Source organism: Amycolatopsis sp. NPDC051061, from assembly GCF_040682935.1.
Classification (GTDB): domain Bacteria; phylum Actinomycetota; class Actinomycetes; order Mycobacteriales; family Pseudonocardiaceae; genus Amycolatopsis.
In genome coordinates, this window is record NZ_JBFBBZ010000008.1 from 168,620 (window position 1) to 281,763 (window position 113,144).

The 113,144-nt window shown below is 68.9% G+C and carries 104 protein-coding genes and 1 tRNA gene (2 of these 105 running past the window's edge); 44 read left to right on the top strand and 61 right to left on the bottom strand.

Going from position 1 to position 113,144, the window contains the following annotated elements; translation table 11 throughout:
* A protein-coding gene (locus AB0N03_RS13465; RefSeq protein WP_364370056.1) for a hypothetical protein crosses the window boundary here: on the bottom strand, nucleotides 1-1,005 show its 5' portion. Its footprint begins 1,014 nt before the window's first position; the window shows 1,005 of its 2,019 coding nt (coding positions 1-1,005); its start codon is at nucleotides 1,003-1,005; the stop codon falls past the left edge of the window.
* A gap of 125 nt (nucleotides 1,006-1,130) precedes the next feature.
* Here AB0N03_RS13465 and AB0N03_RS13470 point away from each other — a divergent pair.
* A tRNA-Arg gene (locus AB0N03_RS13470) sits at nucleotides 1,131-1,203 on the top strand.
* Between the two features lie 368 nt (nucleotides 1,204-1,571).
* Here AB0N03_RS13470 and AB0N03_RS13475 read toward each other — a convergent pair.
* The 8 genes from AB0N03_RS13475 to AB0N03_RS13510 form a co-directional block, all read right to left on the bottom strand.
* A complete protein-coding gene (locus AB0N03_RS13475; protein WP_364370059.1) occupies nucleotides 1,572-3,878 on the bottom strand; it encodes an AIPR family protein in 2,307 nt (768 codons plus the stop codon).
* On the bottom strand, nucleotides 3,793-4,545 hold the full coding sequence (locus AB0N03_RS13480; RefSeq protein ID WP_364370062.1) for a SprT family zinc-dependent metalloprotease: 753 nt from the start codon (nucleotides 4,543-4,545) through the stop codon (nucleotides 3,793-3,795). Before AB0N03_RS13480 ends, AB0N03_RS13475 begins: the two co-directional genes overlap by 86 nt.
* Nucleotides 4,545-7,841 (bottom strand): HsdR family type I site-specific deoxyribonuclease, encoded by a 3,297-nt coding sequence (locus AB0N03_RS13485; RefSeq protein WP_364370065.1) that lies wholly within the window; start codon nucleotides 7,839-7,841, stop codon nucleotides 4,545-4,547. Before AB0N03_RS13485 ends, AB0N03_RS13480 begins: the two co-directional genes overlap by 1 nt.
* Before the next feature lie 593 nt (nucleotides 7,842-8,434).
* Complete coding sequence (locus AB0N03_RS13490; RefSeq protein WP_364370068.1) at nucleotides 8,435-9,601, bottom strand: restriction endonuclease subunit S; 1,167 nt, start codon at nucleotides 9,599-9,601, stop codon at nucleotides 8,435-8,437.
* The gene (locus AB0N03_RS13495; protein ID WP_364370071.1) at nucleotides 9,594-11,993 is read right to left on the bottom strand and encodes a class I SAM-dependent DNA methyltransferase; all 2,400 of its coding nucleotides are present in this window, start codon (nucleotides 11,991-11,993) and stop codon (nucleotides 9,594-9,596) included. Before AB0N03_RS13495 ends, AB0N03_RS13490 begins: the two co-directional genes overlap by 8 nt.
* A gap of 191 nt (nucleotides 11,994-12,184) precedes the next feature.
* Complete coding sequence (locus AB0N03_RS13500) at nucleotides 12,185-12,391, bottom strand: DUF397 domain-containing protein (protein WP_364370074.1); 207 nt, start codon at nucleotides 12,389-12,391, stop codon at nucleotides 12,185-12,187.
* A 7-nt stretch (nucleotides 12,392-12,398) separates the two neighbouring features.
* Entirely contained in the window at nucleotides 12,399-13,124 is a 726-nt protein-coding gene (locus tag AB0N03_RS13505) for a DUF5753 domain-containing protein (protein ID WP_364370077.1), read from the bottom strand.
* On the bottom strand, nucleotides 13,115-13,240 hold the full coding sequence (locus AB0N03_RS13510) for a helix-turn-helix domain-containing protein (protein WP_364370080.1): 126 nt from the start codon (nucleotides 13,238-13,240) through the stop codon (nucleotides 13,115-13,117). Before AB0N03_RS13510 ends, AB0N03_RS13505 begins: the two co-directional genes overlap by 10 nt.
* A gap of 134 nt (nucleotides 13,241-13,374) precedes the next feature.
* On the opposite strand from AB0N03_RS13510, the gene AB0N03_RS13515 reads away from it, so the two are divergent.
* Together AB0N03_RS13515 and AB0N03_RS13520 are read left to right on the top strand one after the other, a co-directional pair.
* Nucleotides 13,375-14,424, top strand: a complete 1,050-nt coding sequence (locus tag AB0N03_RS13515; RefSeq protein WP_364370083.1) for a hypothetical protein — start codon at nucleotides 13,375-13,377, stop codon at nucleotides 14,422-14,424.
* A 13-nt stretch (nucleotides 14,425-14,437) separates the two neighbouring features.
* Nucleotides 14,438-15,178, top strand: a complete 741-nt coding sequence (locus AB0N03_RS13520; RefSeq protein ID WP_364370086.1) for a hypothetical protein — start codon at nucleotides 14,438-14,440, stop codon at nucleotides 15,176-15,178.
* Between the two features lie 68 nt (nucleotides 15,179-15,246).
* On the opposite strand, the gene AB0N03_RS13525 is transcribed toward AB0N03_RS13520, so the two are convergent.
* On the bottom strand, nucleotides 15,247-15,507 hold the full coding sequence (locus AB0N03_RS13525) for a hypothetical protein (RefSeq protein ID WP_364370089.1): 261 nt from the start codon (nucleotides 15,505-15,507) through the stop codon (nucleotides 15,247-15,249).
* Nucleotides 15,508-15,600: 93 nt separating this feature from the next.
* Entirely contained in the window at nucleotides 15,601-15,798 is a 198-nt protein-coding gene (locus AB0N03_RS13530; protein WP_364370092.1) for a hypothetical protein, read from the bottom strand.
* Nucleotides 15,799-15,926: 128 nt separating this feature from the next.
* On the opposite strand from AB0N03_RS13530, the gene AB0N03_RS13535 reads away from it, so the two are divergent.
* A complete protein-coding gene (locus tag AB0N03_RS13535; protein WP_364370095.1) occupies nucleotides 15,927-16,697 on the top strand; it encodes a hypothetical protein in 771 nt (256 codons plus the stop codon).
* A 7-nt stretch (nucleotides 16,698-16,704) separates the two neighbouring features.
* Nucleotides 16,705-17,067, top strand: a complete 363-nt coding sequence (locus AB0N03_RS13540) for a helix-turn-helix domain-containing protein (RefSeq protein ID WP_364370097.1) — start codon at nucleotides 16,705-16,707, stop codon at nucleotides 17,065-17,067.
* A 247-nt stretch (nucleotides 17,068-17,314) separates the two neighbouring features.
* On the opposite strand, the gene AB0N03_RS13545 is transcribed toward AB0N03_RS13540, so the two are convergent.
* On the bottom strand, nucleotides 17,315-17,473 hold the full coding sequence (locus tag AB0N03_RS13545) for a hypothetical protein (protein ID WP_364370100.1): 159 nt from the start codon (nucleotides 17,471-17,473) through the stop codon (nucleotides 17,315-17,317).
* 366 nt (nucleotides 17,474-17,839) lie between these two features.
* Entirely contained in the window at nucleotides 17,840-20,158 is a 2,319-nt protein-coding gene (locus AB0N03_RS13550) for an SEC-C domain-containing protein (protein WP_364370102.1), read from the bottom strand.
* Between the two features lie 227 nt (nucleotides 20,159-20,385).
* Between AB0N03_RS13550 and AB0N03_RS13555 the strand changes: the two genes are divergently transcribed.
* Nucleotides 20,386-20,856 carry a UPF0158 family protein gene (locus AB0N03_RS13555; RefSeq protein WP_364370105.1) on the top strand — a complete coding sequence of 157 codons (471 nt, stop codon included), beginning with the start codon at nucleotides 20,386-20,388 and terminating at the stop codon, nucleotides 20,854-20,856.
* A 65-nt stretch (nucleotides 20,857-20,921) separates the two neighbouring features.
* The gene (locus tag AB0N03_RS13560) at nucleotides 20,922-22,181 is read left to right on the top strand and encodes a helicase-associated domain-containing protein (RefSeq protein WP_364370107.1); all 1,260 of its coding nucleotides are present in this window, start codon (nucleotides 20,922-20,924) and stop codon (nucleotides 22,179-22,181) included.
* On the opposite strand, the gene AB0N03_RS13565 is transcribed toward AB0N03_RS13560, so the two are convergent.
* From AB0N03_RS13565 to AB0N03_RS13575, 3 genes are read right to left on the bottom strand one after another with little or no spacing between them, the layout of a single operon-like run.
* Entirely contained in the window at nucleotides 22,178-23,293 is a 1,116-nt protein-coding gene (locus AB0N03_RS13565) for a hypothetical protein (RefSeq protein WP_364370110.1), read from the bottom strand. The genes AB0N03_RS13560 and AB0N03_RS13565 overlap by 4 nt on opposite strands.
* On the bottom strand, nucleotides 23,290-24,231 hold the full coding sequence (locus AB0N03_RS13570; RefSeq protein ID WP_364370113.1) for a hypothetical protein: 942 nt from the start codon (nucleotides 24,229-24,231) through the stop codon (nucleotides 23,290-23,292). The genes AB0N03_RS13565 and AB0N03_RS13570 overlap by 4 nt, the downstream gene beginning before the upstream one ends.
* A gap of 39 nt (nucleotides 24,232-24,270) precedes the next feature.
* On the bottom strand, nucleotides 24,271-24,870 hold the full coding sequence (locus tag AB0N03_RS13575) for a hypothetical protein (RefSeq protein ID WP_364370116.1): 600 nt from the start codon (nucleotides 24,868-24,870) through the stop codon (nucleotides 24,271-24,273).
* A gap of 148 nt (nucleotides 24,871-25,018) precedes the next feature.
* Here AB0N03_RS13575 and AB0N03_RS13580 point away from each other — a divergent pair, with 148 nt between their 5' ends.
* Nucleotides 25,019-27,934 carry a tetratricopeptide repeat protein gene (locus AB0N03_RS13580; RefSeq protein ID WP_364370119.1) on the top strand — a complete coding sequence of 972 codons (2,916 nt, stop codon included), beginning with the start codon at nucleotides 25,019-25,021 and terminating at the stop codon, nucleotides 27,932-27,934.
* Nucleotides 27,935-27,975: 41 nt separating this feature from the next.
* Here the strand turns inward: AB0N03_RS13580 and AB0N03_RS13585 are convergent, their stop codons facing one another.
* The 6 genes from AB0N03_RS13585 to AB0N03_RS13610 form a co-directional block, all read right to left on the bottom strand.
* Nucleotides 27,976-28,152 carry a hypothetical protein gene (locus AB0N03_RS13585; RefSeq protein WP_364370122.1) on the bottom strand — a complete coding sequence of 59 codons (177 nt, stop codon included), beginning with the start codon at nucleotides 28,150-28,152 and terminating at the stop codon, nucleotides 27,976-27,978.
* A 177-nt stretch (nucleotides 28,153-28,329) separates the two neighbouring features.
* Complete coding sequence (locus AB0N03_RS13590; RefSeq protein WP_364370125.1) at nucleotides 28,330-31,428, bottom strand: DUF87 domain-containing protein; 3,099 nt, start codon at nucleotides 31,426-31,428, stop codon at nucleotides 28,330-28,332.
* Nucleotides 31,425-32,072: a hypothetical protein gene (locus AB0N03_RS13595; RefSeq protein WP_364370128.1), complete on the bottom strand. Its 648-nt coding sequence runs from the start codon at nucleotides 32,070-32,072 to the stop codon at nucleotides 31,425-31,427. Before AB0N03_RS13595 ends, AB0N03_RS13590 begins: the two co-directional genes overlap by 4 nt.
* A gap of 10 nt (nucleotides 32,073-32,082) precedes the next feature.
* Nucleotides 32,083-33,705: a CATRA system-associated protein gene (locus AB0N03_RS13600; RefSeq protein WP_364370131.1), complete on the bottom strand. Its 1,623-nt coding sequence runs from the start codon at nucleotides 33,703-33,705 to the stop codon at nucleotides 32,083-32,085.
* Entirely contained in the window at nucleotides 33,702-34,301 is a 600-nt protein-coding gene (locus AB0N03_RS13605; protein WP_364370134.1) for a toll/interleukin-1 receptor domain-containing protein, read from the bottom strand. The genes AB0N03_RS13600 and AB0N03_RS13605 overlap by 4 nt, the downstream gene beginning before the upstream one ends.
* Nucleotides 34,302-34,400: 99 nt before the next feature.
* Nucleotides 34,401-35,651, bottom strand: coding sequence for an MFS transporter (locus tag AB0N03_RS13610; protein ID WP_364370345.1), 1,251 nt, complete (start codon nucleotides 35,649-35,651; stop codon nucleotides 34,401-34,403).
* 55 nt (nucleotides 35,652-35,706) lie between these two features.
* On the opposite strand from AB0N03_RS13610, the gene AB0N03_RS13615 reads away from it, so the two are divergent.
* The 4 genes from AB0N03_RS13615 (at nucleotide 35,707) to AB0N03_RS13630 (ending at nucleotide 41,835) form a co-directional block, all read left to right on the top strand.
* Complete coding sequence (locus tag AB0N03_RS13615) at nucleotides 35,707-36,594, top strand: LysR family transcriptional regulator (RefSeq protein WP_364370137.1); 888 nt, start codon at nucleotides 35,707-35,709, stop codon at nucleotides 36,592-36,594.
* A gap of 102 nt (nucleotides 36,595-36,696) precedes the next feature.
* Entirely contained in the window at nucleotides 36,697-39,939 is a 3,243-nt protein-coding gene (locus AB0N03_RS13620; protein WP_364370140.1) for a GH92 family glycosyl hydrolase, read from the top strand.
* A 146-nt stretch (nucleotides 39,940-40,085) separates the two neighbouring features.
* Nucleotides 40,086-40,493 (top strand): ATP-binding protein, encoded by a 408-nt coding sequence (locus AB0N03_RS13625; RefSeq protein WP_364370142.1) that lies wholly within the window; start codon nucleotides 40,086-40,088, stop codon nucleotides 40,491-40,493.
* Nucleotides 40,456-41,835: an ATP-binding protein gene (locus AB0N03_RS13630; RefSeq protein ID WP_364370145.1), complete on the top strand. Its 1,380-nt coding sequence runs from the start codon at nucleotides 40,456-40,458 to the stop codon at nucleotides 41,833-41,835. The genes AB0N03_RS13625 and AB0N03_RS13630 overlap by 38 nt, the downstream gene beginning before the upstream one ends.
* A gap of 5 nt (nucleotides 41,836-41,840) precedes the next feature.
* Here AB0N03_RS13630 and AB0N03_RS13635 read toward each other — a convergent pair whose 3' ends face one another.
* The 4 genes from AB0N03_RS13635 to AB0N03_RS13650 all read right to left on the bottom strand — a co-directional run bounded on the left by AB0N03_RS13635 (nucleotide 41,841) and on the right by AB0N03_RS13650 (nucleotide 46,420).
* Entirely contained in the window at nucleotides 41,841-42,752 is a 912-nt protein-coding gene (locus tag AB0N03_RS13635; protein WP_364370147.1) for an RNA polymerase subunit sigma-70, read from the bottom strand.
* Between the two features lie 51 nt (nucleotides 42,753-42,803).
* On the bottom strand, nucleotides 42,804-43,862 hold the full coding sequence (locus AB0N03_RS13640) for a glycosyltransferase (RefSeq protein ID WP_364370348.1): 1,059 nt from the start codon (nucleotides 43,860-43,862) through the stop codon (nucleotides 42,804-42,806).
* A 120-nt stretch (nucleotides 43,863-43,982) separates the two neighbouring features.
* A complete protein-coding gene (locus tag AB0N03_RS13645) occupies nucleotides 43,983-45,479 on the bottom strand; it encodes a serine/threonine-protein kinase (RefSeq protein WP_364370150.1) in 1,497 nt (498 codons plus the stop codon).
* A 140-nt stretch (nucleotides 45,480-45,619) separates the two neighbouring features.
* Entirely contained in the window at nucleotides 45,620-46,420 is an 801-nt protein-coding gene (locus AB0N03_RS13650) for an inositol monophosphatase family protein (RefSeq protein ID WP_364370153.1), read from the bottom strand.
* A 40-nt stretch (nucleotides 46,421-46,460) separates the two neighbouring features.
* Here AB0N03_RS13650 and AB0N03_RS13655 point away from each other — a divergent pair, with 40 nt between their 5' ends.
* Complete coding sequence (locus tag AB0N03_RS13655; protein ID WP_364370156.1) at nucleotides 46,461-47,162, top strand: creatininase family protein; 702 nt, start codon at nucleotides 46,461-46,463, stop codon at nucleotides 47,160-47,162.
* Nucleotides 47,163-47,195: 33 nt separating this feature from the next.
* On the opposite strand, the gene ribA is transcribed toward AB0N03_RS13655, so the two are convergent.
* Genes ribA through AB0N03_RS13685 form a run of 6 tightly spaced genes read right to left on the bottom strand, consistent with a single transcriptional unit; the run spans nucleotide 47,196 to nucleotide 52,200 of the window.
* Nucleotides 47,196-47,855 (bottom strand): GTP cyclohydrolase II, encoded by a 660-nt coding sequence (gene ribA, locus AB0N03_RS13660; RefSeq protein ID WP_364370159.1) that lies wholly within the window; start codon nucleotides 47,853-47,855, stop codon nucleotides 47,196-47,198.
* The gene (locus AB0N03_RS13665) at nucleotides 47,852-48,871 is read right to left on the bottom strand and encodes a lysylphosphatidylglycerol synthase transmembrane domain-containing protein (RefSeq protein WP_364370162.1); all 1,020 of its coding nucleotides are present in this window, start codon (nucleotides 48,869-48,871) and stop codon (nucleotides 47,852-47,854) included. The genes ribA and AB0N03_RS13665 overlap by 4 nt, the downstream gene beginning before the upstream one ends.
* Nucleotides 48,868-49,713: a methyltransferase domain-containing protein gene (locus AB0N03_RS13670; RefSeq protein ID WP_364370164.1), complete on the bottom strand. Its 846-nt coding sequence runs from the start codon at nucleotides 49,711-49,713 to the stop codon at nucleotides 48,868-48,870. Before AB0N03_RS13670 ends, AB0N03_RS13665 begins: the two co-directional genes overlap by 4 nt.
* 29 nt (nucleotides 49,714-49,742) lie before the next feature.
* On the bottom strand, nucleotides 49,743-50,810 hold the full coding sequence (locus AB0N03_RS13675; RefSeq protein WP_364370167.1) for a glycosyltransferase family 4 protein: 1,068 nt from the start codon (nucleotides 50,808-50,810) through the stop codon (nucleotides 49,743-49,745).
* Nucleotides 50,807-51,205, bottom strand: coding sequence for a 6-carboxytetrahydropterin synthase (locus AB0N03_RS13680; protein ID WP_284742883.1), 399 nt, complete (start codon nucleotides 51,203-51,205; stop codon nucleotides 50,807-50,809). Before AB0N03_RS13680 ends, AB0N03_RS13675 begins: the two co-directional genes overlap by 4 nt.
* A gap of 32 nt (nucleotides 51,206-51,237) precedes the next feature.
* Nucleotides 51,238-52,200: a zinc-binding alcohol dehydrogenase gene (locus AB0N03_RS13685; protein WP_364370170.1), complete on the bottom strand. Its 963-nt coding sequence runs from the start codon at nucleotides 52,198-52,200 to the stop codon at nucleotides 51,238-51,240.
* A 78-nt stretch (nucleotides 52,201-52,278) separates the two neighbouring features.
* On the opposite strand from AB0N03_RS13685, the gene AB0N03_RS13690 reads away from it, so the two are divergent.
* Nucleotides 52,279-53,040 carry a CDP-alcohol phosphatidyltransferase family protein gene (locus tag AB0N03_RS13690; protein ID WP_364370173.1) on the top strand — a complete coding sequence of 254 codons (762 nt, stop codon included), beginning with the start codon at nucleotides 52,279-52,281 and terminating at the stop codon, nucleotides 53,038-53,040.
* Here the strand turns inward: AB0N03_RS13690 and AB0N03_RS13695 are convergent.
* Genes AB0N03_RS13695 through AB0N03_RS13710 form a run of 4 tightly spaced genes read right to left on the bottom strand, consistent with a single transcriptional unit; the run spans nucleotide 53,037 to nucleotide 57,366 of the window.
* Nucleotides 53,037-53,996 carry an ATP-dependent DNA ligase gene (locus AB0N03_RS13695; protein WP_364370176.1) on the bottom strand — a complete coding sequence of 320 codons (960 nt, stop codon included), beginning with the start codon at nucleotides 53,994-53,996 and terminating at the stop codon, nucleotides 53,037-53,039. The two genes, AB0N03_RS13690 and AB0N03_RS13695, sit on opposite strands and share 4 nt — an antisense overlap.
* A gap of 38 nt (nucleotides 53,997-54,034) precedes the next feature.
* Nucleotides 54,035-55,609, bottom strand: coding sequence for a hypothetical protein (locus AB0N03_RS13700; protein WP_364370179.1), 1,575 nt, complete (start codon nucleotides 55,607-55,609; stop codon nucleotides 54,035-54,037).
* A 48-nt stretch (nucleotides 55,610-55,657) separates the two neighbouring features.
* On the bottom strand, nucleotides 55,658-56,455 hold the full coding sequence (locus AB0N03_RS13705) for an oxygenase MpaB family protein (RefSeq protein ID WP_364370182.1): 798 nt from the start codon (nucleotides 56,453-56,455) through the stop codon (nucleotides 55,658-55,660).
* Nucleotides 56,456-56,487: 32 nt separating this feature from the next.
* Nucleotides 56,488-57,366, bottom strand: a complete 879-nt coding sequence (locus tag AB0N03_RS13710) for a LysR family transcriptional regulator (protein ID WP_364370185.1) — start codon at nucleotides 57,364-57,366, stop codon at nucleotides 56,488-56,490.
* An 87-nt stretch (nucleotides 57,367-57,453) separates the two neighbouring features.
* Between AB0N03_RS13710 and AB0N03_RS13715 the strand changes: the two genes are divergently transcribed.
* Nucleotides 57,454-58,731, top strand: a complete 1,278-nt coding sequence (locus AB0N03_RS13715) for an FAD-binding oxidoreductase (RefSeq protein ID WP_364370187.1) — start codon at nucleotides 57,454-57,456, stop codon at nucleotides 58,729-58,731.
* A gap of 45 nt (nucleotides 58,732-58,776) precedes the next feature.
* On the opposite strand, the gene AB0N03_RS13720 is transcribed toward AB0N03_RS13715, so the two are convergent.
* The gene (locus AB0N03_RS13720) at nucleotides 58,777-59,199 is read right to left on the bottom strand and encodes a nitroreductase family deazaflavin-dependent oxidoreductase (RefSeq protein ID WP_364370190.1); all 423 of its coding nucleotides are present in this window, start codon (nucleotides 59,197-59,199) and stop codon (nucleotides 58,777-58,779) included.
* Between the two features lie 104 nt (nucleotides 59,200-59,303).
* On the opposite strand from AB0N03_RS13720, the gene AB0N03_RS13725 reads away from it, so the two are divergent.
* Entirely contained in the window at nucleotides 59,304-59,768 is a 465-nt protein-coding gene (locus tag AB0N03_RS13725; protein ID WP_364370191.1) for a MarR family winged helix-turn-helix transcriptional regulator, read from the top strand.
* Between the two features lie 73 nt (nucleotides 59,769-59,841).
* Here AB0N03_RS13725 and AB0N03_RS13730 read toward each other — a convergent pair whose 3' ends face one another.
* Genes AB0N03_RS13730 through AB0N03_RS13740 form a run of 3 tightly spaced genes read right to left on the bottom strand, consistent with a single transcriptional unit; the run spans nucleotide 59,842 to nucleotide 61,631 of the window.
* A complete protein-coding gene (locus AB0N03_RS13730; protein ID WP_364370194.1) occupies nucleotides 59,842-60,201 on the bottom strand; it encodes a PLDc N-terminal domain-containing protein in 360 nt (119 codons plus the stop codon).
* 60 nt (nucleotides 60,202-60,261) lie between these two features.
* A complete protein-coding gene (locus AB0N03_RS13735) occupies nucleotides 60,262-60,912 on the bottom strand; it encodes a hypothetical protein (protein WP_364370197.1) in 651 nt (216 codons plus the stop codon).
* 44 nt (nucleotides 60,913-60,956) lie between these two features.
* Nucleotides 60,957-61,631: a GNAT family N-acetyltransferase gene (locus tag AB0N03_RS13740; protein WP_364370200.1), complete on the bottom strand. Its 675-nt coding sequence runs from the start codon at nucleotides 61,629-61,631 to the stop codon at nucleotides 60,957-60,959.
* A 184-nt stretch (nucleotides 61,632-61,815) separates the two neighbouring features.
* Between AB0N03_RS13740 and AB0N03_RS13745 the strand changes: the two genes are divergently transcribed.
* Nucleotides 61,816-62,670 carry a PaaX family transcriptional regulator C-terminal domain-containing protein gene (locus AB0N03_RS13745; RefSeq protein ID WP_364370203.1) on the top strand — a complete coding sequence of 285 codons (855 nt, stop codon included), beginning with the start codon at nucleotides 61,816-61,818 and terminating at the stop codon, nucleotides 62,668-62,670.
* On the opposite strand, the gene AB0N03_RS13750 is transcribed toward AB0N03_RS13745, so the two are convergent.
* A complete protein-coding gene (locus tag AB0N03_RS13750; protein WP_364370205.1) occupies nucleotides 62,657-63,052 on the bottom strand; it encodes a RidA family protein in 396 nt (131 codons plus the stop codon). The genes AB0N03_RS13745 and AB0N03_RS13750 overlap by 14 nt on opposite strands.
* A gap of 67 nt (nucleotides 63,053-63,119) precedes the next feature.
* Between AB0N03_RS13750 and AB0N03_RS13755 the strand changes: the two genes are divergently transcribed.
* Both AB0N03_RS13755 and AB0N03_RS13760 read left to right on the top strand, forming a co-directional pair.
* Nucleotides 63,120-65,462 carry a bifunctional salicylyl-CoA 5-hydroxylase/oxidoreductase gene (locus AB0N03_RS13755; protein WP_364370208.1) on the top strand — a complete coding sequence of 781 codons (2,343 nt, stop codon included), beginning with the start codon at nucleotides 63,120-63,122 and terminating at the stop codon, nucleotides 65,460-65,462.
* Complete coding sequence (locus AB0N03_RS13760) at nucleotides 65,459-66,625, top strand: acyl-CoA dehydrogenase family protein (protein WP_364370211.1); 1,167 nt, start codon at nucleotides 65,459-65,461, stop codon at nucleotides 66,623-66,625. The genes AB0N03_RS13755 and AB0N03_RS13760 overlap by 4 nt, the downstream gene beginning before the upstream one ends.
* On the opposite strand, the gene AB0N03_RS13765 is transcribed toward AB0N03_RS13760, so the two are convergent.
* The 9 genes from AB0N03_RS13765 to AB0N03_RS13805 form a co-directional block, all read right to left on the bottom strand.
* The gene (locus tag AB0N03_RS13765) at nucleotides 66,570-67,196 is read right to left on the bottom strand and encodes a DUF2306 domain-containing protein (protein WP_364370350.1); all 627 of its coding nucleotides are present in this window, start codon (nucleotides 67,194-67,196) and stop codon (nucleotides 66,570-66,572) included. The two genes, AB0N03_RS13760 and AB0N03_RS13765, sit on opposite strands and share 56 nt — an antisense overlap.
* Before the next feature lie 65 nt (nucleotides 67,197-67,261).
* On the bottom strand, nucleotides 67,262-67,975 hold the full coding sequence (locus tag AB0N03_RS13770; protein WP_364370214.1) for a DUF2306 domain-containing protein: 714 nt from the start codon (nucleotides 67,973-67,975) through the stop codon (nucleotides 67,262-67,264).
* A gap of 125 nt (nucleotides 67,976-68,100) precedes the next feature.
* Complete coding sequence (locus AB0N03_RS13775) at nucleotides 68,101-69,504, bottom strand: GH1 family beta-glucosidase (RefSeq protein ID WP_364370217.1); 1,404 nt, start codon at nucleotides 69,502-69,504, stop codon at nucleotides 68,101-68,103.
* A 43-nt stretch (nucleotides 69,505-69,547) separates the two neighbouring features.
* A complete protein-coding gene (locus tag AB0N03_RS13780) occupies nucleotides 69,548-70,543 on the bottom strand; it encodes an ABC transporter ATP-binding protein (RefSeq protein WP_364370220.1) in 996 nt (331 codons plus the stop codon).
* Nucleotides 70,540-71,532, bottom strand: coding sequence for an ABC transporter permease (locus tag AB0N03_RS13785; protein WP_364370222.1), 993 nt, complete (start codon nucleotides 71,530-71,532; stop codon nucleotides 70,540-70,542). Before AB0N03_RS13785 ends, AB0N03_RS13780 begins: the two co-directional genes overlap by 4 nt.
* Before the next feature lies 1 nt (nucleotide 71,533).
* The gene (locus tag AB0N03_RS13790) at nucleotides 71,534-72,514 is read right to left on the bottom strand and encodes an ABC transporter permease (protein WP_364370225.1); all 981 of its coding nucleotides are present in this window, start codon (nucleotides 72,512-72,514) and stop codon (nucleotides 71,534-71,536) included.
* Entirely contained in the window at nucleotides 72,511-73,527 is a 1,017-nt protein-coding gene (locus AB0N03_RS13795; RefSeq protein ID WP_364370353.1) for an ABC transporter ATP-binding protein, read from the bottom strand. Before AB0N03_RS13795 ends, AB0N03_RS13790 begins: the two co-directional genes overlap by 4 nt.
* A gap of 117 nt (nucleotides 73,528-73,644) precedes the next feature.
* Entirely contained in the window at nucleotides 73,645-75,273 is a 1,629-nt protein-coding gene (locus AB0N03_RS13800; protein WP_364370228.1) for an ABC transporter substrate-binding protein, read from the bottom strand.
* Between the two features lie 250 nt (nucleotides 75,274-75,523).
* Nucleotides 75,524-76,780 carry an ROK family transcriptional regulator gene (locus AB0N03_RS13805; RefSeq protein ID WP_364370231.1) on the bottom strand — a complete coding sequence of 419 codons (1,257 nt, stop codon included), beginning with the start codon at nucleotides 76,778-76,780 and terminating at the stop codon, nucleotides 75,524-75,526.
* Nucleotides 76,781-76,911: 131 nt separating this feature from the next.
* Here AB0N03_RS13805 and AB0N03_RS13810 point away from each other — a divergent pair, with 131 nt between their 5' ends.
* The 6 genes from AB0N03_RS13810 to AB0N03_RS13835 all read left to right on the top strand — a co-directional run bounded on the left by AB0N03_RS13810 (nucleotide 76,912) and on the right by AB0N03_RS13835 (nucleotide 85,505).
* Nucleotides 76,912-78,147: an ROK family transcriptional regulator gene (locus AB0N03_RS13810; RefSeq protein ID WP_364370234.1), complete on the top strand. Its 1,236-nt coding sequence runs from the start codon at nucleotides 76,912-76,914 to the stop codon at nucleotides 78,145-78,147.
* Between the two features lie 861 nt (nucleotides 78,148-79,008).
* Nucleotides 79,009-80,235 carry a family 16 glycosylhydrolase gene (locus AB0N03_RS13815; RefSeq protein WP_364370237.1) on the top strand — a complete coding sequence of 409 codons (1,227 nt, stop codon included), beginning with the start codon at nucleotides 79,009-79,011 and terminating at the stop codon, nucleotides 80,233-80,235.
* Nucleotides 80,236-80,313: 78 nt separating this feature from the next.
* Nucleotides 80,314-81,381: an RICIN domain-containing protein gene (locus AB0N03_RS13820; RefSeq protein ID WP_364370240.1), complete on the top strand. Its 1,068-nt coding sequence runs from the start codon at nucleotides 80,314-80,316 to the stop codon at nucleotides 81,379-81,381.
* Nucleotides 81,378-83,237 (top strand): ricin-type beta-trefoil lectin domain protein, encoded by a 1,860-nt coding sequence (locus AB0N03_RS13825; protein WP_364370242.1) that lies wholly within the window; start codon nucleotides 81,378-81,380, stop codon nucleotides 83,235-83,237. The genes AB0N03_RS13820 and AB0N03_RS13825 overlap by 4 nt, the downstream gene beginning before the upstream one ends.
* Nucleotides 83,234-84,595 carry a ricin-type beta-trefoil lectin domain protein gene (locus AB0N03_RS13830; RefSeq protein ID WP_364370244.1) on the top strand — a complete coding sequence of 454 codons (1,362 nt, stop codon included), beginning with the start codon at nucleotides 83,234-83,236 and terminating at the stop codon, nucleotides 84,593-84,595. The genes AB0N03_RS13825 and AB0N03_RS13830 overlap by 4 nt, the downstream gene beginning before the upstream one ends.
* Before the next feature lie 250 nt (nucleotides 84,596-84,845).
* Nucleotides 84,846-85,505 carry a DNA alkylation repair protein gene (locus AB0N03_RS13835; protein ID WP_364370247.1) on the top strand — a complete coding sequence of 220 codons (660 nt, stop codon included), beginning with the start codon at nucleotides 84,846-84,848 and terminating at the stop codon, nucleotides 85,503-85,505.
* Here AB0N03_RS13835 and AB0N03_RS13840 read toward each other — a convergent pair whose 3' ends face one another.
* A complete protein-coding gene (locus AB0N03_RS13840) occupies nucleotides 85,506-86,237 on the bottom strand; it encodes a GntR family transcriptional regulator (protein WP_364370250.1) in 732 nt (243 codons plus the stop codon).
* A 115-nt stretch (nucleotides 86,238-86,352) separates the two neighbouring features.
* Between AB0N03_RS13840 and AB0N03_RS13845 the strand changes: the two genes are divergently transcribed.
* The 5 genes from AB0N03_RS13845 to AB0N03_RS13865 are packed head-to-tail and all read left to right on the top strand — an operon-like array spanning nucleotide 86,353 to nucleotide 90,588.
* A complete protein-coding gene (locus tag AB0N03_RS13845) occupies nucleotides 86,353-87,597 on the top strand; it encodes an MFS transporter (RefSeq protein WP_364370253.1) in 1,245 nt (414 codons plus the stop codon).
* A gap of 10 nt (nucleotides 87,598-87,607) precedes the next feature.
* Complete coding sequence (locus tag AB0N03_RS13850; protein WP_364370255.1) at nucleotides 87,608-88,402, top strand: putative hydro-lyase; 795 nt, start codon at nucleotides 87,608-87,610, stop codon at nucleotides 88,400-88,402.
* A gap of 1 nt (nucleotide 88,403) precedes the next feature.
* Nucleotides 88,404-89,153, top strand: coding sequence for a 5-oxoprolinase subunit PxpA (locus tag AB0N03_RS13855; protein WP_364370258.1), 750 nt, complete (start codon nucleotides 88,404-88,406; stop codon nucleotides 89,151-89,153).
* Nucleotides 89,150-89,758 carry an allophanate hydrolase subunit 1 gene (locus AB0N03_RS13860; protein ID WP_364370261.1) on the top strand — a complete coding sequence of 203 codons (609 nt, stop codon included), beginning with the start codon at nucleotides 89,150-89,152 and terminating at the stop codon, nucleotides 89,756-89,758. Before AB0N03_RS13855 ends, AB0N03_RS13860 begins: the two co-directional genes overlap by 4 nt.
* A complete protein-coding gene (locus tag AB0N03_RS13865) occupies nucleotides 89,755-90,588 on the top strand; it encodes a biotin-dependent carboxyltransferase family protein (protein ID WP_364370264.1) in 834 nt (277 codons plus the stop codon). The genes AB0N03_RS13860 and AB0N03_RS13865 overlap by 4 nt, the downstream gene beginning before the upstream one ends.
* A 30-nt stretch (nucleotides 90,589-90,618) precedes the next feature.
* On the opposite strand, the gene AB0N03_RS13870 is transcribed toward AB0N03_RS13865, so the two are convergent.
* The 6 genes from AB0N03_RS13870 to AB0N03_RS13895 form a co-directional block, all read right to left on the bottom strand.
* Entirely contained in the window at nucleotides 90,619-91,245 is a 627-nt protein-coding gene (locus tag AB0N03_RS13870; RefSeq protein ID WP_364370267.1) for an alpha-ketoglutarate-dependent dioxygenase AlkB, read from the bottom strand.
* A 248-nt stretch (nucleotides 91,246-91,493) separates the two neighbouring features.
* The gene (locus AB0N03_RS13875) at nucleotides 91,494-92,552 is read right to left on the bottom strand and encodes an alcohol dehydrogenase catalytic domain-containing protein (RefSeq protein WP_364370269.1); all 1,059 of its coding nucleotides are present in this window, start codon (nucleotides 92,550-92,552) and stop codon (nucleotides 91,494-91,496) included.
* Nucleotides 92,553-92,598: 46 nt separating this feature from the next.
* The gene (locus tag AB0N03_RS13880) at nucleotides 92,599-92,943 is read right to left on the bottom strand and encodes a transcriptional regulator (protein WP_364370272.1); all 345 of its coding nucleotides are present in this window, start codon (nucleotides 92,941-92,943) and stop codon (nucleotides 92,599-92,601) included.
* Between the two features lie 88 nt (nucleotides 92,944-93,031).
* Entirely contained in the window at nucleotides 93,032-93,844 is an 813-nt protein-coding gene (locus tag AB0N03_RS13885; protein WP_364370275.1) for an LLM class flavin-dependent oxidoreductase, read from the bottom strand.
* Nucleotides 93,845-94,013: 169 nt separating this feature from the next.
* Nucleotides 94,014-94,697 (bottom strand): metal-dependent transcriptional regulator, encoded by a 684-nt coding sequence (locus tag AB0N03_RS13890; protein WP_155540766.1) that lies wholly within the window; start codon nucleotides 94,695-94,697, stop codon nucleotides 94,014-94,016.
* 40 nt (nucleotides 94,698-94,737) lie between these two features.
* Nucleotides 94,738-95,178 carry a GNAT family N-acetyltransferase gene (locus AB0N03_RS13895; RefSeq protein WP_364370277.1) on the bottom strand — a complete coding sequence of 147 codons (441 nt, stop codon included), beginning with the start codon at nucleotides 95,176-95,178 and terminating at the stop codon, nucleotides 94,738-94,740.
* A 55-nt stretch (nucleotides 95,179-95,233) separates the two neighbouring features.
* On the opposite strand from AB0N03_RS13895, the gene AB0N03_RS13900 reads away from it, so the two are divergent.
* The gene (locus tag AB0N03_RS13900; protein WP_364370280.1) at nucleotides 95,234-95,551 is read left to right on the top strand and encodes a hypothetical protein; all 318 of its coding nucleotides are present in this window, start codon (nucleotides 95,234-95,236) and stop codon (nucleotides 95,549-95,551) included.
* Between the two features lie 4 nt (nucleotides 95,552-95,555).
* Here AB0N03_RS13900 and AB0N03_RS13905 read toward each other — a convergent pair whose 3' ends face one another.
* Nucleotides 95,556-97,142, bottom strand: coding sequence for an amidohydrolase (locus AB0N03_RS13905; protein WP_364370283.1), 1,587 nt, complete (start codon nucleotides 97,140-97,142; stop codon nucleotides 95,556-95,558).
* A 103-nt stretch (nucleotides 97,143-97,245) separates the two neighbouring features.
* Here AB0N03_RS13905 and AB0N03_RS13910 point away from each other — a divergent pair, with 103 nt between their 5' ends.
* Genes AB0N03_RS13910 through AB0N03_RS13925 form a run of 4 tightly spaced genes read left to right on the top strand, consistent with a single transcriptional unit; the run spans nucleotide 97,246 to nucleotide 100,514 of the window.
* Nucleotides 97,246-97,983: an enoyl-CoA hydratase/isomerase family protein gene (locus AB0N03_RS13910; protein ID WP_364370286.1), complete on the top strand. Its 738-nt coding sequence runs from the start codon at nucleotides 97,246-97,248 to the stop codon at nucleotides 97,981-97,983.
* Nucleotides 97,980-99,503 (top strand): ATP-dependent acyl-CoA ligase, encoded by a 1,524-nt coding sequence (locus AB0N03_RS13915; protein WP_364370289.1) that lies wholly within the window; start codon nucleotides 97,980-97,982, stop codon nucleotides 99,501-99,503. The genes AB0N03_RS13910 and AB0N03_RS13915 overlap by 4 nt, the downstream gene beginning before the upstream one ends.
* Nucleotides 99,494-100,135, top strand: a complete 642-nt coding sequence (locus tag AB0N03_RS13920; protein ID WP_364370291.1) for a TetR/AcrR family transcriptional regulator — start codon at nucleotides 99,494-99,496, stop codon at nucleotides 100,133-100,135. Before AB0N03_RS13915 ends, AB0N03_RS13920 begins: the two co-directional genes overlap by 10 nt.
* Nucleotides 100,136-100,193: 58 nt before the next feature.
* Complete coding sequence (locus AB0N03_RS13925) at nucleotides 100,194-100,514, top strand: hypothetical protein (protein ID WP_155540761.1); 321 nt, start codon at nucleotides 100,194-100,196, stop codon at nucleotides 100,512-100,514.
* A gap of 66 nt (nucleotides 100,515-100,580) precedes the next feature.
* On the opposite strand, the gene AB0N03_RS13930 is transcribed toward AB0N03_RS13925, so the two are convergent.
* Nucleotides 100,581-101,750, bottom strand: a complete 1,170-nt coding sequence (locus tag AB0N03_RS13930) for an acyl-CoA dehydrogenase family protein (protein ID WP_086680388.1) — start codon at nucleotides 101,748-101,750, stop codon at nucleotides 100,581-100,583.
* A gap of 196 nt (nucleotides 101,751-101,946) precedes the next feature.
* On the opposite strand from AB0N03_RS13930, the gene AB0N03_RS13935 reads away from it, so the two are divergent.
* The gene (locus AB0N03_RS13935; protein WP_364370295.1) at nucleotides 101,947-102,633 is read left to right on the top strand and encodes a 4'-phosphopantetheinyl transferase superfamily protein; all 687 of its coding nucleotides are present in this window, start codon (nucleotides 101,947-101,949) and stop codon (nucleotides 102,631-102,633) included.
* Between the two features lie 20 nt (nucleotides 102,634-102,653).
* Here the strand turns inward: AB0N03_RS13935 and AB0N03_RS13940 are convergent, their stop codons facing one another.
* Both AB0N03_RS13940 and mihF read right to left on the bottom strand, forming a co-directional pair.
* Nucleotides 102,654-103,874, bottom strand: coding sequence for an isochorismate synthase (locus tag AB0N03_RS13940; RefSeq protein ID WP_364370298.1), 1,221 nt, complete (start codon nucleotides 103,872-103,874; stop codon nucleotides 102,654-102,656).
* An 83-nt stretch (nucleotides 103,875-103,957) separates the two neighbouring features.
* Nucleotides 103,958-104,269 (bottom strand): integration host factor, actinobacterial type, encoded by a 312-nt coding sequence (gene mihF / locus AB0N03_RS13945; protein WP_026468624.1) that lies wholly within the window; start codon nucleotides 104,267-104,269, stop codon nucleotides 103,958-103,960.
* A 445-nt stretch (nucleotides 104,270-104,714) separates the two neighbouring features.
* Between mihF and AB0N03_RS13950 the strand changes: the two genes are divergently transcribed.
* From AB0N03_RS13950 to AB0N03_RS13985, 8 genes are all read left to right on the top strand, one after another.
* Nucleotides 104,715-106,355 (top strand): long-chain fatty acid--CoA ligase, encoded by a 1,641-nt coding sequence (locus AB0N03_RS13950; RefSeq protein WP_364370301.1) that lies wholly within the window; start codon nucleotides 104,715-104,717, stop codon nucleotides 106,353-106,355.
* 101 nt (nucleotides 106,356-106,456) lie between these two features.
* Entirely contained in the window at nucleotides 106,457-107,746 is a 1,290-nt protein-coding gene (locus AB0N03_RS13955; RefSeq protein WP_364370304.1) for a sugar ABC transporter substrate-binding protein, read from the top strand.
* An 8-nt stretch (nucleotides 107,747-107,754) separates the two neighbouring features.
* On the top strand, nucleotides 107,755-108,651 hold the full coding sequence (locus tag AB0N03_RS13960; RefSeq protein ID WP_364370307.1) for a sugar ABC transporter permease: 897 nt from the start codon (nucleotides 107,755-107,757) through the stop codon (nucleotides 108,649-108,651).
* Nucleotides 108,648-109,463 carry a carbohydrate ABC transporter permease gene (locus AB0N03_RS13965; RefSeq protein WP_364370310.1) on the top strand — a complete coding sequence of 272 codons (816 nt, stop codon included), beginning with the start codon at nucleotides 108,648-108,650 and terminating at the stop codon, nucleotides 109,461-109,463. Before AB0N03_RS13960 ends, AB0N03_RS13965 begins: the two co-directional genes overlap by 4 nt.
* Before the next feature lie 58 nt (nucleotides 109,464-109,521).
* Entirely contained in the window at nucleotides 109,522-109,962 is a 441-nt protein-coding gene (locus AB0N03_RS13970; RefSeq protein ID WP_364370313.1) for a DUF4190 domain-containing protein, read from the top strand.
* Between the two features lie 154 nt (nucleotides 109,963-110,116).
* Nucleotides 110,117-111,844, top strand: coding sequence for a TIGR03767 family metallophosphoesterase (locus AB0N03_RS13975; RefSeq protein WP_364370316.1), 1,728 nt, complete (start codon nucleotides 110,117-110,119; stop codon nucleotides 111,842-111,844).
* A gap of 56 nt (nucleotides 111,845-111,900) precedes the next feature.
* Nucleotides 111,901-112,302, top strand: a complete 402-nt coding sequence (locus tag AB0N03_RS13980; protein WP_364370319.1) for a PaaI family thioesterase — start codon at nucleotides 111,901-111,903, stop codon at nucleotides 112,300-112,302.
* A gap of 71 nt (nucleotides 112,303-112,373) precedes the next feature.
* Nucleotides 112,374-113,144, top strand: partial view of a peptidase C39 family protein gene (locus AB0N03_RS13985; protein ID WP_364370322.1) — the 5' portion only. 492 nt of this gene lie beyond the right edge of the window; 771 of the gene's 1,263 nt are visible here — the first part of the coding sequence; the start codon lies at nucleotides 112,374-112,376; the stop codon falls past the right edge of the window.

Below are 113,144 nucleotides of genomic sequence, written 5' to 3' on the forward strand. Positions count from 1 at the left end.
GGCGTAGCCGGGTGCCCAGCCGCTGTCCTTGACCAGCAAGCGCGGCTCCGCGAGCGCGTCGAACGCCGCCGTCCACAAGGCGAGGGCGTTCTTCACCAGCGGCGCCGCCTTCGCCACCCGCACCAGCTTTCCCTTGACCACCCGCACGATCCGGGTGCGCTTGGCGAGCTCGAACAGGATGGCGAGGCCCGGCAGATCGGCGCTGCTGCGTACGGTCTGGACCTCACCGCCGAGGTCCCGTTCGAAGTCGTCGCCGGTGTCCAGCAGCGACACCAGCTCGCGGGCGTCGGCGAGCTTGAGGGCGCCGGTGCCGGTCAGCGCCCGGCCGTCACCCACCCATTCGACGAGTTTCCGCAGCCTGACCACGAGCAAGGAGCGTTCGGCGGCCTCCGCGAGCGCCGAGTCCGGCGGCAGCGAGACGGGCAGCTGCGGCAGGGCGCGTTCGGGCTGCTCGAGGTACTGCCGGGCCACGAGTTCGTCGAGGAGTTCGGCGTCGTAGCTGTGCCGGCCCTCGCGCACCTCGGAGAGGAAGGCGTTGACCGCATCCAGGTCCGAACGGTCGACCCCGTTCCGGGCCGCCTTCATCACCCAGTACTTGCTCACGCCGAAATTGCGTTCGTCGGCCATCGCGGCCGGAAATTCGGCCATCGCGTTCGTGACGGCACCGTCGAGATCCGCCAGTGGCTCCCCCGCAGGGTCGGCCAGCCCGGTCTCGTGCAGGTACCGGAGGAACAGCCGCAGCGTTTCGGGCACGAGATCAGCCTCATCGGCGGTGGCCGACAGCGTGCGCGGAACGTAGGAGAGCAGGAAGTCGCGGACCGACGCGGCGGTCCAGTGGGCGAGCCGCCCGTCGACAGAGGTGTGCCGGAACTGGAGCGCCGAGACGACGGCGTAGGGGTCGATCTCACGGCCTTGCCCGGCGGCCCAGGCGGCGAAGCGCCGGGCCAGAAGGTCCTGCCCGGCTTCGTAGCCTTCGTGGTCGTCCTCGTCGTAGTAAGTACGCACTCCGCTTCCCGTCATATCGGCTGCCGAAGACGGTAGCGACGAGCCTCGGCCGGGCCGAGGCTGGGGCAGCACGTACCCGGAGCCGCCGCTCAGGCCACCTGTCGGGTAGCCTGTCCGGGTACGAAGCCCTCGTAGCTCAGGGGATAGAGCACCGCTCTCCTAAAGCGGGTGTCGCAGGTTCGAATCCTGCCGGGGGCACTACATGCAGAGATATTGGGCTGGTCAGAACGGAGACACTGCATTGGACTGCCTTTGCAGTGTCATCGATGCAACGGGACAGCCTCTCCAGCGGGTCCAGTCGGGTAGCACCATCCACCGGACTCATTAGGTCAACTCGCTCGCCCACTGAGTAGGTGCCCTTGGGTCCAGACGAGACCGCCACGCTGCTACCGGCAAGCTGCCGTCGTCCCAGCGTGACGGCTCAATGTGCCATATAGCAAGCAGGCCCAAGAACAGCGAATATCCCGATCGCCCCAACGTCAGCGTGGGCTCACACAAGCGACCGCCAGGTCGACCCGCCGACAGCGCCTACGCGAGCAGAGCAAGACCGCGCTCCCAGCAACCGGTCAAAGCGCCGTTCCCGCGTTTTCGTCCGATGCTTCGAGTTCACCGAGCACCCGCCACGCCAGGTCGGCAAGCGTCTCGCCCGAGCTGGTTACCCACCGCGCAGTTCCTTGGTTCGCAACGGGCCGTTGCTCCCACTGCGCCAGCTCCCACATGTGAGAGATTAGTCCGGAGGGGGAATACTGCTTGCCGTCGGCAGCCCAGAGGATCGGCTTACTCCGGTGTGGGACCCAGGTCGCTCGCGACCGCGTCTGCTCTTCGGCAAGCCAGTCTCGAAGAGCGTCAGTCTCCAGCGGGTAGGCCGCCGAAAGTTTGAGCGTGGCTCCCTCGGCTAGTACCGCCTTGTCGATCAGAACGGAAACCGCGTTGGGACGCCGCTTGCGCTGTACTGGAGCGCGACGGTACCTGCCCTGTGCCGCAGCGCTCTCAGCCCGCACACCAGCACCCAGCACACGGCTGGCAACCTCGCGGCAACGGGCGACGTCTGAGCACACTGCACGAATCTGGGAACGCTCGGTGTACAGGTCGTCGACTGCAGCTGACACTGCCGGCAAAAGCTCCTCGACTAACTGCGATGTCCCCTCCACCGCTTGTATCGCCCATTCCAGTTTCGTATCTGGTTCGTCGATGGCCTCGGTGTCTAGCCTACGGAAGACGAGATGGGTGAGCAGATATGTACCGTGCTCAGCGAGGGCAACACCCCGCCCCTGGTAGCGCGGACGCAACCGGTGGAGGCTGCGCCGCACCTCCCTCAGCACCTGCACGGCGTTCCATAAGAGGTAGGCACTCGGCTGGGGACGGAACAATGAATCGTAGATACCCTGAGATCCTCGCTCCCACAACACGTCAAGTGTGGTTGCGATACGAGCCGCGTATTGACTGTCGGGATGGGCGCAGGCCAATCCACAGGCGGCCTCGACGACCGAGCAACCCGCCTCCGGGTGCGGCTCCAACTCGCTACGGCGAACACTGTACTCGAGACCTAGTTCGGCCCGCATCTCCTCCAGGATTGCACCCTGAATCGGATCAAGAGCAATGAAGTCACGGGCCTCGACACGATTCTGACGATTCGTAGCCTGAGTGGTCTGCTTAGCGAAATCTGCGGCCTTTCCTGTCACGATGATGCGCACGCCGACCTGGGCCGAGGCAGCTGCCTCATCGGCAGCAACCGCCTCAGCGACGGACCGGACGGTTTGGGCTCCGTTAACGACACTGGCATTCTGCAAAGTCAGACTAAGCGGACGCGTGTGCGGCGTACGCATGGACTGCTGGGTCTTCTCGACCGACTCACACAGCATTGTGACACCGTTGTTGAAATACCAGAAGTGAGCCGGCTTTTCAGTGAGCGTGTCAATCAATTCATTGTTTATTGGCGTCCTACCGAGCGGATTACGAATATTCAGATTGAATAGATTCGAGCCATGCTCGACCCACTCGGCCACCTGCTCAGCCTCGACCACGCCTTGGTACGATTCATAGGGCGCACTGATCGCGAACCACGGGAATAAGTCAGCAGTCAGTTCGACAGGTTCGGGCGCAAGGTCCTTGCGGACCGAACCCCACACCTCGGGCGCAAGGATGATCCGGTGATCAAGTACGTCGCCGTAGCGATTGAACTCCCTCTCTCCACTTATAAGAGCTTGACGGAAGCCGTCGGTTACGTCGTCGGCCCGCATCAGGACGATGACTTGAGTAACCGGTACAGGCCCTTGAGCCATGACGGTCTTGGCGAGCTCGGCAAGTTGACGACCACGCGGGTTGAATGGTGCAAAGTCTTCGTCGTCAATGAGGCGCAATCCGGCAAACAGTTCCATAACGGCCCGCCGATCACTGTTGGCCCTACCGTCCCTGCTCCATTTCGCCTGGACTAAGAATACGTGTGGATCGGGTCCATCCACGACCGCAATCGCATCAATTCCTTGGTCGGCAAAGCCGTCGATGACCGTGAGCGCAGCCTCGCTCGGACTGAAACCCGTGACGATCCGGACCGCCTGCGCGGTTAGCGCCCTCGAAAGGAGACGCGGCTCGCGATATTCAGCTGGTTTCCCCTCCACGTCACTGACATCCAGAAGACCCGCATCCAAATAAACAGCACGCAGAGCCTTCTCAACCTGACGGATTTGGACGGCCACGTCTCCATGACCGTCCTGCACACCGCTCGTACTCAAATTTGTCCTCCCTGCAGTCAGATCGGCCGGACCTGCGACGTCTAAATCAAATTGACTAAATTCGGCTACTTGTACCACCGGTACTGACAGGAAGCCATAACTGCGTGCCAGCTTCGGACAATCGAGTCTTCCTTTGTTCATAGTCTGGCAGCACTCGTCGGACCGCCCCCCAGAATCCCTTCGTGTGATTTGGTTCATCCACATGTGCTAGTTCGTGCACGATCACGTAGTCGATCAGACTCGGCGGAAGCTGCATGATCGCCCAGTGAAGGTTCAATCGATCACCTTTTCCCAACGAACCCCATCGATAGCCAAGGTCACGAACATCGAGCTGTCGAGGTCGCGCCGCCATTCTGGCCGCCCAAGGCTCGATTCGTGTCGGCAACCAACGCAACGCCTCCTGCCGGTACCACGCGATCACCTTCTCAGCAGCCCTACCGTCCTCTGCACATCCTCTCGGCAGCCGCAACCACCCGTCCTGTAGCTGTATTCCTGGCTCCTCCACGAGCCGCAACCGGTAGTGACGGCCAAGCAGGTCGAACCCTTCACCGGAGAGGAACCGCTTTGTGACTTGCGTGGCGACCAGGCGGTCCTTGTCTGCGAGCTTCCGGAAGACCCAACCGACCCTCGCCCGCGCCCAGTCCTCCACCGTGGAAAGCTCCGCGTCTGCAGGCGCACGAAGGACCACGTCACCGTCTCGTTCGATGGTGATACCGAAGGTCGAACGCGTCGCAGAGACACGGACCTCGAAGTCGAGCCCGCTGACGCGGACCCTCCCCGGCAAACTTGAAGAGGCAACTGGGGTCATCAACGGCCAGTGAACCTTGAACGGTTAGCCCTGGCAAACTCCAACACGCTGGTCGATAGATCTTCAAGCCGATTGAAGTTGAACAAGTCCTCTCCACTGACAGCGACGTCAAGCCGCTCAAAGATCAACGAACGCAGTTGGCTCTGCTTGTGCGGATTGTCCCAGAAGCCGACAAGCTCGACATCCACCTTGATCTGGGCTATCACATCGACAGTGGCAGCACGTAGTGCGCTCTCGCGGTCCTCGTAAAGAGAGCCGTCCTTGGCATGGCCAGGTACAGCCCCACGCAGGAGGTCATACAACGCAGCCTCTACCGACGAAAGCTCCCCATCGCCAACTTGGCGCCCCGCACGTGCCTCTTCGACAAGGGGCCACAACGCCTGCGCCAGGTCTTCCGCCTGATCCTTCAGGTCTTGCAGGATTCGTTCCAGCCGTTCGGAGAGACGGTCGTAGAATGCCGGGTCCTCGTCGCGGTGCTGGTCGATGTGATGCCGGATAGCGTGTTCCATCTCGGATGCCCTGGCCCGCGCATTGGTCATGGCAGACACCTTGCGGTCGAAGTCCGCGGCCGTGATCGAGACCGGCGGAATCATCTGATCGACACCATGTGCGATCACGTAGTCGTCGATGAGCTGGCGTACCTTCGCGCCGTATAGTGAAACGTCGAACCCGTTAAGATCACGGTAGCGGTTGCGGGCTTGGCGCTGGATGTTGCCGAACGTCTTTAAGGGCACGATGTGCGACCTGGCATCCAGCCGCGGAAGGATAATCTCCATAGTCGCAGCGAACTGTTTGAGCGCGTCATCGAACTCAGTGCGCAGCTTCTCGTCCTCAAGGAGCTGAACACACTTCTCGATGTCGTCCAGCGTATCGAACTTCGGCACACCCCGCTCCACGAACAGGTTCTTGACGATCTGCTCCCGCTCGCGCAACCTAGGGATCTGCTCACGTATATCGGTCAGCACACCCTCAAGATCATCACGTGCGTAGGCAGCCAATGCAGCCCTCAGGTTGGCGGCCACGCCGAAGAAGTCGATGACGTAACCAGCCTGCTTGCCCTCACGTGACCGATTCACCCTAGCGATCGCCTGGAGTAGTTCGGCTTCCTTGATGTGCCGATCCAGGTAGAGCACCTGTTCAACGGGCGCGTCGAAACCGGTCAGCAGCATAGACTTGACGAGCAGGAATGCCACGGGCGACGTCTTCCCCGGATCGCTGCTGGCGCCGATGGGGAGTGACTTCTTGAAGTCCTGGATTGCCCGCTTCTGTCGGGCCTTGTTCGTCCATTGCGCGAGTTCCGCGTCATCGTTGTGCTCACCCGAGATGATCGGTACGAAGTCGAGCCGCGCAATGATGTCACGATGACGCAATGCGCGGACCAGACGAGCGGTTGGGCCGCCGCGGAGGGCGTACTCCTCGGCTGCCTCAGCTGTGCGTTGACCAGGCGGAAGGCTGTCGAGTTTCGCTAGTAGTTCCCGCTGTGCATTCTGGAACGCCTCTCGGTAGCGCACCGCAGCCGCCCTACTGGTCGCAACGACCTGCGCCTTGAATCGGTTCGGCAAGATCGTGTCCACGTAGTGTGCGAGCATGTTCCGGGCTTTCGCCTCGATGAGCTTGGGCGCTTCTAGGACATGTCCCTTGGTCGCCCAGCGCTGCTTGATCCGCGCGAGTTCCTCGGGAGTTCGCTCCACAAACATGTCATCGAACAGCTCGTCCAAGTCGTCATGATCACGTACTGAGCCACGGGTTGTCCTGCCCTCGTACAGGATGGGCACCGTCGCGCCGTCCTCCTCGGACTCCTTGATGGTGTACCTGTCGATGTAGGTACCAAAGATGTCCAGAGTCTTCTTGCGCTTGCCCATGATGATCGGTGTGCCGGTGAAGCCGATACGTGCACAGTTGGGTAGCGCTGTCAGCAGACTCATGTGTAGATCACTGCCGTGGGACCGGTGCGCCTCGTCGATGAGCACCAGGATGTTGTGATCAGCGTTGAGCTCACCGAGATCCGAAAATTGCTTGGTGAGCTCGGCCGCCGCGACGGTCTTCTCCTCCGCAGTCGAGCCATCAGGATCCCGATGCTTCTGAATCATCGCGAAGACGAGGTCCTTGCCCTCGCGCGCCAAGTGTTTCTTGAGGTCCTTGACGTCCTTTGCGATCTCAACCGTCTCGTCTGTAAGCTCTGCGGTCGCGCTTAGCTGCTGCTGAAGCTGTGTTCGGTCAGTGATCACTACGACTTTGAAAGACGTCAGCACGGGATCGCTGCGCATCGCCTTGATCAGGAAGACCATGGTCAGGCTCTTGCCTGAGCCCTGGGTATGCCAGACAATGCCACCACGCCCGTCATCAACGCCAGGCGCCTTGAGCTGGCCAGTCTTGAGCCTCTTGATGGCCCGGCGAACCGCCCGGTACTGCTGATAGCGGGCCACCACCTTAATGGTTTGCCCCTCATCAGTCTGAGTGAACAGCATGCAGTGCCGGATGAGGTCGAGCAACCGCTCCGGCCGTAGCATCCCCGCGGCAAGCTGCTCCTGGAGAGAGAAGGGCGCAGGGTGGCCGACCTCGGTACCAACCTCGTCATCCGTAGAAGGATCGATCGTCTTCCATTGGGTGTAGTGATTCGATGTGGCGGTGATAGTACCGACTCGGGCATCATCAAAGCAGGTGCCGATCACGAGCTGGTTTGTGTGGAACAGTCGCTCGTTGCCCTCCGCGACATTGCCGCGCCGGTTGGCGTACCGCCGCAGCTGATCGATGGCATGCATGAGTGGGTCAGCGACCTGCCCCGCCTTGGCCTCGATCACGACCAGCGGAATGCCGTTCACGAACAACACCAGGTCTGGGATGATGGCCTTTCGACTGTTCCCCGGCAGCTGCACCCGAAACTGATCCATTACGAGGAAATCGTTGCGTTCCGGGTGGTTCCAGTCGATGTAGTCAGCCCGCACTTGTCGCTGCCTGGCACCACCCGGCGGAGCGACCTCAATGCCGCCTATCAGTAGTTCCGTTAACTCCTGATTGATCTCCAGCAGGTTCCGACCCGCCGGCCGCTGAAGGGCACCCACCATCTGCGATAGACGGGTATCGTCCAGCCACGGCTCGTCGTCCACGCCGAGGTTGATCTTGCGCAGAGTTGTCCGTAGCCGCCCTTCGAGCAATACATCCCGCGTAGAATCGCGCTCGGGGTAGCTTCCGGCAACCTTGCGGCTCTCGACATGCTCCCAACCCATCGCCAGCAGCTGCTTGATGAGCGGCAGCTCCGCCACCATGCGTTCGGACAGCGGCTTGTTAGACGCCATACAACCTCCCCGTCACCAGGACATGATGCACGAGGATCATCGATTGGGTGAAAAGTTTCACTAGATCTTCGGGAAAATTGAGCGATGCCTCACTGCATAAAGTATTGAACATTCAACCATGTTCTCGAGCCTGGATCCGCTTCAGCAGATCGCCCGAGACGACTCGAATACGAAGCGATGTGCGCCTGGCAGGTCACAGGCGGTTCCGCGACCCGTGCATGCAGCACGTAACCCGGGGCCGGCCTTCTGCGCAGCGACTGCGCCATGAAGATACTGCACAAGAGGGCTGCCAGCTTGGCCAGCTCTGGCCCCGAGAACAGCAATCCTCGGTACACGTCCAGCCCAAAGAAGGGGACAATACCGGCCAGAATGTCACCCTCTGGGTCGCCAATGACACACCGTTCACTAATTGCGACATTGCCGGCTTCCCCACCAGAGACGACCTTCGCGCTGGATCGCACCCAACCTGCAGCCTCGCAGCAGTTCCTCATTGGCCAATGGCAATGTGACGGCCATCAGCGCGGACATATCTTCTAACGTGCAGCCATCTCAGCAGCGCGACACATTCAACTGAGCATCCCAGTGCAATTAAATCAAACCTTGACTCGCACCCGCCCAGAAAGCAATACGTCTGCCAACCCTTGCTTGATATTTTTCAATTTTACCAACTCGGATTTGAGGGCGTCCACTTGCCGGGCGTAAGAGCCATAGAGCTCAGCGATTGCATGCTGATCACCAATGGGGACAAGAGGGATTGGAAGAGGCCTCAAGTCCGTAAGGTTAATGTTTCTTTGAGCACTTTGCGGCGCCCTAGCTTCGAGTCTAGCTTTTGAACGCCGAATGCTAAGTTCAACGAAACGTACGCTATTCGGCGGAGCAACCTGAACTCCGACGACAGAATCAGGGAAGTACATTCTTCTACCAAGAATCGCGGTATCTGCAATATTTGCAGCTATAGTCACGGCGATCGAATCGGGCGGAAAAGATGAGCTAACGCTAGCGCCTCGCCCATTGAGCGTTTGCGATGCCGTAAAGATATAGCCGCCCTTGGCGGCCGCCACATCGCCTGTTTGGATGAACGGGAATTCTCCGCCATACATGCGCGGATCATTACGTGGCCGGTGCGTAAATTTTCCGCGATCAACGCTGGCAACATCCTGAAGACGGGTCGTCTGATCCTCCGGAAACTGTGAGAACACCTCCTCCACCAAGCCGGAGATGAATACTTCTTCCTTCAGCAACATCCGGTCGGTGCTGCGGATCGCCTCATCTGCCGCATCCAGAATCTCGGCAATTTTCCGCTGCTCTCTCACGACAGGAAGACCAATCTTCATGGCCAACAGTTCCTGGGATCCAATGCCTTTTACAGTGGACCCTGTCGCCACAGCCTGAACTCTTGGCCGTAGACCTTGGAGGCAGTGAAGAAGATAGCTGGAATCGACATCCTTTCCAGGAGTCAGCGCCTTAAGATCTTGGTTGATCGCAATCTCACGCCCAGCGATAGCCACTCGACCGACTGCCATCCTAGTGGCAATCACGAGCGTACCGGGAGCAATTAGGTTTGCAGCGCTTCCACCCAAGCCGGCGGAGGTGATGTATTCCTGGGTTTCGCTAACAATAGAAGAACTTTCCGAAAGATCCTTAACTGAAGCCCACGGTATATCCCCATGCCAAAAGTTCGACACACCCCGCGACGGAGTCCCGCCGCCGCTAGCTTTTGTGACAGCTTCACGGAGTTCAACTATCCGCCATTCATTCATACCCTAACTCCACGAGAAATAGATCCAGCTTCGCTGCCGCCGCGTCCCGGTCTGACCTGATCGAGCACAGTGATATCGCATACTTCTCCCACCATTTCTCCATCACGGCTGTGATCTTGCTGCGCCGAGATGCGGCCTGTGCCTCCAGGTGGGCGGATACTTCACTGCGGAAGATGGCCAGAACAAGGTCCCTCTCAGCTTCCTTGCCTAGAATTTCGCGAGCAATGTTAATACCTCCGGGAAAGCTCTCACGGATCTTCTTCCATCTTGCCCTTGCCGCAGCAAGCTCTTTCTTCCATTTCGCCAATTCGACGTCAGAGATGACAGTGTCGATAGATTCGTCTTCTTCATCCTCTCCACCGCTTGTTGCTTCTTTGACTTTGGCGTCAAATTCGGCTCGTCTCGCCTCAGCATCAGCCAGGTCGCGCAAGAAGTCTGGGACTAGGAACGGAACCAGCTTGTGGTTGAACGGGTCAAGTTTCGAGTCGGTATTCTCGAACCCGTACAGCACCGTATCGATCCACGCATCGAGGAGGCCTCCGAAGCCACTACTAGCCAAGGTTTGCAAGTCATACTGGACGCCATCCCACCAACGGACTATCACCCCGGAGGTCTGGTAGTGGTCAAGCAGGCCGACTGGTTCGACTGTCTCCACGAAGGCGTTGAGCAGTTCGCGGCGGCAAGCCATCAGCTGTTTGGTCTCAGGCAGTCGCTCAAGCACTATGACGTGGTTGCTCCACCACTTGTCCAGAGCTGCGCGCAGCTCGGCCTCACGAGTTTGCACACCGGCGCTGGCGTCGACGATGCCTTTCAGGTCCGCCTTGGACAGTCCATTACTGAAGTCGAGGTAGTCGGCGTCGCGGTCAACGAAAACCCGATCATTTGGGTCGAAGCCGTATGCGGTGAAAAGGTCAGCCTCGGCAGCTACCTCGAACCTGGGGACACCGCCATGAAGGTGAGCTCGGACGTCCTGAGGCTCCAGGGGCGGAGCGTTGTCCGCATAGCGACGGATGTTGAGGTTGTCGTCGTTATCCCGCAGCTGCTCGCGAGTGACTACCTTGGCGTAGTGGGGAATATCCTTAAATGCCTCGTACGCAGTTACGATCTTTTCGGCGTGCTCAGGGAGCAGGTAGTTCTGCGCACGGCCCGTACCGAACTCGGCGTCGGCGTTGATGAAAAGGATCTTGCCCGCCTTCTCTGCAGGCTTCGAATGCGGCGAACGGAAGATGACGACGCACGCCGGGATGCTCGTACCGTAGAACAGATTCGATGGGAGGCCGATCACGGCCTCGATCGCATCGTCGTTCAAGAGTTTGGTACGAATCTCACGTTCCGGGCCGCTGCGGAAGAGCACACCGTGCGGCATGACAGTAGCACCGATGCCATCGCTCTTCAGGACCGTGACCATGTGCTGGACGAACATCAGGTCAGCCTTCTTGCTGCCGGCCGGCACGCTACCCCAACGGTATCGCTGGGGGAATCGCATGCCCTCGGTGAAGAAGTTGATCGAGAACGGCGGGTTCGAGAGCACCCGGTCGAAGTGGTCCAGTTCACCGCCCTTGGTGTGCATTGGCTCGGTCAGCGTGTCACCGTTGTGAATTTCAGCATCGGCAACGCCGTGCAACAACATGTTCATCTTGGAGATGGACCAAACGCCGCCGTTGTACTCTTGACCGCACAGCCGGAGGTCGCGGGAGTTTCCCCCATGTTCTTCGACGTACTCCTTGGAGAAGATCAACATGCCAGCAGAGCCGGAACAGGGGTCATAGACAGACATCCCGGCTTCGGGCTTGACCAGCCGCACCATGGTCCGCACTACTGAGCGCGGCGTGTAGAACTCGCCGCCTTTCTTTCCCGCCGAATCAGCGAACTCGGCGATCAGGTACTCGTAGGCCGCGCCGAGCAGGTCGGGGAACTCGAAGTCCTCGTTTCGTAGCCGGTAGTTGCCGAAGTGCTTGATCAGCTCCCGCAGTTTCTTGTCCGGCAGGGTACTCTGACCAACCTTGCGAGTGAAGTCGATGTGCTGAACGACGCCCTCCAGCGCGGCGTTCTCCTCCTCCAGCCGCTGCAACGCGACGTTCAGGCCGTCACCGACCCTGTTGTGCAGCTGATCACGGAGATAGGGCCATCTGGCTTCGTCCGGTACGAAGAACGCGTCGCGGTAGAAGCTCTTGACGTACGCCCTGCGTTCGGCCTCTTCCTGACTCCTGCCCTCGGCAAGCTGCCGCTTGATCACCTGCTCACGGGCGGCGTCGAACTGATCAGATGCCCGCTTCAGGAACAGCATTCCGAAGATGTACTCCTTGAACTCCGAGGCATCCATCTTACCTCGGAGGATGTCGGCAGCCGCGAACAAATGCCGCTCTAGCTGCGGCAACGTCAGCTTGCGCACTCCAGCCCCTGTCCTCGTTGTCAACCTTGCGTCCGTGAGCTTAGAGATGACCCACCGACAGTCCTGTGACCGCCGTGCAGTGGAGACATGCGACCCTATAGGGCCAAGGTGTGACGCGACAGCAGGCAGCCAAGTTCACGCGGTCGACGGCCTTGTAATTGAGAGACACGAAGTGTCACGGACGATGCTGCCTAGCCTTCGTCAGCAAGGGGCTGGGCATGCCACTCCGCCGCGGTGAAGTGGTGTGGCGGCAAGGAGCGGTCCTTTGTGTCTCCCACGTAGCGGCCACCGTCGGGGGTTTCCACGACCTCGACGCATGCTCCGCCGTTGCCACTGCTGTAGCTGCTCTTGCGCCAGTTCAGCGCAGGCGGTCCGTCACGACCGCCCTTCCTCTTCACCCAGGCCCTACGTCTCCCGGACGATTTTACTCAGCGGTCCAGCACTTGCCACAGGTGAGAGCGAGACTTGCAGAGCTCGAGCGAAGACGCCGGCGTAGCGGACGAGGTCGGCGGGACGCTCGAAGTACGTGTCACCGCGCTCGTTCTCGACGTGCACCAGGTCGATCTCGTCGACATCCGGGAACTTCAGCATGTTGAACGGGCTGTTCATCGCTGGATGCGCGCCCGCGCTGAACAGCACGATCTGGATCTTGGCGTGCTGTTGCTCGATCACGTTGATCAGATATTCCACCTGAGCCCGCATCACGTCCGGGCCGCCGACCAGCCGACGTACAGCGCCCTCGTTCCCCAGCGCGGTGATGTCGCCGTCCTGAAGGCGCAACTGACGCGCCTGTCGCAGGTCGACCATCCGATGGCCTGAGGCCTCCGATGCCTCGGGGTGAGCAGCATGAAACAGCGCACGAACGTAGCCCGGCGTCTGGAACAAGCCTGGCACATACTCGGACTCGTAGATGAGGATCTGGTCCGCGTCGCTCTCCAGGCTGGCGTAGATCTCGAACCAGTCGCCGATGACGTCGGAGTAGGACTCCCACGAGCCGCGTTCCCGGGACTCCTCGGCGAGGCGGATCAGGCGGTCGGTTTCGGGCTTGCCGGCCTCGTAGATCTCGCAGAGCCGGTAGACGTGCCGGGCCATGATCGCGTTGCGGCCGTTCTCGATCTTGGTCAGCGACACTCGATCTTGGTCAGCGACAGCTGCGCGATGCCGAGCTTCTTCGCCACCGCCGACACTGTCAGGCCGCGCGCCTCGCGCTGGCGACGCAACGTCTTGCCGACATAGCGACGTCGCACTCCCGGGCCGGAGGTACGACAACCCGGAGGACGGCGCGCAGCCTTCTGTCACTGAAAGTAACCCTCGACTACCTTTTGCAACGTGTTCAATGTTCTTGCTTGACCGAACACCAAACACCTGCAATCCTTGTGACATGCCTGTCGACCATCGCGGCGCGATCGATGCAGTCATCGCCGCGTTCGCAGCCGTCGACATCACAACAAGAGCTGCAGAGAAGCGCTCCGCCGACCCCACTACTGGTGATCTGACCGTCGAGGTAAACGGGGTACCGCTGGACGTCGATGTCAAGGTTGCTGCGACCGTGACACCGGATTCGCTGCCGAGGCAAATCCGACAGTGGGCCGACATGCATCCGCAAGCAATCCCTGCTCGCCTACTCGTCGCAGATCGCATCGTGGCAGCCGCCCGCGAAGTGCTCCGAGAACATGGTTGGAGTTGGCTCGATCTCCGCGGCCACCTGCATCTTTCCGGCCCAGGCGTACTCGTCGATACTCCAGTCCCTGCGACATCCGACGTCTCACGGCCAGTCGACCTGTTCGCCGGCAAGGTTGCTCTGGAGGTCTCGTGCGCCTTGCTCCTCACCCCTCAACGCCCGAGTTCCGTCCGGCAACTCGCGCGGGATCTCAACCGGTCGCCCAGCTCGGTGTCTGCCGTGATGAGCTCTCTACGGGAAGCGCAGCTCATCGATTCACAGGGACTTCCGGTAACTCCGGAGCTGTTCTGGGAAACGGCGAGCGCCTGGCGACCAGCACGAACGACAATCGCGCGCGTAGCGCTCCTTGACGACCACACGATCGCGGGCGCGCTGCACACTGGCAGGGATGAGCCGCCGACCGGCGTCGGCTGGGCCCTGACAGACACGATGGCTGCTGCCGCCTACGGCGCTCCCACCGGCGTCCGGGCCGGATATCCACCGGACCTCTACGTCCCCGACACGACGACGGCACACCGGGCCGAGACTCTCCTGGGCGTGCCGACCTCCGGCGCCGCCCGTGGGGCGACCATCCGGATCGCGCCAGTGCCTCAGGTGTGTTCCCTGAGATTCCCGGCATCGCCGGACGGTCCGCCGTGGCCGCTGGCGCATCCTCTGTTCGTGGCTCTCGATCTGGCCGCCGATCCCGGCCGCGGCCGGGAGATCCTCGAAGGGTGGAACCCACCGCAAGAGGTAACGCGTGTCTGGTGATCAACCCCGGGTAGTGGAGCTGTTCGGTCCGGTTACGGCGTCCCTGGTTCAGGCGCTGCCGGAGATCGAGCGGCGGCTCGAGCGGAGGATCACCGTGGTCGGCGGCCTCGCTGTCCTGTCGCGTCTCGGTTCGGCCGCGCATCGGGTGACTAGTGACGTCGACACGGTCAACCGGCGGCTGGGCGGTGAGCCGGGCCAGCTCGATGTCCTCCTCGCCTCGGGGGCTACCGCGATTGATGGAGCGGGCGCGATGGTCGCCACGCCGACCGGCGATGTCCGGGTGGATGTGCTCGAAGTCAGCGAGGAGCAGCTCGACGATCTCCCCGAGGATCCGACCGACCGGCTCTACGTGCTCAGTCACGACTGGGCTCTGCGTTCGGCGACACCGCTGCATATCCGTGCCGTCGGTGGCGGCACCACGAGCGAACACACGGTCCGGGTCGCCGAGCCGGGACCGCTCATCGCGACAAAGTTGCAGGCGCTGCCGAACCGGGCCCGTGTCAAGGAAGCGACGGACCTGCTCGACATCGTCCGGCTCGCCCTTGACGAGGAGACCGGGCCGGTTGTCCGCGCGCAGCTGGCAGCCGCCGACGTCGTGCTGAAACAGGACGCAGCTCTGCACGTCGAACGGTGGTTCGGGACAGCCGTCGAGCGGAGCTTGCGCCTCATCAGGACGACACCCATTGGCTCCGACACTACGCCGGACACGGTCGCGTTGGTCGGCGAACTTCTCCTCGCTTCGCTTGAGCACTGATGACGTTCGGTCACAGCCGGCATTGAGCAGCTCGGCATGCCGGGCGACGTGCCGAGCTGCTCGTCGTCCTACGCCGCGACGATGCCGAACGGCAGTTGCAGCTGATCGGCCGGCTCACCCGCAGCCAAGCCCGCAGCGGCCGTCAGTGTCACAGCGAGGCGACGGGCCTCGTCCTCGGTCAGATGCCAGCCCTGATTGGTCACTCCCTTGCCACACCAGATCCGCGGCGCGTCCTCGCGGACGCCCTGGTCAAGGCTCACGACCACGTGCTCGGGCTGCCACCCCAGCCCCGGCCCCATCTCCTGGGCGTCCTCCAAGGTCAAGAGCACCTGTTCCTCCCAGCTCGAGAAATGACGACGATCCGGGCCGCTGTCGCGATTGTCGCGGAGACCGTTGCACCACCGCGGGCAGGGCTTCGCCAGTCAGAACACGGGCCGCGAGCAGATTGCCGCATCCTCGCCGGAGCAGGCGATCAGATCTGGCGCGCCGACCTGCGTCAGGTCAGCTCGATGAAGCGGAACGCGTCCGCAACGGACGCAGGTATGCCCTCCACGCTGCGCCGTATCGAGTGCGCTCAGATCAACCCCGGGGACGTTGCCCGACAGAGCCTTGTTCTCCATACCGTTCTCCTTCAACGCAGAGCACGCAGACAGATGATCAGCCGATACAGGCGGAGCGACACGCCGCATAGGTGTCGCACAATCGAGTGATTCCTTTCATGATCACGCCGCAAATTCCGTATTAGGGGGTGTCGACCTCCCCCGACAAGGAAGGCAACGCAATGCCTGACCATCAGCGGTCGCTCACCTCGTTGGAGATCATCGAACGACGCTTCAACGAGCTGACCGCGCAGCCGACAGCACTGTCACTCGACGGACGCGTCATCGGATTCGACCTCCCCGACCGGCCGATCCCGTTGGACGAACTCCGGATCACGCTCCTGAAGCGCCAGACCAGCAACCAGGTGAAGAACGCCGTGTGGAGCGAGGTCGCGCGACGCGCCCAGGAACAGGGCGATCCCTGGATCACCGCGGCACTCGGGTTGATGATGCCGGGCCTGAAGAAGGTAGCCGGCAGCATCGCCCGCAACTTCCGCGGCGACATCGCCGACTTCGACGCCGAGATCGTCGAAGGCTTTCTCCAGGCACTGAACTCCCTGGACCCGGACAAGCCGATGCTCTACTCGTCCCTGCGCTTCATGGCTCACCGCTACGGGCTGGAGGCTCGCGGCAAGGAAGACCGAATCAACGGCACACGCTCCACCTACGACGAGAGCACCTTCGTCAGGTACCGAGCCCGGACAACCGGACATCCAGACCTCGTCCTGGCACAAGCCGTGAAAGACGACACCCTGACCGAGGACGAAGCCAGCCTCATCGGACGAGTACGGCTCGACGGCGAGGGAGCCGCATCCGTCGCCCACGAACGCGGTGTCTCCTCCTACCAATTCCGGCAACAACTGTCACGGGCCGAGCGACTACTGACGGAGTCGCTCACTCGCCATTCCGCCGTAGCATGACCCGCTGGTGGTGTCGGCGGCCAAGTCTGTCCGCCGACACCACCAGTCATGTGGGCTTCTCAGTATCTCATCCCAGAAAGCCAATGCCATGAATCATCGAAAAGTTCGCGAACTCGACCGGCCACGGTTCTACCGCGTCGGCGAGGCGGCAGCGATGCTGAACCTGTCACCCATGACGCTTTACCGGGCAATTCAGGCCGGCGAGTTCCCCGCTATCAGGGTCCGGAGCCGCATCATCGTCCCGGCGCGCGCAATCGACGACATCGAGCAGACCGCCGTGACCAGCAACAGCGTCGTCGACACGGCCAATTTCGCCACGACAACTCCGCCCGCGAGCCCTCAGGCTGGTCCGCGCGACCGCCAGATGTGATCGACTTGCGCGCTCGACACCCACCGGCGTGAAGCCCGGGAAGGCCGCGACACGCCCGAGCGCCAGGCCGGGATCTCATGACCCATTTCATGACCCGAAACGCTGCTGCCTGGTGATGTTCAGGAGGGCACCACCGAGAACGGTGAGGACAATGTTGCAGGTAGAGGCCATAGTCGACGCTGTGGCCTACTCTCCTAAAGCGGGTGTCGCAGGTTCGAATCCTGCCGGGGGCACCCTCAAGTCGGTGTCAAGCACGGGCCAGGCGTAAGGCGACGTCGAGCATTGCCCCCGAGGCCACGATGGACACCAGGGTCACCACAGCGATCAGCATGGTTTCGCCACGGCGATTCGCGTTGCGCAGGCAGTGGTTCGCGGCCAGCGCGACTACAGCCGCGGCGATGGGCATGATCCGTGACCAATGGGGATGGCGAACGCCACCCAAATGGCGAAACCAGCGAACACAAGGCTGAGAAGTCCAATGCCGAAATATGCGTCGACGGAGTCTTGCCGCTTTCGGCGAGATTCGAGCCCGCTTGTCGCCGGATGCCGGCTGCGACAGGACAGTCCGCCCTGCTTCCGCTTGCGCGTACTTCTCGGATTCGGACCGGCTGCTCTACCACCCGGCGAAGCCGGACGTGCTTCTGTCGAGCAAGTCGGCGTTAAAGGTCGAACTCGGACCAGCTCGGCCGCCGCCGGGCTGGTCGTGTTGGCCGCCAGCTTGGTCAAAAGTCCATGGCGGGCGCCATTCTTCACCGGGTCCGGGAAGAATTGCTTACTCGAGGCCGAGAGCAGCGCGTAGGCGGTCGCAATTCATGGCACCGGGCTCGCCGTGAGTCTCGGGGAAGGAGGCGAGGAGGCGGATCAGGTCGCCGCGACGGGTGGGATCTGCCGCTGCCTGGCGCGGGGTGTAGCCGGACAGAGCGGGGATCGGCTCGTCGAGCCACTGCTGCTCGTAGTCGCGGATGAACCGGTCGAGGATCGCCGTGGCCTCGGGGACGGCGGCTGGCGGCGAATCCGCAAATGACGAGCTGCCGGCGGCCTCTTGCGCGGGTTGGCGGGACTCGTTCACGACGGTCAGCTTCGGGTCGAGCGTGCGGAGTACTGCGAGCACGCGGTCGACGCGGGCTTCGCTGTTGGCCTGCACCGCCAGTTCGTGGCCGTCGATGCGGAGGGTGGCCCGGATGTGACTTGTGGCGGTGTGCTCGTGCCAGGTGTCGCCGTCGCGCGCGTATGTCTCGTCCAGCCCGGCGGCGAGCGCCGCCGGGTCGTCGGTTCGCAGGGTGACTTCGCAGAGCACCAACGGTTCGCCTTCGGTGTTTTGCACTGCCGGCGGCGCGAATCGCCTGGTCAAGAAGGAAATCAGGGTAGTCGGTTCGGGTGTCGAATCCAGGAGCGCGATGAGTTCGTCGCGCTCGTGCAGCGCCACCGGTTCGATGCCGCCGAAGATCTGCTCGGTTTCGCCCGTCGGCACGACCCGGGCGCAGATCAGCATGCCGCTCTTGAGCTGCCGGCTGGCCATCCGCTCGCGGATCTGGTGGACGTCGCCCGTGCGCACGTCGCGGACCGTGCAGCCCTCACCGGGGCGGACCTGCTCGATCTCGTACAACGATCGCTCGAGGAGCAGCCATTGCTCGGCCAGCGACCGCTCGTCCTCGGGCAGCAAGGCGCCCCGGGTAGCCACGAACTCGGCGAACACGCCGCCCTCGAACAGGACCGCGTCCGCGGTCAGCGGGTCACCCAGGGCATCGAACAGGGCATCGGGACTGTCGGCGGAGAACTCGGCCCGGACCTCCGCTGCCGCCAGCATCGCGCCGAGCCACGGACCGTCACCCAGGAACAGACCCGCCTTCCGGTACAGCCACGACGCACGATCGTCCAGCGTCAGCGTTTCACGCTGGAGGTGACATTTCTTGTACTTGCGACCGGACCCGCACCAGCAGGGATCGTTGCGGCCGATGTCGGTGCGGGGCTCGACCTGGAATCGCTCGAGGAGTTCGACCAGAACGTCGTCCGGTGGGGCGTCGGCGCGGCGCAGCAATGCGAGTCCCCGGGCGGCATCGCCGCGATCACTCGCGATGCGGGCAAGTGCGTAGAGTGCCGGCGGCCACTGCGGATCCAGAGACTCGGCAGCCTGGTATTCGGCCTCGGCAGCAGCCACGTCACCCAGCCGTTCACAGGCCTTGCCGCGTAGCCACCGCAACGCCGGCCGGACCTCGCGCGGTACGTTCGGCTCGAGTGCCTCGGCGAACATCCGCAGCGCCACCGCGCTCTCCGGGTCATTCGCGGAGACTTCCGCCAGGACCGCTTCGGCTACTGGCACCTCGGCCAAGAACGACACTGCCGCGCTGAACGTGGCGTCGTCGAGGCCGGCCTGCGAGCCCACCCCATCATCGGCGGCTTCTTCGTACCGCGTGAGGATCACCAGGACCGCGAACGCCGCTTCGTCGTCGAGGCCGTGCTGCAGCGCGATGTCCGTTCGACGCGCGTCCGCCCGCCACCGCCGGAAATCGAATCCCGCTGGGGCCAGCCATTCGTCGTCGTACGCCAGCCCGCAGGCAGTCATTGCCTCGCGCAGCGGCGGAAGCGGCTCCGTGAACAACACCGGGTCGCACGCACATGCCACCAAAAGCGCCTCGTGCAGCTCCACCGGCCCATCAGGACTCTCGGCGAGCGCGTCTTGCAGCTCACGTCCCAAGGCGGCCAGCCGACCCTCCGGCATCGCCTCGCCGGCGCCGGCCTCCAGCAGCAGCCCGTCTTCGGTAATCCGCAACGCGACGACATCACCCTCGGACAGTCCCCGCCCGCGAAGATGACCGGGCGGGAGCAACAGAGCCCCGGAGACGCCGATGACGTCCGGCGGGACACCTCGCCCGGCCAGCGTCTCGACGTCGAATTCCGGATACACCGGGACCACCGGTGAGCCGTCGACCAGTCGCTGGTACTCGGCACGCTGGACCAGCGTGTCGGCCAAGGTCAGATCGGGCTCTGACTCGAGGAAGTCGTGCTCGACCTCGGGCGCGGTCAGCCGGTGCGTGAACACCCTGCCCGCCAGCAGTGCGGGCACGGAGGCCCACCTGCCGTCGGCCAGCACCGTCAGCAGCCCGGCACCGTCGTCCAACGCCTCCATCAGTGCGTCCTCCGGATCGTCGTCCAGAGCCACACCGCCGTCGCGCAGGGCGGAAACGAGCCGCTCTTCGATCATCGGTCCGCGCTCGGCCAGTACGGCGGCGATCACATCGACGAACGGCGAGTCCGCGGTGAGGGAGGTATCAGCCACGGTCGGCTACGGTACTCACCCGCCGGGGATAGGCTTTCCGCATGCTCGGCTTGGACAAGTTCGACCTCGAAGAAATCGGGACAGCCCTGCAGGACCAGACCGACTTCGAGTACTTCCACCTGGTCGACCCCCGGACCGGCGAGCTGGGGTTCTGGACCGCGGACGGCGGGATCGACGGTGAGCACCCGGTCGACCTGGATGAGCTGGATCTGATCGCGATCCAGCCGCTGCCGTCCTACGTTTGGTACCAGGACATGGCGGACTTCGCGGAAGGTGTCAGCGACGAGCGGGCCGGCCGGCGGCTGCCGAGAGCTATCCGGGGTATGGGCGCCTTTCGCCGCTTCAAGGACGAGTTGTACGAAGAGCACCCGGAGCTTCTCCCGGCCTGGCACGCGTTCAGCGACGTCCGGGCGCGACGTCGCGCGGTCGAATGGCTTGCCGACAACGCGCTCGTCGACCGCGACACCGCCGCCCGGTTCGCCGCCGAACATCCCGATCCTGACCTCCCATGAGTGAACGCGGGCGCGAAATGAACGACGACGAAGAACGCTGGTTGCTCCCGACCGAGCAGGAAGGGGTGGCGAACCTGCGCACGATGCTCGAACTGTGCGCGGAAGGGCAGCTGAAGGCCAGCGACCGGACTTCACTGCCCGCGGCAGCGACCGTGGAAGCGATCGCGGAACACCTCGTCGACGGTGATTTCTACGTCGATGACGCGATCGCGGCCTTCGCCTGGCCTCTGCTGCTCCAGGCAGGCGGCCTCGCGAAGGTGGAGCGCAGCAGGCTGCGGCTGACCTCCGCGGGCCGAGACGCATTGGCCGCGCCGGGACCCGACACCATCCGCCTGCTCTGGCAACGCTGGTTGACTCACGCGGTGATCGACGAGTTCAGCCGCGTCGAGAGGATCAAGGGCCAGCGCTCGGCCAACGTGCTGACCGCGGCCACGACCCGGCGTCAGATGGTCGCGAAAGCACTGGCGAAGTGCCCGGTGGGCGAATGGCTGGACGTGGACGCGTTCTTCATGAAGATGCGCCGCGGCCACACGAGCCCGACCATCGCGCGTTCCGAGCGCGCGTTGTGGAAGTTGTACCTCGAGGATCCCGAGTACGGCAGCTTCGGTTACGCCGGCTTCGCCAAGTGGGAGCTGCTCCAAGGCCGCTACACCCTCGCTGTCCTCTTCGAGTACGCGGGGACGCTCGGGTTGATCGACCTCGACTTCGTCCACCCGGCCGGGGCCCGTGACGACTTCCGCGACAACTGGGGTGGCGAGGACATCGAAGCCCTGAGCCGCTATGACGGGCTTCTGGCCATTCGCCTGAACGCGCTGGGCGCCTACGTTCTCGGTTTGACCGACACCTACGAACCGCCGGTTGCCTCGGAACCGGATGTCCGGCCCCTCAAGGTACTGCCGAATCTCGACGTCGTCGCCACCACGCGGCTCTCGGCTGCCGATCGGCTCACCCTGTCCGCTTTCTCCGAACAGACCGCCGACCACGTCTGGACCGTCTCCGCGACCACCCTCTTGTCCGGTGTCGACGCGGGGCGGGACCTCGACGAATTCACGCGGTTCCTCGGCGAACGGACCGAGCACGAATTGCCCGGCGCGTTGACGACCTTGATCTCCGACGTCCGGCACCGGATCGGGCAGCTCACCGATCTCGGGGCCATTCGCCTGATCGAGTGCGCCGAACCCGCGACGGCCGCGCTCATCGCGCACGATCGTCGACTCCGTCCGCTTTGCCGTTTGATCGGCGACCGACACCTTGCCGTCCCCCAGAACCAGGAGCCGAAGTTCCGCAAAGCCTTGCTGCGTTTCGGTTATGTCGTGGGTGTTTAGAGGCCGGAACGCTCGAACCGCTCCAGCAGGCTCGGCTTGCGACGGTGTTCGGTACGCAGGCCTTCGAAGCGCTCGGCGAATGTCGCGGTTTCGCCGGTTCGAGCGCTGACAGCCTTGAGATCGGCGAGCAGCACGACCGCGTTGTCGTAGTCGGCGGGCCGCTTGTTCTCGATCAAAGCGGCGACCTTGCGCCACGCGTTCTCTTCGTCCGCGGCGAGTGCCTCGAGTCGCAGCTCCCGTGCCTCGGCGCGCGTCTGGCCCCTGAGCAAGGCTTCCGCCGCGGCGCGAGCGGTGGCCACTCCCTCCCGCTCGGTGCGCCGGGCCGACGCTGCCTCCAGCAGCTCGCCCGCCGTGCGGGTGCCGGCGGCGGGTGCGGCGGCATTCCGGCGCCGGAAGCGGCGGCGCACCTCTGCTGTCACGTGCGGGTCGCCGGTCACCGATCGCACCAGCAGCGCGTCTTTCTCCTGCTGGGGCAGGCCCTTGACGAATTCGGCGAGTCCGTCGTCGCGCGGCCGGCCACTGGCCTGGGCGGCGACGGTCAGGAGGTCGTCGTCGATTCGGAGGAACTCGGCCAGCGCGCGCAGCGAGCGGGTCAGCCGGTTCAGTCCCGGCGGTACCGGCGGTTCGAGTTCGTCTTCGTCGAGTTCGGTCTGGGCGGCGACCAGCCAGCCCAGGTAGAGCGCCCGGTGGTCGCCGGCCGCGAGGTCCGCGCGAATCGGGATCAGCTCACTCAGCCGGGTCTCGTCGGTTTCGTCCCAGCCGCCACCCTCCTCGTCGTCGGAACACAGGCTGAGGATGACGTGCGAATCGTGCCGCCAGGCACTGACCGAGTCGGTCGGACAGTAGGCCTGAGCGGTGTCGAGATCGAGGAACTGCTCAGGAAGCTTGATCATCAGGCTGTGGGTGCCCCAGTTGGCGAAGTACAGGTGAGCGTCGAAGTAGCGCTCCATCATGGTCATGGGATTGCCGCCGAAGTCGCCCCAGTGGTACTCGTTCGTGAACCTCGTCGCGGTGATGTCCGCGCGGGTCGACAAGGCCCGCAGCTCCGCCTGCTGGTCGTCGTCGAGTTCGTGGTCGACGGCCAGGAATTCGTAGTACTGGTATTCGCTCACGCGCGCGACTCTGCCAGATGGTCTGGCGACTCCCACCTCGCTCCATAGGCCAAGCCCGGCGTGAGGCCGCGGAATCGCAGATGGATCTCACCCGAGGAATCCACCTGTTCCCGACGGCCCAGGTAACCCGGATCCGACACGTCCCGCTGGAACGCTCCGTCCAGCGCCCAGACGTCCGGCGGCGGAACCCGGCCGAACCGGACCCGCAGGTCGAACTCATCGCACGGCTGCCGCGGCACGGACACCATGTACGGCCGCAGCGACGGCGGCCGGAACATGACCGCGTAGTCGAACGACTCGCCCCGGGACAACGCACGCGGCAGCTCCAGCCCATATCCCCAACGGGAGGACGTCTCCATCCCGCGGTCCACCAAAGTCCCGCCGTAGAGAACAGTGGCCGAGGGGCGTCCGGCGGGAAGCGACACCGCCAGGTCCAGAGACCGGAGCCCCTCCTGATCGGCGACGATCCGGCGTTGCTCGAGAACCACAGGCGAAGGCTGGTCCAGCACGAGCGCGACAGCCAGCGAAGCCGTGTGCCAGTTATCGCCCGCGACAGGCGCGGCAGCCGCGGCAGGAGTGGAAGACCAAGCCAGCTCCGCCAGCAGGTCGATCGCCTCGTCGACGCGGCGCCGGACCGTTCGGGGGTCGCGGTCCAGGCGGAGCGCCGCCCAGCGGACCCTTTCCTGGTACAGCGGCTGGCGGGCCTCCGCGCAGATCGCGAAGGCCGCCAGTGCCGCCACCCGCAGGTCCTCCGGGAGGTCCGCCGCCAGCTGGGACAGGCGGCCGCCCACCTTGTCGCGGATCGCCACCATTCCGTCGTCGGCCGCGACCGCGCACGCCGAACGAAGACGAGGTCCGACCCGGTCCTCGACGCGGCCCGCCAACCCGCGCCCCTTACGCAGCGTCTTCAGCTCTTGGACCAGCTCAGAACGCTCCACAGTCGTTCTCCTTCAGTGCGTTTCCATGGCTGACCCCCTTCAGGACAGAGTGCGGCCGGGCGGTGGACCGGAAGTGGACAGAACGTGCATCACCGAGGCGATCAGCGCCGTCCCCAGGCGGATGCCGTCGCGGCTCAGGTACGTGCGGAACGTGCCGATGCGGCCCAGCGCCTCCTCGTCCGCGTCGCCCACCCCGAACGCCACCACGCGGGGACAGCGCGACCACGCCGGGTCGCACAGCGCCGTGAACGCCGCCGGCCACGTCACCGGGTCCGTCGGCTGGCCGTCGGACAGGAAGAACACCAGCGGGCGGTGCACCCGCAGGCGGTGCTGCTCCAGCCCGGCGACGTCGCCGTCGATCGTGTCGCGGAGGTAGGTGAACACCGGTCCGAAGTTCGTTCCCGCGCACGCCCCGGGCGTGGGAAGGTCCACCAGGTCGTCCATGGGCAGCATCCGCTGCACCACCTTGGGCTTCTCCCCGAAGCCGAGCACGCTGCACAGCACCCGGTCGCCGACCGACGCGTCGGCGTGGACCGCCCCGCGGAACTCGCGCAGTCCCCTGTTCAGCTCGTCGATGTGGTCGGCCATCGAAAGCGATACGTCGCACGCCACGTAACACGGCAACACGTCGGACCCCATACCGGTTTCTCCTTCACCCCTGATTCGACCGGCGGAGTCTCGCAACCCGGTGTGTATCGAACGTGCAAGAAATGCGGATTACCGAAACTCCAACGGCCGATTGCGCGACACCAATCGGGGAAAGCAAGCTGACGGCCGGGGAGGCTGCGTGGAGTTCCGGATGCTCGGCCCGCTGGAGGCGTGGCACGACGGCGTGCCGGTGCAGCTGGGTGACCAGCAGCAGCGGTTCGTCCTCGTGGTGCTGCTCCTGAACGCGAACAAGCCGGTGTCGACCGCGCGGCTCACCGAGATCGTCTGGACCGGCCGGGAGACGAAACCCACCCTGGTCCGCGGCTACATCAAGCGGTTGCGCGACGTCGTCCAAGCCGGCGGTGTCGGCATCGAGACGACGCCGACCGGCTATCTCCTGCGGGTCGGCGACGACCAGCTCGACACCGTCCGGTTCGGCCGGTTGCGCGCCGAAGCGGGGCGAACCGACGACCCGCGCCGGAAGATCGAGCTGCTGCGGGAGGCCGTCGGCCTGTGGCGCGGGCGGTTCCTCGAGGACATCGACATCGACCGCGTCGGCGGGCCCGAGGTCGTGTTCCCGGAGGAGAGCCTGCCCGACGCCGTCGGCGACCTCGCCGAGCTGGAGCTGGCCACCGGCGGCCACCGCTCGGCGCGCGACCGGCTGCGGCCGCTCGTCCGGTCCGATCCGGCCGGCCAGAAGCACGCCGAACTCCTCATGCGCGCCCTGCTCGCGGGCGGCGACCGGGTCGGCGCGCTGCGCGTCTTCAACAGCACCCGCGACGCCCTCGCCGGGCTGCGCATGGAACCGGGGCCCGTGCTGCGCAACCTCGCCGCGCGCGCCGAACACGGCGAACTGCCCAGCTCACTGCCCTCGAGGCCCGGCGGGTTCACCGGCCGCGCCGCCGAAATCGCCACGATCGAGACGGCCGCCGCGGCCGGGCGCCACGCGGTCTGGGTGAGCGGCGCACCCGGCGTCGGGAAGACCGGCCTCGCCGTCGAAGCGGCGCACCGCCTGCGTGACCGCTTCCCCGACGGCCAGCTCCTCGCCCGTCTCAACGGGTTCACCCCCGGCGTCCCCGAGACCAGCGTCGGCGACGCGCTCACCGAGCTGCTGATCGAGCTCGGCGTGCCGGCCGAGCAGATCCCGGCCACCGTGGGCCGGAAGGCCACGCTCTACCAGACGACGTTGTGGGGCACCCGCACGCTGGTCGTGCTGGACAACGCCGCGTCGCCGGAGCAGATCCGGCCGCTGCTGCCCGAGACCGGGGGCTGCCTCGCCGTCGTCACCAGCCGGCGGATGGGCGACGCCGACACCGGGGAGAACATCCGGCTTTCGCCGTTGCCGCCGGAGGAAGCGGCCGAGCTGTTCCACGCGCTGACCGACCCGCCGCGGGTGCGCGGCCGGGCGGCCGAGGTCGCGCTGATCGTCAAGCGCTGCGGCTTCCTGCCGATGCCGATCCGGGTGGCGGCCGCGCTGTTCCGGCGGCACGACCGGTGGCCGCTGGATCACCTGCTCCGGCTGCTCGAAGAGAACGGCCCCTGGGGCACGGACGACGCCGACGGCATCGCCGCCGTCCGGGTCTCCTACCAGCAGCTCGGCGAGCCGCAGCGCGCCATGTTCCGGCTGCTCGGCAGCCTGCCCGGGCCGGACGTCGGCGTCGCCGGCGGCGCCGCTCTCGCCGGCTGCGACGTCGCCGAGGCCCGGCTGCTGCTCGACGACCTGCACGAGGTCAGCCTCCTGGAGGAGGCCGCGCCGGAGCGGTACCAGATGCTGGACCCGCTCAAGGAGTTCGCGGCCGGCGAGCCGGCACCCGGGCGGCCGCTGGTGCGGCTGCTCGACTTCTACCTGGTCACGCTGGCGGCCGCGGTCGGCGCCGCGTACCCCTTCGACCGCGCGCAGCTGCCCGCATCCGACCGGTCCTGCGCGGTGACCCCGGACTTCGCCGACGCCGACGCCGGACTGCGGTGGATCGCCGCCGAGCGCGACAACCTCGTGGCCGCGATCCGCTACGCCGCCCGGCACGACCTGCCCGAGCACACGTGGCGGCTGGCCGTGCTGTTGTGGCGCTACTTCAACACGACCAACCAGTTCGAGGACTGGATCGACACCCTCGACCTCGCGTGGGAGACCGTCTCGGCCGATCCGGGCAACGACTACGGCCAGGCGCACGTGCTGCTCCGGCTGGCCACCGCGCACGACCGGCGCGGGCAGCTCGCGGAGGCACTGGAGCTGGCCGCCCGAGCGCTGCCGAAGTGGCGCCGCCTCGGTGACACGCGGGGCGAAGCGGCGACGTTGTGCGCGCTCGCGATTCCGACGATGGAGCTGGGCAAGCACGAGCAGGCGATCGCCCACCTCGAGGCCGCACTGGCGAAGTACGAGCAGAGCGAGGACCGGCGGGGCGAGGCCCACGCGCTGAGCATGCTCGGCTACCTGAACGAGCTGCACGGCAACCTCGACGTCGCCCTGCGCCAGCACTCGGCGGCCGCGCGGATGCTGCGCGACATCGGCCACGTCCAGGGTGTGGCGCACGCCCTGAACAACCTCGGTTCCGTGCAGGAGAACCTGGGTCTGCTCCCGGAGGCGCTGGCCAGTTACACGGAGGCGCACGCGCACGCCGCCGAGGTCGGGGACCACTGCGTCGAGGCGTACGCGCTGAACAACATCGGGAACGTGCACCGGCAGCAGGGCCGGTTCCCCCAGGCGGTGCGCTACCACGACAAGGCTCGCGAGGTGGCGGCGAACGTGCCGGACGCCGACCTGCGCACCCAGCTCTACCTCGACCGCGGCGCGACCGCGCTCGCCCGGGGCGCCCAGCGGGACGCGCTCACGGCGTGCGAAGCGGCTTTGGACCTGGCCGACGGCAGTGGGAACCGCGCTTACCGGGCGCGCGCTCATCGCGGTGTCGCCGAAACGCTCCACGCGATGGGCGAGCATTCCCGGGCATTGGCGCATTGGTCCGCGGCCGAAGCCGAATTCGACGAGCTCGATTTGCCGGAAGCCGGCGAAGTGCGTGACGAACGCGCCGCGCTGGAATGCGCTTGCGGCCCCCGGTGACGCATTCCGGGCCGGCCGGTTCACGGCCGGCCCGGCGCACGTCAACCGTGCCAGGGGTTGCCGTCGGTGCCCGCCGGGGGCGGCGTGCTGGTGGTGGGCGGCGGCGGGGTGCCGCCGTCGCCGTCCGCGTACGCCGAGGTGGAGCCGATCACCGGAGCGGCGGCAAGGATGCAGAGCGCGAGCACCGGGCCGCCGATTCTGGCCAGCTTTTTGGACATGACGAATCCTCCTTGGAGGTGGTGATTGTTCAGGGCTTTTTGCGGAATTTCCGCGCCCTGCAATCAGGATTCGTCATCAGCGTTTCGACAACAAGGCGTTGACTGTTTCCTGCTACAACAGGAAACAGTCAACGCACAAAAGAGGCCGCGCTCCCCCTCGGAGCGCGGCCTCTTTCGTCAGCGGCCGTCGCGAGCCCGGTCGAGGACCTCTTCCAGGCGCAACGGGCTGGGTGGGTGGTGACTCAGGCAGAGCGGGGCCCGCATGATGCGGAACCCGAACGTCTCGCCGGTGACGTAGAACTGCCCGCGTTCCAGCCGCGAGATGTCCCCGACGGTGCTGCCCTTGGCCCTGGCCATTTCGTTCGCGGCGGCGACCTGCGCCGGGCTGTTCAGCCGGCCGAAGAACTGCGTCGTCGCGTTGCCGGTGATCTGGTTGTGCAGGCCCTTCGGCGCCTGCGTCGCGAGGAGCAGGCCGAGCCCGTACTTGCGGGCCTGGGAGGCGAGCATGATGGTGCTTTGCGTGCTCGCGGTCCCGGCCCCGGACGGCGCGATCGTCTGGGCTTCGTCCATGACGAACAGCCCGCCGAGGGGCCGGTCGGCCGCCGGGTGGCGCTTGATCCAGGCGAACACCTCCAGCTGGAGCTGGCTGACGAAGCCCTGCCGCTGTTCCTCCGACGGCAGCCCGATGAAGCTGACAACGGAGATCCGCGCCCGCTTGCCCGGCGACGGCGTGAACAGCACCGCGGGATCGGCCGGTTCGCCGGCCCCGCCGAGCAGCGGATCGTTGACCATCGCGGCCCGCAGCGTCTCGGCCAGGTCGGCGGCGGTCTTCGTGCCGGTGGCAAGTTTGCTGACGCCGATGGGCAGGTCGGCGAGGACGTCGACGAACTCGGAGAGGCTGCGAGAATCCTTTCTCGCGTAGTGCATCAGCGCTTCTCTGAGGACGGCTTTTCCGCGGGCGGCTCCCTTTGCCGCGCCGGTCAGTCGGGCGTGCGGGATCAGCCGCGCCACGGCTGCTTCGATGGCTGCGGCGAACTCGTCTTCGTCGTCCCTCACCCCGGCGAAGTCGGGAAGGGGGTGGAAGCTGAGCGGCCGCCCGGCGGCCCGCCCGGGAGTCCAGACGACGACCTCGGTGTTGGCGAGGTAGTCGGCGGCGCAGTCCGCGTCGCCGGGCCGCCAGTCCTTCGGTGGTTCCGGCCAGGGGTCGCCGAGCCTCGCGAGGTCGTTGTTCGGGTCGAGGACGATGGCCGAGACGCCTTGGATGGCGCATTCTTCGATGATGCGGCGGAGGAGGACGGTTTTCCCGGTACCGGAGCCGGCGAAGATGACGGCGTGCTTGCGGAGGGACTCGAGTTCGATGGTGATTTCGCCGTCGACGCCGAGGGTGATGGCGCCGGGCTTGCGGTCCGGCGTCCCGGTTTTCGACACCTCGGCCGTCGGCGGCGGACGGGTTTCCCGCTGGTTGCTGCGGGACTGTCCCGGGCCGGGCAGGATCTGCCGCAGCAGGCTCGTCCGGCTCGCCGGTTTGCGGGCGACCAGCCAGTTCAGCAGCTCGTAGCTCTGTTTGGTGAGCATCCGGCTGAGCGCCCAGAGGGTCCGGATGTCGTCCTTGCTCATCTCGACGCGCGGGCTGCCCGCGCGGGCCAGGTCGCCGACCACGACCTTGGTCTTGCCGCCCGTCCAGCCCTTCGCGCCGTGGTGGATCAGCACCAGGTGCCGGTCGCGGACGCCGTCGCGGATGCCGGCCGCGTCGATCGCGTTGTGCACCCGGCGCAGCACCCGGTTGCCGTGCTGTGGCGCGAAGGCCCGGAACATCCAGCGTTCCTTGACGTCGTCCTTCTCGTTCAGCACCCGCAGCAAGCCGGCGTGCAGATCCCCCACTCCGTCCGCGGGCGGTGCGGTCTCCCACGACTTGTCGTCGTTGCCGAACTCGGTGATCCACGACCGCAAGCCGGCCTGCAGGAGACCGGGCATCACGCTGTCCTCGTTGTGGTAGCTCAGGATCGCGGTCAGGTCGGCCTTCTTGCGCAGCTCCGCGAACTCCCGGTCGAATTCCGCGTAGTAGCGCGGCTCCGGCCCGGCCTTCTCCGGGACTTCGACCGGTTCGATCGGTTCTTCGTCGAACGAGGACAGCTCGCGGATCTTGCCGTACAGGCACGCTTCGGCGTGTTCCTGAACTCGCCGCAGCAGCTGACGCGGTGTGTAGCCGCTCCACGAGTCGCCGAAAGCCCGCGCCGCGACAGGCCACGCGGGGTGCGGGGGCGTGAACCCGATGCTCGCGTAGACCACGCCCAGCCACTTCTCCACCAGCGCCCGGCCGAGTTCCGGATCGACGATGGCACCCAGGATCGGGGTTTCGGTGAACCGGTCCTCGAACGAGTCGGGCGCCACCTTCTGCAGCCGCATCCACGTGCTGGGCAGGCACGCCACGATGGACACCGTCCGCCGGGTCGTCTCCCGCAGCTGCATCAAGCCGTCGGCGATGACCGCGAGCTCGCCGGCGGTGGGCCCGTCGACGGTCCTGGCGATCAACGAGTCCAGCTGGTCGATCGCGGCCACGCTCGGCCCGGTCAGCGCGAGCACCCGGGCGATCGCCACGACGAGCTCGCGCCGCGGTTTCGGATCCGCGGGCAGCCCCCACGCCCTACGTGCCTTCCTCCGGTCGTCGTCCACCGATCCCGACAGGTAGTCCTTGCCGGTCGTGATCTGTTCGGCGTCGGCGGCCGCGTAGAGCACGAGCGCGCGGAGGGTGTCCGCGCATTCGACGGCCACCTGGGCGTCGACTCGCCGGACCGCGCCGAGGAAACCGTTCAGGTCCTCGACGGTGAGCGGCGCGTTGCCGAGCACCACCTTCGCCACCGGCTCGGGCACCTCGGCTTTGTCGCACAGCCGCTGCAGCAGCTTGATCAGCTGGAGCTCACCCTCGTCGTCCGGGCGCCACAACTCGCTGCGCATGGCGCGCAGGACGTCGTCCCAGAACGCGTCCCCGGTGGTGAGGTCGATGAGGAAGAAGTAGCCGCCCTCCTGCTGGACGGCCTGCCGGACCCGGCCGAGCAGGTGGGTCTTGCCCACGCCCTTCTGCCCCTGCAGGGTGAGACCGATGGGGCTCGGGCCCCGGCTGTTCTTCGCGTCCAGGATGCTCGCGCGGATCCGGTTCCCGGCCCGCGTGTGCAGTCCGTCCACATGGGACGGCGAGATGCCCCAGACGTCGTCCGGGGTCTCGGCGGAGTTGAACCTGACCGCGGCCAGCGCTTGCCGCTGTTGTTCCTCCGTCATGATTCCTCGATCAACACGAAGTGCTTGTCCTCCTTGCCGATCCGGATCGCCGCGGCGTGGTCCGCATCAGTGAGGCCCTTGCGATCGGAGTCCGGGGACAAGTGCACGAGCTCGGTCTTCATCATCCGCAGCAGGGTCTGGTCGACTTCGGCCTTTTCGGCGCCGTTGAGCTTCGGGCGAAGCCGGGCCAGGCGGATCCATTCCTTCGGCCGGGTCGCCAGCTCCAGGTAGACCCGGCGGATCATGTCCTCGAGATCCTCGGGTTCCTGGGGTTTTCCGGCTTCCCCGGGATCCGGCGGCGTGCCGATCAGGTCGGCGAGCCGGACCTTCTTCTCCCGCGCGTAACGCACGTAAAACTTCAGCACGTCGAACAGGATCCGGACCAGGCCACTGGACCGCGGCGGCGCCTCGATGCCCGCCATCTCCTGCTCACACCAGTTCTCGCCCGCAGGCGTGATCTTGTGGAAGAGCCGGCTGCCCACCTTCGTGGTTTCGAGAAGCTTCGCCGTGTTCAGCTTGTCGCGCCCCGCCGGGCTGAGGTCGACCCCGTGCTCCTTCCGCAGAATCGCATTGGGCATCTCCCCGCCGTTCACCAGCAGAACGAGCAGCGTCGCCCGCTCCGGGCTTCCGTACTTCTCCGCCATTCCCCACTCCTCACTTGGTCGAGCTCTTGGTGCGACGATCGATCCGGCCGAGCAGCTCGCCGATCCGGGGACGGAGCCCGTCCGGGGGCAGGCAGTGGCTGCCGTTCGCGCGGACGTGGTTCAGCTGCTCCAGGTCCACTGTCAAGTCCTTGAGCAGCGCCAGGTCGCCGGTGTCCAGCGCCGTGGTCATGTCGGCGACGGTCTGCTCGATGAGCGCCCACCGGCCGGTGTGGGTCACCTTCTCCGGCACCGCGCGCAGGACCGCACCCGCGTCCTGGAGGGCGGCGCGGTCCGAGTCGGCACGCCCGGACGGGGCATCGGTGATGATTTCGTGCAGCTGACGCGCCACCTGGCGGGGCCGGGTGTGCGCGTCCAGCTTGAAGAGCCGCAGGTTGCGCAGGAACGTCGGCAGCTGCTCGGGGTACGTCCGGCGGGTGAGCACGCAGAACAGCCGCCGGTCGCTGTCGGCGTCCAGCGCGTGGCGCAGGAACCGCTCCGCCTCGGTCGCCTGCCAGCGGCTCACCTCGCCGTCCACCACCAGGCACAGGTGCTTGGCCGGGTCGCCGGTCAGCTCGAGGAACTCCGGGTCACCCGACAGCGACCGGTCCACCTGGAGTCCGAGGGTGCGCAACTCGTTGATGAGCGCGGCAGCGGCTTGCGGCTCCGGCCGCGGGACCGACACCAGCAGGTCCAGGTTGTACGACCGCCGCTGCGTGCGGGCCGCGGCCACGTAGGCGTCCCGGTTGTCCGCGAGCAGGTCCGTGCGGTCGAACTGCTGCGCGATGACCGCGGCGACCGTCTCCAAGGCGAACGAGATCTGGTCCGACGACGGTGTCCGCTCCTCCCGCACCGGGAGCTGCTCGCCGAAACTCCAGTACGAGACGTACGGCACGGTCAGGTGCCGCAGCATCAGGTCCTGCGTCACGCTCTTGGCGAGCCAGTTGCGAAACAGCGGCGCGGTGGCCTCCGCGCACGACTGCTGCCACGCCTCGGCCCGCTCGTACTCCACCCGGTTGTCCAGGCGGGACAGGATGGGGAGCACGAGGTGCGGCGGGCGGTCGTACGGCATCCGGTCGCGGGCGTCGTCGGCGCGCCGCGCGATGTCGACGACGCCGTCGACGCTCTGCCGGTTGGCCGTGAACAGGACGACCAGCTGGTCGGGCAGGTGCGCGGTGCAGATCCCGCCGATGTCGGAGATCCCGGTCCGGCTGTCGATCAGCACGAAGTCGTAGTGCTCGGTCCACTCCGCCCGGCACCGCTCGAGGAATTCGGCGAACCCGCGCCGGTAGAGGTCTTCCCAGTCGATGCCCTGGACCCGGCCGGTGTAGTCGCTGTCGTCGCGGCCGGCGGCCAGCAGCGCGACCACGCCGTCTTCGAGCTCGAGCCGAAGTGCGTGGTCGGACGGCCGATCCGCGCCGGCGAGGAAGTCGTAGGCGAGGTCGACCACGCCGCCCCGGGGCGACTTGGGCAAGAGCTTGCCGAAGTAGTGGTGCAGGCCGGGCGCTTCCAGGTCCCAGTCGATCGTGAGGACCCGGAAGCCCCAGCGGGCGAGCAGCACGGCGACGTTGGCCAGCGTGAAGCTCCGCCCGACGCCACCCTTGTACGAATAGAAGGTGACGACGGTCCCGGTCATCGGCTGAACCTCGGAATCGACGGCTGCGGCAGCAGCAACGGCTTGGGCACGTCGATGACCGGCCAGTCCGGCCGCCAGTCGGGCACCTGCTGCACCAGCTCGACGACGTCCCGCGCGACATCGCACACCCGCTGGTGGAAGAGGAGCCAGTCCCGGCTCTCCTGGAAAACCTTGTCCGGGAGAGCCAGCTCCTTGAAGTTCCACCAGGCCCGCTGCAATCCCTCTTCGTCGGGAAAGTTTTCCGAGTCCGAGTAGAGCAGGGGGTAGATCAATCCCTGCGGGCATTGCGGACTGGCCAGGCCGAGCAGGTTCTCCCGCGCGCGCATGCTCCGCCATTCAGCGAGGCACCACGGCGACTCGAAGTACGGCGGCGAGAGCACCGCGATCATGATCTTGCTGTGCCGCAACGCTTTCTGCAGTTCCGCGGGCCAGTGCACGCCACGAGCCATTCCCTTGTCGAGGAACACCCGCGGCGCGGGCGCGACCTGGTCGTGCAGGCAGTCCATGAACTTCTGGTAGAAGTTGTTGCGCAGCCATTTCGGCGCGCTCCCGACACTGCTGTAGCTGATGAACACGTCGTACTCGTATCCCGGCACGCGGTCGATGATGGCATTCCCGGCACCGGTACAACAGGACAAAAAAGTGGCCAGAATAGTCGGACTGTCCAAAAAAATGATAAAAAGAGGACAGTCGATCTAGTTCGTGATCATCACCGAGATGACCGCTCCCACCGCGAGGAGGATCGCTGCCGCGAGCAGTGCGACCGTGACGGCCGGCAACGCTCCGAGGATGGCCACGCCCAGGGCGGCGCCCGTCTGGCGGGACGCGTTGAGCGCTCCACCCGCGATGCCCGCCAGCTCGGGTGGGGCCGAGCCGACCACCGATGTCAGCAGCGATGGGATGGCCAGCGATACTCCGAAACCCAGCAGTGCCAACGCCATCACCGAAAGCCCGGGTGCGAACGCCTGGAGGAGCGTGCCTGATGACATCAACGCGAAACCCGATACCGCCGGGATGCGCGGGCCGATCCGGGCCACCAGGCGGCCCGTGAAGATCGGGTTGAACGCCGTCGGGATCGTCAAGGGCAGGAATGCCAGCCCCGTCGATGACGGTGAATAGCCGCGGAACTCCTGAAAATACAGCGAAAGCACGAACAACACACCCGACAAGCCGAAGTTCGCGATCGCTCCCGCCAGCAGGCCGCGGGAAAGGAGGCGTCGCGGGAGCATCGCGTCGGGACGTCGTTGCGAGACCACGAACACCGTTGCCGCCGCGGCCGACAGAAGCAGAACCCAAAGGGCGTGCTCCACCAGCGCGTAGGTCAATGTCGACAAAGCGATAACCGCCGATGCCTGGCCGATCGGGTCGACTCGGCCCGGCTTGGGCGGCGTCGCGGGGGCCGAGCGGGACAGTGCCAGCGCCACCAGCGCCACCGGGACGTTCACCAGGAAGATCGCGCGCCAGCCGAAGGTCTGGGTCAAGAGACCGCCCAGGAGAGGGCCCGCCACCAGGCCCGTTCCGCTCACCGCCGCCCACACGCCCATCGCCTTCGCGCGGGCGCCGGCGGCAGGGTAAGCCACCGCGATCAGGGACAGCGATGACGGCACCAGCAGCGCGCCCGCCGTTCCGAGCAGTGCGCGGAGAGCGATCAAGACAGCCGGTGAAAAAGCGAAAGCCGACAACAAGGACAGCACAGCGAATGACGTCAAGCCCATGAAGAACACCCGGCGGGCGCCGAAGCGGTCCGAGCAGGCGCCGGCCGTCAAGAGGAACGCCGCGAACGTCAGTGTGTAACCGTTCGAAATCCATTGCTGGGCCGACAAAGACGGCGACAACGCCGGGAGCGCCACCGTCACGATCGTCGTGTCCAGCATGACCAGGAAGTAGCCCAGTGAAAGGCCGATGAGGAGTCTTGCCACGAGAGAAGCCTGGACGCTCCGTGACACCGGCGGAAGCGGGGAGTTACGATGGCGGGTATCGGGAACGCCGATGGGGGCCTTCATGGAACTGCGTCACCTGCGCACCTTCCGCGTCGTCGCGCGGACGCTCAACTTCACTCACGCCGCCGCCGAGCTGCACTACGCGCAGTCCAGTGTCACCGAACAGATCCAGGCCCTCGAAGCCGAACTCGGGTCACCGCTCTTCGACCGCGCCACCAGGAAGCTCACCGCCGCCGGGGAACGGCTGGTCGGCTACGCGGATCAGGTGCTCACACTCGTCGAGGAAGCCAAGGCCGCCGTGGACGAAGAACGCGGAGAGCCTGACGGCGAGCTGACCGTCGGGGCGCTCGAAACCCTTTGCGCACACCGGATACCCGGTCTCTTCAGCGCCTACCGGGCCCGGTGGCCGCGCGTACGGCTCTCGCTCAAGGAAGGCGGCCGCGGCGAGCTCTACCGGGCGGTGCGAGCGTCCGAAGTGGACGTCTGCTTCACCTTCGGGGACGCGCCGGACGATCCCGCGTTCGCCAGTGCCCCGCTCGGCGAGGAGCCGCTCGTGGTGATCGTTCCGCCGACGCATCCGTTGGCGCGCAACGAAGGGATCCGGCCGGACGACCTTCGCGGCGTCGGATTCCTCGCGACCCCGCCCGGCTGCGGCTTCCGGGAGATGCTGGACCGGATCGACGGACCGGTCGTCGACACCGAGGTCGGCAGCCTCGCGGCGCTCGCCCGGTGCGTCGCCGCCGGGATGGGGTGCGGGATCGTGCCCGCGGTCGTCGATCACCCGGGGGCGGTCGCCGTTCCGCTCGCCGGAGAGACGACCACGGTCACCATGACCTGGCGGCGGCGCGACGAGCACAAGCCCGGCATCGCCGCACTGCTCGCCTACGCACTGTCCGGCACGGACACGGTGACAACGCCGTCGAAGCCACTGCGCGAAGCGGCCGGTTGAGGGCTTCTCAAACGCCCATCGAGGTGGAAAGCTGCTGACCGAACCGAGGGCCTGACCAAAGGTCCACTTCTGACAACGTTGTCACTCCTGAGAGGTGCGCCCATGTGGTCGCAGAGCAGACGGCTGGCCGCCGCGGTGGCCGTGGGGGTGGTGGTCACCGGGCTGGCGCCTGCCGTGGCGGAAGCCGCCCCGCAAAGTGCGGATCCGGTGAGCCTGGTCAACCCCTTCGTCGGCACGCAGAACTTCGGCAACACCTTCCCCGGCGCGAGCGCGCCGTTCGGAATGGTGCAGGTCAGCCCGGACACCGGCGGTCAGGGCGGCTACGACTACCTGCAGAACGCGATCTACGGCTTCAGCCAGACGCACCTGTCCGGCGTCGGCTGCGGCGTGATGGGCGAGCTGCCGATCATGCCGACCACGGGCGCCGTCGACAACGTTGACAAGAACGCCTACAGGTCCGAGTACAGCCACGACGACGAGCACGCCGAGCCCGGCTACTACCGCGTCGGCCTCAAAAAGTACGGCGTGAACGCCGAGCTGACGGCGACCGCGCGCACCGGCTGGCAGCGCTACACCTTCCCGTCGACCGGCCAGGCGAACGTCCTGTTCAACACCGGCCAGGCCAACCAGTCGGTCAAGGACTCCGAGATCCACGTCGTCGGCGACCGCACCCTCGAAGGCCGCGTCCGCGCCGGCGGGTTCTGTGCCGGCCACGACGAGCACACCGTCTACTTCACGGCGACCTTCGACCGGCCGTTCAGCTCCTTCGGCACCTGGCGCGACTCGACGCGCACGGCGGGCAGCCGCGACGCCGCGGGTACCGGCGGCAACGGCGCCTGGGCCAGCTTCGACGCGAGCACCGACCACGACGTCGTCCTCAAGGTCGGCCTGTCCTACACCGGTCTCGACGGCGCGCGGAAGAACCTCGCCGCGGAAACCAAGGACAGCTTCGACTTCGACGCCACGAAGACCGCGCTGCACCAGCAGTGGGTCGACAAGCTCGGCGCGATCAAGATCGGCGGCGGCACCACCGAGCGGCAGACGGCGTTCTACACCGCGCTCTACCACTCGCAGCTGCACCCCAACCTCGCCGGCGACACCGACGGCGCGTACACCGGTTTCGACGCCAAGGTGCACACCGCGAGCGGCTACACGCCGTACCAGAACTTCTCGCTCTGGGACACCTACCGGCCGCAGAACCAGCTGCTCGAAATGCTCGAACCGCAGGTCGCGCGGGACGTCGCGCTGTCGGTCGTCGCCATCGGACGGGACGGCGGGTGGCTGCCGCGGTGGGCACTGGCCGAGAGCGAAACCAACATCATGACCGGTGACCCGGTGACGCCGTTCCTCGTCGAGGCGTGGTCGAAGGGCCTGCTCGCGGGACACGAAGAAGAGGCGTACGCGCTGCTCAAGAAGAACGCGACGAGCACGCCGCCCGCCGATTCGCCGTACAACGGCCGCTCCGGCGTCAACTACTACAACGACCGCGGGTACATCCCGAGCGGCCTCGAGCTCGGCAAGGACTGCGCGGCCAAGGGCGGCGACAACGACTGCGAGCACCCGGCGTCCGCGACCATGGAGTACTCGGCGGCCGACGCGGCGCTGGCGTTGATGGCACGCGGACTCGGCCACAGCGCCGACGCGCGGATGTTCGCCGACCGCGGCCAGTGGTACAAGAACCTCTGGGACTCCTCGACGCAGCAGTTCCGCCCCCGCACGACCGAGGGCACGTTCCTCACGCCGTACAACCCGGTCGACGCCGACCACCAGTTCCACGAAGGCGGCGCCTACCAGTACCAGTGGCTCGTGCCGCAGGACCCGGCCGGGCTCGTGTCGCTGATGGGCGGCAAGAAGACGACCGAGAAGCGGCTCGACTCCTTCTTCGCCTACGACAAGCTGCTCACGGATCCGGCCGGCACCGCCCGCAACGACTGGATCTCCAGCCCGTACGACTACTACGGCAAGGCGACGTACAACCCGAACAACGAGCCCGACCTGCTCGCGCCCTACATGTACAACTGGGTGGGGACGCCGTCGAAGACCGCGACCGTCGTCCGCGCGGCGATGACGCTGTTCACCACCGGCCCCGACGGCATGACCGGCAACGACGACCTCGGCACGATGTCCGCCTGGTACGTCTTCTCCTCGCTCGGGCTGTACCCGACGATGAGCGGCGCGAACTTCCTCGCGCTGTCGAGCCCGCAGTTCGAGTCGGCGACCGTCCGGGTCGGACAGTACGGCCGGTCGCAGGGCGGCACGCTCACGGTGAACGCGCCGGGGGCGAGCGACACCGACCGGTACGTCCAGAGCGTGTCGCTCAACGGCCGGGACGTCCGGCAGACGTCCCTCGATTGGTCGGCGATCGCGCACGGCGGGACGCTGAACCACAAGCTCGGGTCGAAGCCCTCTTCGTGGGGGACGAAAACCGAGCCGCCGTCGGTGAACAACGCTGCCGGTGACCTGCGGCGGCACGTCGACGCGTCGCTGCGGCAGACGTCCGTCGTGATCCCCGCCGGCGCGGCGCAGCAGGTGCACCTCGACCTGGACGTCCTCGCGCAGAACCCGGTGCTGCAGCCGGTGACGATCTCCGTCACCGCGCCGGCCGGGTGGAAGGCGAAGGTCCAGCCGGTCGATCTCATCTGGTCGGGACGCTTGCCGGTGCAGAAGACAGTGCCGATCACGGTGACCGTGCCGGCCGGGGCCGCGCTCGGGACCTACCCGGTGCAGGTCAAGGTGGCCGGGCTGGGCGCGAACAGCGTTTCCCGATCGGCGACGGTCGAGGTCCGGACGCCGTCGGCGTGCGCCACGTCCGGTACGCAGTGCGCGGTCGACCTGGGCCGCGACTACAACCACGACGGCACGGCGACGGTCGAGGCGTCTTCGGACGGCAACTTCGACGGCGGCGGCTGGAGCTACGACGCGTCGCTGCTGCCCGCGGCCGGGCCGGTGACCTGGGACGGCGTCACGTACGCGGCTCCGGACGCTTCGGGCACGGCGGCGAACTTCGTCGAGGCCCGTGGCCAGTCGCTGCTGCTGCCGGCGGGTCAGCACAGCGCGCTGCGGCTCGTCGGGTCGTCGCACAACGGGCCCGTGTCGACGACGCTGACCGCGCACTACACCGACGGCACGAGCGCCGACCTGGCCGCGACGCTCGGCGACTGGGCCGGGTCCGGCAGCCCGGTGGTGCTCGAGATGCCGCACCGCATCAAGGCGGGTAGCGGGGTCGACGGGCCGCCGGTGCGGCTGTTCGGCGTCCAGGCCGCGCTGGACGGTGGAAAGACGCTGCAGTCGGTGAGCCTGCCGAACGACCCGCGGGTCGAGATCTACGCGCTCACCCTGGCGTGATGGTCCGGTTCGCCGGATCCGTCCCGGCGAACCGCTCCACCAGGTCAGGGAAGCTTTGAGTAGTCATTCGTCACCCTGCGCAGCTTGTTAATTAGCATGCGAACTAGCATGTCAACTAACATGGTGCCGGAGTGACGGAGCGGACGATGCAGGACGAAGAGCTCGCCGAGATCGTCGACAACCTTCGCGCCCTCGGCAGTGACGTCTCCGACGTCGAAGTCAAGCGAGCCGAGGGCGGCCTACCCCGGTCGGCCCGTGAATCGCTGGTGGCGTTCTCCAACACGCACGGCGGGACGCTGATTCTCGGCCTGGACGAACAGACCGGCTTCGCGGCCACCGGCTTGTCCGACCCGACGAAGATGTCGTCGGACCTGGCGGCCATGTGCACCACCGATATCGAACCTCCTTTGCGGCCGCACCTCGGCATCCACGAGTTCGAGGGCGTTCGGATCCTCGTTGCCGAGATCCAGGAACTGCCATCGAACCGCAAGCCCTGCTTCAGCCGCGGGGGCGGGCATGAGCCAGGGCAGTTTCGTCCGAGTCGGAGACGGTGACCGCAAGCTCACCAGCTACGAAGTCCAGTTGCTGCTCGCGAACCGCGGTCAACCGCACGAGGACGAAGCCGCTGTTCCCGGTACCGGACTCGCCGACTTGGATCCGGTACTCGTCGAAGCCCTCCTGACACGCCTCCGCACTCGCCGCCCCTACGCATTCAGCGAACTCGACGACATTTCGGCCCTACGTCGTGCGAAGGTCTTGGTAACAGACGAAAACGACGCCGATGTGGCAAGCCTCGGCGGCTTGCTCGCGCTCGGCCGCTATCCGCAGGATCACTTCCCCCAGCTGGTGCTCACCTTCGTCCACTACCCGACCCCGGACGGCTCCGACCTCGCGACCGGCGAGCGGTTTCTCGACAATGTGGTGGCAGAAGGACCGATACCGGTAATCGTTCGAGACGCCCTCATCGCGGTGCGGAAGAACATGACGCGACGGTCGGTGGTGCACGGGGCAGGCCGTGCGGACATCTGGCAATACCCCGAAGCAGCACTGCGCGAAGCCATCGTGAACGCGCTCGTCCACCGTGACCTCTCGCCGGATGCTCGCGGCACCCAGGTTCAGATCGAGATGTATCCCGATCGCCTGACCGTCCGAAATCCGGGTGGTCTCTTCGGACCGGTGACCGAGGAGCAGCTCGGCGAAGAGGGTGTCTCGTCGGCGAGGAACGCGTGCTTGCTCCGGATCCTCGAAGACGTGCCACTGCCCGGCGGCACGCACGCGATCTGCGAGAATCGCGGCTCGGGCATCCGGACCATGATCAACGCTCTCCGGGCCGCACGGATGAGCCTGCCCGCCTTCAAGAGCCGGGTGAGCACCTTCACCGTCACCTTCCCCAACCACACCCTGTTGGGGGACGAGACGATCGAGTGGATCAACTCGCTGGGGGAACACGGACTCTCCGAGAATCAGTGTGTCGGGCTGGCGATTCTGCGAGAAGGCCGGCAACTCGACAACCAGGCATACCGGACGGAAACCCGCGTCGACTCTCGCGTGGCGACTCAGGAACTGCGTGATCTCCTGGCCCGCGAGCTCGTGGTGCAGAGCGGCAATCGGCGGTGGACGAGATACCAGCTCGCGCCAGCACTCATGCCTGACTCCGGCGTACCCACCGGCTCTGCCCGAAAGCGCGCGAACCGACGTGGCGAAATCCTGGCCGCGCTCGGCGACGGCGAGAGGTCGAGACTCGAGTTGGCGATGGCCACCGGTCTGACGGACCAGACAGTGGCCAGGTGGTTGCGCATTCTGCGGGCTGAAGGTGTCGTGCAGACAACCGAGGACAACGTCCGAAATCCGGCGACCCGGTATCGCCGTACGGGACAGATCGCCCTCGACGACTGAACCTGTCACCGCAAGGCCGTCCCGGCGAACCGCTCCACCAGGTCAGGGAAGCCGAAGACGGTGATGCGCGCGATGCCGCCCTTGCCGGGGGTCAACACCGCGACGCCGAACGGCTCGCCGCGGTACCAGGCCATCGCCGCGGGCTGGCCGTTCGCTCGGGTCGGTGTCATGTGCCACTCGCCCGGCTCGCCCATTACGTGTCGCAAGAATGCGACACAAGTCCGCTTTCCGGCGAACCACGTCCGCGACGGCACCGGCTCGATCACCGCGTCGTCACGCAGGACGCTCTCCAGCGCCGCCAGGTCGGAGTTCATGAACGCGCTCATGTAGCGGTCGAGGAGTTCGCGCTGCTCGGGCTCGGTGAGCTCGCCGACGTCGTCCCCGGAGCCGAGGCGCGCACGGGCCCGTTGGAGGGTGCTCTTCACCGCCGCGACGGTGGTGCCGAGCATCTCCGCGACCTCGGCCGCCGGGAACGCGAGCACCTCCCGCAGGATCAGCACCGCGCGTTGCCGCGGCGGAAGCAGCTGCAGCCCGGCGATCAACGCGAGCCGGACGCCGTCGCGGGCCACGGCGATCTCCGCCGGGTCGTCCGCCTCGTCGGTGATCAAGGCGTCCGGGATCGGGCGCGGCCAGAGGTCGGTGGGTTCGGCCGGGACCGGCGGGGCGTCCGGGTCGGCCGCGGGCGCGCCCAGCCCGGACGGCAACGGGCGGCGTCCCCGCTGCTCCAGCGCGGTGAGACAGGCGTTCGTCGCGATCCGGTAGAGCCACGACCGCACCGACGCCCGGCCCTCGAAGCGGTCGTACGCCTGCCAGGCGCGCAGGTACGTCTCCTGGACGACGTCCTCGGCCTCGTCGGGCGTGCCGAGCATGCGGTAGCAGTGGGCCAGCAGCTCACGCCGGTACGGCTCGAAATCCACAGTCACACTCTTGCCGACCGGCGCGGACGGCGAAAGGAATCGGTCAGGAGGTCAGGCGACGATGCGGGGCTCCGACGCCAACCTCGACAACGCCTGCGTGAGCCGCCGGGCGGCGGCCTCCCACTCCTCCAGCGCGCTGCCGCGGCCCAGCGCCGCCGTGCGCAGCGACCTGCGCAGCTCCGGGTCCGCGTACCAGCGGTGCAACGCGTCCGCCAGCGAAAACGGGTCGTTCGGCTCCACCAGCAGCCCCGGCATCTCGCCGTCGGCATCCACCCCGAGTGCGTCGTACACCCCGCCGACCTCGGTGGCCAGCACCGGGATGCCGCGGGCCAGCGCCTGTGCGACGAACATGCCGGACGTCGCCGCGCGGGCCGGGATGACCAGCAGGTCCGCCGCGTTGTAGGCCGCGCCCAGATCGACCGCGTCGCCCGCCAGCGTGATCCGGCCGCCGAGGCCGAGGCGCTCGATCGACCAGCCGAGCTCGTCGACGTACCCCCGGTCCACCTCCAGCGAGCCGGCCATTACACAGGACAGCGCCAGGTGGTCGACCTCGCCGAGGGCCTGGACCAGCAGGTCCTGGCCGTTGCGGCGGGTGACGTCGCCGACGCACAGCAGCCGGGAGACGCCGTCGGCTCCAGCGGCGAGCGGCGCCGCGTCGGTGCCGGGCTTGGCCACATAGACCCGGCTCGGGTCCAGGTCGTGGCGGTCGATCAGCAGCCGGGCGAGCCACGGGCTGGTCGCGACGACCATCCCGGCCATCCGCAGCGTCTCGCGCTCGCACGCGTCCAGCTCCGCCGCGTGCGCCGGGTCGAGGCCCGGCTCGTCGGCCAGGGCCTGGTGCACCAGCACCGCCAGCCGCAGCCGGCGTGCGTGCGGGACGACGATCTCGGGCACGCCCGAGGCGATCACGCCGTCGAGCAGCACCACCGTCCGGTCGGGCAGGGCCGCCAGGGATCTGGCCAGGCGACGCCGGGACGTCGCGTCGGGCTCCGGCCAGTCGCCGGCCATCGGCAGCTCCAGCACCGGCTGCCCGACGGCGGGCAGGTTCTGGCACATCCGCTTGTCGTACGTGTCGCTGCCCGGCGGCGCGGCCGGGAGCATGAACACCATCGGGTCGGCGGGCCTCATCGCGAGCGCCGGAGCAGAGCGGCGGATAGGGACACGGCTACCTCCAGCGCGGTCGACGACGGTGACGCCTCATCTGTCACACGCGGCCGGCGGCGAGTCGGTTCAGCCCTGCGAGTCAATCATCCAAACGCCGTTCACCTGGACCATCGTGAAGGTGTCGTTTTCGCCTTGCCCGCCGTCGTAGAGGACGCGCGCCGTGACCTTGTTGGCCCCGATCTCCTTCACGTTGCTCGCCTCCACCGACTTGTACCTCCCCCAGAAGCGGGTATAGGTGTCGTACGTCTGGCCGCGCGACGACTTGAAGTGGTCGGTCAGCAGCTTCCACGCCTCCGCCGGGTTGCCCGGGAGCAGCGCGTAGTAAGCCGAGAGCGCCTGGGCGGCGTTCTTGGTCGCCGACACCGGCGAGACGGGCGTCGAGGTGGGCGGCGGCGTGGTCGTCGACGCTGAACTGGGCGCCGGTGTAGGTGACGCCGACGGCGAAGGTGTCACGGAAGCCGAGGCCGGCGGTTGCGACGCGGCCGGCGGGGCCGCGTTGTCCTGCGGAGCTTTCTGGCGCACGACCAGCAGGATCGCGACGACGACCGCGACGCACAGCAGCGCCGCACCCGCTCCGACGGCGATCATGCCCTTGCGCGCGCCCGGCGACACGGCGGCGACCTCGCCAGGCGGAGGCGGAGGCGGCGGCACGGCGACGGTGGCCGGGACGGTCGGCACCGCGGCCGGCACGTCGGCGACCTCGGCCTCCGGGACCGTCGCCGCGAGGACCGATTCGCCCGGCTCCGCGTCCGACAGCAGGGCCCGCAGCTCCTGCTCCACCTCGTCCATCGACGGCCGCTCGGCCGGGTCGGTCGCGAGCATCCGCAGCAGCAGCGGGGTCAGCCGCTCCGCCTTGGTCGGCGGCTCGATCTCCCCGCTGGACGCCTTGTAGAGCAAGGCGATCGGGTTGTCCGCCGTGCCGTACGGCGACTGGCCCTCGACGGCGGCGTACAGCGTGGCGCCGAGCGAGAAGACGTCGGCGGCGAAGTCGGCGTCCTCGCCGCGGGCCACCTCGGGGGCGAGGTACGCGGGCGTGCCCGCGATCTCCCCGGTGGCCGTCAGCTTGACGTCACCGATCGCGCGGGAGATGCCGAAGTCGGTGATCTTGGCCGTGCCGTCCTCGGACACCAGGATGTTGGCCGGCTTCACGTCGCGGTGCACGATCCCGGCGCGGTGCGCGCCCGCCAGCGCCGAGCTGATCTGCGCGCCGATGCGGATGGCGTCGTCGACCGAAACCGGTTCCTCGCCGACCAGGACGGCGAAGCTCTTCGACGGCAGGTACTCCATCACCAGCCACGGCCGGTCCTCTTCTTCGAGGACGGCGAACACCGTGATCGCGTGGGAATGCTGCAGCCGGGCGGCGATCCGTGCCTCGCGCATCGCGCGGTTCTTCGCCTCTTCGGTGCGGTGCTCGTCGTGGTCGTGCGGCAGCAGGAGTTCCTTGATCGCCACGGTGCGGCCGAGCATTTCGTCCTGGGCCCGCCACACCGTGCCCATCGCGCCGCCGCCGATCGGCTCGAGCAGCCGGTACCGATCGCGGATCCGGCGACTTTCCACGAGCATCCACCATTCTCAACAAGTGTGCCGACGAGATCCGGCCAGCATGCCAGGATCATCCGCCGGCCGGTACCAACGTAACCGAAAACCTCGGACGGACAGCGCAATCGCGCGCTGTGGCGCTGCCCACGGGGGTACCCGGAATCTTAACGAACAACCCCGTACGCCCGATCAAGTGCGTCCACGATCTCCTTGCGCAGTCCGGCACCGACGGCGATCGTCGACGACGAATCCACCGTGTGCTCGCTCCCGTCGCGGTCGACGACGGCCCCGCCGGCCTCGCGCACGAGCAGCACGCCGGCCATGGTGTCCCACGGGTTGTTGGACAAGATCAGTGCGGCGTCGAGCTTTCCGTCCGCCACCCAGGCGAGGTCGATCGCCGCGGTACCGAGCATCCGGATCTTCTGCGCCCGCGCGCCGAGGTCCGACAGCAGCCGCAGGCGCGTCGCGTTCTTCTCTTCCGCCAGACGGCCGATCGCGAAGTCGCCGACGGCGATCATGGCGTCCGACATCTCCGTCGCGGCGGACGCGCCGACGCGCTCTCCGTTCGCGAAGGTGCCTTCGCCGCGCGAAGCGGTGTATGTAACGCCGAGGTACGGCAGAGCGATCGCGGCGACCGTGCTGTGCTCGCCGTCCACCAGCGCGAGGGAGATACCGCAGAGCGGAATTCCGCGGGCGAAGTTCGCGGTGCCGTCGATCGGGTCGAGCGCCCACCAGCGGCCGCCGCCGTCGCCGCTGCGGCCGCGCTCCTCGCCGAGGACGCCGATCTCCGGCGTCTCGGCCGTGAGGAACTCCCGCAGCGCGTCCTCGACCGCCGTGTCGACGTCGGTCACCAGGTCACGATCACCTTTCGCGGAAACGGAAAAGGTCGGGCGCGACCGGACGATCTCCGTCGCCTTCGCCACGGCTTCGCGCGCGACGTCGAGTAGTGCGGCATGCTCGCTCATGACTTCCAACCTAGTTCCAACCCAGCGAAGGGACGCGCTCATGACCGACCTCTTCCCGCTCGCGACCACGGCCGACGAGCAGCAGCGGGGCGCGGGGGTCGCGGTGCTGCCGATCGGCAGCTTCGAGCAGCACGGCGCGCACCTGCCCCTGGCGACCGACACGGTCATCGCGGCGACGCTCGCCCGCGCGGTCGCCGAGGCGTACCCCGTCCTCCACCTGCCGCCGATCACGATCTCCTGCTCCCACGAGCACGCGGCGTGGGCCGGCACGGTGAGCATCTCCGCGCGCACGCTGCACGCCGTGGTCACCGACGTCGCCGCGTCGCTCAGCGCGTCCGGGGTCGGGCGGCTGGTGCTGGTCAACGGGCACGGCGGCAACTACGTACTGTCCAATGTGGTCCAGGAGGCGGCCGGTGCGATGGCGCTGTTCCCCGGCGTCGCGGACTGGCAGGCGGCGCACACCGCGGCCGGTCTCCGGACGTCGCTGGACGACGACATGCACGCGGGCGAACTGGAGACGTCGATCCTGCTGCACGCCCACCCGCACCTGGTCCGGCCCGGCCGCGAGACGGCCGACCACGGCACCGACCGGGAGCACCTGCTGACGCTGGGCCTGCGGGCGTACACGGAGTCGGGGGTGGTCGGCCGTCCTTCGCTGGCGACCGCGGCGAAGGGGCACGTCGTGCTGGACACGCTGGTCCAGCGCTTCGCCGGCGTCCTCGAGGTGCTCGGCTCGTCGTGAGTGTTTAGGGCGGGTTCCAACCGCCCTGAACACTCACGAGCCGGTGAACGCCTGGCCCAGGTGCGGGAGCAGGTGGTCCATCCGCTCGGCCTTGGTCCGCAGGTAGCGCAGGCTCTCCGGGTTCGGCGGAACCAGCAGCGGAACCCGCTCGCTGATCCGGATTCCGTAGCGCGTGAGCTGTTCGACCTTCTGCGGGTTGTTCGACAGCAGCCGCACCGACCGGACCCCCAGGTCCTGCAGGATGGCCGCCGCCGCGTGGTAGTCGCGGGCGTCGACCGGCAGGCCGAGCGCCACGTTCGCGTCGACCGTGTCGAGGCCCTCGTCCTGCAGCCGCATCGCCTTGAGCTTCGCGAGCAGCCCGATCCCCCGGCCTTCGTGACCCTGGACGTAGACCAGCACGCCCGAGCCCTCCTCGATGATCCGGTCCAGCGCCGCCGCCAGCTGGTCGCCGCATTCGCAGTGCGTCGAGGCGAAGACGTCGCCGGTGAGGCACTCGCTGTGCACGCGGGTCAGGGTGCCGAGCGCGCTGATCTCGCCGTGGACCAGCGCGACCTGCTCGGTGCCCGTGTCGTCCAGGTAGCCGACCGCGCGGAAGGTCCCGTGCCGGGTCGGGAGCCGGGTCTCGACCACCCGCTCGACCACGGCCCGGTGCGGCAGATCTCCGACAAGATCACTGACTTCGCTTGCGGTCATGACTTGATCCCCATCTCCGATTCGATCCCGGTGCCGGCCGCCGTACGCGGAGCGGGCACGGCACCGGTGTGCGGAGCGCGGGTCACGCGGAACCCGGCGACGCTCCGGACGAGCAGGACACCGGCGCCGGGCAGGCTCGCGACCAGCGTGAGCACGCCGTAGACGACAGCGACGGTGACACCTTGGGCGGCGCCGAGCCCGGCCGCGCCGAAGAGCAGGGCGCAGACGCCCTCGCGCGGGCCGAAGCCGCCGACGTTGAGCGGGAGACCCATCGCGAGCAGCGCGAGGATCATCAGCGGCACGAGCTGCCCGACCGGCGCGTCCACGCCGGCGACGCGGGCGGCGACGACGAACAGCGCCAGGTGCCCGGCCAGCGTCGCGACCGAGAGGAAGCCCACGCCGGGCCAGGTCTCGCGGGTGAACAGGCCCAGCCGCAGGTCGGCGAGGGTGACGGCGAAGCCGCGCCGGAACTTCGACTCGCTGTGGATCCAGCGTCCGCCGAGCAGCCGGCCGACGACGATCGCGGCGACGGCGGCCAGCACGACGACGATCCCGGTGACCGTCACGACCTCGCGGAACGCGCCGGGCACGACCCCCGGCGTCGCGAGCACGACGGTGACGGCGGACGCGATCAGCACGAGCTGGCCGGCGGTGCGCTCCAGGACGACGGCGCGGACGCCGCGGGGGACGTCGCCCGAGTCGCGGCCGTGCTGCACCGCGCGGTGGACGTCGCCGAGCACGCCCGCGGGCAGCACGCCGTTGAGGAACAGCGCGCGGTAGTAGTCGGCGACCGCGGTGCGCAGGGAAAGCCGCAGGCCGAGCCGGGTGGCGACGATCTGCCAGCGGCCCGCGCTGAACAGCGTCGTCGCGAAGCCGATGAGCAAGGCGGCGAGCACGCCGGGCGCGCTGATCCGGCCGAGGCCGTCGAGGAAGGCGTCGCTGCCGAGCTGCCAGACGAGGACGCCGAGGATGGCGAAGGCGCCGAAGATCCGCAGCCAGGCCAGTGCGCGCTTCACGCCGCCACCTCCGGGGCCGGCGGCAGGACCAGCAGGTCGCCGTGGTGGATCACCGCGTGCAGCTCGCCGGCCTGAGCCATTTCCAGCCGCCGCTGCAGGTAGACGTCGGCGGCGGGACGCAGGTCCGGGACGTGGTCGACCGCGGCCCCGACCCAGCCTTCGAGCCACTGCCGCTGCAGGGCGGCCTGGTCCGGGCCGAGCCGCCAGGCGCTGGCCGCGCGGACAACCGTGGCGCCGAGCCGGCCGAACGCGGTCGCGGCGACGTCCACCGCGGCCGGGCCGAGCAGCCGGCGGCCGCCGGTGATCCGGCGCTGGTGGGCGTTGAACGCGGCGGCGACGGCGTCGTCGAGCGGGTCGGCGGGCGAGAGTTCCACCCGGCCGGTCACCGAGAGCACCAGCAGCGCCGCGCAGCCGGCTTCGACGATCGCCGAGGCCAGGGCCGTGACCTCGGCCTCGGTCAGCAGGTCGAGCAGCGCGGACGCGGCGACCAGCGACGTCCCGGCGAGGTCGGCGGCGCGCAGTGCGGTGACGTCGCGCTGCTCGGCGACGACGTCGACCGGGCTGCCGTCCAGCGCGGTGGCCGGCAGCGAGGTGCGGGCGCGGGTGAGCAGCTCGGTGTCGTGGTCGTGCAGGATCCAGCGCTGCGTGCCAGGCAGGCGCCCGGCCAGCCAGCGGCCGAGCGAGCCGGTGCCGCAGCCGAGGTCGCGGATGACTACTTCGCCGTCCGGCAGGTGCTCGCGCAGCGTGTCGACGAGTTCCGTGGCGCGGGCCGCGGCGTCGGCGGGTTCCCGCAGGTACAGCCAGTCCGGCGCGAACGCGGCCGCTTCGCTACCGCTATGCACAGTGCTGACTGATTCGCTCGCAGGCTCACTCATGCCGCCGCCTCCTGCCGCTGCAGGACCTCGGCGATCCGGCGGGCGGTGTCGTCCCAGCCGGTCAGGGTCTCGCGGCGCAGCTTCGCCGACGCACGCAGCCGCGTCCGCAGGTCGGGCTCGGTGAGCCAGCGGCGCAGGGCGGCGCCGAGCGCCGCGACGTCGTCGCCGGGCACGAGCATGCCCGGGACCGAGCCGTCCGGCGCGACGCCGAGGGTGTCCGGCAGCGCGTCGACGTCGGTGGTCAGCACGGGCACGCCGCGGGCGAGGGCCTCGGTGACGACCATGCCGTACGTCTCGGCGCGCGAGGGCAGCACGAGCAGGTCGGCGGAGTGGTAGGTCGCGGCCAGCGCGGCCCCGGTGCGGGGACCGGTGAGCGTGAAGCGGGCGCCGAGCCGGTGCTCGCGCAGCCGCTCGACGTACTTCGTCTCGCGCCGGATCCCGCCGACGCACTCGCAGGTCCAGCGCAGGTCGGCGACGGTTTCCAGGGCTTGGGCGAGCACGCCCTGGCCCTTGCGCGGGGTCACGTTGGCCACGCAGACCAGCCGGGACATGCCATCGGTGCCGATGGCCGGCGGGGCCGGATCGACGCCGGGCGGCACGGCGTGCACGCGGTGCGGGGCGAGGCCGTGGTGGCTCACCAGCCGGCGCGCGGCCCACTCGCTGGTCGCGACGACCGAGCTCACGGCCCGCAGCGTGTCGCGCTCGAGCGCGTCGAGCTCGGCGGCCAGCGCGGGCGGCAGGCCGGTCTCGTCGGCCAGCGGCAGGTGCACCAGCACCGAGAGCGACAGCCGGCGCGCCTGCGGGACGACGACCTCGGGCACGCCACAGGCGACCAGGCCGTCGAGCAGCACCGCGGACCCGGTGGGCAGCGCGGAGAGCAGGTGGCCGAGGACCGCGCGGGCCTCGGTGTCGGGACGCGGCCAGCTGCCGGAAACGCCGATCTCGTGGACGTCGAGGCCGGCCTCGGTGAGCCGGTCGCACATCCGGCGGTCGTAGGTGTTGCCTCCACTCGGGACCGACGCGTCGTCGACGTCCCCGGGGAGGACCACGTACAGGCTGTTCACAGCGCACGCTCGTAACTCGCCCACGCGACGTGCGATTCCTTCAGCGAGACGGCGATGCCTTCGAGGCCGCGCGCGCCTTCGCCGAGGCGTCCGGCGTGGACGGCGTCGGCGAGGCGGTCGGCGATGACCTTCGCGAGGTACTCGGTGGAGGTGTTGATGCCCTTGAACACCGGCTCGTCGTCGAGGTTGCGGTAGTTCAGGTCGCTCAGCACCGCCCCGAGCTCTTCCGTGGCCTTGCCGATGTCGACGACGATGTTGTCCTCGTCGAGGTCGGTACGGCGGAAAGTCGCATCCACCACGAAGGTCGCTCCGTGCAGGCGTTGCGCGGGTCCGAAGACTTCTCCGCGGAAGCTGTGGGCGACCATCACGTGGTCACGGACGGTGATGCTGAACACCAAGACCTCCGATGCGTTCGGGGTGGACGTGGTCACTGCGGCTGATACATGACACGGAGGCAGAGGGCGGAAAGTTCATCGGCGGCCAACCGGGGTAGCACGGTTGGAAGATCTTCAAACATGCATTCGCCGGTGACCAGCGCTTCGAAGGCCGGATCGACCAGCAGTTCGAGGGCGAGGGCGAGCCGCTGGGCGTAGTCGCGGTCGGGCCGCGCGACCGTCCCGACCTGACTGCTGCGGATCGTCAACCGTCGCGAATGGAAGTTCTCGCCGAGCGGCACGCTCACCCGGCGGTCGCCGTACCAGGACAGCTCGACGACCTCGCCTTCCGGCGCGAGGAGCTCCAGCGCCCGAGCGAGACCCGCCTCGCTGGCGCTCGCGTGAACCACCAGGTCGCAGTCGGATTTCGCGGCTTCGGGCGTCGCGAAGTCGACACCGAGGGCGTCGGCGATCTTCGCGCGCGACGGGTCGACGTCGATCAGCTGCACGCGGGTCGCCGGGAAGCCCTGGAGCAATTTCGCGACACTGCAGCCGACCATGCCGGCGCCGATCACCGCGATCCGGTCGCCGAGCTTCGGCTTCGCGTCCCAGACGGCGTTGACCGCGGTCTCGACGGTGCCGGCGAGGATCGCGCGGCCGGGCGGGACGTCGTCCGGCACCGGCGTCACGGCGCTCGCGGGGACGACGTACGCGGTCTGGTGCGGGTAGAGGCAGAAGACCGTCTTGCCCTCGAGATCGGCCGGGCCCTGCTCGACGACGCCGACGTTGAGGTAGCCGTACTTGACCGGGCCGGGGAAGTCGCCCTCCTGGAACGGCGCGCGCATGACGTCGTGCTGGCTCGCCGGGACGCCGCCGCGGAAGACGAGGGTTTCGGTACCGCGGGAGACGCCGGAGAAGAGCGTGCGGACGAGCACTTCGCCGTGTTCCGGCTCACGCAGCGTCACAGTCCGGAGCGCACCTTCGTCGGGACTTTGAACCCAGAAAGCCTGTTCCACGTGTTCTCCTCTGCAGGCGACCGGAGGCTGGTGTCGCCGCCACCTTATGAGCACCCGTGCCGATTCGCGGAGTAAAAGATGATCAAGAACGGACTTTTCCTACGCTCGGCGGTCCCGGTGTGGGCGCTCGCCGCCGGGGCCGGTTTCCTTTCCCCGATCGCCTGGGCGACCGGGGCCGCGTACGGCCTCGCGCTGCTGTTGCTGACGGGCTGGGGCCTGCGGCAGAGCGGCCGCGGGAAGTTCGGCCCGGCGGACTGGATCACGTTCGCCCGCGCGGTACTGGTGGGTGGCGCGGCCGAGCTGATCGCCGACGGCGGTCACCCGCTCCCGCTGCTGGTCGGGCTGGTCGCGGTGGCCCTGGCGATGGACGGGTTCGACGGCCAGGTCGCCCGCCGCACGGGCACGGCGTCCGAGTTCGGCGCGCGGTTCGACATGGAGGTCGACGCGTTCCTGATCCTGCTGCTGTGCATCCAGGTGTCCCGGACGCTGGGGCTGTGGGTGCTGGCGATCGGCCTGATGCGGTACGCGTTCGTGGCGGCTTCGTGGGCGCTGCCGTGGTTGACCGCGCCGCTGTACCCGAGCATGGCCCGGAAGACGGTGGCCGCGGTGCAGGGTGTGGTGCTGGTGGTGGCGGTCTCCGGGCTGCTGCCGTGGGCGGTCTCGTTCGGTTTCGTGGTGGCGGCCTTGGCGTCGCTGGTGTGGTCGTTCGGCCGCGACACGGCGTGGCTGGCCCGTCATCGGGTGGCGGCGTCGGAGCCGGGCCGGATCGTGGAGATCACCCGCGCGACCCTGCGGCGCCCGCACGGGCCGGCGTGGCGCGGGCACAACCAAGCGGCTTAACCCGGCTCGCGAGCCGCCCGGGCCCGGCGCTTGCCCTCGTGCATCGCGACCACCCGGGCGATCGGGATCGTGTGGCCCTCCTCGACCAGGTCCGCCGGCAGCACGAACGGCTCCGGCATCTCCGCCGTCCACGCGTCGGCGCCGTCGCCGAGCAGCCCAGGCGCGGTTTTCACCGTGAAGTCCCCCGGTTTGACATTGGCCAAGTCCGCCCAGCGGACGGGGAACGACACCGGTGCGCCCGGCCGGTGACGCGGGCTGTACACCGACACCACCGTCGCGCCGCCCGCTCGGGTCGAATCCAGGAACACCTTGCCCTCACGGCGGTCCTTGACGAACTCGGTCGTCCCCAGCGACGGGTCGATGCGCTCGGCGCGGGCCGCGACCGCCCGCGTCGCCGCCGCGATGTCCTCCGTCGACTGGCCCGGCGCCAGCGGCACGAACACGTGCACGCCTTTCGAGCCGCTCGTCTTCACCGCGCCGTCGAGGCCGTCTTTGCGCAGCGCTTCGCGCACCAGCGCCGCGGCCCCGATGGCCAAGGAAAACGGCCCGTCGGCGGGCGGGTCCAGATCGAGGATCAGGTGCGTCGGGCCGGTGCCGGGGTCGCCGCGGTAGAGCGACGTGTGGAACTCGATCGCCCGCTGGTTGCCGAACCAGATCAGCGTGCGGAGGTCGTTGCAGAGCGCGTACGAGACGTCCCGCTTGGACGTCTCGGCCCACACCGACACCCGCTCGACCCAGTCCGGTGTGTACTTCGGCAGGTTCTTCTGCATGAACGGGCCCTGCCCGCGCAGCACCCGCAGCACCGTCAGCAGCCGGTCGCGCAGCTCCGGGAGCATCCGGTCGGCGACGGCTTCGAGGTAGTCGAGCCACTCCCGCTTGGACACCCCCGCATCGGGGAAGACCTCCTGGTCGAGACTGCTCAGCTTGACGCCGTGCCTGACCTCGTCGCCGCTCATCGGCCCACCTTCGCGCCCGCGCGCGCCGCGGTCAACTTTCAGAAGGGCAGCTCGCCGCGGAGCCGGTCGAGCCAGCGGTCGACGGTGTCGTCGGTCCGCACCGGGTCGTTGAGCTGCCGGGCGGCGTCGGCGCGCTGCCGGACGTGCTCGCCGACCGTCGACGCGTACTGCGGCAGCGCGTAAACGTCCTGCCAGTACCCGGCCCGCATCTCGACCGCCGCCACCTTCTCGTAGCCCGCCGTCGCCCTGGCGAAGTCGAAGCCGTACCGCGAGCCCACCGGTTCGGGGCCGTTCGCGGTCACGACGATCACCGTCGGCCGCGCCTGCATGACGACCTGGGTCGGGTCGGCGCCGCGGGCGATCGCCGCGTCGTTGAGGCCGATGTAGTCGATCGACGTCCAGCCGCTGTAGTACGGCATCGCGCCGGCATCGGTGACGGCGAGGCTGCGGGCCGGCTCCGGGACGTCGGCCTCGGCCAGGCCCTGCCCGATCGCGACGTGCGCGCGCTGCAGGTCGGGCCCGTAGTTCGCGATCACGCCGAGGTCGGGCGCGGTCGCGCCGGCGACGGCCGACCAGCCGACGGCCACCAGCCCGAGCGCCGCGCCCACCACGCGCTGGGTCAGCGTCCCGACGGCGATCCCGGCGCCGAGGCAGAGGACGGGGATCGCGTGGTCGGCGAAGCGGTCGAGGTAATCCATGGTCGGGCCGGACACCGCGTACGTCACGTACGTGACCGCGACGGTGGCCACCAGGAGCCCGCCCATCGCCCGCGTCGCCTTGCGGAACACCAGCGAGAGCGTCAGCAGCAGGAGCGGCAGGAGCAGCAGCGTCGTGTGCTTCGTCCACGCCCAGCCGGAGTCGAGGTTGCCGAACTTGACGTAGAAGGTGTTCGGCAGCAGCTGTCCGTAGAACCGCCACCGCCATACGAAGTACGCGGCGCCGACGACCACCGCGGCACCGGTCCACACCCAGCGCTTCGAACTCCGTTCGCGGAAGAACCACAGAGCGAAGACAGGCAGCGCGGCCAGCACGCCTTCCGGCCGGAGCATGCCGAGCAGGAGCAGCAGCACCGGCGGTTCCCATGTCCGCACCCGCTCGTTCGCGAGCACACGCAGCCCGAGCACGACGACGCGCAGCAGCACCACGGCGAACGCGGCCGTCTCGAGGCCGGCGGTGATGTGGAAGTACGTCGGCAGGAACACGACGTACGCGCCGGCGCCGACCAGGACTCCGGTGAGCTCGGCGCGGCGGTGGCCTTCGCGGATCAGCAGGTACAGCGTCCCCAGGCCGAGCAGCAGCGACGTCACCTTGGCGAACAGCGGCAGTGCGAGCCCGAGCCACGCGCCGAGTCCCGACCAGACGACCCAGGCGAAGTTCGTGAAGCCCTCGACGCGCGGGCCGTCGACGTTCCACACCGGGCCGTGGCCGGCCGCGAGGTTCGCCGAGTAGCGGAAGCTGATGAACGCGTCGTCGATGGTGAGGAACCAGGCGGCCCAGGCGCCGACGAGGAAGACGGCCAGGAGGACCAGCGACACCACGATCAGCGGTGCGCGGCGGGTGGTCCGGACCGGCGCGGTCGCTGCGGGCTCGACGTCGGTCTCGATCGCCGTCATGGAATCTCCCCGGGTCGCGGTGCCGACCCGACACTGTATCCGGGCGCGTCAGACCAGCGGGCGCCCGGTGCGCAGCCGTCGGCGCAGGTCCCAGAGGCAGAGGTTGTACGGGAACCGCCGCACCGCGGCCGGGAGCACGCGGGTGACCCGGCCGAGTGCGGCGAGGAGCGCGTCGAACCGGCGCTGGTCGGCCGCCGTCCAGGGCAGGCGCATCTCGTCGCGGAAGCGCTGCGGGAGAAAGCCCGTCGTGACGAAGCGGTGGAACCGGCGTCCCGGCGCGGCGACGACCGGGGGCAGGAACCGCAGGTCGACGATGTCCGTGAGGTAGCGGCGGACGGTGTCGTCGACGCCGACCTCGGCGAGCCCGGCCGCCCAGTACTCCTCGAAGGCCGCGCGGTCGGCCGGCCACATTTCGGGACGCACCTGCAGCGTGGTGCCGAGGGCCGCGGCGGCGCGGTAGAAGTGCGTCGGCTCGCCGCCGACGAACGCGACGTACACGTCCTCGAAGCCCTTGTAGAGGCAGGCCGCGACCCACAACTGGAGGTCGGTGTCGAAGGCGTTGTAGGCGACGGGACTTCCGGCGGTCGAGTGGACTTGGGAGTGGGCCTGGTTGACGCCGCGCCGGTAGGCCGCGCGCTCGGCGTCGGTCCCCATCGCGGCGACGGCGAGGTAGGTGAGCGTGGTCCGCGTCCGCTTGATCGGGTGGCGGAAGAGGTTGCCGCTGTCGACCTTGCTCTCGAGCACGCCGTAGCCGACAGGCGCGCGGGAGAGCTGCATGATCACGTTCGCGCTGCCGGCGAGCAGCCCGGCCCCGACGACGGCGTCCTGGAGCGCGGTTTCGGTCACGCTCTCCAGGGAACGACACTGTTGACGACGTGTCAAGAGCGGTAGTTGCTTCCGGCGAACGCGATCAGCGCCCGCGCCGCCGGGCTCAGCGGCCCGTCGGTACGCCAAGCCAGCGCCAGCACGCCCCGCAGCCCGGGCCCGGCGATCGTCACCACCCGCAGCTCCGCCTCGTGGTAGCGGCCCAGCGACTCCGGCACCACCGCCACCCCGAGCCCCCGCGTCGCGAGCTGCACCAGGACGTTCGGGTCGGCCGCCTCGAACGCGATCCGCGGCGTCAGCCCCTCGCGCGCGAACGCGGCGTCCAACGCCGTGCGCAGGCCCGTTCCCTTCGGCAGTGCCATCAGCGGCAGCCCGGCCAGGTCCGCGATCACCACCTCCGCGCGGCCGGTCAGGAAACCCGAAGTCACCGCCACGAACGGCTCGTCGATCAGCACCTGCGTCGCGATGCCGGGCGGCGGGTCCGTCGACAGGCCGACCACCGCCAGGTCGAGCCGGCCTTCGCGCAGGGCCGCCAGCATCGTGTCCGAGTTGGCCTCGGACAGCGTGATCTCGACCGCCGGGTAGCGCTCGTGGAAGCGGGCGAGCAGGTCCGGCAGCTTCACCGGGCCCGCCGACGTCACCGCGCCGATCGCGACCTGGCCGCGGACCAGCCCGGCCAGCTCGTCGACGGCTTCGCGCACCCCCTTCACCGCCGCGAGCGCGGCCCGCGCGTGCGGCAACGCGGCGGCGCCGACATCGGTGAGCCGGACCGTGCGGCCCGACCGGTCCAGCAGCTCCTGCCCCAGCTCGCGCTCGAGTCGTTTCACCTGCGCGCTCACCCCGGGCTGGGCGACGTGCAGCCGTTCCGCCGCGCGCGTGAAGTTGCCCTCCTCGGCGACCGCGACGAAGTACGCGAGCTGGTGCAGTTCCATAAGCACTGATTCTAGTTGGTAGAAAAACCAGATCTTGGACTTCTGATCCTCGCGGCCCGAAGCTGGAAACAACGAAAGGAGCCAAAAATGTTCACCCTTCGCCCTGGTCAGAACGGTTACGCCGAGGAGATCGCCGGCTTCCAGACGTCCGTCGCCACGAAGCCCGCGGTGGTCGTCGCCGCCGAGACCGCCGACGACGTCGTCGCTGCCGTGAAGTACGCCGCCGAGCACGACCTGGCCGTCTCCGTGCAGGCCACCGGGCACGGCCTGACCGCCGGCACCGACGGCCTGCTGATCAGCACGCGCCGCATGACCGGCGTCGAAATCGACGCCGGCGCGAAGACCGCGCGGGTCGGCGCCGGCGTCCGCTGGGGCGCGGTGATCGAGGCAGCGGCGAAGCACGGGCTGGCGCCGCTGAGCGGCTCGTCGCCTGACGTCGGCGTCGTCGGCTACACACTGAGCGGCGGCTTCGGGCTGATGGCGCGGCGGTTCGGCCGCGCGGCCGACCGGGTGCGCGCGATCGACGTCGTCACCGCCGACGGCGAACCGCGGAAGGTGACACCGGGGGACGACCTGTTCTGGGCTCTCCTCGGCGGGCGCGCCGGCTTCGGCGTCGTGACGGCGCTGGAGTTCGGCCTGGTCCCGGTGACCGAGCTGTACGGCGGCGGGCTGTACTTCGACGCCGCGGACCTGCCGGCGGTGCTGCGCGCGTGGCGGACGTGGGCGATGACCGCGCCCGACGAGCTGACGACGTCGATCGCCGTGGTCGCACTGCCCGGCCTGCCGTTCCTGCCCGAGCCGATCCGCGGGAAGCACGTCGCGAACGTCCGGATCGCGTACCTGGGCGACGGCGGCGACGAGCTCGTCGCGCCGCTGCGGGCCGCCGCGCCGGTGCTGCTGGACACGCTGAAGCGGTTGCCGTACACGGATTCCGGGTCGATCGCGAGCGATCCGCCGCACCCGCACCCGTACCACGGGACGAACGCGACGGTGGAGGTGCTCAACGACGGGATGCTGACGTCGATCCTCGAGCACGCCGGTCCGGGCGCGCCGGTGGAGACGGTGCTGATCATCGACCGTCTCGGCGGCGAGCTGGCGCGCCGGGCAGGCGACGGCGTCGGCTGGGACTCGGCGGCGGAATTCGTGGTGCGGGCGCTGTCGGTGGTCGAGGACGGCGTCGAGCCGATCCGCCGCGCGCACGCGAAGCTGTTCGACGCGCTGGCGCCGTGGTCGACGGGCCGGCTGCTGCCGTTCCTCTACGGCGAGCACTCGGCCGCGGAGCTGGCGGCGGCCTTCCCGGCCGGGGACGTCGCCCGGCTGAAGCAACTCAAGGCGAAGTACGACCCGGCGGGGCGGCTGGGGTGAGCCGGATCCGCCGGCCGGGCGAAAATCGGCCGGCGGATCGGGACGTCAGCGTTCGAAGACGACGATCGGGATGAGCCGCGTGGTCTTCGTCTCGTACTCGGCGAAGCCCTCGGCGTGCGCGACCATGCCCGCGTAGAGGCGGTCGCGCTCGGCGCGGTCCTCGATCACGGTGGCCGTGGCCTCGAACTTCTCGGTGCCGACCTCGATGGTGACCTTCGGGTTGGCGACGAGGTTGTGGAACCAGGCCGGGTTCTTCGGCGCGCCGCCCATGGACGCGGCGACGACGAGCTTGTCGCCGTCCGAGGTGTAGACCAGCGGCGACAGGCGCTCCTGCCCGCTCTTCGCGCCGATCGTGGTGAGGAGGAGCACGTTCTTGCCTTCGAAGTAGCCGCTGACCTTGCCTTCGTTGGTCCGGAACTCTTCGACGACCTGGTTGTTGAAGTCGTTCATGTCGGCTGGCGCTGTCATGGATTCCCCTGTTCTGGCCGGTACGCTCGTTCGTGGCCCGAGGTACGCTCGGAGACCAGAGAAGCGTTTGCTTTGCAAACAAAGCTACCGACGGGAGGCAGGCGGTGTCAACGGAGGCCGGGTTGAGTCTCGAGGACGGCGTCCGCCGGCTTCTGCTGTTGATGCCGCGGCTGGTCGGCCGCGCGAAGCGGACACCGGTCCCCGACGAGCTGAACGGCTGCGCGCTCGCGCCGCGGCATCTGTCATTGCTGTCGATCCTCTTGTTCGACGGCCCGATGACGGTCACCGAGCTGGCCGGCCGCCTGGAGGTCGCCCCGACGACGGCGAGCCTGATGGTCGGCGACCTGAGTCGCCAGGGCGTGCTGAACCGCGAGGAGGACCCGGCGGATCGCCGCCGCACGATCGTGAGCATCACGCCGGAACGCCGCCCGGCGGTGGACGCGTGGCTGGCGCGCGGCGCGCAGGCGTGGAGCAACGCGCTGGCGCCGCTGACGCCGGCCGAGCGCCGGCTGGTGATCTCGACGCTGGAGGCCTACGAGCACGGCACCTGCGAGGGCCCCGGCTGCTAGCTCCCCCGCAACGACATGAACGACCCTTTCATGTCGTCGGACGACATGAACGAGTCGTTCATGACATCGAGGATCAGTCCTCGGAGTTCTTCTCCCGGGCCAGCTTCCGCTGCGCCTCCGCACGCTCCCGGCACTTGCGCAGGAACTCGTCGTCGTCGTCCGCGCTGCCGGCCGCGAACCGGCCCGGGCGGTCGTACTCCGGGTACGCCGGGGCGTTCCGCTCGTACGGGCCGCGCGCCCGCGCCGCCTGCTGCGGCCGCCCCGCGACCAGCCAGATGATCGACCCCACCAGCGGCACCACCAGCACGAGGAGCAGCCACAGCAACTTCGGCAGGTTGCGACAGGACGACTCGTCCGTCGTGATCACGTCGACCAGGCAGAAGATCCACAACCCGAACGTGACGATGCCGAGCAGACCATCGAAATACAGCACTATCCGCGCCTTCCCCCAAGAAGATGAACGCGGTAAGTAGTAGCAGAACCCGGCGGCGGTTCAGCCGCGGGTCACCCGCAGCACGCCGGTCGCGAGCGCGATCGCGTGCGCCGGCCCCGGGCACTCGCGCTGGCCCGCCCCGAACGGTGTCCCGGCCAGCGGTACCAAGACGTCCTCGCCGTACACGCGGCGCCGGGTGTGCGGCACCGGCGGATCCGCGCGCAGCACTTCCGCCACCGCCTCCTCGGGCGGCTTTCCCGCCCGCACCAACGGAACCGCGTTGCCGATCAGTCCGGCGGTGGCTTCGCAGGCCTGGATCAGCAGGCCGATCCGCGCGGCGACGAGTTCGTCAGTGGTCCCACCGCACGCCGTGACCAGCCGTCCCAGCGCCGCTTCGGCTTCCGCGGACGGCGTCACGTGCGGGTGGTAGGCGGCCGCGACCGCCACGACGTCCGACGCCACCACCGGCAGGCCCAGCTCTCCCGCCAGCACTCCGACGACGACCAGGCGGAAGTCGCCGCCGGCCTTCTCGAATGCCTTGCGCTGCAACACCTCCGGATCGACATCAGCCAGGAGGTCGACGGCCAGCGACCGACGCCGGGCGTGGTCGGGACCATTGCTGAAGCGGGCGACCGAAGCCCGCAACCAGGCGACACTTCCCGGAACGACGTCAGTGGGCACCGGGGGAACCGGGGCGGAAAGCGAAGTCATGCGGCGACGTTAACCACGGGAAACGTCGGCGACGGCCGAAGCTTTTACAGGAGCGACGCCGGGAACCACGTCGCCTGTGGACCGCCGCAGCGCGTGGTCCGCGGGACGGCGTGCTGGAACCACCACGCCTCGGTGACGCGGCCGTCCGGCAGCCGGTACGTCGGCGGCCCGGCGACGCGGGTGAGCCCCGCGGCCTGCAGCGAGCGCGCGCTCGCGACGTTGCCGACCTCGGCGCCGGCCCGCACCCGGGGCAGGCCGAGGTGCTCGTGCGCCAGGGTCAGCCCGGCCGCGAAGAGGATCCGGCCGTTGCCGCGGCCGCGGTAGTCCGGCGCGAGGTAGCCGCCGGTCTCCGGGCCGCCGTCCTCACCGGTGTGCACGCTCACCAGCCCGACGCACCGGTTGGCCTCGACGTCGATCATCACCAGGTCGATCGACTGCGGATCGGGCGACACCCAGTCCGGGCCGGTGCCGGGCACGACGCGCAGCGCGTCCGCGCGGGCGCCCCGGGCGACGATCGAGTCGCGCTGCCAGCCGAGCCAGCGCTGGGCGGCCGGATCGGAGCCGCAGGCGACCGCGGCGGCGTACTCCCACGCGGTCGGCGTCCGGAACAGGAACCGCCCGCCGCGCAGCACGTGGCCCTGCCGGTCGCAGGTCCGCTTGGTCATCAGACGGCCGCGGCGGGTGAGCCGGTCGAAGATCCCCTTGGTGGCTGGCAGCATCGCGGCGAAATCGTAGCGGAGCGATCCGGCGCGGGAGGCGTTCTCGGGCACCCCGCCGGTCACCGGCCCCGGCGGCCTCGCCCGGCAGTGAGAAGCCGCTCCGCTGACCAGCGGATGCACGCCCGGGCACTCCCCGGCCCAAAACGTGTCTCCCAGGTCGCCCCGTGTTCGTTATTGTGGCCCGATGACGGCCGTACCCGAGGCAACCGAACTGGACGGCTCCGGCCGGGTGGCGCAGCCTCGCCAGCTCATCGTGACGGTGTACGGCCTCTATTCGCGCACCGAGGGCGGCTGGCTCTCGGTCGCTTCCCTCATCGACCTGCTGGCCGCCGTCGGCGTCGACGAGCCCGCTGTGCGCTCGTCGATCTCGCGGCTGAAGCGGCGCGGGATCCTCGAAGCGGTGCGTCGCGGCACCACGGCCGGCTACGAACTTTCGAACGACGCGCGCGAGATCCTGCGCGAGGGGGACGAGCGGATCTTCCGCCGCGGGCGCGCGACCGCCGCCGACGGCTGGCTGCTCGCGGTGTTCTCGGTGCCGGAGACCGAGCGGCACAAGCGCCACCTCCTGCGCACCCAGCTCGCCCGGATGGGCTTCGGCACCGCCGCTTCCGGCGTCTGGATCGCCCCGGCGCACCTGCACGCCGCGACCGCCGAGGCGCTGACCCGGCTCGGCCTGGCCGGGTACGCCGACCTGTTCCGCGCCGATCACCTGGCCTTCGGGGACGTCCGGGCGAAGGTCCGCGACTGGTGGGACCTCGACCGGCTCGACGAGCTGTACACGACGTTCCTCGACGAGCACGGCCCCGCGCTGCGCCGCTGGCAGCGTCGCAAGTCCGTGGCCGGCGAAGAGGCCTTCGCCGACTACGTCCGCGTGCTGACCGGCTGGCGGCGGATGCCCTACCTCGACCCCGGCCTGCCCGCGGAGTTCCTGCCCCGCGACTGGTCGGGGATCCGCGCGGCCGACCTGTTCTTCGAGCTGCACGCGCAGCTGGAGAACCCGGCCCGCGCGTACGTCGCGAAGTCGATCAGCTTCGGCTGACGACCGCGAAGCCCTGCACCTCGACGAGGGCCTCTTCGTCCCAGAGCCGGTCGACGCCGATGCCGGCCATCGCCGGGTACTCCGCGCCCGCGAGCCGCCGCCAGACCGCGCCGATCTCGCGCGCGTGGGTCCGGTAGTCGGCCATGTCGACGATGTAGATCGTCACGCTGCACAAATCCGATGGGGAACCGCCCGCCGCGCGCAGCGACGTCAGCAGGTTGCCGAGCGCGCGTTCGAACTGCTCGACGACGCCGTCGCCGACGATCTTGTTCGACGCGTCGAGCGCCGTCTGCCCGGCGAGGAAGACGACGCGGCCTTCGGCCACCACCGCGTGCGAGAACCCGGACGGCTTGCCGAGCTCCGGCGGGTTGATGCGTTCCATGCCGGAAACCGTACGCCATCTCTCGCCTTATTGACGGTCGTAGAGGTGACGACATACCCTGGACCGCGTGCGTATCGCGGTCATCGGTGGCGGCCCGGCGGGTCTGTACTTCGCCGCGCTGGCCAAACAGCTCGGTCCCGGACACGAAATCACCGTCTGGGAGCGCAACGCGCCGGACGACACGTTCGGCTTCGGCGTCGTGTTCTCCGACGAGACGCTCGGCGGCATCGAGCACGCCGACGCCGCGGTGCACGACGCGATGCGCGCGGAGTTCGCCCGCTGGGACGACATCGACGTCCACTACCGCGACACGGTCACCACCTCGGGCGGCCACGGTTTCGCCGCGATGAGCCGCAAGCGGCTGCTCGGCATCCTCCAGCACCGCTGCGCCGAACTCGGCGTCGAGCTGCGCTTCCGCGAAGAGGCGCCGGCCGAGCTGTCGGGCTACGACCTGGTCATCGCCGCCGACGGCGTCAACTCCGCGGTGCGGGCCCGGTACGCCGAGACCTTCCGGCCGAGCGTCGAGACCCGCCGGTGCCACTACATCTGGCTCGGCACGGACCTGGTGTTCGACGCCTTCAAGTTCTACGTCCTCGATACGCCGGCCGGGATCATGCAAGTCCACGGCTACCCCTACGGCCGCGACGGCAGCACGTTCATCCTCGAGGTGCACGACGAGGTGTGGCAGCGCGCGTTCGGCCCGATCGCGGCGACGTCGCTGCCGCCGGGCGAGAGCGACGAGAAGTCCATCGCGCTGATCCGCGAGCTGTGCGCCGACGTCCTGGGCGACCACCGCGTCATGGCGAACAACTCGAAGTGGGTCACCTTCGGCACCGTGCGCTGCGAGACGTGGGTGCACGACAACGTCGTCCTCCTCGGCGACGCCGCGCACACCGCCCACTTCTCGATCGGCTCCGGCACGAAGCTGGCGATGGAGGACGCGCTCGCCCTGGCCGCCTGCCTGCACGAAAACGAAGGTGTCACCGAGGCGCTCAAGGCGTACGAGCTCGAACGGCGCCCGGTTGTCCAGTCGACGCAGCGCGCGGCGCAGGCGAGCCTGGAGTGGTTCGAGAACATCGCGCAGTACGCCCACCAGGACCCGCCGCAGTTCGCGTTCAACATCCTCACGCGCAGCCGCCGGGTCACCTACGACAACCTCCGCCTGCGCGATCCGGAGTTCGCGACCGAGCTGGACCACTGGTTCGCGACGTCGCTCGGCACGACGTCGCGGCCGCCGATGTTCCAGCCGTTCCGGCTCGGCGAGCTGGAGCTGCCCAACCGGGTCGTGGTGTCCCCGATGGACATGTACTCCGCGGCCGACGGCGTGCCCGGCGACTTCCATCTGGTGCACCTGGGCAGCAAGGCCCTCGGCGGCGCGGGGCTGGTGATGACCGAGATGGTCTGCGTTTCCCCCGAAGGCCGGATCACGCCCGGCTGCGGCGGGTTGTACACCGCGGAGCAGGAAGCGGCGTGGAAGCGGGTCGTCGACTTCGTGCACGCGCAGTCCCCGGCGCGGATCGGTGTCCAGTTGGGACACTCCGGGCGCAAGGGCTCCACGAAGCTCATGTGGGAAGGCATCGACGAACCACTGCCCGAGGACAACTGGGAAGTCTGCGGTCCGTCCGCGCTGGCGTACTCCGACCGTAACCAGGTCCCACGTGAACTGTCCACTTCGGACATGGCGGCGATCCGCGACGAGTTCGTCGCCTGCGCTCACGCGGCCGCTCGCGCCGGGTTCGACGTCCTCGAACTGCACTGCGCGCACGGCTACCTGCTGTCGTCCTTCCTCTCACCGCTCACCAACCAGCGGTGTGACGACTACGGCGGCTCACTGGAAAACCGGCTGCGGTACCCGCTCGAAGTCTTCGACGCGGTGCGGGCCGCCTGGCCCGCCGAGCGGCCGATGACCGTCCGCATCTCGGCGACCGACTGGGCGGACGGCGGCATCGGCGCCGACGACGCGGTCGAGATCGCCCGCGCCTTCGCCGAACACGGCGCGGCGGGCATCGACGTCTCGACCGGCCAGGTCGTCTGCGACGAGCAGCCGCAGTACGGCCGCAGCTACCAGACGCCGTACGCCGACCGGATCCGCAACGAGATCGGCGAGGAGTACGGCATCGCGGTGATCGCGGTCGGTGCGATTTCCTCCTACGATGACGTCAATTCGCTGATCCTGGCGGGCCGCGCGGACCTCTGCGCCCTCGGCCGCACGCACCTCTACGATCCACAGTGGACGCTGCACGCGGCGGCCGAGCAGGGCTACCCGATGCCGTGGCCCCAGCCGTTCGCGGCGGGCAACCGGAAGCCTCAGTCGGGCCGCACCGACGGCCCGGAGCCGCGGCTGGACCTCGTCCGCTCCGGGCCGACCGGCACCGCCCACGCCCGCTGGCGACCGGGAGCTTCCTCATGACTTTCACCCTCGATCCCGACCAGCGGGCCTTCGCCGCCGAAGTCCGGCGGCTGGCCGAGGACCGGCTGCGCCCGCTCGCCGAGTCCGGTGTGGAGGGTGCGGTGAACCGCCCGCTGCTCAAGGAAATGGGCGCGCTCGGTCTGCTCGCGCGGCTCTTCCCCGGGGTCGCCGAAGGGAAGCCGTCGCGCCAGGCGGCCGCGACGGACCTGTGCATCCTGCGGGAGAACCTCGCCACGGTGAACACCGAGGCCGAGACGGCGCTGGCGTTGCAGGGCCTGGGAAGCTACCCCCTCCTCCAGTCCGGACAGGACGAACAGGTCGCGAAGTGGCTGCCCGCGGTGGCGGCCGGGGACGCGGTGGCGGCGTTCGCCCTGACCGAGCCGGACGCCGGCTCCGACGCGGCGGCGTTGTCCCTGTCCGCGGAGCCCGACGGCGACGGCTGGCGCCTGACCGGCGAGAAGATGTGGATCTCGAACGCACCGGAAGCCGACTTCTACACGGTGTTCGCGCGCACGACTCAAGGCGCGGGCTCGCGCGGGGTCAGCGCGTTCGTCGTCCCCGCCGACCGGCCGGGGCTGGGCGGCGAGCACCTCGACCTGGTGAGCCCGCACCCGATCGGCACGGTCACGTTCGACGGTGTCGAGGTCCGGCGCGAGGAGCTGCTCGGCGAGGAGAACCGCGGCTTCGCGGTGGCGATGCGGACGCTGGACCTGTTCCGCCCGAGCGTCGGCGCGTTCGCGGTCGGGATGGCGCAGGCGGCGCTCGACGCCACTGTGGACTACACCGGTCAGCGGGAAGCCTTTGGTGGGCCCCTGATCAAGCAACAGGCGGTGGCGCACGCGCTCGCCGAGATGGCCACGAAGACGGAAGCCGCCCGGCTACTGGTCTACGCGGCCGCGGGCGCGTACGACGCGGGCGAGCAGAACCTCGGCGGCCGCGCGGCGATGGCGAAGCTGTTCGCCACGGAAGCCGCGCAGTTCGTCGTCGACTCCGCGGTCCAGCTGCACGGTGCCCGCGCCTTGCGCCGCGGGCACCTGCTCGAACACCTCTACCGCGAGGTCCGGGCCCCGCGCATCTACGAAGGCGCGTCGGAGATCCAACGGACGATCATCGCGCGGTGGCTGGCTTCTTCGCGGGCCGACGGTCCAGCCACCACTGGCTGAGCAGCAGCAGGGTGAGCACGCTCATCGTGCCGGCCAACGTCGAGGCGGCCTGGAAGAGCATGGCCTGGTCGGGGTAGTGCGGGCCGAGGGCGATGAACGCGATCGGCGCGTAAACCCGGCTGAGCAAGGTGTTCATGGTCATCGCGAAGCTGCGGATCATCCACCGCCGGTGGTCGGCGTACCGGCGCTGCCGGGTCGCGCGGAAGCCGGCGATGGTGAACCCGAGCCACAGCAGCGCCGCGACGACGTTCAGCACCCCGGCCGCCGGGCCGAACGGGCTGAACAGGGCGATGCTCAACGCCATCAGCGCGGACGGGATCGCGCCGCCGAAGACGTAGACGCGGCCGATGCGGCGGTGGGCGACCGGGTGCGTGCGCCGCAGCCACGGCCAGACCTGCAGGATGACGCCGACGATGGCGATCGTGCCGAAGAGGATGTGCCCGACGAGGAACCAGTAGTGCGCGGCGAACCCCGGCGGCGCGGGGACGCGGGACTGGGCGGGGTCCAGCGTGAGGTAGGGCGGCACCGAGTAGGCGAGGAAAGCGGCGACCAGCAGCGCCAGCGGCGCGATCCACGGCCGCCGCCACCACGTCTTACCCGATCTCGCGGCAGGCGGGGCCGCCGTCCCGGTGGCCGTCACCGCGCACCAGCCGGCTTCTTCGCGGGCCGCCGCTCCAGGATCAGCTGGCTGACGATCAGCGCGAACGCCAGCCCACCCCAGGAGGACAGCGCGCCGATGCTCTGGCCATAGGCGAGTTCACTGCCGCCGAAGGTGGTCGGGATCTGCGGTTCGAGCACGATCATCGCGATCGGCGAGATCACCCGGTTGACGATGATCGAGAAGGTCAGCATCACGCTGCGGATCATCCACTTGCGGTGGTCGCCGAAGCGCCGCTCGCGCACCGCCCGCCAGCCGGCGATGGTGCACCCGATCCACAGGATCGCGCCGAGCACGTCGCTGACGCGGGTCACCGGGCCGAACGGGCTCTGCGACCCGATCGTCAAGGCCATCAGCCCCGACGGCAGCACGCCGGCGAAGACGTACGCGCGGCCGGTGTAGCGGTGGATCACCGGGTGGGTCCGGCGCAGCCACGGCCAGATCTGCAGGACCGCGCCGATCATCGCGATCGAGCCGAAGATGACGTGGCCGACGAGGAACCAATAGTGCGCCGGGAACCCGTCGGGCTGCGGCACCCGCGACCGCGCCGGGTCGAGGGCCAGGTACGGCGGCAGCGAGAAGGAGAGGAAGGCGAGCACGAGCAGCGCGAGCGGACCGATCCACGGCCGTCGCCACCAGGCCTTCGGCACCGTCGTACGCGGGTTCGGCCTGACCTCGGTCCGGACCGCCATGGTTCCCCCTGTCCGTCGTTCGGGATCTTGCCCGTCCGACGCTAGGGGTGTTCAGGGGTGGCGAACCATGGTGCGCACCACCGACGCGGGGGTGGGGCTCGCCCCACCCCCGATCGTGTGACGGGTCAGCTGCCGCGGACCCGCCGCACGGTGTCGCGGTAGAAGTAGCCGCTCTGCTTGATCGTGCGCGCTTGCGTCTCGTAGTCCACGCGGATCAGGCCGAACCGCTTCGCGTACCCGTAGGCCCACTCGAAGTTGTCCAAAAGGGACCAGGCGAAGTACCCCCGGACGTCGGCGCCCGCGTTGCGCGCCGCCGCCACGGCCGCGATGTGCGAGGCCAGGTAGGCCGTGCGCTGCTCGTCGCGGACGAAGCCCGACGAGTCCGGGTCGTCGTCGAACGCCGAGCCGTTCTCCGTGATGTACATCGGCAGGCCCGGGTAGTCGCGGCCCAGCCGGGTCAGCAGCTCGGTGAACTTGTCCGGCAGGATCTCCCAGCCCATCGCCGTCGTCGGTTCGCCGAACGGGACCGTCCGGGAGGCCGGGACGCCGTCGTCGTCGACCGCGCGGCCGGTCTCGTCCACGCCCGAGAACTGCTGGCCGAAGTAGTAGTTGACGCCCAGGAAGTCCAGCGGCGTCGAGATCACGTCGAGGTCGCCGTCCTGGATCGGCAGCTTCACCTCGCGGGAAGCCAGGTCGTCCACCACGTCCGTCGGGTACCGCCCGTGCACCAGCGGGTCCAGGTAGATCCGGACGCCGAGGCCGTCGGCCTGCCGCGCCGCGCGGACGTCCTCCGGGGAGTCCGTCGCCGGGTCGGCCGTGCACATGTTCAGCGTGATGCCGAACTCCGTGTCGGCCGGCGCGGCTTCGCGCATCCGCTGGGTCGCGAGACCGTGGCCGAGCAGCAGGTGGTGCACGGCGTGCAGCCCCGCCGCGTAGTCACGCCGCCCCGGCGCCATCACGCCGTGGACGTACCCGTGCATCGCCGAGCACCACGGCTCGTTCAGCGTCGTCCAGTGGCGCACCCGGTCCTTGAGCCGGTCGAACACCAGCATCGCGTAGTCCGCGAACCGGTACGCCGTGTCGCGCGCCGGCCAGCCGCCCGCGTCCTCCAGCTCCTGCGGCAGGTCCCAGTGGTACAGCGTCAGCCACGGCGCGATGCCCTTGCCGAGCGTCTCGTCGACCAGCCGGTCGTAGAAGCCGATGCCCGCTTCGTTGACGCTGCCGCGCCCGCGCGGCTGGACCCGGGGCCACGCCACGGAAAACCGGTAGGTGTCCGCGCCGAGCTCGTCGACCAGCCCGATGTCCGCCGGCATCCGGTGGTAGTGGTCGCACGCCACTTCGCCGGTGTCGTTGTTGTCGATCGCCCACGGAACCTGGCAGAAAGTGTCCCAAATGGACGGAGTGCGCCCGTCTTCCGCGACCGCGCCTTCGATCTGGTACGCGGCGGTGGCCACACCCCAGCGGAAGTCCGGCGGCAGCGTGTCGATCAGCGCCTGCTGTTCGGCGGTCGCGGCTGTGGTCTCGGTCAAGGCGGGTCTCCTCCAGGATGGGACCGGATAGGACGGACGGCGTTCAGGGGGTGGCGACCGGGTGCAGGAAGCAGGCCACTTCGCGAGACGGGTCGCCGCCGGGCAAGCCCAGCTCGGGCACCTTCGAGTCGCACGGCTCGAACGCCTTGGGGCACCGCGGGTGGAACGCGCAGCCGGCCGGCATCCCGCGCGTGTCGGGCGGCGACCCGGGGATCCCGGCCAGTTCGCGGCGCGGACCGCGCAAGGCCGGGAACGAATTCAGCAGGCCGTGGCTGTACGGGTGCAGCGCGTCCCGGTAGAGCGCCGAGGCCGGCGCCTGCTCGACGATCCGGCCGCCGTACATGATCGCGATCCGGTCCGAGAACTCCACCAGCAGCGAAAGGTCGTGCGTGATGAACAGGACCGAGAAGCCCAGCCGTTCGCGCAGTTCCACGAGCTGGCCGAGGATCTGGCGCTGCATCACGACGTCGAGCGCGGTGGTCGGCTCGTCCATGATGACGACCCGCGGTTCGAGCGCGAGCGCCATCGCGATCATCACGCGCTGGCGCATGCCGCCGGAGAGCTGGTGCGGGTACGCCTCCAGCCGGTCGGCCGAAATCCCGACCAGCTTGAGCAGGTCCTTCGCCCGCGCGTGACGGCCGGCCTTCGTCGACCGCGGCTCGTGCGCCTTGATGACGTCGACGAGCTGCGTGACGACCTTGTGCACCGGGTTCAGCGAGTTCATCGCGCCCTGGAACACGATGGACGTCTCCGCCCAGCGGAAGTCGCGCAGCTGCTTGTCGGTCAGCTGCAGCACGTCGTACGGCTCACCGTCGGCGGGGTGGTAGAGCACCTGGCCGCCGCGGATCACGCCCGGTGGCGCGAGCAGCCGGGTCAGCCCGTAGGCCAAAGTGGACTTCCCGCTGCCGCTTTCCCCGGCCAGGCCGAGGACTTCGCCGCGGTGCAGCGTCAGGTGCACGTCCCGGACCGCGCGCACGGCCTCGTCGCCGACGCCGTAGTCGACGTCCAGGCCCTTGATCTCCAGGACCGGGTCCATCATGGCTGTTCCTCCCGCCCGAGCACGGGCGTGAAGCCCACGCGCATGCGATGCGTCCGTCCGTCGGCGCCCTTGATGCGCGCCTTGCCGCTGCCGCGCAGCCGCGGGCTGACGAACTCGTCGATGCCGAAGTTGAGCAGGGACAGTGCGGTGCCGAGGATCGCGATCGCCAGCCCGGCCGGCACGAACCACCACCACGCGCCCTGCGCGAGGGCCTGCTGGCTCTGCGCCCAGAACAGGATCGTGCCCCAGTTCCAGTTGGACAGTCCCGAGACACCGACGAACGCGAGCGTGATCTCCGACATCACGGCGAAGATCACCGTGCCGACGAAGCTGGACGCGATCACCGCGGTCAGGTTCGGCATGATCTCGAAGAAGATGATCCGCCACGTCGACTCACCGGTCGCCCGGGCCGCTTCGACGTATTCCCGGCCACGCAACGAAAGCGTTTGTGCTCTGAGGACCCGCGCACCCCACGCCCACGACGTGAACCCGATGATCACCGCCACCAGGTAGTCGCCGCCGGTGGGCACCGCGCTGCCGATGATGATGATCAGCGGCAGCGCCGGGATCACCAGGAACACATTGGACAGCGCGGACAGTCCTTCACCGGGCGTGCCACCGAGGTAGCCGGACGTCACGCCGACGATCACGGCGAGGATCGTCGCCACGATCCCGGCGGTCAGCCCGACGAGCATGACGCTGCGCGTGCCGACCACGACCTGGCTGAAGATGTCCTGGCCGAGGTGGGTGGTGCCGAACCAGTGCCGGCCCGACGGCGCTTCCATCAGGTCGTTGCTGCGCGCCGACGGGTCGTACGGCGCGATCCACTCCCCGATGACCGCGATCACCACGAAGAAGACGATGACGACGAGGCCGGTGACAGTCTTGCCGCCGGTCAGGAACCGGAACCGGCGGCGCTTCGCACGGCCGGCGATCGCATCGACGGGGAGGGCCTGGGCGGCTTTGACGTCCGCCGCGGGGATGGCCATGTCAGCCCTCCTTCCGGGTGCGGGGGTCGAGCGCGAGGTAGGCGACGTCGGCGAACAGGTTCGCCACCAGCACCGACAGCGTGATGATGAGGAAGATGCCCTGCATCAGCGGGTAATCCTGCGAGCCGACCGCCTGGAAGAGCTGGTAGCCGACGCCGGGGTAGGAGAAGACGATCTCCACCAGCAGCGTGCCGCCGACGATGAACCCGAGCGCCAGCGCGAAGCCGGACACGCTCGGCAGCAGCGCGTTGCGGGCGGCGTACCCGACCATCACCCGGCGCTCGGGCAGGCCCTTGGCGTGCGCGACGGTGACGTAGTCCTCCGACGCGACGGTGACCATCATGTTGCGCATGCCCAGGATCCAGCTGCCCATCGAGCTGATCAGGATGGTGAGCGCGGGCAGCAGGCTGTGCTGGATCGCGCTGCCGATGAACCCGCCGTCCCAGCCGGGCACCACGCCGGGGTCGTAACCGCCGGACGACGGGAAGAAGCTGCCCGGGCCGGCCAGCAGCGTCAGCGCGATCAGGCCGAGCCAGAAGTACGGGATCGACGAGAGGAACGTCGTCACCGGCAGCAGGCCGTCGACCCACGAGCCGCGCTTCCAGCCGGCGACCACGCCGAGCCCGGTGCCGAGCGCGAAGCCGATGATCGTGGTGATGCCGACCAGGATGATCGTCCACGGCAGACTGTCGCCGATCAGCTCCGACACCGGCGACGGGAAGAACGTGAACGAGATCCCGAGGTCACCGCGGAAGAGCTGGCCCCAGTAGTCGAAGTACTGGGAGATCAGGCTTTCGTTCTTGTCGAGTCCGAAGAGGACGTACAGCGACTGGATGGCGTCCGCGCTGATCATGCCCTGGTTCTTCGCGATCAGCGACTGCACCGGGTCGCCCGGGATCATCCGCGGGATGAAGAAGTTGATGGTGACGGCGGCCCAGGCCGTGAAGACGTAGAAGACCAGCCGTTGCAGCAGGAACCTCATCGGGCCGCCCCGTCGTACAGCCAGCACGCGGCCCAGTGGCCGGGTGCGTCGTCGACCTCGAACCGCGGCGGCAGGTCGGTCTTGCACCGCTCCATCGCGACCGGGCAGCGCGGGTGGAACCGGCAGCCCGGCGGCGGGTCGATCAGGCTCGGCGGCTCGCCGGCACCGCGCTCGGCCGGCACCTCGCCGGGGTCGAGCTCGTCGCTCCCGCCGGCCAGCCGGTCGGGATCGGGCGCGGAGTCGATGAGCAGCCGCGTGTACGGGTGCGCCGGGTTCTGCGTGATGGTCTCGCTGTCGCCGCCTTCGACCATCCGGCCCGCGTACATCACCATCGTCTCGTCGGCGAAGTAGCGTGCCGACGCGATGTCGTGCGTGATGTAGAGGATCGCCAGGTGCAGGCGTTCCTTGAGGTCCCGCAACAGGTTCAGCACGCCGAGCCGGATGGAGACGTCCAACATGGACACCGGCTCGTCGGCCAGCAGCGCCTCCGGGTCGGCCCCCAGCGCCCGCGCGATGGCGACGCGCTGGCGCTGCCCGCCGGACAGCTCGTGCGGGAACTTGTCGACGTACCGCTCGGTCGGCGTCATCTGGACGCGGGCGAGCAGGTCGTGCAGCGACTGCTCGAGGTCATCGCCCGCCCGGCCGTGGATTTTCAGCGCCCGCGTCAGGTGGTAGCGCACGGTGTGCACCGGGTTCAGCGACGCGAACGGGTCCTGGAAGATCATCTGGACCTGCCGCGCGTAGGCGCGGAACGCCTTGCCGCGGCGGACGTTCACGGTCTCGCCGTGCAGCCGGATGTCGCCGCCGGTGCGCGGGTAGAGCCCCGCGAGCAGGCGGGCGACCGTCGACTTGCCCGAGCCGGACTCACCGACCAGCGCCGTGACCCGGCCCCGCCGCAGCGTCAAGGTGACGTCGTCGACGGCCTGGACGGCGCGGCGCGGCCCGGTCAGCGCGGCCCGGCCCTTGCGCCGGACCGGGAAGTGCTTCGTGAGCCCGGCCGCCTCGAGCACCACCTCGCTCGAGGTGGGGAGGGCCCCCTCCGACCCGACGGCGATGGGGTCGGAGGGGGCGGGGGCGGCCGCGTCGCCGCGGCCGTCCCCGTGTTCCGTCACAACTGAGTCCGCCATCGATCAGGCCGCGGGCTTCAGGTGCAGAACGATGTCGAGCGCGTTGCGCAGGGTGGGCTGCGCCGGGCCGTACGGGTTGGCGTCGTCGGGCCAGCCGACCCAGTTCTTCGTGCTGTACTCGCCGCCGGAGTTGGCCGCCGAGGTCGGGATCATCGGCTGCTGGTCGATCATGATCTTCTGCAGCGTCGCCATGGCGGCGGTGCGGGCGGTGTCGTCTTCGGCGTTGGCGTAGGTCGCGAGCGCGTTCGTCGCCTCGTCGTTCTTGAAGCGGCCGTAGTTGCCGTTGATGCCACCCTGGCCGGTCGGCTTGTAGCGCGTGCCGTCCATGACGTCGCGGTACATGTCGTACGGCGTCGCACCGTCGTTGGTCCAGTGCATCAGGCCTTCGAAGTCACCGGTGTCGACCGACTTGATCCACGCGTCCTGGTTCATCTTCTCGACCGTGGCGGTGATGCCGATCTGGGACAGGTTGTCCTTGATGATCTCCAGGTCGGTGATGTAGTCCGACCAGCCCGACGGGACCGTGAGCTTGAGGGTGACCGGCTTGCCGCTCGGGTCCGCCAGCTTGTCGCCGTTGAACTTGTAGCCGGCGCCGGTCAGCAGCGCCTTGGCGCCCGGGACGTCGACCTTGACCGTCTGGCCCTTGTACTGCGGCGCGATGAACGGGTCGCCCGCCGGCGTCGGGATGCCGGTGACCTGGTCGTTCTTCGGGTAGAAGTAGCCGGCCTCGCCCTGGTTGAAGACGTCGTCGCGGTTGATCACCTTGCTGATCGCCTGACGCAGCTTCGCGTCGTTCCAGGGGGCCTTCTCGGTGTTGAACCACAGGCCGTGGACGGCCAGCTGCGCGGGGAACCACAGCTTGTAGTGCTGCGGGTCCTTGTTGGTGTAGACGGCCTTGTAGTTCGGGATGAAGACGAAGCTCCACTCCGACGCCCCGCTGACCAGCGCCGCGACCTGCGCGTTGTTGTCGGTGTAGGAGGTGTAGCGGATCTCCTTGACCTTCGGCGCTTCCTGCCAGTAGCCGGTGTCGCGCCGGGTGACGATCATCGTCTGCGGCGTCGCCGACTTGAGCGTGTACGGCCCGGTGCCGATCGGGTTCTTCACGGTGTCGAGCGCCGGGTCCTTGATGGCCGCCCAGGCGTGCTTCGGCACGACGAGCGTCTGCAGGATCTTGACCTGGTTGACGAACTGGGAGCTGTCGAAGCCCAGCGTCACCTGGTTGCCGGCGGCGGTGATGTCCTTGAACGGCACGGCGTCGACGTTCAGCGCCTTGTTGTCACGCAGCAGCTGGAACGTGTAAGCGACGTCTTCGCCGGTCATCGGCTGGTTGTCGGAGAACTTGACGCCGTCACGGACAGTCAGGACCAGCTTCTTGTAGTTGTCCGACCAGTCCCACTTCGTCGCCAGCCACGGCTTGCCGGGCTCCTGCGGCTTGACGCGGTTGAGCATGACCAGGGGCTCGTAGATCATCCACCGGTACCCCATGTTCGACAGGGCGGACGTCTCGAGGAACGGGTTGTTGTTCTCCGACTGCGGGCCGTCGGGCTTGCCCACGTTGAGCACCGCGTTCGGGTTGCTCTGACCTGCGTCGGAGCTGCTGCTCCCGCACGCGGTCAGGCCGCCCACGGCCATTACTGCCACTAGCGCTGCGACTACTGCGCGCTTGGCTCGCATCGGTTCCTCCTACTGTCATCGACGACGTGCCTGGTGTCGACTGGTAGCGAGCCCCGACCGCCGGCGACCGAACGACGCACAGAAGTCAACCCGGGTGACTCGGGTCACGTCAATAACACGGCGGTAACGTTTTGTACCTAAGTTTAAGTACTGAAAGAACTGGCGGTCTGGACCTGTTTCGGGCACTACCCCTTGCGACGCAAGGGTTTCAGCCGCTCCGGCCACCCGTGGCGAGCAGCTGCGCGATGGGCAGGGTGGCCGCGCCGAGCGCGACCGCCTCCGGCCCGAGCCGGCCGAGGACGACCTCGGTGCGCCCGGCCAGGTAGTCCAGGGCGTGCCGGCTCACCGCGTCGCGCACAGCGGGCAGGATCGCCGGTCCCATGATCGCCCCCGCGGAGCCGGAAAGCACCACCCGATCCGGGCTGAGCAGGTTGATCAGGTTCGCGATGCCGATCCCGAGGTACTCGGCGGTCTCGGCGAGCACGTCGGCCGCGGGGCCGTCACCCTGGGCTTCTTCGACGATGCGAGCCAGCTCGATGTCGCTTTCATCCCCGATGACCGGTTGCTTGCCTACCCGATCGGCGTAGTGGCGGACGACCGCCTCGGTGCCGACGTAGGCCTCCAGGCAGCCGTGCGAGCCGCAGCGGCACGCCGCCCCGGCCGCCTTGACGACCGTGTGGCCCCACTCGCTGGTCGTGATGTCCGGGTGCGAGCGCCCGGCCGTCGCGACGGCGGCCCCCACCCCGACGCCGAGGAGGGCGACGATGGCGCGTTCGGCACCCCGGCCGGCCCCGCGCCAGGTCTCCACCTGCCCGAGCGTGCGGGCGCGGTTGTCGAGGTGGACCGGCATCTTCCGGGGGGTCCAGGGTGGCTCGCCCCCCGGCCGGGGTTCGGGGCTCGGCCCCGAAGGAAACAGCGCCTCGATGTGCGGGTGGATGAGGTCGGCGAAGGCCACGCCGCGCCAGCCGAGGGTGGGCGCGTGGACGATCCCGCCGTCGCGGACCGCGCCGGGGACGCCGATGCCGACGCCGAACACCGCGTCCGGTTCGCCGCCTTCGAGCACTTCCGCGATGCCGGTTCGCACCAGTCCGGCCACTTCGTCCGGATCGAGGCGGGTGCCGACGAGCGGGTGGCGCACGGTGCCGAGCGTCCCGAGCGCGCAGTCGAACAGGCCGACCTCGACGTGCGTCTCGCCGACGTCGACTCCCACGACGTGCCCGAAGTCCGGCCGCACGGCCAGCAGCGTCCGCGGCCGTCCGCCGTCGGATTCGACCGAGCCGGCCTCCGCGACGACGCCGTCGGCGATGAGCTCGGAGACGACGTTGGTAACGGTGGCGGCCGAAAGTCCCGATTCAGCTACTAGTTCCAACCTGCTGACGGGACCGCGGAGGTACAGGGAGGAAAGGAGCGCCGCGCGGTTGTGCCGCCGGAGGTCACGGGTTGTCTGGCGTACCACCTGGGTCACCTGGGAGATTGTGCCAGACACCGACCGTGCGACCATCAGTTCGGGACTTAGTTCACCACTTAATACATAGCCACAACTTACGGTGATCAGGCATTCTGGTCGCAGCCGGTAAGAGTTCAGATGGGTTGCCCATGGCGAGCAAGCGCACCACCGTCCGTGACCTGCGGAGGCACAACCGTTCTCTGCTGCTGTCGAAACTGTACTTCGACGGCCCGCTGTCGCGGCACGAACTCAGCCAGCTCACCGGATTGAGCGCGGCCACGGTCAGCAACGTGACCGCCGAACTGGGCGAAGAACGGCTCATCACCGAAGCGGGCCAGGTCGAGTCGGACGGCGGCCGGCCGCGCGTGCTGCTGCGCGTCGACCCGGCATACGGGCACGTCGCGGGCGTCGACATCGGGGAAACGGGCGTCAAGGTCGAGCTGTTCGACCTGGCGATGAACCGCCTCGCGACGGTCGAGCACCCCCTGCCGAAGGCGCCCGACCCCGCGACGGCGGTCGAGCAGGTGACGTCCGGGCTGCGCGAGGTGTTCGCGAGCGCGGGCATCGACGACTCGGCGGTGCTGGGCGTCGGCATCGGCGTGCCGGGCATGGTCGAGCAGGGTTCGCGGGTACTCGTGCACGCGCCGACCGTCGGCTGGGAGGCGGTGCCCCTGGTTTCGCTGCTGCGGGACGCCGGCGTGGGGTTGCCGTTGTTCGTGGACAACGGCGCGAAGACGCAGGGCCAGGCGGAGATGTGGTTCGGCGCCGGCCGCGGGGCGCGCCACGCGGTGATCGCGCTGATCGGCTCGGGCGTCGGCGCGGCGGTGGTGACGGACGGGACGACGTACCGCGGGTCGACGAGCAGCGCGGGCGAGTGGGGCCACACGACGATCGCGTACGGCGGGCACGACTGCCGCTGCGGCGCGCGCGGGTGCCTGGAGGCGTACATCGGCGCGGGCGGGGTGCTGGCGCGGTACCGGCGGGTGCGGGGAAAGGACGTCCCGGGCGAGGACGAGCAGGCCCAGTTCGCGGCGCTGCTGGAGGCGGCCCCTCGCTCCAAGGCAGCGGCCCGCGTCCTCGACGAGACGGCCGGGTACCTCGGCGCGGGGATCGCGAACTTGATCAACCTGTTCAACCCGGAGCGCATCGTGATCGGCGGGTGGGCGGGGTTGGCGCTGGGCGAGCTGCTGCTGCCCAGGATCCGCGAGGCGGCGGGCGAGCACGCGCTGCGGCATCCGTTCAGCCAGACGTCGATCCGGCTGGGATCGCTGGGTCTGGACGCGGTGGCCACGGGGGCGGCGACGTTGCCGGTGGCGGACCTGCTCGACCAGGGGGCGACGTCGAGGATCGTGAAGCCGGGGGCTCCGGACTCCGACGCGGCCTGAGCGCGGGTCGCTTCGGTTCCCGGGCTCGACATCCGGCTTGGTCGTGTCATGAACGACTCGTTCATGACGCCGGATGGCAGGAAAGGGTCGTTCACAACGTGGCCGGGTCCGGCGCTCGGGACCGGCTCACTGTCGCGAATGAGTCATTGGGGGCGTCGGAGGTCCCCAATGAGTCATTCGCGACGCTGGACCTCTGAGGCCGGCCACCGAACCGGGCTCGTCCGCGGGCCTGGGAGTCGGGCCGGTCGGGACTTTGCCGGGACCGGGCATCGGTGCGAGCCGATCGGGAGCCAATGCCGACTTTGGTGCGTTGAACGCACCAAATTCGGCTTCGGCACGCCATCGCCAGGCTCCGCCGGTGACCTACCGAGCCGCGACCCGGGCCCCGACGCGAGCCTGTTACCCCGCAGAGCCCCCGAGCAGGGCCCGCCCTCCCAGGGGGTCCCTCCCCGCTCCAGCGTATCGCCGCCCCCCGACAAATCCCGGCGCAAGCAGGACCGGCAGCCGACCTGTCCACAATCCTCCAAGCCTGTGGACAACGAGCGCCCCGCTGAGCGGGAACTGTCCCGACCAGCACTCCTGGTAACCGGCGCCGTCACTGACCCACCCTTAATTCGGGTTGAAAAAAAATGACCGGCCGACGGTTGCCCGGCTTGTCTGGACCATGCATACTTTGTTGCCAGGCACAACAAAGGCACCACAAAGACCCGTCGCCGCCCGCGAACCACCCCCGCCCCGGACCGCGAGCGCCGGCGTAACCGGTCGCGCCTGCCGCCGCCCCGGCATGCGAGGCCACCTCCCCTCCCGCGTTTCGTGCTGCGCGCGGAACGCCGGTCCCCCCTGGTGAGAGAGGCGACAACGATGTCCACCTCGTTCCGCAAATTCCGAAGAGCAGCGGCACTCTTCGCCGCCGCTTCCCTGCTGTTCGTCGGGCAGCAAGCCCTGAGCGCACCCGCCGCCGAAGCCGCGGCCACCTTCACCGACGACTTCAACGGCCCCGCGGGCGCCGCCGTCGACGGGTCGAAGTGGCAACTCGAAACCGGCGACAACGTCAACAACCACGAGCGGCAGTACTACACCTCGGGCACCAACAACGCCCAGCTCGACGGCCAAGGCCACCTCGTCATCACCGCCAAGAAGGAAAACCCCGGCAACTACAACTGCTGGTACGGCCGCTGCGAGTACACCTCCGCGCGGATGAACACCGCCGGCAAGTTCAGCCAGGCCTACGGCCACTTCGAGACGCGCATGAAGCTCCCGCGCGGGCAGGGCATGTGGCCCGCGTTCTGGATGCTCGGCGGCGGCAACTGGCCGACCGACGGCGAGATCGACATCATGGAGAACGTCGGGTTCGAGCCGAACACCGTGCACGGCACCATCCACGGCCCCGGTTACTCCGGCGCCGGCGGCATCGGTGCGGCCTACAACGGCCCGAACTTCTCCGACGACTTCCACACCTACGCCATCGACTGGGCGCCGAACCAGATCAAGTGGTACGTCGACGGCAACCTCTACCAGACGCGCACGCCGTCCGACCTGAACGGTAACCGCTGGGTCTACGACCACGGCTTCTTCGTCATCATGAACCTTGCCGTCGGCGGGTACTGGCCCGGCGATCCCAACAGCAGCACGCAGTTCCCGCAGCAGCTGGTCGTCGACTACGTCCACGTCACCAACGACACCGGCGGCGGCACCCCGCCGAGCGGGCGCACCGGGCGGATCACCGGCATCGGCGGCAAGTGCGTCGACGTCGCGGGCGCCAGCACCGCCAACCTCACGCCGATCCAGATCACCGACTGCAACGGCAACGCGGCGCAGAACTGGACCATCGGCACCGACGGCACGATCCGCGCCCTCGGCAAGTGCATGGACGTCAACGCGGCCGGCACCGCGGACGGGACAGCGGTGCAGCTCTACGACTGCAACGGGACCGCCGCCCAGAAATGGGCGATATCCGGGGCCAAGGACATCGTGAACCCCAACGCGAACAAGTGCCTCGACGCCACCGGCAACAGCTCGGCGAACGGCACCCGCCTGCAGATCTGGACCTGCGGCGGCGGCGCCAACCAGAAGTGGACCACTCCCTGATCGACCCACTGAAGTAGGCGAGCCCCGCCCGGCTCGCCTACTTCTCCATAATTCCCTTCCCCCACAAGGAGAATTCAAGTGCGGCGATTCATCGTCGCGCTAATGGGGTGTGCCCTGTTAGCGCTTTCTTTCCTGACTACCGGCTCCGCCCAAGCCGCCGTCGAGGCAGGACCGTCCGCGAGCCAGCTGCTCGCGAAGACGACGTCCTGCCAGCAGATCTCGAACGGCAAGTACTCCTTCGACGAAGGCGGCGCGGCGACCGTGCCCGTCTGCCAGGCCAACGGCGCGGTCTTCTTCAAGGCCGACATGGACATCGACTGCGACGGCGTCCGCACGTCGCAGTGCAACGAGCAGACCGACTGCTGCTTCTACCCGGACACTGCCTTCCACACCTCGACCGACCAGCCGCTCAACGCGGCACAACTGCCGTACATCGTGTTGCCGCAGCCGACGTCCACCTGGGACTACCGCAACTACGGCATCGACGGTGGCTCAGTCGTGGCGGTTATCTACAACAACCAAGTCACCTACGCCGTGGTCGGCGACACCGGCCCGACGAGCATCATCGGAGAGGCGTCCTACGCCACCGCCGTCAACCTCGGCATCAACCCCGACCCGTCCAACGGCGGCACCGAGGGCCCGGTGACGTACATCGTGTTCCCGAACACGCACGTCAATCCGATCGAGAACCACGCCAACGCCACCAGCCTCGGCGAGCAGGTCGCGACGCAGTTCGCCGGCGGCACCACCACGCCGCCCACCGGTGGCGGCGGGCAGATCACCGGCATCGGCGGCAAGTGCGTCGACGTCAATGCGGCCAGCAACACCAACGGCGCCGCCGTCCAGCTGTACGACTGCAACGGTTCGAACGCTCAACAGTGGACGGTCGGTACCGACGGCACGATCCGCGCGCTCGGCAAGTGCCTCGACGTCACCAGCGCGGGCACGACCAACGGCACCGCCGTCCAGCTGTGGGACTGCAACGGTTCCAACGCGCAGAAGTGGTCCGCCAACGGATCGCAGAACCTCGTGAACGCGGGTTCCGCCAAGTGCCTCGACGCCACCGGCAACTCGAGCGCGAACGGCACCCGGCTCCAGATCTGGACCTGCGGGTCCGGTGCGAACCAGAAGTGGACGCTGCCATGAGAAAACGCTCTCTGCTCAGCATGCTCGGCGTGACCGCGCTCGCCGCGGCCACCTTCGCCGTGCCCGCGCAGGCCGCGGGCGAGACCGTGAACGTCTGGCTCACCACGACCGACGACGCCAAGGGCGTCAACGTCACCCGCGGCCTGCAGCAGCAGACGCCGATCAGCTTCACCGCGGGCACCGGCACCGGCGGCCAGACCATCAACGTCAACGAAAACACGACCTACCAGCAGTTCGAAGGCGCCGGCGCGTCGTTCACCGACTCCGCCGCGTGGCTGCTCAACTCGAGCAACCTGCTCAGCGCCACCACCCGCAACCAGGTCATGCAGAAGCTGTTCGACCCGAACGCGGGCATCGGCATCAGCTTCCTGCGCAACCCGATCGGCGCGTCGGACATCGCGCGCTACAGCTACACGTTCGACGACGTGCCGGCCGGGCAGACCGACCCGAACCTGACGAAGTTCTCCATCGCGCACGACCAGACCGACGTCCTGCCGCTCACCAAGCAGGCGCTGCAGCTCAACCCGCAGATCAAGGTCATGGCGTCGCCGTGGAGCGCGCCGCCGTGGATGAAGGACAACGACAGCTACCTGCTCGGCTGGGTCGAGTCGCAGTTCTACCCGGCCTACGCGCAGTACTTCGTCAAGTACGTCCAGGCCTACCAGGCCGCCGGCGTGCCGATCAACTACCTGTCGATCCAGAACGAGCCGACGTGCTGCGCGAGCTACCCGTCGACCAACTGGAACGGCGCCGGCCTCGCGTACTTCGCCAAGAACAACCTGCTACCCGCCCTGCAGAACGCCGGACTGTCCACAAAGGTCCTCGCACTCGACTGGAACTGGGACCAGTACCAGTCCTTCGCGGCGCCCACGATGGACGATGCCGCGATCCGAAGCCACCCGAACTTCGGTGGCATGGCGTGGCACGGTTACGGCGGCAACGTCTCGCAGCAGACGACCGTGCACAACCAGTACCCGAGCGTCAACGCGTACTCGACCGAGCACTCGGGCGGCACCTGGGTGTCGAACCAGCAGGCCGAGGACATGACGAACATCGTCGACTACACGCGCAACTGGAGCCGCACGGTCACCAAGTGGAGCCTGGCGATGGACCAGGCGCACAACCCGCACAACGGCGGGTGTGACACGTGCACCGGGCTGGTGACGGTCCACAATGGAGACGGGCGCAACGGCCAGGTCGATTACACCGTCGAGTACTACACGATGGGTCACCTGACGAAGTTCGTGAAGCCGGGCGCGTACCGGATCGACTCGAACGACAACTCGACCGTGCGCAACGTCGCGTGGAAGAACCCGGACGGGTCGAAGGCGCTGATCGCGTACAACACCAGCACCGGCAACCAGAGCGTGCGCGTGAACTGGGGCAACTCCTCGTTCACCTACACCCTGCCCGGCCACACGTCGGCGACGTTCACCTGGGCCGGCAACCAGGGCAGCGGCGGCGGCACCGGCAAGACCGGCCCGATCACCGGCCTCGGCGGCAAGTGCCTGGACGTCGCGAACGGCAGCAGCACCAACGGTGCCGCCGTGCAACTCTATGACTGCAACGGCTCGACCGCGCAGCAGTGGACGGTCGGCACCGACGGCACGATCCGCGCGCTGGGCAAGTGCCTCGACGTCACCGGACAGTCCACGGCGGACGGTGCGCAGCTGCAACTCTGGGACTGCGGCAGCACGGCGAACCAGAGATGGGCGGCGACCGCGGCACGCGACATCGTCGGGTCGGCTTCGAGCAAGTGCCTCGACGCGACCGGCAACTCGTCCGCCAACGGCACCCGGCTGCAGATCTGGACGTGCACCGGCGCCGCCAACCAGAAGTGGAACGTGCCCGCATGAGGAAACGAGCAGCACTGGGCGCCCTGATCGCGGCGTCGGCGCTGGTGCTCGCCCCGGGTGTCGCGCAGGCGGCGACCGGGCCGATCACCGGCCTCGGCGGCAAGTGCGTCGACGTCAACGCGGCCAGCAGTGCCAACGGAACCGCGATCCAGCTGTACGACTGCAACGGCAGTGGCGCTCAACAGTGGACGGTCGGCAGCGACGGATCCCTGCAGGCGCTGGGCAAGTGCCTCGACGTCACCAGCGCCGGCACGGCCAACGGCACCACGATCCAGCTCTGGGACTGCAACGGCTCCGCCGCCCAGAAGTGGACGGCCAACGCGGCGAAGAACCTGGTCAACACCGGCTCGGGCAAGTGCCTCGACGCCACCGGCAATGCGAGTGCCAACGGCACCCGGCTGCAGATCTGGACGTGCGCCACCAGCGCCAACCAGCAGTGGACGCTCCCGTCCGGCGGCACCACCCCGCCGCCGACCGGGCCGGGCGTGATGGCCGTGGCGCCGTACCTCTACAACGGCTGGGGCAACCCGCCGAGCCCGCAGACGATCCAGAACGCCACCGGAGTCAAGTGGTTCACGCTGGCGTTCGTCCTGTCCAACGGCTACTGCAACCCGCAGTGGGACGGCGGCCGCGCGCTGACCGGCGGCGTCGACCAGAACACGATCAACGCGGTGCGCGCGGGCGGCGGCGACGTCATCCCGTCGTTCGGCGGCTACTCCGGCAACAAGCTGGAGTCGTCGTGCGGCAGCGCGGGTGAGCTGGCGGCGGCGTACCAGAAAGTGATCAACGCCTACAGCCTCAAGGCGATCGACATCGACATCGAGGCCGACGCCTACAGCAACCCGACCGTGCAGCAGCGCACGGTCGACGCGCTGAAGACGGTCCGGGCGAACAACGCGGGCATCAAGCTGTACGTCACGTTCGGCACCGGGCAGTCGGGACCGGACAACAGCCTGGTGAACCGCGCGGCGCAGTCCGGGCTCACGGTCGACGGCTGGGTGATCATGCCGTTCGACTTCGGCGGCGCCGGCCAGAACATGGGCACGCTCACGCAGCGCGCGGCCGAGGGCCTCAAGAACGTCGTCAAGTCGGCTTACGGCTACGACGACGACACGGCCTACCGGCACATGGGCATCTCGTCGATGAACGGCATCACGGACAACAGCGAGACGGTCACGCTGAACGACTTCACCACCATCCTGGCCTACGCGAACCAGCACCACCTGGCCCGGTTGACGTTCTGGTCGGCCAACCGCGACCGGCCCTGCCCGGGCGCGTACCCGAACGACGACACGTGTTCGGGCGTCTCGCAGCAGGCGTGGGACTTCACGAGGATCTTCGCCCGCTACGCCGGCTGACCCCGGCCCCTTCGAAAGTCCGTGAAGGCCACCTTCAGGAACTTCAAGTTCCTGAAGGTGGCCTTCACGGCTTTGCGGGTTTGGGCTGCCGGACCGCGGCACTGGGGAGGCCCCGGCCCGGCAGCGAGGTGGTTCCGCCTGCCGCTGGGGGTCTCCGGCGGCGAAACCGCTCAGAGGTTATCCAGCCGAGATCGGTTTTGGGGCATCCGGACGCCAGGGGTGCCCGATCGGGCACCCTAGACTGGCCGCCGTGTCCGAACCGACGGTGGACGACGTACTGGCCGAGCTGGCCGCGCTCGAGGACCCGAAGGCCCGCGCCGTGAACGAAAAGCACGGCGACGACCACGGCGTGAACCTCGGCAAACTGCGCGCGATCGCGAAGCGGCTGAAGACGCAGCAAGACCTCGCGCGCGAGCTGTGGGCCACCGACGACACGGCGGCGAAGCTCCTGGCGACGCTGATCTGCCGTCCGAAGTCGTTCGAGCGCGACGAGCTGGACGCCATGCTGCGGACCACGCGCACGCCCAAGGTGCACGACTGGCTCGTCGGCTACGTGGTCAAGAAGAGCCCGCACGCCGAAGAACTCCGCCGAAAGTGGTTCGCCGACCCGGATCCGGTCGTTGCGAGCGCCGGCTGGGCGTTGACGACCGACCGCGTGGCGAAGCAGCCCGAAGACCTCGACGGCCTGCTCGACGTCATCGAGAAGGAAATGAAGGACGCCCCGGACCGCCTGCAGTGGGCGATGAACCACTGCCTGGCCCAGATCGGGATCGAACACGTCGAACACCGCGCGCGAGCCATCGAAATCGGCGAACGCCTCGGGGTGCTCAAGGACTACCCGACGCCGGCGAACTGCACGTCGCCGTTCGCGCCGGTCTGGATCACCGAGATGGTGCGCCGCCGGGGGTAGCTAGTCAGCCGCGACGGCCGCCCGAGCCGCCTCGGCGCGATCCGCATACGCCTCGACCAGCTGTTCCTCGGCGTCCTCGAGGTACTTCATCAGCAGCTGTTCCGCACCCGGCCCATCACCGGCCTCGACGCGGTCCAGGATCTCGTGGTTGCGCGGCAGATAACGCTCGTGGAAGCGCCGCGGCTCGGCCATGATGTGGAACACCAGCCGCAGCTCGGCGGTCAACCGCCCGACCAGCTCGTTGACGCGCTCGCTACCGGACAGCGCGGCCAGCTCCTGGTGGAACCACACGTTCGCGGTGCCGAGGTCCTTCCAGTTGCCGGTGCGCGCGGCCTCGTCGCCGATCTCGACCTTCTCCTTGATCCGCGGGAAGGAAGCGGGCTTCGCCGTCACCCCCCGGACCGCGGCGCACTCGATGATCTTGCGGACGCGGTAGATGTCGACGACGTCCTCGACGCTCGGGATCCGGACGAACACCCCGCGGTTGAGCTCGTGGGCCAGCAGCCGCTCGTGCGTGAGCAGCCGGAAAGCCTCCCGCAGCGTGTTGCGCGAGACGCCGAGCGCGTTGCCGATGTCCTGTTCCGACAGCCGGCCGCCGGGGAGGAAGAAGCCCTCCGCGATGCGCTTGCGCAGGACGCCGGCCACTCGCTCGGCCGTGCTCTTGCGGCTGACCAGGCCGCGGTCGGCCTCCAAGCCCGGAAGGCCCGGCAGGTCGCTGTCTTCGATGCCCACGTCACGGATGGTACCCGTCACACTGAGGACGATCCAATTGCCGCCTTGTGGAATTGTTCAACAATCCCTACTGTGTGAGGCACGCCACGATGAGACACTGGCCAGGAGGTGCCCCATGACTGCGACAACTGCTACCGAGGCTCGGCCGTTCGACTGGTTCCGCACGCTCGGCAAACGCGGCCAACGCGCCTTCGCCGGTGCGTTCGGCGGCTACGGCCTGGACTCGTTCGACTACCAGACCCTGCCGCTCGGCCTGGCCGCGATCACCGCGTACTTCGGCATATCGAGCGGCGAAGCCGGCTTGCTCGGCACGACGACGCTGGTCGTTTCGGCCATCGGCGGGGTCGGGGCCGGCATGCTGGCCGACCGGATCGGCCGCGTCCGCACGCTCCAGATCACCATCGCGATGTACACGATCTTCACCGTGCTCTGCGGGTTCGCGCCGAACTTCGAGACGCTGCTGATCTTCCGCGCCCTGCAGGGCCTGGGCTTCGGTGGTGAGTGGGCCGCCGGCGCGGCGCTGGTCGCGGAGTACTCGCAGGCCCGCTACCGCGGCCGGACCGTGGCGTTCGTCCAGAGCGCCTGGGCGGTCGGCTGGGGCCTCTCGGTGATCGTCTACACCGTCGTGTTCAGCCTGGCGAGCCCCGACCTGGCCTGGCGCATCATGTTCTGGACCGGCGTCATCCCGGCGCTGTTCGTGCTCTGGGTCCGCAAGAGCGTCAAGGACGCCCCGCGCGCCGAGGAACGCCTGAAGGCCGAACGCACGAAGGGCACGCTCCGCAAGATCTTCAAGCCCGGCCTGCTGCGCACGACACTCTTCGCCGCGCTGCTCGCCACCGGCGTCCAGGGCGGGTACTACACGATCTCGACGTGGCTGCCGTCCTACCTGAAGAAGACGCGCGAACTGACCGTGATCGGCACCGGCGGCTACCTCGCGTTCCTCATCACCGGCGCCTTCGTCGGGTACGTCTGCGGCGGCTACCTCACGGACCTGATGGGCCGCAAGAAAACGTTCCTGACGTTCGCGCTGCTGTCGGCCGCGCTGATCGTCGCGTACACGCAGATCCCCAAGGGCGCCAACGGGCTCGTGCTGGTGCTCGGTTTTCCGCTCGGCTTCTCGATGTCCGCGATCTTCAGCGGTTTCGGGGCGTACCTCGCCGAGCTGTACCCGACGTCGCTGCGCGGGACCGGGCAAGGCTTCACCTACAACTTCGGCCGCGCGGTCGGCGCGATCTTCCCGACCGTCGTGGGCTTCCTGGGCGCGGGCGGCGCGATCGTGTTCGGCGCGCTCGGCTACGGCATCGCCGTACTGGCGCTGCTGGGACTTCCGGAAACCCGGGGCATCGAACTCGTCGACTGAGGGGGAACTCATGACGACCTTTGACGAACCCGCGACGTTCACCCCCGCGCAAGCGCGCGAGGCGTTCCGCCGCGGCACGGCCCGCCCCACCACGGGCTGGTCCAACGGCTTCACCCAGACCAACCTGATCGCCGTGCCCGAGGACTGGGCCTACGACGTCCTGCTGTTCTGCACCCGCAACCCGCAGCCGTGCCCGCTGCTCGACGTCACCGACCCCGGCGACCCGGAAACCCGGCTCGCCGACGGCGCGGACCTGCGCACCGACCTGCCGCGCTACCGGATCTGGCAGAACGGCGTGCTGGCCGGCGAGGTGTCCGACGCGACCGGCCTGTGGCGCAGCGACATGGTCGCCTTCTCCATCGGCTGCAGCTTCACGTTCGAGACGGCGCTGGCCGCCGAGGGCGTCCCGCTGCGGCACGTCGACCAAGGCCGCAACGTCGCGATGTACGTGACGAACCGGCCGTGCGAACCCGCCGGGCGGCTGTTCGGGCCGATGGTCGTGTCGATGCGGCAGATCCCGGAGGACCGCGTCGACGACGCCATCCGGATCACCCGCGCGATGCCGGCCGTGCACGGCGCTCCCGTGCACGTCGGCGACCCGCGTGCGTTGGGGATCGAGGACCTTTCCCGGCCGGACTTCGGGGATCCCGTGGACGCGGAGCCGGGTGACGTCCCGGTGTTCTGGGCCTGCGGGGTCACGCCGCAGGCGGCGCTGATGGCGTCGCGGCCCCCCTTTGCGATCACCCACGCGCCGGGGTACATGTTCATCACCGACCGCCACGACAGCGAATACCGGGTGGACTGAAATGGATCTGAACAGCGATCTCGGCGAGGGCTTCGGCGCCTGGAAGATGGGCGACGACGAAGCCATGCTCGACATCGTGACCAGCGCGAACGTCGCGTGTGGCTTCCACGCCGGCGACCCGTCGGTGATGCGGCGGGTGTGCGGCATGGCGGCCGAGCGCGGCGTCGCGATCGGCGCGCACGTCGGCTACCACGACCTGGCCGGGTTCGGCCGGCGCGCGCTCGACATCGCGCCGGACGACCTGGCGGACGAGGTGCTCTACCAGATCGGCGCGCTGGACGCGTTCGCCCGCGCGGCGGGCAGCCGCGTGACGTACGTGAAGCCGCACGGCGCGTTGTACAACACCGCGGCGGTGGACGTCGAGCAGGCCGCGGCGATCGTCGACGGCCTGCGCCGGTACGACCCCGCGCTCGCGCTGCTCTGCCTGCCGGACTCGGAAATGCAGCGGCAGGCGGAAAAAGTGGGCGTGGTGGCGTACGCCGAGGCGTTCGCCGACCGGGCCTACACGCCCGACGGCAAGCTCGTGTCGCGCAAGAAAGCGGGCGCGGTGCTGCACGACGCCGACCTGGTGGCCAAGCGCGCGGTCGGCATGGCCACCGGCGGCGTCGTCACGGCGGACGGCACCAAGCTCGAACTGCGGCCGGATTCCCTGTGCGTGCACGGGGACACGCCGGGCGCGGTGGAGCTGGCCAAGCGGATCGAGGCGGCCCTGGCCGAGGCGGGCGTGCAGCTGGGGGCGTTCACCGGATGACCGTCCGGCTGCTGCCGTGCGGGCGGCGCGCGGTGCTGGTGGAGATCGATGACGTGCTGGGTTTCCAGGCCGCCGTGACGTCGTTGGGACTGGCCGGCGTCGAGGAGCTGGTCCCGGCGGCGCGGACGCTGCTGGTCCGCTTCGACCCGGCGGTGACGGACGCGGACCGCCTGGGTTCGGCGCTGCGTGCAGTGTCCCCTGTGGACAGTACGGTGTCCGCGTCGGCCGAGGTGGTGATCCCGGTGGTGTACGACGGCGAGGACCTGGCCGAGGTCGCTTCCGACGCCGGGTTGCCGGTCGAGGCGGTCGTGGCTCGGCACAGCGCAGGTTCGTACGTCTCGGCGTTCTGCGGGTTCGCGCCCGGGTTCGCTTATCTGTCCGGTTTGGACTCCGCGCTGCACGTCTCGCGCCGGTCTTCGCCCCGGACGCGCATCCCGGCGGGGTCGGTGGCGATCGCCGGCGAGTACAGCGCGGTCTACCCGAGCGCGTCGCCCGGCGGCTGGCGGCTGCTCGGCCGGACGGACGTGCCGGTGTGGGACGTCGAACGTGATCCGCCGAACCTGCTGCCGCCGGGCACACGAGTGCGGTTCCGGGAGGTTCCGTGAAGCTCGAAGTCGTGCGGCCGGGGTTCGGGTGCACGGTGCAGGACCTCGGCCGGCCCGGGCACGCGGCGCTCGGCGTCGGCCGGTCCGGCGCCGCCGACCGCGCGTCGTTCCGGCTGGCCAACCGGCTCGTCGGGAATCCGGCCGGCGCCGCGGCGTTGGAGGTGACGCTGGGCGGCCTGGTGCTGCGCGCTTCGGCCGTCACGACGGTGGCGGTGACCGGTGCGCTGTGCCCGGTGTCGCCGGGCGGCATGAACGCGCCGATGACGCTGTGGCCGGGCGACGAACTCGCGCTGGGCACGGCATCCGCCGGCTTGCGCTGCTACGTCGCGGTGCGCGGCGGGATCGACGTGCCGCCGGTGCTCGGTTCGTGGTCCACCGACACGCTCGGGAAGCTGGGCCCGCCACCGCTCGCGGCCGGGATGCTGCTGCCGGTGGGCACCCCCGGCGCTTTCCCGGTGGCCGACCTGGCGCCGCGCGCGGCTTTGCCCGCGGCGCCGGTCCTGCGCGTCACGCCGGGACCGCGTCGCGACTGGTTCGCCTCGCCGGATCGGCTGTTGTCCACTGTGTACACGGTTTCGCCGGACTCGGACCGGGTCGGCATCCGTCTCGTCGGTCCGCCGCTTTCGCGCACCCGCCACGACGAACTGCCGTCGGAGGCGTGCGTGCCGGGGTCGCTGCAGGTGCCGCCGTCGGGCCGGCCGATCCTGTTCCACGCGGACTCCCCGACGACGGGCGGCTACCCGGTGATCGCCGTCGTCGAGGAGGAGGACCTCGACCTGGCGGCCCAGCTGCGTCCCGGCCAGACACTGAGCTTCCGTCCCGCGTCGTGAGTGTTCACCGGAAGAGGAGTCCACAGCGGACTAAAGACCGGACACCCGCAGCGTGATGTTCAGCCGTCCGGTCAGGCCGAGCGCCGGGTCGGCCGTGCCCGGCAACGTCTTCGGCACGCCGTGGTAGGCGAGCCGGGACGGGCCGCCGAACACGAACACGTCGCCCGAGCGGAGCTCGACGTCCGTGTACGGCCGGCCGCGGGTCTCGGTGTTGCCGAAGCGGAACACGCACGCGTCGCCGAGGCTGAAGGACACCACCGGCGCCAGACTGCGCTCGTCCTTGTCCTGGTGCAGCCCCATCTTCGCCGTCGCGTCGTAGAAGTTGACCAGCGCGACGTCCGGCGCGTAGTCCTCGGCCGGTTCGCCGTGGGCGTCCGCCAGCGCGCGGCGGCCGAGGTCGGCGAGCCAGTCCGGGAACGGCAGCACCGGCGTCCCCTCGCCGGTCGTGCGCGCATAGCCGTACGGGTACCAGTGCCAGCCGAGGCAGACGGACTTGACCGACATGACGCCGCCGTTCGGCAGCCGGGTGTGGCGGTAGCCGGCGAAGCCGCGGCAGGCCGCGACGAGCTCGCGCTGTTCGTCGAAGCCGAGCCAGTCGGGCACGTGGACGGCGCCGGGCGCGAGTTCGGCGCGCGGGCGCGGGAGGAGGGCGTCCATCACCTCGATTGTGCCGGAGACTCCCGCCGGACACGTTCGGTGATCGTCGAAGGCACGACACGGTGACCGCGGAACGTCACGCCCGCGCTGGTGTACAGCCGCAGGAGACGCCCGATCGGACCAACGGGGCGCTCCTGCGGCCGAATCCCCTCGCTTTGGGCCACCATGACTAGACGTTCCCACACCGGAATGTCACAAAGCCAGCGTGGATCAGCTACGAACGGGTCACTTGACCTCGCCGACGTGGATCAGTCACGAAACGTCACGACGGTGACGCCCGCTTGCGCCGGCACGGGGTCGTTCATCGCGGCCAGCGCGGCCGGGACGTCGTCGAGACCGATCCGGCGTCCGATCAGCGCGGCGAGGTCGATCCCCGCCGTCTCGACGACACGCAGCAGCTCCGGGTACTCGTGGGCCTGCAGCCCGTGGATCCCGACGAGCTCCAGCTCGCCGCCGATGACCCGGTGCATCGGGATCGGCGCGATCCCCTGCGCGGGCGGCATCAGCCCGGCCTGGACGTGCCGGCCGCGTTTGCGGAGGCTCCCCACCGACGCCGCGCAGGTCGACGGCGCGCCGAGGCAGTCGAGCGAGACGTGCGTGCCGCCGCCGGTCAGCTCGCGCACGTGCGCGGCGACCGCCTCCGGGCCGTCGAACTCCGACGAATCGACGGTGAGAGCGGCGCCGGACCTCGCGGCCAGCTGGAGCGCGGCCGGCGAGACGTCGACGGCGACGACCTTCGCGCCCGCCGCGACGGCCAGCAGCACCGCGGAGATCCCGACGCCGCCGCAGCCGTAGACCGAAACCCACTGTCCCGCGGTGACGCGCCCCTGCCGCAGCACCGCGCGGAACGCCGTCCCGAAGCGGCAGCCCAGCGCGGCGGCTTCGGCGGCGCCGAGCGAGTCCGGCAGCGCGACGAGGTTCGTCTCGGCGTGCTCGATGGCCACGCGTTCGGCGAACGAGCCCCAGTGGGTGGCGCCGGGCTGGAACTCGCGGTCGCAGATCTGCTGGTCGCCGCGGGCGCACTGGGGGCACGTGCCGCAGGCGCAGACGAACGGCACGGTGACGCGCGCGCCGAGCTCCCACCCGCGCACGCCTTCGCCGAGCGCGACGAGGCGGCCGGCCAGCTCGTGCCCCGCGACGTGCGGCAGCGTCACCGCGGTGTCGTGGCCCTGCCACGTGTGCCAGTCGCTGCGGCAGACGCCGGTGGCGTCGACCTCGATCACCGCGCCGCCGGGCGGCGCCACCGGCTCCGGCACGTCCCGCACGACCGGCGGGACGCTGAACTCCTCCATGACCACAGCTCGCATGACCCGAGCCTACGTGCTCAACTGAGCGGATTTCCGTTGGAGGCGCTCAGTTGAGCGGCGGCGCCTGCGCGTGAAAACGTGCCCTGTTCCGTGGCGGGCCGAGGAGCCTGCTGAGCGCGCCGTCCGGCACGTTCAGGATGTCCTCGAGATTCCGCAACGCCTCCAACGACTCCGGCCGCTCGGGCCGGCACCGCCCGGACTGCCAGTGGCTGAGGGTGGCCAGGCTGACCGTGGTTCCCCTGCCGCGCAAGCGATAGCGGATGCGGTCGAGGCCGAGCCCGCGGGCCCGGATCGCCGCCCGCAGGGCCACGTCGAACGGCCCGGCGGAGAGCAGCTGGCCCAGCTCCGCCTGTTCCCCCCGGTCGATGGTGCGAGTTCGCTGACCGGTCATCACAACGCTCCGAAGCACTCCCGAATGCGGAAAATTGGAGCGTAGGCCCAGCTTCGCAAGATCGGAAGGGTTCTCACCCACCTGCGAGTCACGCCGTGCGCGCCTTTTCGGCGATCGCGGCGAAAGGTTCCGCGTAGCCCGAGTTGATCGTGACGTAGGAAATCCCCCACCGCTCCCGCCAGCGGAGAAGCCTTTCCGCCGCTTGACCTGGATCAGCGGGCAGCACGGTGACGGCTTGGGCGGCAGCGAGTTCGGGGACGTCGACCCCGGCCCACCGCGCGATCCCCGGCGACGGCTCGTCACCGACGGCCATGAGGTTCAGCCCGAGCTCGATGTCCGGCAGCCGTTCGTCAGCAAGCTTACGGAATCGATCCACAATGGACTCGGCTTCGGCTTCGGTGGTCTTCGGCGCCCAAGTGAAAGTGACGGTGTCGGCTTCTTGCGCGGCGAGCGCCAGCATTTTCGGCCCCCCGCCGGCGAGCACCAGCCGCGGACGGTCGCCCGCTCGCTTGAGGTGGGCGATCGTCTCCGCCATCCGTGTGATGCGCTCACCCGGTCCGCCGAACTCCCGGCCGAGGTTTTCGGCGTGCGCCTTCGCCCCGGGCCGCCCGACGCCGAGCCCGAGCTCGAACCGGCCGCCGGTCTGCTGGTGCAGGGTCTGGACCTGCCAGTCGAGGGCCTTCGCGTCGCGGAAGGGATCGGCGAGCACGAAGGTGCCGACCGTGAGGTCCAGGGTGACCGCGGCGGCGGCCCCGAGCAGGACGAAGGGATCGGCCCGGCCGACGGGATCGGTGGCGAGCAGGGCGTCGAAGCCGAGTTCCTCGACCCGTGCGGCCTGGGCGGTCCACGAGACGAGATCGGGCGCATGACCGGCGACGACGCCGAAGCGGAAGGGGTTCATACGGCCATGGTCGGGGTGGCGGGGGTGTCCCCACATCCGCTTCAGGACGTCACTCGCGCGTACGCGTTCCGACGTCAGAGCGCCCCAATGTGGCCTTCGGTGCGTCAGACGCACCCAAGGGGCCTTCGGTGCGTTGAACGCAACCAATGTGGCCTTGGGGCGCTTGGGCTCAGCGCAGGGTGACCGACAACGCCTGCGCGATCTCCTTGCCGATGGCGTGCGTGGCCGCGTCCGGCGGTGAGCCCACCTTCACCACCATCGGTCCCCCGAACGGCTGCCGCTCGACGACCTCGATGCGTTCGCCCAGGTTGATCGCGTGCTCCGTCAAGTACCGCAGCAGCTCCGGGTCCGTGTCCCACACCCGCACGATCTCGCCCACCGCGCCCGGCTCGAGGTCGTCCAGGATGCGGACCGAGAGCTCCTCGACGCTGCCGTCGGCGGCCGGGATCGGGTCGCCGTGGGGGTCGCGGACCGGGTTGCCGAGCTTGGCCGCGATGCGCTCGACCAGCCGGTCCGACACCGCGTGCTCCAGCGCGTCCGCTTCCGCGTGGACCTCATCCCACGTGTAGCCGAGTTCGGACACCAGGTACGTCTCGATCAGCCGGTGCCGCCGCAGCACCGAGCGCGCCAGGAGCCGCCCGTCGGCGGTGAGCTCGATCCCGCGGTAGGGCACGTGGGTGACCAGCCCGAGCTGGGACAGCTTCGTGACCATCCCCGACGCCGAGGACGGGCTGACCTCCAGCCGGCCGGCGAGCGAGGTGTTCGTGACCGCCTCACCCCGTTCGACCAGGCCGTAGATCACCCGGACGTAGTCCTCGACCGACGAGGACCTCCGGACCGAACCATCTCCCATGCCGCACACGATACGGGGCCGGGTTCTTTCTCGTGAAAGTTCACGGCCGCCAGCGGTAGCGGACCCAGCCGGGGACCGGTTCCGCGCCGAGCTGGGCGTAGAACGCCTCGCCCTTCTCGTTGCCCGCCTGCATGTCCCACTCGACGCGGCCGGTGGTGCGGGTGCGCAGCTCGTCGAGCAGCTCGCCGCCGAGGCCGTGGCGGCGGTGCGCGGGCCGGACGAACAGGTCGTCCAGCCAGATTCCGGGCCGGGCTTCCCAGGTGGAGAAGTTCCAGCTGCAGAACGCGAAGCCGGCGACGGTCCCGGGCTCGCCGGGCGGGGTCGCGATCAGCACCCACGCCTTCGGGTCCGGCCCGAAGAGGTGGCCGCTCATCTCGGCGCGGTCGAGCTTGAGGTCGTGGTTGTCCTCGTAGACGGCGTGCTCTTCGATGAGCGCGCAGATCTCTTCGATGTCCTCGAAGACGGCGTCGCGGACGGGCATCTCGCCTCCCGTTTCTGTCGGTGGTGGTCGTTACGGTCGGGGTCGGAGGTGGTCGATGTCACCGGAAGACAAGTTCGAGGACCTGGTCGACGAGTTCACCGGACGTCCGGGCATCACGCCACCCGGGGCGACCGGCGGCTTCGGGCGCACAGCGCTGCGTGTGAACGGGCGGATCTTCGCGATGTTCGTCCGCGGGCAGCTGGTGCTGAAGCTGCCCAAGAGCCGGGTGGACGAGCTGGTCGAAGAAAGGCACGGAGTGCGCTTCGACGCGAACAAGGGCACGCCGATGAAGGAGTGGCTGGCGCTGGACACAGGGTCGACGCGACCCTGGGCCGAGCTGGCGGAAGAAGCACTCGAATTCGTGGGGAGGTGAGTCATCAGGCTTGATAACGCAGTTCGCCGCCGACGGCGGTGCCTTGCACGCCGAGGTCGTCCAATGCGGACTCCTCGAGCGGCGACCCGGACAACACGGCGAAGTCGGCGAGCTTCCCGGGCTCGAGCGTGCCCAGGTCCTGCTCGGCGAAGATCGCGTACGCCGATCCGTACGTGTACGCGCGCAACGCCTCCTCCGGCGTCAGCGCCTCTTCGACCCCGAAGGGCGCGCCGGACGCCGTACGCCGGCGCACCATGTCGGCCAGGGCAAGCAGCGGAGCGCCGTTCACGACCGGGCGGTCCGAAGACGCGGGAAGCACGCAACCCGCGTCGAGGACGCTTCGCAGCCGGTAGCACCACGGGACGCGAGACTCGCCGAGAGCGGCGCGCATGCCGTCGCCGAGTTCGTTGACGAAGCGTCCCTGCGGCGAAGCGAGCAACCCCAGCGAAGCGAGCCGAGACAGCTCCGCGGGCTGAAGCACCGCGCAGTGCTCGATGCGATGCCGGTGGTCTGTACGTGGCGAAGCGGCCAGCGCGGCTTCGTACGCGTCGAGCACGACGGTGATAGCGCGGTCGCCGATCGCGTGCGTCGCGATCTGCCAGCCGGCGTCGTGCGCGCGGCGGATCGTGCGGGCCAGCTCGTCCTCGGGCACCTGGAAGTAGCCGACGTTGTCCGGCTCGCCGTCGAAGGGCTCGTGCATCGCGCACGTTCGCCCGACCAGCGAGCCGTCGGCGAACAGCTTCATCGGGCCGACGCGCAGCCACTCGTCGCCCAGGCCGGTGCGCAGGCCCAGGTCGAGGCCGAACCCGGCGCCGTCGGGGAGGTCGTGCAGCACACTCGCGGCGACCATCACCGTGCTCCGGACGCGCAGCACCCCGGAATCGCGTGCTTCCTGGTAGGCGGCCAGCTCCGCGGGCGTTTCGCCGACCAGCCCGCCGCCGATCCCGGCCTCCTGGACGCTGGTGATGCCCTCCGCCAGGTACTGCTCGGACGCCCGGTCGAGCCCGCGCACCACGCGCGAAACCGGCGTCGGGTACGTCAGCGGCCGCAGCAGCAGCTGGGCCTGCTCGCGCAGCAACCCCGTCGGTGCGCCGTCCGGAGCGAGCACGACGTCGCCGCCCACCGGCACGTGCGCCAGGTCCAGCTGGTCGAGCACCGCCGAGTTGACCACGGTCATGTGCCCGGACGTGTGCTTGAGCCGCACCAGCATCCCCGGCGCGGCCCGGTCGAGCCCGTGCCGGTCCGGGTGGCCGCCCACGAGCTTGTTCTGGTCGTACCCGCTCCCGATGACCCAGCTCCCGGCCGGCAGCGTCGCGGCCCGGGCGGCGACGGCGTCGTAGACCTCCTCGACGCTGCGGCAGCCGCCCAGCGCGACGTCGTCGAGGCCCATCCCGAACCACGCCATGTGGTTGTGCGCGTCGTGGAAACCGGGCACGACGAACCCGCCCGCCAGGTCGACCCGCGAACGCGCGGACAGCTCACGAGCGTCGTCTCCGAGTGCGACGACCCGGCCGTGCAGCACGGCGAGTGCGCTGGTGACGCCCGCGCCCGTCCACACCGTGGCGTTCTCGTAGACCGCATCGACCCGCATACCTCCGCCTTCCTCCCCGCCGCCACCCTCAACGGAGGCGCTTCGCGCCGCTGCACCGTTCAAAGGCTATCGATCGATCGATCGAACGTCTAGCATCGGCCGCATGCCCACCGTGGAGTTCGCCGTCGACGACGGCATCGCGCAGATCCGGCTGAACCGGCCCGAGCGGCTGAACGCGGTCGCCGCCGTCCTGGTCGACGACTTCCTCACCGCCCTCGACGCCGCCGCGCGCAGCGACGCCCGCGTCGTCGTGCTGTCCGGCACCGGCCGCGCCTTCTGCGCCGGCCACGACCTCAAGGAACCCACCCCCGCGGGTGATTCACGGGCGCGGCTCGACCGGCTCCAGGACGTCACGCGGCGGCTGCGCGCGCTGCGCCAGCCGGTGATCGCCGCGGTGCACGGCTACGCGATCGGCGCCGGAGCGGAGTTCGCGCTCGGCTGCGACCTGATCCTGGCCGCCGAGGACGCCGTCTTCGCGTTCCCCGAGGTCTCGCTCGGCCTGAGCGTCACCGGCGCGGCGTCGCGACTGCTGCCGCTGCTCGTCGGCCCGCTCAAGGCGAAGGAGCTCCTGCTGCTCGGCGAGCGCTTCGACGGCCGGAAGGCCGCGGAGCTGGGCATGGTCAACGCCGCCGTGCCCGCGGACCAGCTCCAGGCGGAGGCGCTCAGCTGGGCGAAGCGGATCGCCGGGCACCCGCCGGCGGCCGCCGCGATGGCGAAGCGCGTCCTCGACGCGACCACGGACCTCGAGCCCGCTCTCGAACTCGAGGTCAGCCACGCCCTCATCACCGAAACCTCGGCCGCGGTCGCCGCGTCCACAGAGGCTTTCCGGAGCCGGACGTGACGCCGCTCGCCGAGGTCGGCACGCTCGCCCAGCTCGTCACGCGAGCCGCGCGGCTCTGGCCCGAGCGCACGGCCTGGGTGTTCGACGAAGGCGACCAGCGCTTGACCTTTGCCGAGGTCGACCGGGAGAGCTGCCGGCTCGCCGCCGCGCTCAGCGAACGCGGCATCGGCCCCGGCGACCGGGTCGCAGTGATGCTGCGCAACGTGCCCGCGTTCCCGCTGATCTGGCTGGCGCTGGCCAGGATCGGCGCGCAGCTGGTACCGGTCAACACGAACTACCAGGAGTTCGACGGCGCCCACGTCCTCCGTCACTCCGGCGCGAAACTGGCCGTCGCCGCACCGGAGTTCACCGACCTCCTCGGCCGGATCGGCCTGACCGAGGTCATCACCCCGGACCGGCTCCGCACCGACGCCGAACCGCCGGAGTTCGTCCCGGTGCCCGAACTGCCGGTCAACGTCCAGTACACGTCCGGCACCACGGGTGCGCCCAAGGGTTGCGTCCTGCCGAACCGGTACTGGACGACCCTGGCCGTCAGCCTCGCCACCGACTTCCCCGCTGTCGGCGAGGACGACGTGCTGCTGACCGCGCAGCCGTTCCACTACATCGATCCACAGTGGAACGTCGCATTGGGACTCGCCGCCGGCGCCACCCTCGTCGTGCTGGACCGCTTCCACCCCAGCACGTTCTGGGCGAAGGTCCGCGAGCACGGCGTCACCTGGTTCTACTGCCTCGGCCTGATGCCGACGCTGCTGCTGCGGCAGGAGCCGTCGGACGCCGACCGCGACCACCGCGTCCGCGCGATCTGCGCGTCCGCGATCCCGCACGAGCTGCACGCCGAACTGGAGGCGCGCTGGGGCGTGCCGTGGTACGAGGCGTTCGGGATGACCGAGACCGGCGGCGACATCCGGATGACGGCGGCCGACCACGACGAGACCGTCGGCACCGGCTGCATCGGGCGCCCCAGCCGCGACCGCGAAGCGATGATCGCCGGCGAAGACGGGAAGCCGTTGCCGCGCGGGGAAACCGGTGAGCTGCTGATCCGCGGGATCGGGCTGATGCACGGCTACCACGACGATCCGGAGGCGACGGCGAAGGCGTTCCGGAACGGCTGGTTCCACACCGGCGACCTCGCGCGGATGGACGACGCCGGCCGCGTCCACTACATCGGGCGCACGAAGGACATGATCCGCCGCAGCGGCGAGAACGTCTCGGCCGACGAGGTCGAACGCGCGCTGCAGCTGCACCCGTCGGTGCGGCTGGCGGCCGTCGTCGCGGTGCCCGACGAACTGCGCGGCGAAGAGATCAAGGCGTACGTCGTGTGCGACGGCGAACGTCCGGAGCCGGCCTCCCTGGCGGAGTTCTGCTCGGAAAAGCTGGCCTACTTCAAGGTTCCCCGCTTCTGGGCGTTCGCCGAAGAGCTGCCGATGACCCCCTCGGAGCGCGTCGCCAAGGGCGAGCTGCGCAAGGTGGCCGACCCGCGCGCCGGGTCGTGGGACGCGAAGGCGGAGGCATGGCTGTGACCAGCCGGGAGCGGGTCCGCGCGGCGGCCGTGAAACTGTTCGCCACCAAGGGGTTCCACGGCACGGGCATCCGGGATCTGGCGCAGGAGGCGGAACTTTCCTCGGCGAGCCTGTACCACTACATGGGCACCAAGGAGGATCTGCTCGCCGAGATCATGCACACGGCGCTGAACCGCCTGCTGGACGCGGCCCGCGAAGCGACCGCCGGCAGCGCGGATCCGGTGCACCGGCTGCGCACGCTGGTCGCGCTGCACGTGCTCGCGCACGCGGTCGGCCCGGCGGAAACCCGCGTGGTGGACAACGAAGTCGACGTGCTGTCCCCGGCCGCGCGCGAGCCGGTGGTGGCGTTGCGGGACGCGTACGAACACCTGTGGGCGGCGGCGATCGAAGAAGGTGTCGCGGCCGGGGTGTTCCACACCGAACACGCGGCGGTGACCCGGCTCGCGCTGCTGGAGATGTGCAGTGGCGTGGCCCGGTGGTATTCCCCGCGGGGGCCGCTGGCGCTGGACGAGCTCGCCGAGCACTACGCGGAGCTGGCGTCGAGGGCCCTGGGCTGCACGTCTTCGCCGGGCGTAGCCGACTTGCGACGCTGCCGGGAAATCGTCGCGAAAGAGTGGGGCATGTCCGTTTAGCGGCGCTTTTACCTGTGTACGCCTTGCCCAGACGGCGTGCGTGGGGGACGCTCGAAGGGTGACTGAGGAAACGATCCAACTGGAACTGGACGACTCGGGTCTCGCGCCGGGCCTCCCGACGCCGGCACACCCCCGCGATCAGGTGCAGGATGTCCCCTATCGCCCCGTCGAGTTCCGTGATGACGATCTCCCCACCGCCCTGGAGCGGTGCTCGAAGTGGCTACGGCAGGCACAGGAGTGGCTCGGCGAGCCGCTCGACGTCCTGGCCATCCACCTCGACTACGACGACCGCCAGGGTTCGCCGTACTACGACGTGAAGCTCTTGTGCAACGAAGAGGACCTGGCCGGCGTGCCGATCGCCATCCGCAACAAGAAGTAACCCCTGGCACTGCCGAGGCCACCTCCCGGACGTCCGGGAGGTGGCCTCGTTCGCGTTCCGGGGACCTCAGCCGAGCACGCCGCCGACCTTCACGTGCCCCTTGAGCAGGTTGCGCGCGATGGTGCGGCGCTGGATCTCGTCGGTGCCTTCGTAGATGCGCAGCAGCCGCAACTCGCGGTACCAGCGCTCGACCGGCAGCTCCCGCGTGTAACCCATGCCGCCGTGGATCTGCAGGACGCGGTCGACGATTTCGTTGGCCTTCTGGCCGCCGTACAGCTTCGCCATCGACTGCGCGTGCCGCGAGTCGACGCCTTGGTCGACCTGCCAGGCGGCGTTGAGCACGAGCCAGCGCAACGCCTCGAGCTCGACACCGGAGTCGGCGATCATCCACTGGATGGCCTGCCGTTCCGCGATCTTCTGCCCGAACGTCTCGCGGGTGTTGGCGTGCTCGATGGCCATCGAGATCAGCCGCTCGCACGAACCGATCGCGCGCGCCGGCAGGAGGTAGCGCCCCTGGCCGATCCACTGCATGGCGAGTTCGAAGCCGCGGCCTTCCTCGCCGAGGATCTGCGTCTCGGGGACGCGGACGTCCTGGAAGATCAGCGAAGCCGGGCCCCACTCGCCCATGGTGTCGATGTACTCGGACTTCCAGCCGGCCTCGCGGTCGACGAGGAAGCACGTGACGCCGCCGTTCGCGCCCTTCTCCGGGTCGGTGATCGCGAAGACCATCGTGAAGTCGGCTTCGTTGCCCCCGGTGATGAAGGTCTTCTCGCCGTTGATGATCCAGTCGGTGCCGTCCTTGCGGGCGGTGGTCCGGATGGCCTTGGCGTCCGACCCGGCGCCCGGCTCGGTGATCGCGAAGCACGACTTGCGCTCGCCCGAGATGGTCGGCAGCAGGTAGGTCTGCTTCTGCTCCTCGTTGGCGTGGAACAGGATGTTGTCCGCGGCGCCGCCGAAGCGGAACGGCACGAAGGTGCGGCCGAGCTCGGCCTCGAGCAGCGCGGCCATCACGGCGGACAGGCCCATGCCGCCGTACTCCTCCGGCGTGAAGACGCCCCAGAAGCCGGACTCCTTCGCCTTCAGCTGGAGGTCCTTCAGCTCCTCGCCGGTCAGCCCCGGCTGGTGGGCGCGCTCGCGCCGGAGGACTTCCTGCTCGAGCGGGATCAGCTCCCGCTGGACGAACGTGCGGACCCAGTCGCGCACTTCACGTTCTTCGGTGCTGAGTGAGAAATCCATCCGAGCTGCTCCTCCGAAACGCTTTTGGGGGCCCAGGGGGCTCCCCCCGGCCGGGGTCTGGGGCTCGGCCCCAGAGAACACTGTCACTGGCTAAGCGCTTGCTTAGTACGAGGGTACCTCCTGAGAGCCTGATAACCCCAGACCTCTCCCCGAAATCGTGACAACCGCTCCGGCGCCCGGAAGGATCGGAGGGGTGATGGAGATCGTGGTCCGCTGGTCGTCCCCGCTGCCCGCCGAAGACCGTTTCCTGCGCCTGCTGGACGACGTCGAGCAAGGCCGCTTCGAGGCGTACCGGCAGGACGCGGACAAGCGCCGCTTCCTCACCGGCCGCGTGCTGGCCAAGACGGTGGCGGCGGAGCGGCTGGGGCTGGCGGTCGAGGCCGTGAAGTTCGACGCGACCTGCGAAGACTGCGGAAAGCAGCACGGGCGGCCGCGGATCCCGGGCGCGGACCTGACGCTGTCGATCTCGCACTCGGGCGAGCTGATCGGCGTCGCGGCGACGCCGTCGGTCCCGGTGGGCCTGGACGTCGAAACGGCCGGCCGCAAGGCGGACGACGGTCTGATCGAGTACGCCCTGAGCCCGGCCGAGACGGCGCACCTGACCGGCCTGACCGACGCGGAGAAGGCCGCGGCGTTCTTCGTCTACTGGACGCGCAAGGAAGCCGTGATGAAGGCCACGGGCAAGGGCCTGCGGATCCCGCTGAAGAGCATCACGTTCTCCCGCTACGACGAGCCTGCCCGGTTGGTCTCGTCGGGCGACCCGGCGCTGGACCCGGCGACGACCCGCCTGGTGGATCTCAAGGCCGCCGACGGCTACCGCGCGGCCATCGCGGTCCTGACCACCGACGAGCTGTCGGTGACCGAGGAACTCTGGGTCCCCTGACGGCCGGCCCGGGCGGCCGGTCAGACCGGGAGATCCTCCAGGCCCATCGCGCTCAGCAGCGTCCGGAACTTCGCCGTCGTCTCGTCCAGCTCCGCCTGCGGGTCCGAAGCCGGGACGATCCCGCCGCCCGCGTACAGCCGCATCGACGTCGACGCGATCTCGGCGCAGCGGATCGCCACCGCCCACTCGCCGTCGCCCGAAGCGTCCACCCAGCCGACCGCTCCCGCGTAGTAGTCGCGGTCGAACGGCTCCAGCTCCTGGACCAGCTCGCGCGCGCCGTCGGTCGGGGTGCCGCAGACCGCCGGGGTCGGGTGCAACGCCGCCGCCAGATCGAGGGCCGTCACGTCCGGGTCGGCCAGCTCGCCCGTGATCGGGGTGCGCAGGTGCCAGATCGCCGGCGTCGTGACCAGCTCCGGCTCCGCCGGGACCTCGAGCGTCCGGCAGAACGGCCGCAGCGCCTCGACGAGGTAGTCGATCACCACCGCGTGCTCCAGCTGGTCCTTGCGCGACGTCCGCAGGGCCTCGCCGTTGGCGCGGTCGGTCGCCGGGTCGGCCGAACGCGGCATGGAGCCCGCGTGCGGCGATGAGAAGACCGTGCGGCCGGTACGGCGCAGCAGCAGCTCGGGCGTGGCGCCGACCAGCGAGCGCCCGCCGGGCAGCTCGGCCGCGTACGTGAAGTGCCGGGGGTTCCCGACCGCCAGGTTGCGGACGACGCTCTCCGCGGACACCGGCGCGGCGAACTCGAGGTCGAGGGCCCGGGCCAGGACGGCTTTCCGGAGGTCACGCGAAGCCAGCGCCTCGACCGCGGCCGAGACGGCCGCCATGTGCTGCGCGGGGGACGGCACCGCACGCACCCGCACGGGCGCCGGCAGGACCTCACGCGGCAGCGAAGGCGCGCCCTCGGAGCGGTGGACGGTCCGGGGCACGACGAGGTGGCCCGGCACCTTCGTGTCGGGCCCGGTGTCGAACGGGAGCACGCCGACGGCCAGCGGGGCACCGGTCTCGGCCAGGACCCCGGGGATCGCCGAGGCGAGCCGGCGGGGGTCCGTCTCGGTGACGGTCCGGATGGTGCCCTGCGCGAGGAGTGCGCGCTCGGCCGTCGTGAACAGGAAGTCGCCACGCTGGTAGCGGGCGGCGAGGTCGTGGGCCGGGGTCGCCGGACTGACCGCTTTGGGGGGGTCCAGGGGGGCTTGCCCCCCGGCTGGGGTCTGGGGCTCGGCCCCAGAGGATGCAGAGCTCACCTCCCCAGCGTCCCAGGCTTCGGGAGATCCGCGAGAGGAGTGTCACGAGCGACACTCCCCTCGCGGGAGCTCCAGGTGACGAGCTACTTGAGCGCGTCGATGAGCGCCTCGCGCTGGCGCTCGCCCAGGCCGGCGGCGCGCCGGTCCGGGTCGATGCCGGCCTGCTCGAGCAGGGCGGCGACCTTCACCGCGCCGAGGCCGGGGACGGCCTTCAGCAGCTGGGTGACCTTCGTCTTCCCGATCGTCTTGTTCTCCTTGGCCTGCTTGAGCACCTTTTCGATGCTCTCCTTGCCGGACTTGATCGACGCGAGCAGCTCCGAACGCGCCTTGCGAGCCTCGGCCGCCTTGGCGAGTGCATCGGCGCGCTGCTCCGGAGTCAACGTAGGCAGAGCCAACGTAGTAGTCCTTTCCTCTCAGGTCTCCGCTTTCGCGGCCGACGGCTTTTCGGTGCGCTTGCTCCTGCAAGCGCTGGCCAGCCGTCTCTTACCACGGCCCCAGTAAACGCCACCGGGTTCAACGCCGTGCAACCGACACGCACTTATTACCCCCGGAGGTGACGCCAGGCAACCCGCTCCGGCCTGCGGAAACGCTCCCAAGAACCGTCCCGGGTGGCGTCGCTCACCCGGAAGTGAAGCCTCCACTCCGCGCTGTTCCCGTGCACATTTCCTTGTCCACAAGGAAAAGCGTAAGAATTGATGATCATGATCATCGTCCGGTCGTCGCCCGATCGCGGGACGACCGTGACCGAACGGAGCCGTTGTTGACCATGCCCGCTTCACCCGATCCGCACTAGAGTCGGCGCAACCCCAGTCCACCGGCGAACGACCCCCGGGAGCGACCATGTTGAGCACCATGCAGGACGGCCGGCTGTCGCTGGCGAACCTGCTCCGCCACGGCACGTCGGTGCACTCGGCGAGCGAAGTCATCACCTGGACCGGTTCAGAAGCCCGTCGCGAGACCTACGGCGACCTCGGCCGCAACGCCGCCCGCCTCGCGAACGCGCTCCGGAGCCTCGGCGTGACGGGCGACCAGCGCGTCGGCACGTTCATGTGGAACAACGCCGAGCACCTGGCCGCCTACCTGGCCGTCCCGGCGATGGGCGCCGTGCTGCACACCCTGAACATCCGGCTGTTCCCCGAGCAGCTCGTGTTCGTCGCCAACCACGCCGAGGACCAGGTCGTCATCGTCGACGGCACGCTCGTCCCGCTGCTGGCGAAGCAGCTGCCGGAGTTCAAGACGGTCCGGCACGTCATCGTGGCCAACGGCGACGCCGCGGCCCTGGAGGCTCCAGCCGGCGTCGAGGTGCACGCCTACGACGCGCTGCTGGCCGCCCAGCCGGACACCTTCGACTGGCCGGACGTCGACGAGCGCTCCGCCGCCGCGATGTGTTACACCTCGGGTACGACGGGTGACCCCAAGGGCGTCGCCTATTCACACCGGTCGATCTGGCTGCACTCGATGCAGGTCTGCATGAGCGACAGCATGAACCTCGCGCAGAGCGACAAGGCCCTGTCCATCGTGCCGATGTTCCACGCGATGGCGTGGGGCCTGCCGTACGCGTCGCTGATGGTCGGCGCGTCGCTGCTGATGCCGGACCGGTTCCTCCAGCCGGCGCCGATCGCGGCGATGCTGGCCGCCGAGAAGCCGACGTTCGCCGGCGCCGTCCCGACCGTCTGGCAGGGCCTGCTCGCCCACCTCGAAGCGAACCCGCAGGACATCTCCCACCTGCGTGAGGTCGTCGTCGGCGGGTCGGCGGTGCCGCCGTCGCTGATGAACGCCTTCGAGGAGCGGCACCACGTCCGGATCCTGCACGCCTGGGGCATGACCGAGACGTCGCCGCTGGGCAGCGTCGCGCGGCCGCCGGCGTCCGCGACCGGTGACGAGGCCTGGCGCTACCGCTACACGCAGGGCCGCTTCCCGGCGTCCGTGCGGGCCCGGCTGATCGGTGACTCCGGCGAAGAGCTGCCGTGGGACAACGAGGCCGTCGGCGAGCTCGAGGTCCAGGGCCCGTGGATCGCCGGGAGGTACTACGGAGGTTCGGACAGTGCCGATTCCCCGGACCCCGACAAGTTCCACGACGGCTGGCTGCGCACCGGCGACGTCGGCAAGATCAGCGCGGACGGCTACCTCACCCTGACCGACCGCGCCAAGGACGTCATCAAGTCCGGCGGCGAGTGGATCTCCTCGGTCGACCTGGAGAACCAGGTCATGGGCCACCCGGCGGTGGCGGAGGCCGCGGTCGTCGGCATCCCCGACGAGAAGTGGGACGAGCGGCCGCTGGTCGCCGTCGTGCTCAAGGAGGGCCAGACCGCGACACCTGAAGAGCTGCGCGAGTTCCTCAGCGACAAGGTCGCGAAGTGGCAGCTGCCGGAGAACTGGACGTTCGTGGACGAAGTGCCCAAGACGAGCGTCGGCAAGTTCGACAAGAAGCGGATCCGCGCGTCCTACTCCGAGGGAAAGCTCGACATCGCACAGCTCTAACGGGTAAATCTCCGGCGAGTCTTCATGTTCGTGAAGGCCACCTTGAGGAACTCTATCTTCCTCAAGGTGGCCTTCACGGACTTCACGGAGGGGTTCTGGGGATGCAGCGGAACAGGCGGAGTTTCCTCGCGCTCGCGGGGATGGGCGCGCTGGCGACGGCGTGCGGGTCGAACACCGGGCGGCAGGGCACCGCGCCGCCGTCGACGGCGTACTCGGCGGGCCCGCCGCCGTCGGACGCGCCGAAGGTCACGCTCCAGCAGTGGTACCACGCCTACGGCGAGGACGGCGTCCAGCAAGCGGTCAAGCGGTACGCCGCGACCTACCCCGGCGCGACCGTCGACGTCCAGTGGAACCCGGGCGACTACGACTCGAAGATCGTCACCGCGCTGCAGAACAGCAAGGTGCCGGACGTCTTCGAGGCGCAGGTCAAGATCGACTGGGTCCGGCAGAACCAGGTGGTCTCGCTCGACGACGTCATCGCGCCGGTCAAGGGCGACTTCAGCCCGGCCGTGCTCGCCGCGCAGACCGTCGAGGGCAAGGTCTACGGCATCCCGCAGGCCACCGACACGCAGGTGCTCTTCTACCGCAAGAGCCTGCTGCAGGCCGCCGGCGTGCAGCCGCCGCAGACGGTCGACGAGCTGATCGACGCGGCCGCCAAGCTCTCGAAAGACGGCGTCAAGGGCTTCTTCGCGGGCAATGACGGCGGTGTCGGCGTGCTCACCGGGCCGCTGCTGTGGTCGGCCGGCCTCGACTACCTGAAGAACGGCAACCGCGAGGTCGGCTTCGACGACCCGCGCGCGGCGACCGCGCTGGCCAAGCTGCACACCCTCAACACCAACGGTTCCCTGCTGCTCGGCGCGCCCGCCGACTGGTCGGACCCGGGCGCGTTCATCGACGGGCTCGCGGCGATGCAGTGGACCGGGCTGTGGAACGTGCCGAAGATCCGCCAGGCCTTCGACGACGACTTCGGCGTGCTGCCGTTCCCGCGGCTGGACGGCACCGGCGCGCCGTCGGTGCCGGTCGGCGCGTACGGCGCGATGGTCAACGCCAAGAGCGCGCACGTCGCCGAGGCCAAGGCGTTCGTGAAGTGGCTGTGGATCGACAAGACCGACGACCAGCTGGAGTTCGCGACGAAGTTCGGCTTCCACGTCCCGGCGCGTCAGAGCCTCGCCGACCGCGCGGACAGCCTCAAGTCGGGCCCGGCCGCCGACGCCGCCCGGTTCGTCAAGGAGAACAGCCACCTGGTCGGCGGGCCGGTGTGGACGCAGCAGGCGAACACGGCGTTGTCCGACGCGGTCGCGAAGATCGCGAAGGAGGGGGCGGACCCGGTCGCGCAGACCAAGACCGCGGTCGAGGTGGCGAAGGCCGAGCTCAAGCGCCTTTTTGGATGACACAGGGGATGAAGCGGCGAGACGCGCGTACGTTCTGGCTGTTCGTCGGACCGTTCCTGCTGGGGCTCGCGGTCTTCGCGTACCTGCCGATCGGCTGGAGCGCGTACCTGTCCTTCTTCGACGCGCGCAACACCGTCACGCCGACGGAGTTCGTCGGGCTGGACAACTACGGGCACATGCTCACCGACGAGCCGTTCCTGTCGAGCCTGGGGACGTTCAGCGTGTTCGTGGTGTTCATCGTGCCGCTGACGTTCGTCCTTTCGCTGGCGCTCGCGCTCGGCGTCAACCGGCTCGAGTTCGCACGGGCGTTCTTCCGGTCGGTGTTCTTCCTGCCGTTCGCGTGCTCGTACGTCGTGGCGTCGCTGATCTGGAAGACGTCGCTGTTCTCGGGGGTCCGGTACGGACTGGCGAACTCGGTGCTCGCGCTGTTCGGGGCCGATCCGGTGGCCTGGACCGGGACGGTCGACCCGCCGCTGTACTGGATCGTGCTGGTGACGGCGCGGCTGTGGCTGCAGCTCGGGTTCTACATGATCCTGTTCATCGCGGCGCTGCAGCGGATCCCGGGTCAGCTGTACGAGGCGGCGTGGCTCGACGGCGCGAAACCCGGCTGGCAGGTGTTCCGCTACATCACGCTGCCGCAGCTGCGCGCGACGGCGGTCGCGGTGCTCCTGCTGAACCTGATCAACGCGTACCAGGCGTTCGACGAGTTCTACAACATCATGGGCGACTCCCGTGGCTACCCGCCGTTCGCCCGGCCACCGCTGGTGTACCTGTACTACACGTCGCTGGGCTCGGGTGGCCAGGACCTCGGCCGCGGCAGCGCGGGCGCGGTGATCCTGGCGTTGATCATCGCGCTGGTGACGCTGCTGCAGGGCCGCGTCTTCCGCTTCGGGAGGGTGTCGTGAAGGCCTTCTTCCGGTGGACGGCGTTGATCGTCGCGGCGGCCCTGTTCCTGCTGCCGTTCTACCTGCTGGTGCGCAACGGGCTGGCGTCGCGGGCCGATATCACCGCTCCACATTGGACGTTCCTTCCGTCCACTGTGCACTGGGAGAACTTCTCGCGGTTGTTCTCCCTCGACGACGTCCCCTTCGCGCGCAGCCTGCTGAACTCGGCGATCGTGGCGGTGCTGCAGACGACCGGTCTGCTGGTGATCTGCTCGCTGGCGGGCTACGGCCTGGCGCGGATCCCGTACCGGCACTCACGCGCGGTCTTCTACGCGGTGCTGGCGACGCTGATGATCCCGACGTCGGTGACGTTCGTGCCGAGCTTCGTGGTGGTCTCGACGCTCGGCTGGCTCTCGGACTTCCGCGGGCTCGTGATCCCCGGGCTGTTCAGCGCGTTCAGCGTGTTCCTGTTCCGGCAGTACTTCCTGGACTTCCCGCGCGAGCTGGAGGAGGCCGGCCGGATGGACGGGCTGTCCCGCTGGGGCGTGTTCTGGCGGATCGTGGTGCCCAACTCGAAGGGCTTCTTCGCGGCGATCGCGGTGATCACGGTGATCGGCAGCTGGAACGCGTTCCTGTGGCCGTTGATCATCGCGCAGTCCCCCGGTTCGTGGACCGTCCAGGTGGCGTTGTCGGGGTTGCTGACGGCGCAGAACCCGCAGCTCGACCTGCTGTTCCTGGCGGCGGCGGTGTCGATCCTGCCGATTGTGCTGCTGTTCGCGTTCCTGCAGCGGTACCTTGTGCGCGGGGTGACGGAGTCGGGCCTGACGGGCTGAGTAACGTGCGAGGCCGGCCGGGCGACTTCCGCTGTGGACGGACAGAAGTGGGTGCGCTGTGACCAGTTACGACCCTTACCAGCCGGATCAGCAGCCGGCCAACCCGGCGTACCCGCCTTCGGGGCCGCAGTACCCGGTGCAGCCTTACGCGTCGCAGCCGTACCCGGCGTACGGTCCCCAGCCGGTCTACGGCGCCCAGCCCTACCCGGCCTACCAGCCGCTGAACACCAGCGGGATGGCGGTGGCGGGCATGGTCGTCGGCATCGTCGCCCTGGTCCTGTTCTGGGTCCCGTTCGTCGACCTGCTCCTCGGCTTCCTGGCGATCGGCCTCTCGTGGGGCGGGATGGTCCAGGCCGGCCGGCCGGGCTACACGGGCAAGGGCATGGGCATCGCGGGCCTGGTGTGCGGCATCATCGCGGTGATCCCGGCGCTGATCGTGATGCTGTTCTTCTTCGGCCTGTTCGCGGCGGCCGGAACCGCGTGCGGCATCGCCTGCTGAGCCGGCCCGCTCCCCGGCGGAATTGACCACGACCTTCGGCGGTACACCCCACCCCGACACCTGTGACAAGGTGGCTCGAAACGTCACGTTCACCGCCCGGACATCGGCGTCCGGCACGGTGCTGGGCAACCGAGAAACTGGGGAGCGAACAACCATGGCCGAACTCACCCGGCGCACCTTCGCCACCGCGGGCGCCGCCGGTCTCGGGCTCCTGCTGTGCACGCCGACCGCGAACGCCCTCGACCGCGCGCTGCGGCTCACGAGCACCCGCTCGATCACCACCACCGGCACGACCCTCGAACAGGTCGCCACCGGCGGAGGCACCGCGACCTACAGCCGGCTCAGCGCGGGCCCCGGCTGGCCGCTGGTCGTCCGCAGCGACCTCGCCACCCCGCAGACCGGCCGCGACGACCGGCGCCGCGCCCTCAGCGCGTTCGTGCAGTTCACCGACCTGCACATCACCGACACCGAGAGCCCCGCGCGCTTCGAGTACCTGCACCCCTTCATCGGCTCCGCGCACCGGCCGCAGGAAGCGCTCGGGACCGTCGCGACCTCCGCGCTCGTCGAGCGCGTCAACAGCGTGCGGCAGGGGCCGTTCACCGGACGGCCGTTCGACCTCATGGTCACCACCGGCGACAACACCGACAACCACGAGCTGATCGAGCTCGACTGGTTCCTCAAGGTCCTCAACGGCGGCAGCGTCACGCCGAACTCCGGCGCCACGAGCGCCTACGAAGGCGTCCAGAGCTCCGGCAACAAGGAGTTCTGGAACCCGTCCATCGCGGGCGTGGGCGACGACTACTCCGCCAAGGGCTTCCCGCAGCTGCCCGGCCTGCTCGAAGCGGGCATCAAGACGTTCACCGCGCCCGGCCTCGACGTCCCGTGGTTCTGCACCTTCGGCAACCACGACGACAGCATCGTCGGCTCGCTGCCGGCGCAGATCCCCGGCATCGACGCCTGGTACACCGGGAAGTACAAGGTCATCGGCAAGGACGAGGCCACCGCGAAGAAGCTCGCCGACGCCATCAAGAAGCCCGGCTCGAGTGTGCCGATCGCCGAGCTGTTCGGTGGCTCGGGCACCATCCGCGAGGTCACGCCGGACGCGCGGCGCCGCCCGTTCGACACGGGCGAGTTCGTCCGCGCGCACCTCGACTCGGCCAACACCGGACCCGGTCCCGTCGGCCACGGCTTCTCCAGCGCCAACGCCGACGGCAAGAACGTCTACTACACGTTCCGGATCGCGCCGGGCATCACCGGGATCAGCCTCGACACGACGACCGACGCCGGGTTCGCCGACGGCTCGATCGGCCTCGCGCAGTACAACTGGGTCGAGGCGACGCTGAAGCGCAACAGCTCGACGTACTACGACTTCTTCGGCCGCAAGGCCACCCACGCCGTCACCGACGAGCTGTTCCTCCTGTTCAGCCACCACACCAGCGGTTCGATGGGCAACGTGTTGCCGGACTCGCGGCACCTGCTCGACCCGCGCCTGGACGGCAACGCGTTCGTCGCGCTGCTCAAGCGGTTCCCGAACGTGCTGGCATGGGTCAACGGCCACACGCACCTCAACAAGATCACCCCGCACGCCGGGAACACGCCGCAGCAGGGCTTCTGGGAGATCAACACGGCGTCGCACGTCGACTTCCCGCAGCACGCCCGGATCGTCGAGGTCGCGGACAACGCGGACGGCACGTTGTCGCTGTTCACGACCTTGATCGAGGCCGAGGCACCGTACGCCGCCGACTACGACGCCCGGACGCCGCAAGCGCTTGCGTCGCTGTACCGCGAGCTGTCCTACAACGACATCCACGTCGACCTCGGCCGCGTCGGGGACGCCACGGACCACAACACGGAACTGCTGCTCGTCAACCCGCTGAGCTGAGCGCGTTACGCGCGAGGTAATCGCCCCGCGGCCGGTCTTCGGGCAGGCTGCGGGGCATGACCGACCCCGAGGGCACCCAGCTCTTCCACCGTTCCATGCCGTTCTCCGAACGCCTCGGCGTCGAGGTGCTGGAGCACGGCCCGGCGCTCGTCCGCAGCCGGCTGAAGTGGGACGAGAGCCTCTGCACGCTCGGCGGCGCGCTGCACGGCGGCGCGCTCATGGCGCTGGCCGACTCGACCGGCGCCGTGTGCGCGTTCCTCAACCTCCCCGAGGACGCGCAGGGCACGACGACCGTCGAATCGAAGACGAACTTCCTGCGCGCCGTGCGTTCGGGCTACGCCGTTGCGTCGTCCAGACCACTGCACGCCGGCCGCAAGTTCGTCGTGGTGGAGACCGAGATCCACGACGACGACGGCAAGTTGGTCGCGAAAGTGACACAGACGCAGGCCGTCCTGTAGGTACCTGTTTACATACCTGGCCCGAGCGGCGAAAATCCCTGGCTACTGGGTGGGTCTATCAGGGAGCCGGGATGCGCGTACGCAAGTTGTTCACCTTATTGTCAGTGATCGTGTTGACTGCCGTAACCGCGCAAGTCGCCGAGGCCACGCCCGCCAGACCCGGCGAAGACGAAGCGATCGACTACCACGAGTGGAACGGCGGCCGCTTCCACGACGGCGACTTCGACGGCCTCGCGCTGACCCGTGACGGCCTGCGCATCACGCGTCCGGCCGGCACGGTCGAGCACACCGAGCCGGAGCTCGGCACGACGAAGACGTACGAGTACGGCCAGTGGACGTCGCCGTCCTACCGCCAGGGCTTCGGCGCGACGCAGCTGGTCGCGTCCTGGAACGCGCAGACGCCGGCGAAGACCTGGCTGCAGGTCGAGGCGCGGGGCCGGACGTCGGCGGGCGTCGAAACCGCGTGGTACGTGATGGGCCGCTGGGCCAGCGGCGACGCCGACATCCTGCGCACCAGCGTCGACGGCCAGGACGACGCGAACGCCGCGGTGGACGTCGACACGCTGGTCATGAAGACCGGCGTGACGCTGAAGTCGTACAACCTGCGGATCAGCCTCTACCGGGAAAAGGGCTCGCACGCGACGCCGTCGGTGACGTCGCTGGGCGCGATGACGTCCGCGGTGCCGGACCGCTTCGACGTGCAGGCGACGAAGCCGGGCCGCGCGACCGGGATCGAGCTGAAGGTGCCGGCCTACGCGCAGAACCTCCACAAGGGACAGTTCCCGCAGTACGGCGGGGGCGGCGAAGCCTGGTGCAGCCCGACGTCGACCGAGATGGTGGCC

What these genes read in the sequence shown, in the direction of transcription:
- AB0N03_RS13900 (WP_364370280.1), top strand. Translation starts at nt 95,234, where the DNA reads ATGTCACCGGAAGACAAGTTCGAGGACCTGGTCGACGAGTTCACCGGA.
- AB0N03_RS13860 (WP_364370261.1), top strand. Translation starts at nt 89,150, where the DNA reads ATGACCGTCCGGCTGCTGCCGTGCGGGCGGCGCGCGGTGCTGGTGGAG.
- AB0N03_RS13785 (WP_364370222.1), bottom strand. Translation starts at nt 71,532, where the DNA reads ATGGCCATCCCCGCGGCGGACGTCAAAGCCGCCCAGGCCCTCCCCGTC.
- AB0N03_RS13980 (WP_364370319.1), top strand. Translation starts at nt 111,901, where the DNA reads ATGACCGACCCCGAGGGCACCCAGCTCTTCCACCGTTCCATGCCGTTC.
- AB0N03_RS13595 (WP_364370128.1), bottom strand. Translation starts at nt 32,072, where the DNA reads ATGGCGGAGAAGTACGGAAGCCCGGAGCGGGCGACGCTGCTCGTTCTG.
- AB0N03_RS13640 (WP_364370348.1), bottom strand. Translation starts at nt 43,862, where the DNA reads ATGGTGTTCATGCTCCCGGCCGCGCCGCCGGGCAGCGACACGTACGAC.
- AB0N03_RS13790 (WP_364370225.1), bottom strand. Translation starts at nt 72,514, where the DNA reads ATGAGGTTCCTGCTGCAACGGCTGGTCTTCTACGTCTTCACGGCCTGG.
- AB0N03_RS13545 (WP_364370100.1), bottom strand. Translation starts at nt 17,473, where the DNA reads ATGCCCATCGCCGCGGCTGTAGTCGCGCTGGCCGCGAACCACTGCCTG.
- AB0N03_RS13655 (WP_364370156.1), top strand. Translation starts at nt 46,461, where the DNA reads ATGACCGACCTCTTCCCGCTCGCGACCACGGCCGACGAGCAGCAGCGG.
- AB0N03_RS13650 (WP_364370153.1), bottom strand. Translation starts at nt 46,420, where the DNA reads ATGAGCGAGCATGCCGCACTACTCGACGTCGCGCGCGAAGCCGTGGCG.
- AB0N03_RS13855 (WP_364370258.1), top strand. Translation starts at nt 88,404, where the DNA reads ATGGATCTGAACAGCGATCTCGGCGAGGGCTTCGGCGCCTGGAAGATG.
- AB0N03_RS13975 (WP_364370316.1), top strand. Translation starts at nt 110,117, where the DNA reads ATGGCCGAACTCACCCGGCGCACCTTCGCCACCGCGGGCGCCGCCGGT.
- AB0N03_RS13485 (WP_364370065.1), bottom strand. Translation starts at nt 7,841, where the DNA reads ATGGCGTCTAACAAGCCGCTGTCCGAACGCATGGTGGCGGAGCTGCCG.
- AB0N03_RS13930 (WP_086680388.1), bottom strand. Translation starts at nt 101,750, where the DNA reads ATGGATTTCTCACTCAGCACCGAAGAACGTGAAGTGCGCGACTGGGTC.
- AB0N03_RS13825 (WP_364370242.1), top strand. Translation starts at nt 81,378, where the DNA reads ATGAGAAAACGCTCTCTGCTCAGCATGCTCGGCGTGACCGCGCTCGCC.
- AB0N03_RS13845 (WP_364370253.1), top strand. Translation starts at nt 86,353, where the DNA reads ATGACTGCGACAACTGCTACCGAGGCTCGGCCGTTCGACTGGTTCCGC.
- AB0N03_RS13935 (WP_364370295.1), top strand. Translation starts at nt 101,947, where the DNA reads ATGGAGATCGTGGTCCGCTGGTCGTCCCCGCTGCCCGCCGAAGACCGT.
- AB0N03_RS13715 (WP_364370187.1), top strand. Translation starts at nt 57,454, where the DNA reads ATGTTCACCCTTCGCCCTGGTCAGAACGGTTACGCCGAGGAGATCGCC.
- AB0N03_RS13920 (WP_364370291.1), top strand. Translation starts at nt 99,494, where the DNA reads ATGGCTGTGACCAGCCGGGAGCGGGTCCGCGCGGCGGCCGTGAAACTG.
- AB0N03_RS13955 (WP_364370304.1), top strand. Translation starts at nt 106,457, where the DNA reads ATGCAGCGGAACAGGCGGAGTTTCCTCGCGCTCGCGGGGATGGGCGCG.
- AB0N03_RS13890 (WP_155540766.1), bottom strand. Translation starts at nt 94,697, where the DNA reads ATGGGAGATGGTTCGGTCCGGAGGTCCTCGTCGGTCGAGGACTACGTC.
- AB0N03_RS13810 (WP_364370234.1), top strand. Translation starts at nt 76,912, where the DNA reads ATGGCGAGCAAGCGCACCACCGTCCGTGACCTGCGGAGGCACAACCGT.
- AB0N03_RS13490 (WP_364370068.1), bottom strand. Translation starts at nt 9,601, where the DNA reads ATGAATGAATGGCGGATAGTTGAACTCCGTGAAGCTGTCACAAAAGCT.
- AB0N03_RS13710 (WP_364370185.1), bottom strand. Translation starts at nt 57,366, where the DNA reads ATGGAACTGCACCAGCTCGCGTACTTCGTCGCGGTCGCCGAGGAGGGC.
- AB0N03_RS13885 (WP_364370275.1), bottom strand. Translation starts at nt 93,844, where the DNA reads ATGAACCCCTTCCGCTTCGGCGTCGTCGCCGGTCATGCGCCCGATCTC.
- AB0N03_RS13690 (WP_364370173.1), top strand. Translation starts at nt 52,279, where the DNA reads ATGATCAAGAACGGACTTTTCCTACGCTCGGCGGTCCCGGTGTGGGCG.
- AB0N03_RS13740 (WP_364370200.1), bottom strand. Translation starts at nt 61,631, where the DNA reads ATGCTGCCAGCCACCAAGGGGATCTTCGACCGGCTCACCCGCCGCGGC.
- AB0N03_RS13780 (WP_364370220.1), bottom strand. Translation starts at nt 70,543, where the DNA reads ATGATGGACCCGGTCCTGGAGATCAAGGGCCTGGACGTCGACTACGGC.
- AB0N03_RS13910 (WP_364370286.1), top strand. Translation starts at nt 97,246, where the DNA reads ATGCCCACCGTGGAGTTCGCCGTCGACGACGGCATCGCGCAGATCCGG.
- AB0N03_RS13735 (WP_364370197.1), bottom strand. Translation starts at nt 60,912, where the DNA reads ATGACTTCGCTTTCCGCCCCGGTTCCCCCGGTGCCCACTGACGTCGTT.
- AB0N03_RS13480 (WP_364370062.1), bottom strand. Translation starts at nt 4,545, where the DNA reads ATGACCCCAGTTGCCTCTTCAAGTTTGCCGGGGAGGGTCCGCGTCAGC.
- AB0N03_RS13950 (WP_364370301.1), top strand. Translation starts at nt 104,715, where the DNA reads ATGTTGAGCACCATGCAGGACGGCCGGCTGTCGCTGGCGAACCTGCTC.
- AB0N03_RS13575 (WP_364370116.1), bottom strand. Translation starts at nt 24,870, where the DNA reads ATGGGGTCCGACGTGTTGCCGTGTTACGTGGCGTGCGACGTATCGCTT.
- AB0N03_RS13600 (WP_364370131.1), bottom strand. Translation starts at nt 33,705, where the DNA reads ATGACCGGGACCGTCGTCACCTTCTATTCGTACAAGGGTGGCGTCGGG.
- AB0N03_RS13645 (WP_364370150.1), bottom strand. Translation starts at nt 45,479, where the DNA reads ATGCTCGTGGAAAGTCGCCGGATCCGCGATCGGTACCGGCTGCTCGAG.
- AB0N03_RS13830 (WP_364370244.1), top strand. Translation starts at nt 83,234, where the DNA reads ATGAGGAAACGAGCAGCACTGGGCGCCCTGATCGCGGCGTCGGCGCTG.
- AB0N03_RS13875 (WP_364370269.1), bottom strand. Translation starts at nt 92,552, where the DNA reads ATGCGAGCTGTGGTCATGGAGGAGTTCAGCGTCCCGCCGGTCGTGCGG.
- AB0N03_RS13530 (WP_364370092.1), bottom strand. Translation starts at nt 15,798, where the DNA reads ATGGAGAACAAGGCTCTGTCGGGCAACGTCCCCGGGGTTGATCTGAGC.
- AB0N03_RS13700 (WP_364370179.1), bottom strand. Translation starts at nt 55,609, where the DNA reads ATGACGGCGATCGAGACCGACGTCGAGCCCGCAGCGACCGCGCCGGTC.
- AB0N03_RS13800 (WP_364370228.1), bottom strand. Translation starts at nt 75,273, where the DNA reads ATGGCCGTGGGCGGCCTGACCGCGTGCGGGAGCAGCAGCTCCGACGCA.
- AB0N03_RS13585 (WP_364370122.1), bottom strand. Translation starts at nt 28,152, where the DNA reads ATGTCCAAAAAGCTGGCCAGAATCGGCGGCCCGGTGCTCGCGCTCTGC.
- AB0N03_RS13475 (WP_364370059.1), bottom strand. Translation starts at nt 3,878, where the DNA reads ATGAACAAAGGAAGACTCGATTGTCCGAAGCTGGCACGCAGTTATGGC.
- AB0N03_RS13590 (WP_364370125.1), bottom strand. Translation starts at nt 31,428, where the DNA reads ATGACGGAGGAACAACAGCGGCAAGCGCTGGCCGCGGTCAGGTTCAAC.
- AB0N03_RS13515 (WP_364370083.1), top strand. Translation starts at nt 13,375, where the DNA reads ATGCCTGTCGACCATCGCGGCGCGATCGATGCAGTCATCGCCGCGTTC.
- AB0N03_RS13880 (WP_364370272.1), bottom strand. Translation starts at nt 92,943, where the DNA reads ATGACCGGTCAGCGAACTCGCACCATCGACCGGGGGGAACAGGCGGAG.
- AB0N03_RS13620 (WP_364370140.1), top strand. Translation starts at nt 36,697, where the DNA reads ATGTGGTCGCAGAGCAGACGGCTGGCCGCCGCGGTGGCCGTGGGGGTG.
- AB0N03_RS13850 (WP_364370255.1), top strand. Translation starts at nt 87,608, where the DNA reads ATGACGACCTTTGACGAACCCGCGACGTTCACCCCCGCGCAAGCGCGC.
- AB0N03_RS13720 (WP_364370190.1), bottom strand. Translation starts at nt 59,199, where the DNA reads ATGACAGCGCCAGCCGACATGAACGACTTCAACAACCAGGTCGTCGAA.
- AB0N03_RS13625 (WP_364370142.1), top strand. Translation starts at nt 40,086, where the DNA reads ATGCAGGACGAAGAGCTCGCCGAGATCGTCGACAACCTTCGCGCCCTC.
- AB0N03_RS13555 (WP_364370105.1), top strand. Translation starts at nt 20,386, where the DNA reads ATGCTCGGCTTGGACAAGTTCGACCTCGAAGAAATCGGGACAGCCCTG.
- AB0N03_RS13960 (WP_364370307.1), top strand. Translation starts at nt 107,755, where the DNA reads ATGAAGCGGCGAGACGCGCGTACGTTCTGGCTGTTCGTCGGACCGTTC.
- AB0N03_RS13870 (WP_364370267.1), bottom strand. Translation starts at nt 91,245, where the DNA reads ATGGACGCCCTCCTCCCGCGCCCGCGCGCCGAACTCGCGCCCGGCGCC.
- ribA (WP_364370159.1), bottom strand. Translation starts at nt 47,855, where the DNA reads ATGACCGCAAGCGAAGTCAGTGATCTTGTCGGAGATCTGCCGCACCGG.
- AB0N03_RS13695 (WP_364370176.1), bottom strand. Translation starts at nt 53,996, where the DNA reads ATGAGCGGCGACGAGGTCAGGCACGGCGTCAAGCTGAGCAGTCTCGAC.
- AB0N03_RS13815 (WP_364370237.1), top strand. Translation starts at nt 79,009, where the DNA reads ATGTCCACCTCGTTCCGCAAATTCCGAAGAGCAGCGGCACTCTTCGCC.
- AB0N03_RS13745 (WP_364370203.1), top strand. Translation starts at nt 61,816, where the DNA reads ATGACGGCCGTACCCGAGGCAACCGAACTGGACGGCTCCGGCCGGGTG.
- AB0N03_RS13615 (WP_364370137.1), top strand. Translation starts at nt 35,707, where the DNA reads ATGGAACTGCGTCACCTGCGCACCTTCCGCGTCGTCGCGCGGACGCTC.
- AB0N03_RS13760 (WP_364370211.1), top strand. Translation starts at nt 65,459, where the DNA reads ATGACTTTCACCCTCGATCCCGACCAGCGGGCCTTCGCCGCCGAAGTC.
- AB0N03_RS13750 (WP_364370205.1), bottom strand. Translation starts at nt 63,052, where the DNA reads ATGGAACGCATCAACCCGCCGGAGCTCGGCAAGCCGTCCGGGTTCTCG.
- AB0N03_RS13905 (WP_364370283.1), bottom strand. Translation starts at nt 97,142, where the DNA reads ATGCGGGTCGATGCGGTCTACGAGAACGCCACGGTGTGGACGGGCGCG.
- AB0N03_RS13770 (WP_364370214.1), bottom strand. Translation starts at nt 67,975, where the DNA reads ATGGCGGTCCGGACCGAGGTCAGGCCGAACCCGCGTACGACGGTGCCG.
- AB0N03_RS13630 (WP_364370145.1), top strand. Translation starts at nt 40,456, where the DNA reads ATGAGCCAGGGCAGTTTCGTCCGAGTCGGAGACGGTGACCGCAAGCTC.
- AB0N03_RS13895 (WP_364370277.1), bottom strand. Translation starts at nt 95,178, where the DNA reads ATGCCCGTCCGCGACGCCGTCTTCGAGGACATCGAAGAGATCTGCGCG.